Genomic DNA, 112,078 nt, shown 5'->3' with positions numbered 1-112,078 from the left:
TGAGGCTGACCCGGTCGCGCGCATCCTTCTCGATCAGGGGTTCGGCATCAACAAGCTGGTGATTGGGCCGCGGGAGACGTGGATCGCCTATGGTGCGGTGGATGGTGTGACCAGGGTGATCAACCCCGCGACCGGCGACGTGATCGCCGATTTCACCCTCGACCGGCGGCCGATCCTGGCGCTCGAGCACCACGCTGCTACCGGGCAGATCGCCGTCGGCGACGGGCAGGGCTATATCATGGTGATCGACACCGAGACCTGGACGATTGCCCGCGATTTCAAGGCGGTGGCGCGTGGCCCGGTCTGGGCGCTGGCGTTCTCGGGCGATGGACAGATGCTCTACGCTGGGGGGCTGAGCAATGTGGTCTATGGCTGGCCGGTGACAATGCTCGACACGTTTAACCCGGCGGGTGAGACCGAGCACAGCTTTCTGCGCCCGCCAGAGGAAATGGAGAATGGCGAGCGGCAGTTCATGCGAAAATGCTCGATCTGTCACGCGCTCACCCCGCCGCCGTCGCGCAAGGCGGGGCCAAGCCTTCACGGGCTGTTCGGGCGGCAAGCGGGCAGCGTGCCGGGCTATCCCTACTCGCCTGTGCTAGCCAATTCGGATATCGTGTGGACGGACGAGACCATCGACGTGCTGTTCGACCTTGGCCCCGATCACTATATCCCCGGGAGCAAGATGCCGATGCAGCGCATCACCGCCACGCAGGACCGTGAGGACCTCGTGACCTACCTGCGCCGTGCCACCAAGTGAGAGGAGAGACGACCCGATGAAAGCGATGCTTGCCGCCTTTGTGGCCTGCGGGGTGATCGCCGCCGCCGCGCCGACCGTGCTCACGGAACTGGGCTATACCGCCGAGGCGACGCGCGCGGGCGACAATGTCAGGTTGGGCGAAGCGCCCGAATGAGCACCCGTGCCGCCGTCCGAAAGCACACCCCCCGCGACGATTATGGCGAGAGCCTCGCGCGGGCCGCGATCCTCGTCGTAGATGACGAGCCGGGGATGCGCAACTTCCTGGCCAAGACGCTCGGCCCCCGCTGCCGACATGTCGAGCTGGCGCGATCCTGCGCCGAGGCGGGGGAAATCCTCGACCAAGTGCATTTCGACCTCGTGATCCTCGATAACGTCATGCCCGACAAGACAGGGCTCGACTGGCTGGAGGAACAGCGCCGGGTTGGGCTCTTTGCCGAGACCATCCTGATGACGGCCTATGCCGATCTCGACACGGCGATCAAGGCGTTGCGCGCTGGCGTTACCGATTTCGTCCTCAAGCCGTTCCGTGCCAACCAGATACTCAACGCCGTGGCGCGCGCGTTGGACCGCAAGTATCTCGCGCGCGACAACTACCTGCTGCGGCACGAATTGTCGGGGGGCGGTGGCACGGCGCGCGGGCGGCTGTTGGGTAATTCTCCAGCGATCCGCGAGGTGCGGGACCTGCTTGCGCGGCTCGGGCCGATGCCCACGCCGGTGCTGTTTACCGGGGCGAGCGGGACTGGCAAGGAAATCGCCGCGCGCACGCTCCACGCCCTTTCTGACCGCGCCGACAAGCCCTTCGTGGCGGTTAATTGCGCCGCCTTCTCCGAGGGGCACATCGCCGAGGAACTGTTCGGCGTGATCGAGGATGGTACGCGGCACAAGGATGGACTGCTGTTTCATGCCGAAGGCGGCACACTCCTTCTCGACGAGGTGGCGCAGCTTCCGATGGCTGTGCAGGCGGCGCTCCTGCGGGTGCTGGAGGACCGGCGCATCCGCCCCATCGGCTCTGAGCGCGAGGTGCCGCTAGACCTGCGATTCCTGTTCGCAACCAATGCCGATCTGACGGTCGAGGTGGCGGCGGGACGGTTCCGTGACGATCTGTATCACCGCATCAATATCGTCAATGTCGGGATGCCCAGCCTGCGCGAGCGCAAAGAAGATATAGCGGAGCTGGCCGCGCTGTTCATGAGCGAGTTTGCCACCGCGCTGGGGATGCCCGCGCTGGAACTCAACGACCAGGTGCTGCTGAAGCTCACCCGCTACGACTGGCCCGGCAATGTGCGCGAGTTGCGCAACCTGATTGAACGGTCGGTGATCCTCGGGGAATTTCCGGCGGAGTTCGAAGGGCAGGGCAGGGTGACCGGCGCGCAGGCCATCGAGACGCTTGAGATGGTCGAGCAGCGCCACATCCTCGCCGTTCTCGACGCCTGCGGCGGCAACCGGGCCGAGGCCGCGCGGCGGCTTGGCGTGGCGCGCAAGACGGTGGATCGAAAATGCGCCGCGTGGGGGGTGTGAGCGGGCTGCCGGACCTCGCGCGATCCTTGGGGGGCCTGAAGCGCGCGCCCCTCTGCTCGTGCCTTTTTCGAGAGGCTGTTCGACGTCCCACCGATCACACAACTGTGCCAAACGGTCTCGGGATGGTGCGCTCCCGCGTCAGTTCATCAGGGTCAAAACCCAAACCGCTTAGGTGTCCGGTGAAACGGGGGCCAGATCACGCGCCGCTTGGTACGAACAGGTACCAAGCAGGAGGATGAGCGCGCATGCCACGGTCGATCTCATGGCCGGCCGTAAGGTTGCTTCTCCTTGAGCCACGATAACGCGGTTTTTCAATTCCTTATCTTGTCCGATCCCGTGCGACTGTCGCAAGATAATCCAGCATGTCGATCCGTCCAACCCGCACAATCCGTCACAGGGCGGTGAACACCATTGCCGTCACAGTACCAGTCGGCCTACCTTGGCATGAGCCGAGCGATCCCCCGCCGCACGAGGACGGACCCAGCCATGCCCGAGAGCCCTTTGAATGTGTTGCGACGTATCCGGGCCCGGATCGCCTCTGGACGGTCCCGGCCCGATACCTCGGCGGTGACCACGGAAGGCCGTCTGCCGGTTCTGATCTACGGGGCCGGGCAAACCGGCCAGCAGCTTGCCGCCGCGCTGTTGCGTGATGACCGGCTGCGCCCAGTGGCCTTTGCCGATGACGAGCCCCGGCTTCGGGGGATCATCGTGTCGGGTCTTCGCGTATACAGCCCCGAAGAGATCGAGGCGCTTGTTGCGCGGCACGGGATCGGGCGCATCATCCTCGCCATGCCCAGCGCGAGCGAGGCGGCGCGCACGCGACTCACCCGCCGGCTTGCCGCTACCGGCTGCGAGGTGCACGCGCTGCCTTCCTTTGCCGATCTGGTGACAGGCCGCGCGGTCACCCCTTACGAGAGCCATCCCATCGACCCGACAACCCTTCTGGGTCGTGACGCGCTGGAAAACGAGTTGCCCGGAGTCACCGACGCCTATGCCGGGCGACGCGTCCTCGTGACCGGTGCGGGCGGCTCCATTGGCGCGGAACTGTGCCGCCAGATCGCGACCTGCGCGCCGAAGACGCTGATCTTGCTCGACCACGGAGAACACGCGCTTTTCCAGATCGAGCGCGAATTGCGTGACCTCGCCCCCGAGGTCGAGATCGTTCCCATCCTCGGCTCGGTCTGCGAGCCGGCGCTCGTCTCGGTGCTGATGCAGGCCAAGAAGATCGACGTCGTGCTCCACGCTGCCGCCTACAAGCACGTTCCGATGGTGGAATCCAATGCCATTGAGGGGATGCGCAACAACGTGATCGGTACCCGCACCGTGGCCAGCGCCGCGCTTGATGCCGGTGTCGAGCGGTTCATCCTCGTTTCTACGGACAAGGCGGTGCGCCCCACCTCGGTGATGGGCGCCTCCAAGCGGTTCGCCGAGATGATCGTGCAGGATCTCGCTACCCGCGCCACGCGCACGCGCTTTTCAATGGTGCGTTTCGGCAACGTGCTGGGCTCGTCGGGATCGGTGATTCCCACCTTTTCCGAACAGATCGCACGGGGCGGTCCTGTCACGCTCACGCATCCGGATGTCACGCGCTACTTCATGACTATCCCCGAGGCGGTGCGGCTGGTGTTGCTGGCGGGCACTATTGCGCGCGGCGGCGATGTGTTCGTGCTCGACATGGGAGAACCAATCCGCGTGCGGGACATCGCGCTGCGGATGATCGAGGCATCGGGGCTCACCCTGCGCGACGCGGCCAATCCCGACGGCGATATCGAGATTGCCGTAACCGGGCTTCGCCCGGGCGAGAAGCTGCACGAGGAATTGCTCATCGGCTCGGATATGCTTACCACGCCGCACCCACGCATCCTGCGCGCGCAGGAGGGGCACCTCTCGGAGATTGAGCTTGCCAAGGCGCTCCGGTCGCTGTCCGAGGCGATCGAGACCCGCGACGTGGCTCTCTTGCGCACCATACTCGCGCAATGGATCGAACAGGCCCCTGAGGGAGAGGCTGTGAATGACTGACGGGATAAGCAGAATGGCAGCGAGCCAGGCAGCACTATTCCATCCGGTTTCAGCCCCGGATATCGGCGAAGATGTTGATTTCTTCACTGGGCGCGGGGCGATCGCGCTTGGCCGGCTTGGTGTCGGGGTCCGGAGCTACACGGCGTGGCCGTACGCGGCGTCGAGCCGCGATACGCTGCACTCGCGCGTGGTGTGAGAACACCGAGGCCCGGCGCAAACGCTGCTCGTCCAGTGTGAGATAGCTCAGCAGCACGCCGCAGCAGAGTGTCAGATCATACCAGAAGGCCGACAAATCCTCGACGGAGCCGACGATGAAATTGGTCGTGAAGCTCGAGACCAGCACGAAGAGCGCAAGGCTCAGCGCGGCAAGCCGCAGGGCCGCGCCCAACATGAACCATATCGCCAGCGCCAGAAGCGTGGTTGCGCCCGCCACCCCGCTGATTTCAGGGCTGAGGATTGGCCGGAACAGGACCGCAGGGTCGAAGCCATCGACGAGCTCGAGAGCCACCGCCATGAAGAAGGTGCCGGTGACGATCCGCAGCAGGTTGATGCCGATCTGATCGACGCCGGGAGCGGGGTCTTGGTCCATGACGGTCGGGCCTTTCTTGCCGTGTGCGGGAAACCGGACGTCACTTGCAACCAGAACGAAAGCTCTGTGGTGACAATTGCCGCGAATTCTGGCCGGAATCTGACCGTTTCAGGGAAAATGCGCGCCCGGCCTCAGCCGAGCGCGTCCTCCGCGTCCGCGTCCTCATCGGTCTCTTCGGCGCGGTCGGCGATCCACGCGACCGAGACCACTTCCTCACCCTTTCCGGTGTCGAACACCCGAACGCCGCCCGCGCTGCGCGACCGGAAGGAGATGCCCTCGACCGGCACGCGGATGGATTGGCCGGTGGAGGTGGCGAGCATGATCTGATCCTCCGGGCTGACCGGGAAGGAGGCGACGAGCGGCCCGCCGCGCATGGCGCGGTCGATGGCCGCCACGCCCATGCCGCCGCGCCCGCGTACCGGGTAGTCGTGGCTCGATGACAGCTTGCCGGTGCCACGTGCGGTAATCGTCAGGATCAGGTTCTCGGCCGCTTGCATTTCAGCGAAGCGGGTGGCGTCAATCGCCGCCCCGGCATCGCCCTCGTCCTCGCCCGTTTCGTCATCGGGAGCCCCGGCGGCGGCGCGGCGCATCTTGAGATAGGCGGCGCGCTCGTCCGTCGTGGCCTCGAAATGCCGGATCACGGACATCGACACCACGCGGTCCCCGTCAGTGAGGCGGATGCCGCGCACGCCGGTCGATTTGCGGCCCTTGAAGACGCGCACATCGGTGACGGGAAACCGGATTGCGCGACCCGAATCGGTGACGAGCATCACGTCGTCATCGGGGGTGCAGATACGGGCGTTGACCAGTTCGACGCCCTCGGGCAGGTCCATCGCGATCTTGCCGTTGCGTTTCACGTTGGTGAAATCGCTGAGCGCGTTGCGGCGCACGTCGCCCGCGGAGGTGGCGAACACGATCTGGAGGTCGTCCCATTCCTCCTCGGTGCGGTCCACCGGCATGATTGCGGCGATCGAGACGCCCGTGGGAATGGGCAGGATATTGACGATCGCCTTGCCGCGTGATGTGCGAGACCCGAGCGGCAGGCGCCATGTCTTGAGCTTGTAGACCATACCGTCGGTGGTGAAGACCAGAAGCGGCGTGTGGGTGTTGGCGACGAAGAGCGAGGTGACAACGTCTTCGTCCTTGGTTGCCATGCTCGACAGACCCTTGCCACCGCGTTTCTGCGCGCGGAAATCCGCCAGCGCAGTGCGCTTTACATAGCCGCCTTGGGTGATGGTCACGACCATATCCTCGCGCTCGATGAGGTCCTCGTCTTCCATGTCGCCGGACCAGTCCACGATCTCGGTGCGGCGCGGCACGGCGAATTGTTCGCGCACCTCGCGCAGCTCGTCCGAGATTATCTGCATGATCCGTTCGCGCGAGGCGAGGATGGCGAGGTAGTCCTTGATCTTGCCGGCAAGCTCCTGCAACTCGTCGGTGACCTCGCGCACGCCAAGCTGTGTCAGGCGTTGCAGGCGCAGGTCGAGGATGGCGCGGGCCTGCGTCTCGCTGAGGTTGTAGGTGCCGTCCTCGTTGGCGCGGTGTGTGGGGTCGTCGATGAGCGCGATATATTCAAGGATGTCGCCCGCCGGCCAGCGCCGTTCCATCAGCTTTTGCCTTGCCTCGGCGGCGTCGGCAGAGGCGCGGATCGTGGCCACCACCTCGTCCACGTTCGATACGGCGACGGCGAGACCGCAGAGCACATGCGCCCGTTCACGCGCCTTACGCAAGTCGTGTGCGGTGCGCCGCGCGACCACCTCCTCGCGGAACATGACGAACAGCGACAGGAAGCGGTGCAGGGTCAGTTGCTCGGGCCTGCCGCCGTTCAATGCCAGCATGTTGCAGCCGAACGAGGTCTGCATCGGTGTGAAGCGGTAAAGCTGGTTGAGCACCACGTCGGGGGTGGCGTCGCGCTTCAACTCGACCACCACGCGGACGCCGTTGCGGTCGCTCTCGTCCTGGACATGGGCGATGCCCTCGATCCGCTTTTCACGGGCAGCTTCGGCGATCCGCTCGATCATCGTGGCCTTGTTCACCTGGTAGGGGATTTCGTCGATGACGATGGCGTATCGGTCCTTGCGCAGTTCCTCCACCCGGGTCTTGGCGCGGATGATGACGCTGCCGCGCCCTTCCAGATAGGCCTTTCGCGCGCCGGAGCGGCCCAGCATCAGCCCGCCGGTCGGGAAATCGGGGCCGGGGACGTATTGAATGAGATCCTCGCTGCCCAGATCCGGATCCTCGATCAGTGCCAGCGTGGCGTCGATCACCTCGCCCAGGTTGTGCGGCGGGATGTTGGTGGCCATGCCGACGGCGATGCCGCCCGCGCCATTGACCAGCATGTTCGGGAAACGCGCGGGCAGAACCGTCGGCTCGCGGTCCTTGCCGTCGTAATTGTCCTGGAAATCGACGGTCTCCTTCTCGATATCGGCGAGAAGGAAAGCGGCGGGCTTGTCCATGCGCACCTCGGTGTAGCGCATGGCCGCGGCGTTATCGCCGTCCATGGAGCCGAAGTTGCCCTGTCCGTCGAGGAGCGGCAGGGACATCGAGAAGTCCTGCGCCATGCGCACCAGCGCGTCATAGATCGCGCTATCGCCGTGGGGGTGGTATTTGCCCATCACGTCGCCGACCGCGCGGGCGGACTTGCGATAGGGCTTGTCATGGGTGTTGCCGCCCTCGTGCATGGCGTAGAGGATGCGCCGGTGCACAGGTTTCAGACCGTCACGCAAATCGGGAATGGCGCGGCTCACGATCACGCTCATCGCGTAATCGAGATAGGAGGTCTTCATCTCGTGGGTGATCGAGACCTGCGGACCGGAGGCCGAGGGTGTCGTTTCATCTGGGTTTTCAGGGGGTTGAGGCGTATCGCTCACGTTTTTGACCGTCCTGTGACATGCGCTATATCTTGCCCCTCCGTCTATATCAGAGCCACGATATGGGGTGCAATGGCGCAGGGGCGGGGCGCGTGGCAGCCACTGATCAAGAGTGATAACACACTGTTTTTATTGAAAAGTAATTCCTACATGGCAAACTGATCCGGTCAGGCAAAGACAGGAGCAGAAAATGGAGATGACCGAGACGGAAATGTTGCTGAAGGGCTACGGGCTGACCACGGCGGAATTCTTCTACCGGATGCCGGATTATCGGAACGTGCTCAACAGCTACCTGTGGCAGGATTACGATCTTGCCCCTGATCACCCGAAGCTTTTTGATTTCATCGAGTTCTGGCAGCGTGAGATCGAGGGGCCGCTGCATTCTGTGCGCTTTTCCCATCGCAAGCTGATCGCGCCGGGCGAGTGGCGCAACGTGACCGGCGAGTTCACGCTTCATTGAGCGAAGAGTGGGGGCCCCACCCCCACATCTCCGGGAATATTTGGGGAAAGATGAAGGCAAGGGTCTTGCGGCGGTGGCGGCGCTGCGCAATTAGCTGTTGAAATCGGGGGGCGTCCTGCTGTTACTGCGCGTCAGCCTGCATTCCCGATGAGGAAAGTGCCGCCCATGAGCCCCGATCAGATATTCGTTCTGCTGCTATTGCTCGGGGTCTTCGTGTGTTTCTTCAAGGAGGTGTTCCCGCCATCGGTGACGGCGCTGGGCGCGTCGGCGGTGCTGTTGGCCACTGGCATTATAGAGACCGAGGCGTTCCTGAAGGTGTTCGGTTCGGAGGCGCCGATCACCATCGCGATGATGTTCGTCATCTCCGCGGCACTGGAACGCACGGGTGTTCTTGAAATTATCGGCGGATGGCTGCGCGCGCAAGCGCGCGGATCCTACCTGCGGGCGCTGTTTCTGATGATGGCGGCCTCGATGATGGCCTCGGCATTCATGAACAACACGCCGGTGGTGATCCTGCTGACGCCGGTGATGATCTCGGTGGGCACGTCGCTGGGCGTTAGCTCGTCGCGGCTGCTCATTCCTCTGAGCTACGCGGCGATCTTCGGTGGTACGCTGACGCTGGTGGGCACCTCTACCAACATCCTGATGAGCGGGGTGGCGCGCGATGCGGGTCAGCCGGCGCTCACCATGTTCGAGATGACGTTGCCGGGACTGGTACTGGCCACGGTGGGGGTGGTCTACATGGCCTTTGCCGGGAGGTTCCTGTTGCCGGACCGGTCGTCGCTTGCGAGCGCGCTGGGACAGGAGGGCAAGCGCAAGTTCCTCGCCCGGCTGCTTATCCCACACGAGTCGCGCTATATCGGCAAGAAGCTGGAGGATTTGCCATTCAACCGGGCGGGAGCGCGCATTCTCGACGTGGTGCGTGGCGAGGTTTCGATGCGCCGCCACCTGCGAGACCTGACGCTGGAATCCGGTGACCGGGTGGTGATCAAGACCGATACCGGCGAGATCCTCGGGCTGAAGGAGAACGGTGAGATCGAGTTTCGCGGCATGGATGATAGTGGCTTCGAGCCCGTCACTGCCGAGCGGACTGTGACGATGGAGGCAAGCGTCGGGCCCCACTCGCATTTGCGCGGGCGGCCCATCAAGGATCTGAAGCTGCGGCGCAAGTACGGCGTCTACCTGATGGCCGTGCACCGGCAGGAGCAGAACATAAGCCGTGACTTGCCGGAGGTGCGTCTGCAATTCGCCGATACCGTTCTGCTTGAGGGGCCGCCCGAGGGGCTGCGGCGGCTGATGGAGGATGGCGGCATCGTCAACCTTACCGAGCCCGCCGATCAAGCGATGCGCCGTTCGAAGGCCCCCATCGCCATCGTCACCATCGCGGCGGTGATGATCCTCGCCGCGCTGGGCGTGATGCCCATCGCCGGACTGGCTGTGATCGGGGCGGTGGTGGTGATGATGACCGGCTGTGTCGAGGCCGACGAGGCGTTCGAGGCGATCGACTGGCCGATCCTGTTCCTGATCTTTGGCATGTTGGGGATGAGCCTCGGGCTGCAGGAGACGGGGGCGGCGAAAGTCATCGTCGAGTCGATGGTGGGGCTTATGCAGGGCTTGGGACCGTTGGCGGTGCTGGCGGCGGTCTATTTGTTGACCAACTTGCTGACCGAGATGGTGACCAACAACGCGGTGGCGATCCTCGTGGGGCCCATCGCGATCGCACTGGCGCTTGAGCTGGGTTATGATCCGCGCCCGTTCATCATCACGGTGATGTTCGCCGCCTCGGCGAGTTTCGCCACGCCGATCGGATATCAGACCAACACCTTCGTTTATGGCGCGGGGGGCTACAAGTTCCGCGATTTCCTCGTCGTGGGCCTGCCGCTCAACCTGCTTTACGCGGCGGTGGCAATCCTCGTGATCCCGTTTTTCTTTCCGTTCTGAACGGGGCACGCCTGCGCCAAGCTGCCGCTTTCGCACGGCGGCAATCTGGCCTATGGCTCGGGCGTCAAGCAGGAGAGACGTCGCGATGATGCCCCAACCCGTGCCGCTGAGCCGCGACCTCGTTCTCGTGGGGGGCGGGCACGCCCATGCACTGGTGCTGCGCATGTGGGGGATGGATCCGCTGGCGGGAGCGCGGCTGACTGTGATCGACCCGAACCCCGTGGCTCCCTATTCGGGGATGCTGCCGGGGATGGTGGCCGGCCATTACCGGCAGCGCGACCTGGAGATCGACCTCGTGCGGCTGGCGCGCTTCGCGGGCGCGCGGCTGGTCGTGGGCGCAGTGTGCGGCATCGACGCGGAGGCGCGGCGGATCACGCTCGGGGACGGGCGCGAGATCGGCTATGACGTGGCTTCGGTCGATGTGGGCGTGCATGCGCGGATGCCGACCCTGCCAGGATTTTCGGAACACGGCGTGGCCATCAAGCCGCTCGGTCCCTTTGCCGCGCGCTGGGAGGCGTTCGTGGCCGATGTGGCGGCGGGGCGACAGGCCCCCGAGGCGGCGGTGATCGGCGGCGGTATCGCGGGGGTCGAGGTGGCGTTGGCCATGGCGCACCGGCTGCGGCAGGTGGTGGGACGCGCCGAGGTGACCCTGATCGAACGTGCACGCGTGATCGCGCCGGAGGGGCCGGTGCTGCGTCCGCGGCTGATGCGGGCGCTCGCGGATATGGGGGTGAGGGTGTGCACGGGCGCGCAGGTGGCGGAAGTGCAGGCCGGGGCCGTGGTGCTGGACGGCGGCGAGAGCGTGCCCGCACGCCTGACGGTCGGGGCGGCAGGGGCGCGGGCGCATGATTGGCTGGCGGAAACCGGCCTGCCGGTGACGGAGGGCGGGTTCGTGCGCGTCGCTCCCGATCTGCGGGTTGAGGGGGAGGAAGCGCTTTTCGCCGTAGGCGATTGTGCGCATCACTCAAACGCGCCGCGGCCCAAGGCCGGTGTCTTTGCGGTGCGCGCGGCGCCGGTGCTGCGCGACAACCTGCGCGCGGTGCTCTCCGGCGGGACGACGCGGTCGTTTCATCCGCAGCGCGACTATCTCAAGCTGGTGTCGCTGGGCGAGCAAAGGGCGGTGGCCGAGAAGTTGGGGATCGCCTTTTCCGGGCGACTTCTGTGGCGCTGGAAGGACCGGATCGACCGCGCCTTCATGGGCAAGTTCAACCCGTTGCCGGAGATGCGGAAAGACCCGCCCCCGCGCGACCGCGCATTGTCGGACGAAGAGGGCCATGAGCCGATGTGCGGCGGCTGCGGGGCCAAGGTGGCGCCAGCGGTGCTGCGTGACGCGATCGTGGGCCCGGGCGACGATGCGGCGGTAATTGAGACCGGGGGCGTGGGTCAGGTGCTGAGTACCGATCATCTGCGCGCCTTTACCCAGGATCACGGGCTGATGGCGCAGATTGCGGCGCTGCATGCGCTGGGAGATATCTGGGCGATGGGCGCGCGCCCGCAGGCGGCGCTTGTGTCGGTGACGCTGCCGCGGATGAGCGAGGCATTGCAGGCTCGCAGCATGGCCGAGATCATGGCGGGCGCGCGCGCGGCGCTGAATCCCGCAGGGGTTGAGATTGTCGGCGGCCATTCGAGTATGGGGGCGGAGGCGAGCATCGGGTTTTCGCTCACCGGGATCGTCGAAGGCGCGGCGATCACGCTCGGGGGGGCGCGACCTGGCGACGCGCTGATCCTGACGCGACCGATCGGGTCCGGCACGCTGCTGGCCGCCGAGATGCGCGGAGAGGCGGAGGGCCGCGATATCGTGGCGCTGTTCGCGCGGCTGGCGGTGCCGCAGGGCGATGCCGCGGCAATCCTCGTGCGGGCGAGGGCGATGACGGATGTGACGGGCTTCGGGTTGGCAGGGCACCTGCGCAACATCTGCCTGGAGTCGCGCGTGGCAGCGTGGATCGATGCGGACGCGGTGCCGATATTGCCGGGGGCCGAGGCGCTGGCCGCGCGTGGGGTGCGCTCGACCATCTGGGCGGCCAACCGGCGCGCGGCCCCCGTGGCCGGGCTGGGCGAGACGGCGCGAGAGGCGCTGCTGCACGATCCGCAAACGGCGGGGGGACTGCTGGCCGCGGTGGAGGCCGGGCACGCCAACGAACTGGTGGCGCGGCTGCGCGCCGCCGGGCACGACGCTGCGCTGATCGGCGGGATCGAAGAGGGGATGCCTGGCGCGCTTCGGTGTAGCGGTGCGGCGGGGTGAGGCTGGCGGCGTGCAAGCACGCCTTTGCTTCGCGCGGGGGAACGTCCTGTCCGTCCGAACCGGGCCAATCGCGCCGCTCGGTCCGGAGTCTCGGCCTGTCTGCTAGAAATCCCCGCCCGCACCTTGCTGCCACGGTTTCACGAGGTTTCCGAAGCGCGTGAACTGGTCCTCGAAGCTGAGCTCCACCGTGCCGATGGGGCCGTGGCGCTGCTTGCCGATGATGACCTCGGCCTTGCCTTCGAGCCGGGCCATTGCCTCTTGCCAGTCGGCCATTTTTTCAAGCTCGTGGTCGCCCGGTTTCTCGCGTTCCTTGTAATAGACCTCGCGAAAGACGAACATCACCACGTCGGCATCCTGCTCGATCGAGCCCGATTCGCGCAGGTCCGAGAGCTGCGGTCGCTTGTCCTCGCGGCTTTCCACCTGGCGCGAGAGCTGCGAGAGCGCGAGCACCGGGATATCGAGTTCCTTGGCGATGGCCTTTAGGCCCATCGAGATCTCGCCGATCTCCTGCACCCGGTTCTCGGCAGTGCCGCGCACGAGCTGGAGATAGTCCACGATCAACAGGTCGAGCCCGTGGGTGCGCTTGAGCCGCCGCGCGCGTGCGGCGATCTGGCTGATCGGCAGCGCGGCGGTGTCGTCGATGAAGAGCGGGCAGGATTCGAGTGCCTTGGCGGCCTCGACGAAGCGGCGGAACTCGCCCTCGTCCATGTCACCGCGGCGGATTTTATGCGAGGGAATTTCTGCGGCTTCGGACAGGATGCGACTGGCGAGCTGTTCGGCCGACATTTCGAGTGAGAAGAAGCCCACCACGCCGCCATCCACGGTGCCCTGCGTCCCGTCAGGGAGCGTACCCTTGCGGTAGGCGCGAGCGATGTTGAAGGCGATGTTGGTAGCGAGCGAGGTCTTGCCCATCGAGGGTCGCCCGGCGAGGATCAGAAGGTCCGAGCGATGCAAGCCGCCGAGCTTGCTGTCCATGTCGTGAAGCTCGGTGGCGAGCCCCGCGAGGCCACCGTCGCGCTGGTAGGCGGCGTTGGCGACGTCGACGGCATCCTTGACCGCCTTGAGAAAGCTCTGGAATCCGCTCTCCGACTTGCCCTGTTCGGCGAGTTGGTAGAGCTTCTGTTCGGCATCGACGATCTGGTCACCCGGCTCGCTGCCAATCTCGACGCGAGCGGCACGGGCGGCGATGTCGTGACCCAATGCGATCAGCTCGCGGCGGATGGCGAGATCATAAATCATCTGCGCGTAGTCACGCGCAGCGTAGGTAGAGATCGCGGCCCCCGCGAGATTGACGAGGTAGGCGGGACCGCCGAGTTCCTTGAGCCCGTCATCTTCTTCGAGGAAGGCGCGCAGTGTCACTGGCGAGGCAAGCGCGTTGCGGGTGATGCGCGCCGCCGCAGTCTCGAAGATACGAGCATGGACGGGATCGTAAAAATGCTGCGGGCCGATGATGGCGGCCACGCGGTCGTAGATGTCGTTGTTGGTCAGGATCGCGCCGAGAAGCTGCTGCTCGGCCTCGATGGAATGGGGCACACTGTCGGCGGCTTCGATCCCTGCCCCGGTGGGATTGAATACGCTGACCTCGTTCATGCCCGTACTGCCCTCGTTCTTCGTGATGTCCGGCGTTCGCGTGTTCTACGCCAAAGCCAAGGTTCGCGCCACATGGACAAAGCTGTGGACGATAGCGGGGATAAGGGGGCCGAGACCTCATCCGCGCGACGTCCTGTCCCGCATCCTGTGGTGTTACGCGGTTACTCTACCATATCTGGAGTGGAATTTCGATTCGAGTGGCGGGTTATCCACCGCTTTTGGACGTGAATTTATTTCTTGTTTGCTTCCTGCCACTTACGGGGTGCGTGCAGGAACGCCTCGACCTCGTCGAGTGTCGCGGCGGCAAAGGCTCCCTGCGCGCGCGCCTCGGCCAGCACGTCCCACCAGGTGCAGAGGTGGTGGAGCGCCACGCCGTGATCGCCGAGGGTGCGCTCGGTCTCGGGGAAGATACCGTAGTAGAAGATCACCGCCGTGTGCGCGCAGGTGGCCCCGGTCTCGCGGATGGCATCGACGAAGCTGAGCTTGGAGCCGCCATCGGTGGTGAGGTCCTCGACCAGCAGCACGCGTTGACCCTCGGCCATGGTGCCTTCGATGCGGGCGTTGCGACCGTAGCCCTTGGGCTTCTTGCGGACATAGGTCATCGGCAGAGCCATGCGCTCGGCCACCAGCGCGGCGAAGGGGATGCCCGCCGTCTCGCCACCGGCGACGTTGTCGAACGCCTCGAATCCGGCCTCGCGCATCACGGTGATGCTGAGAAAATCCATCAAGGTGCTGCGGATGCGCGGGAAGGAGATGAGCTTGCGGCAGTCGATATAGGTCGGCGAGGGAAGCCCCGAGGCCAGCGTGAAGGGGGTGTCCGCGTTGAAATGCACAGCGCCGATCTCCAGCAGCATTCGGGCGGTGAGGCGGGCAATTTCATCCTTTGGGGGGTAGGTGGCGGGGATCATGGCGTGGTCCTTGGGTCTGGGCGGTGTGCCGAAGAACTATGATGCCTCCGGCGGGGATATTTCGGGCAAGATGAAGCTCAGTCCACCCGCCAATGGAGCGGAAAGCCGGGGTCGAAGACGGTGACGGGGCCGTCGCCGGTGTCAATCTTGTCGGGGTAGGGGACCGGATCGCCCTTGGTCAAGGTGATCCGCGCCTCGTTCGGGGGCAGGCCGTAGAAGGCTGGGCCGTTGAGTGACGTGAAGCCTTCGAGCCGGTCGAGCGCGCCCTCCTCTTCGAACACGTGGGCGAGGATCGAGAGCGTGTTCGTCGCGGTAAAGCAGCCGGCGCAGCCGCAGGCGCTTTCCTTCAACGGGTCGGTGTGGGGCGCACTGTCGGTGCCGAGGAAAAACCGTGCGTCGCCCGAAGTGGCGGCAGCGCGCAGGGCGAGGCGGTGGTCCTCACGCTTGGCCACGGGCAGGCAGTAGTAATGCGGTTTGATGCCGCCCACTAGGATGTGATTGCGGTTGATGACGAGGTGATGGGTGGTGATCGTGGCGGCGAGGTCGCGGTCCTGAGATGTGACATAGGCCACGGCATCCGAGGTGGTCACATGCTCCATCACCACGCGCAGCCCCGGTGTGACGCGGCGGATGGGATCGAGCACGCGGTCGATAAACGCCGCCTCGCGGTCGAAGATGTCCACCTCTGGGTCGGTCACCTCGCCATGCACGCAGAGCGGCAGACCGACCTCGGCCATCTTCTCCAGCACGCCGCGCACGCGGTCGAAATCGCGCACGCCGGAGGCCGAATTGGTGGTGGCCCCAGCCGGGTAGAGCTTGACCGCTGTAATCAGTCCCTCGGCATGGGCGGCGGCCACGTCGTCCGGGTCGGTTTCTTCCGTCAGGTAGAGCGTCATCAGGGGGGTGAAGTCCATCCCCTCGGGCAGCGCGGCCATGATCCGGTCGCGATAGGCGCGGGCTTGGACGCCGGTGACGACCGGCGGCACGAGGTTCGGCATGATGATGGCGCGGGTGAAGTGGCGCGCGCTCTCTGGCAGGACGGCGGCCAGCATCGCGCCGTCGCGCAGGTGCAGGTGCCAGTCGTCGGGGCGGCGGATGGTCAGGCTCGATTGCATGGTTCGAGCGCATACACAATCGCGCGCGGCTGCGCCAGTGCTAGCCGTCGCGTTCCGCAAGACGGGCCTGCGCCCTGCTCAGCGCGTTTCGGTAGCGCGGGCCGCCCCGTTTCCGGGCCAGCGCGTTGGTGCAAAAGAGCACGGTAAGCCCGTCACGCTGCTCGTTGACCAGCCGACGCAACAACGGGAACAGATATCCCTGTTCCTCTCGGCGCTTGCGCCAGAGCCGGGCGAGGCTCTGGCAGTTGAGTTTGTCCGCGCTCATTTGAGCGAGGATGCGCGGAAGTAAGCCCATCTGCGAGAGCGTCTCCTCGATGGAATAGCCTAGGTGGCGGGTGCGGAAGCGCAAAATGTTGCTGCGGTTGAACAGCGCCGAGTGCATGGCGTCGAGTTCGATCTCGGGATCGTAAAGCAGCGCCGCGTGGGCGGCGGCGTCGAGCATATCTGGTGCATAGCCGTAGCGGTCGGTGAAAGAGGTGCGACGCATGGCCAGATAGCGATCGTCCCACTCGGCCATACGCGGGTCGAGCGTCGCCTGCGGACGCAGCATCAGCACCTTTGCCCCCGGCGCGGCCACTGAGAACGCGGCGGCGGCATAGCCGCGGGGCCCGGCACCATAGAAGATCACCTGCTCGAACTCGTCGAAGAAACCGTCGTCAATCAGTCGGTCGAAAAAGCCGTAGACGCGGGCATCGCGAAACCATGTGTCGCCGTTGCTGAGCAGGCAAAGATGCGACCAGCCGAGCGCTTCGAGCATGGTCCAGCCGAAAGGATGCGCGCGCTCCGAAAGCACCTCGAGCCGGTCGAAGCTCTCGAAGGTGACAAGCAGCACCGGCTTGCGCTCGCAAAACAGCGCCGCGTGCTCGCTTCCCAGCGGTTGCATGTAGCCGTCATCGCCGATCACCGTCTCGGCGCGGTCGAGCCAGTCCTGCCAGTCGCGCCCCGTGAGATCGGCGCTGGTGATATCGCTCTTGTCTTGCATCCGCTCCGACCTTGTCTGCTACACACTGCCCCGTCGCGGGTCTACAGCCCGCTTCGAGGTCAGAAATTGCCGTTCGAATGGGGCGAAACTTGGGAAAATCCGCGGGCTTTCTGCGAGGTCGCAGGTGGCGGGGGTTACGGGTGCGCGCCCTTGACCGGGGCACGCGGGCCATGCAGTTCTGTGCGGGGCGAGGAAGACGGAGGTCTGGCAGGTGAATATCCCCCAATCCATTGGCGCAGTGCAGGACATGCTCGGTGCGCAAGGCTATGTCTGCGGGCGCGCTCTGGGCACCGTCGCCTTTCTCGCGCTGCGGCTCGGGCGGCCCTTGTTTCTGGAGGGTGAGGCCGGAACCGGCAAGACCGAGATCGCCAAAGCGCTCAGCCTTGCGCTGGGCCGCCGCCTGATCCGGTTGCAATGCTACGAGGGTCTTGATGCCGCCACCGCCGTATACGAGTGGAACTTTGCCGGGCAGATGATCGCCATCCGCACCGCCGAGGCCGCGGGCGGGGTGGATCGCGCGCATCTCAAGGACGAGGTTTTCACCGAGGAGTTCCTGATCGAGCGCCCGCTGTTGCAGGCGATGCGGCCGCAATCAGGCGGCGCGCCGGTGCTGCTCATCGACGAGATCGACCGCACCGACGAGCCGTTCGAGGCGTTCTTGCTCGAAGCCCTGAGCGATTTTCAAGTGACGATTCCCGAACTGGGCACCATCGCCGCCCCCGAGCCGCCTATCGTCATCCTGACGTCCAACCGTACCCGCGAAGTGCATGACGCGGTCAAGCGACGTTGTCTCTACCACTGGGTGGAGTACCCTGATTTCGACCGCGAGATCGAGATATTGAAGGCCCGTGCCCCCGAGGCTGCCGAAGGCCTCAGTCGCGAGGTTGTGGCCTTTGTCCAGCGCCTGCGCACCGAGGATCTGTTCAAGAAGCCGGGCGTGGCCGAAACGATCGACTGGGCCAAGTGCCTGCTGGCGCTCGACGTGGTTAGCCTCTCCCCCGAGGTGATCGCCGACACCCTGGGCGCGGTGCTCAAATACCAGGATGATATCGCGCGGTTGCAAGGTTCGGAAGCCAAGCGCATTCTGGATGAGGCGCGCGCGGGACTGGCACCTGTCTGATGTTTTTTCTTGATCGAAATACGCCGGGGGTGTGGGGGCAGTGTCCCCACGAGACGCCATGACCGAATCCGCGCCATTCGATCTGCCGGACAACCCGAAACTCACCCATAACATCGTCCATTTCGCCCGCGCGCTCAGGGCCGCCGGGTTGCCGGTGGGCCCCGGGCGCGTAATCGACGCGGTGCGCGCGGTGGCGGCGGCGGGGTTCACCTCGCGGTCTGATTTTTTCTACGCGCTGCGCGCCTGCTTGGTGACACGACCTGAACACCTGACTGTTTTCGCTCAGATATTCCGCCTCTACTGGCGCGATCCGCGCTACATGGAGCACATGATGGCGATGATGCTGCCCGCCATCCGGGGCGTGCAGGAGGACCGTGGCGCCGCCCCCGCGGAGAAGCGCGCGGCGGAGGCGCTGCTCGACGGGGTGGACCGGGCACCGCCCGAGAGCGACGGTGAGGATCTCGACGAGGAGACGGTGATCGAGATCGACGCCACCGCCACCATGTCGCGCGAGGAGCGGCTGCGCAGGCTCGATTTCGAGCAGATGTCCAACGCCGAGATCGCAGAGGCGAAGCGGATGCTGGCGCGGCTGTCGCTGCCGGTGCGTCCGCTGGCCTCTCGGCGCGGGATCGCCGATCCGCACGGGCCGAGGCTCGACGCGCGCGCGAGCCTGCGGGCGGCGCTGCGTCGGGGCGGTGAAATGCGCCGATTGCATCGCAAGACCCCGCGCGAGCGGTGGCCGAACCTTGTGGTGCTTTGCGATATTTCCGGGTCGATGAGCCAATACAGCCGCATGGTCCTGCATTTTCTTCATGCCGTTGCCAATCACAAGGGTGCTGGCTGGGCGCGGGTCCATGCCTTCACATTCGGCACGCAGCTCACCAACATCACCCGCCACCTGGCCACCCGCGACGTCGATGCGGCCCTTGCCGCCGCCGGAAAACAGGCGCAGGATTGGGAGGGCGGCACGCGGATCGGCGCCTGCCTGCACGCATTCAACCGCGACTGGTCGCGCCGGGTGATGGGGCAGGGGGCGGTGGTGCTGCTCATCACCGACGGGCTCGACCGCGAGGAGGCGGGACAACTGGGCCACGAGATGGAGCGGCTGCACCTCTCGACGCGGAGGCTGATCTGGCTCAATCCGCTGCTCCGGTGGGACGGGTTCGCGCCCAAGGCCCAAGGCATCCGGGCGATGCTGCCGCATGTGGACGCGTTCCGCGCCGGACATTCGGTTGCCACTCTCGAAGAGCTTGCCGAAGCGCTCTCGCGCGTCGAGGATGGTGGCGAGAGGGCGCGCCTGATGGCAGCGATGGAGGGGTGATAAGGCATGACGGACCGGTTTGACGATATCCCCGAGACCGCGCTCGCCTGGCACCGGGCGGGCAAGGGGGCGGCGCTCGCCACCGTGGTCGAGACTTGGGGCAGTGCGCCGCGCCGGGTGGGCAGCCAGTTGGCAATCAGCGGCGAGGGCGAGATCGCGGGCTCGGTCTCGGGCGGCTGCGTTGAGGGCGCGGTGGTGGTCGAGGCGCTGGATGCCATAGAGGCGGGCCGCCCGGAGATGCTCGAATACGGCGTCACCGATGACGACGCTTTTGCCGTGGGGCTCGCCTGCGGTGGTACGATCCGGGTGCTGGTCGAGCCGGTGGGGTCGGTCATGCCCGAGGAGGTGCTGGCCAACCTGGTGCTGGCCCGGGAAGGCCGCGTGCCGGTTGCCTATGTCACCGGCATGACGGCCCGGCGGCGGCTGGAGCGCGAGGGGCACGAGGCGCGATTCCGCATGGACCGCTCGGGCTTCGAGGAGGACGGCGAGACCTTCGTCGCCATCCACAACCCGCCGCTTCGTCTCATTGTCGTGGGGGCCGTGCACATCGCGCAGGCGCTGGTGCCGATGGCGCGGATCGCGGGCTTTGACCCAGTGGTGATCGACCCGCGCGAGAGCTTTGCCTCGGAGGCACGGTTTCCGGGCGAGACGGTTCTGGACGACTGGCCCGACGAGGGCTTGCGCGCGCTGGGGCTGGATGGGCGCACGGCGCTTGTCTTGTTGACGCATGATCCCAAGCTGGACGATCCCGCGCTCGGGGAGGCGCTGCGCTCGGAGGTGTTCTATATAGGTGCCCTGGGCTCCACCCGGACCCATGCCAAGCGGGTGGCGCGGCTGACCGACGCCGGATTCTCCGAGGTCGAGATCGAGCGCATTCATGGCCCCATCGGCCTCGATATCGGGGCGGCGGGGCCGGCGGAGATCGCGGTAAGCATCCTGGCCCAGATGACGCAGGTTCTGAGGAAAGGCACATGAAATTCGGCGCCGTGCCGCTGGATCAGGCAGAGGGTGCGATTCTCGCCCATTCCGAGCAGGTGGCCACGGGGCGGTTGCGCAAGGGGGCAGTGCTGGGCGCAGACGAGATCGCGGCGCTGGCGGCGGCGGGCTATGGCGAGGTGACGGTCGCGCGGCTGGAAGCGGGCGATCTGCACGAGGATGCCGCGGCCGATGCGCTGGCGCGCGCGCTGCATGACGGGGCCGACGGGATTGGCCTGAGTCCCCCGTTCACGGGCCGCGTGAACCTGACAGCCGAGGCGCCCGGCGTGATCTGCCTCGACGCCGCCGCCATCAACGCAGCCAACGCCATCGATTCGATGATCACTGTGGCCACCGTGCCCGACCGCCACCAGATCCGCGCGGGCGGCATGATCGCGACGGTCAAGATCATCGCCTATGGTGTGCCGAGTGCGGCGGTGGAGCGCGCGGCAGAGTCGGCGCGCGGTTCGGTCCGGCTGGCCACGGCGCGGTATGCGACCGCGAGTCTGATCGTGACGGATGTCGCTGGCGGGCCGGGCGACAAGGGCGCGGAGGCGATCGCCGCACGGGTCACCGGGCTGGGGATGGAGATGGCGGGAACGGCAACCTGCGCCCATGACGCGGTGGCGCTGGCGCGGGCGATCATCGAGGCACCGGGCGAGATCGTGCTCATCCTCACCGCCTCGGCCACCTCGGATGTACGCGACACAGCCCCGCAGGCGCTCCGCCGCGCGGGCGGACGGCTCATCCGATTCGGGCTGCCGGTCGACCCCGGCAACCTGCTGTTTCTGGGTGAGATCGGCGCGCGGCCCGTGATCGGCCTGCCCGGCAGCGCGCGCTCGCCCGTCCTGCACGGGGCCGACTGGGTGCTGGCGCGTGTCGCCTGCGGCCTGTCCTGCGGGGCCGAGGAAATCGCGGCTATGGGGGTCGGCGGGCTGCTCAAGGAAATTCCCACGCGCCCGCAGCCGCGCCGCGGCCCGCGCGGCTGACCGCCGGCGCGCGGTGGGCATGCTCAAGTATCATTTGAGTTTTGCGGAACGGACGCTAGGCTCAGGTCAGGAAGCTACGAACAAAGCAACCGGGAGGAGCCAATGCCAGAGGTCAGCATGACCGTGAACGGCAAGCCGGCGAAAGGCCAGATCGAGGGCCGAACGCTGCTTGTGGATTTCATCAGAGACAATCTCGGCCTGACGGGTACGCATGTGGGCTGTGACACCAGCCAGTGCGGTGCCTGTGTGGTGCATGTGGATGGGCGCGCAGTGAAAGCCTGCACCATCTTTGCCGCCGAGGCGGAGGGTGCCGAGGTGAAGACCATCGAGGGGATGGCCGAACCCGACGGCACGATGCATCCGATCCAGTCCGCGTTCCAGGACCATCACGGGTTGCAATGCGGATTCTGCACGCCGGGCATGGTAATGTCAGCGGCGGCCCTTCTGGCCGAGAACCCGACGCCGACGGAGGCGGAGATTCGCGACTATCTCGAGGGTAATATCTGCCGCTGCACCGGCTATCACAACATCGTGAAAGCGATCATGGCGGCGAGCGGCCAGGATGTGAGCCGGGTCGCGGCGGAATAGGCGATATCGAGGGGGCGCTGCCCCCGCGCCTGCGGCGCTCCCCCGAAGTATTTCGGGCAAGTTGAATCGCCGCGGGTCAGGGACGGGGGAGACCCCGGAAGATTCAGGGAGGATCGAGACATGCCAAAGGATGGAGGCATCGGTGCCAGCAGCAAGCGGCGCGAGGACGTGCGCTTTCTGACCGGCACGGGAAATTATACCGACGACATCAACCTGCGCGGCCAGGCCTATGTGCATTTCCTGCGGTCGGACGTCGCGCATGGGCGGCTGAACAAGGTCGATACCACCGATGCCGAGGGCATGCCCGGCGTTATCCGGGTCTTTACCGGCGCGGATTTCGAAGGTGTCGGCGGTATCCCCTGCGGCTGGCAGGTTACCGACCGGTTCGGCGAGGTGATGCAGGAGCCGGCGCACCCGGTGCTGGCGCAGGGCAAGGTGCGCCACGTCGGCGACCCCATCGCCGCCGTGGTAGCCGAGACCCGCGAGCAGGCGCGTGACGCCGCCGAGGCGATCGTCCTCGATATCGAGGAATTGCCGGCTGTCGTGGACATGAAGGCGGCGCTGGAGGACGGCGCGACCAAGGTGCATGATGATCTCACCTCGAACCTCTGTTACGACTGGGGCTTCGTCGAGGAGAACAAGGCGGCGGTGGACGAGGCGTTCGGCAAGGCCGCGCATGTCACCTCGCTGGAGCTCGTGAACAACCGGCTCATCGCCAACCCGATGGAACCGCGCGTGGCGGTGGGCGACTACAACCGCGCGAGCGACGAATCGACCCTCTACACCACATCCCAGAATCCGCATGTGATCCGGCTGCTGATGGGCGCCTTCGTGCTGGGCATCCCCGAGCACAAGCTGCGTGTGGTGGCGCCCGACGTGGGCGGCGGGTTCGGCTCGAAGATCTACCACTATGCTGAGGAGGCGTTCTGCACCTTTGCGGCGCGTGCGCTCAACCGCCCGGTCAAGTGGACCTCGACCCGATCGGAGGCGTTCATGTCGGACGCGCACGGGCGCGACCACGTGACCAAGATCGAACTGGCGCTCGATGCGGACAATAACTTTACCGCGCTGCGCACCGAGACCCATGCCAACATGGGCGCGTATCTGAGCACCTTTGCGCCCTGCGTGCCGACCTGGCTGCACGGCACTCTGATGGCCGGAAACTACAAGACGCCGCTGATCTACGTAAACGTCAAGGCGGTGTTCACCAACACCGTACCCGTGGACGCCTATCGCGGGGCCGGGCGGCCCGAGGCGACTTATCAGCTGGAGCGCGTGATAGACAAGGCGGCGCGCGAGCTGGGCGTCGATCCGATCGCGCTGCGGCGGCAGAATTTCATCACCGAGTTTCCCTATGCCACGCCGGTGGCGGTGGAATACGACACCGGTGATTACCACGCCACGATGGACAAGCTCGAGGAGATCGCCGACATCAAGGGCTTCGCCGCCCGGCGGGCCGAGAGCGAAAAGCGCGGTAAGCTGCGCGGCCTCGGCGTCAACTGCTATATCGAGGCCTGCGGCATCGCGCCGTCGAACCTCGTCGGCCAGCTTGGTGCGCGCGCGGGCCTCTACGAGAGCGCAACGGTGCGCGTCAACGCCACCGGCGGGCTCACCGTTATGACCGGCAGCCATAGCCACGGACAGGGCCACGAGACCACCTTTGCGCAGGTGATCGCCGAGATGATCGGCATCGACGCCGACCAGGTGGATATCGTGCATGGCGACACCGCCCGCGTGCCGATGGGCATGGGCACCTATGGGTCGCGCAGCCTCGCGGTCGGCGGCTCGGCGATGGTGCGCGCCACCGAGAAGATCATCAACAAGGCGCGCAAGATCGCCGCCCACCTGATGGAGGCCTCGGAGGGCGATATCGAGTTGAAGGACGGGCAATTCACGGTCGCGGGCACCGACAAGTCGGTGGCCTGGGGCGACGTGACGCTGGCGGCCTACGTGCCGCACAATTACCCGCTGGAGGATATCGAGCCGGGCCTGGAGGAGACGGCGTTCTATGACCCGGCCAACTTTACCTACCCGGCGGGGGCCTATGCCTGCGAGGTGGAAGTTGATCCCGAGACCGGGCGCGTAACTATCGAACGCTTTGCCGCCGCGGACGATTTCGGCAACGTGGTCAACCCGATGATTGTCGAGGGGCAGGTGCACGGGGGCCTTGCGCAGGGCATCGGGCAGGCGCTGCTCGAGGGCTGCGCCTATGACGAGAACGGTCAGCTCCTGACTGGCAGCTACATGGATTACGCCATGCCGCGCGCGGATGACTTGCCATTCTACCATGTCGATCATTCCTGCCAGACGCCCTGCACCCACAACCCGCTGGGCGTGAAGGGCTGCGGCGAGGCCGGGGCCATCGGCAGCCCGCCCGCCGTGGTCAACGCGGTCGTGGATGCGCTGCGCACGGGTGGCAGCAACATCACCCATATCGACATGCCGCTCTCGCCGTCGCGGGTATGGCAGGCGATGCAGGGCTGAGGGAGGACAGAACATGTATGCTTTCGAGATAGACCGGCCCACCACTCTGGCCGATGCCGTGAAGGCGCTGGGCGCCGAGGAGTCGCAGGCGCTGGGTGGCGGGCAAACGCTCATTCCGGCGCTCAAGGCGCGCCTGGCTGCGCCCGCGCAGCTCGTCGCGCTGTCGGGGGTGGACGAGATCAAGGGCATCTGTACCGCCGACGACGGTGCGCTGTGCATCGGTGGGGGCACCAGCCATGCCGACGTAGCGAAGGGCGCGGGAGCCTATCCGGCGCTGGCTGGCCTCGCCGCCAATATTGGCGACCCGGCGGTGCGCAACCGCGGCACGATTGGCGGCAGCCTCGCCAATAATGACCCGTCGGCCTGCTACCCGGCGGCGGTGTTGGCCTCGGGTGCCACGGTTGTGACCACCAACCGGCAGATCGCGGCGGATGACTTCTTTGACGGGATGTTCGCCACAGCGCTGGAGGACGGCGAGATTATCACCGAGGTGCGGTTTCCCGTGCCCGAGAAGGCCAGCTACCAGAAATTCGACCAGCCGGCCTCGCGCTTCGCGCTCGTGGGTGTGTTCGTGGCAAAATACCCGGACGGCGTGCGCGTGGCGGTCACCGGTGCGTCCGAGGATGGCGTGTTCCGCTGGTCCGAAGCCGAGGCTGCGCTCAGCTCCGATTTCTCGGCGGGCGCGGTCCAGGGCCTGAGTCTGTCGGGCGACGGTATGATCTCGGACTTGCACGGCTCGGGCGAGTACCGCGCACATCTCGTAGGCGTGATGACGCGCCGGGCAGTGGCGGCGGCGGGCTGAGGTCCGGTCACGGAATGGCCAGGTCGAGGGCTGCGTCGGGACAACCGGCGCGGCCTGCCTTCATTCACTGACCGCGCGGTTCGAGCACCGTTACCCCGACCGCCGCCGCTCGCGCGAGACCCTCGTCTAGAGACATCGGGATGTATTCGCCGCGTCTCCAGAGCTGGGCGAGGTCGTCGTAATGGCGGCTCAGGAAATGACCCGACTGGCCGGTGGATGTGATAAACACGCTGCTGTCGGGATCGGCGAAATCGTAGACACCGCGATAGCCAGCCCCGTGGACATTTTGAAAGGGGTCAGGCCCCTCAGCGCCCCGCGTGCGCCCGCGCAGGAGCGTGTTGTCACCGCCCGAGGTCGATTGGCGGATGTTGACGAAATAGCGTAGGAGCGGAACCTCGCCCAGCACCTGATGATCGTGCGTGGCCTGGTGGGCGTCGCCCCATCGCAGGCTTTCCAATGACCGGCCATAGCGCTCGGATATCCAGATCAGCGCGTCGTCGAGCGCCATCCGCGCGATGTCGGTGCAGGTCTCGCGCGCGGCTGAGTGCCGGACGTCGCACCACGCTGACGCCCCGTCCACGTCGCGAAACACCCGCTCGATGAACACCGGCTCGGGGTGATCGAAGTCGCGTACAAGTGGCCCGAGATCGTCCTCGATGAGCCGCTTCATCAGTGATCGCATCCATGCCGCGTAGATAAGTGGCTCGGGCAGGTGCTCGTTCATCTCGCCGTTCCAGTCGGCCAGCAGTTCTAGCGCGCGCTGGCGCAGGCGCTCTGGCGTGCCCTCGGGGGCGGCCTCGCCGGTGAACCACAGGTCCGCCCCGATCAGCGGCAGGAGCGAGCGCGCGGTAAAACTTACCGTGTCAAGCTGTGCCTCTATGAAACTGTCGCGCGTATGCACCTCGCGCCGCTGCATCAGCTCGCGCCAACGATGGATACGCTGCGTGTCGCCCCAGTTGTGGCTGACATGCATGGGAAAGGGGCGGTCCACGATCTTGTTGTTGGTATTGCCGAGGATGCCGCCCGAGGGGTCGATGAATTCCGGGTTCGCCGCGGTTGGCAGCATCCCCTGCCAGCGGTTCTCGGCGATCCACCCGCGCGCGGGCATGCGGCCCTCGCTCTCGTGGCGGGCGTCGCGGCGGGGCATCGCGCCGATGAGCTTGAGCGCGATGCCGGTCTCGTCTGCGACCGTCAGGTTCTGCGAGGGCGCGACGAAGAGTCGTGTGCCTTCCAGCGCCTCGGCGACCGATTGCGCCTGCATCAGCCGCATCGCCGCGGTCATGGTTGTGTCCTCGCCCGAGAGCGCGGTCCAGCTCACAGCCGCCACATGGCCCTGTGGCGTCACCTCGCCGAGGTTGTAGTGGCTGCCGGGCAGGACGGGGCCGTTTTTCGTCCAGCGTAGGGTGAGGGTGACGGGATCAGCGTCCTTGACCTCGACGATCGAGCGCGCGGTGCGAAAGGGAGCCCAGCCATCGGGCGTCAGATACTGGTTCGGATCATCGGGGTTGAGCCGTTCGATGAATACGTCCTGATCGTCGAGGTAGGACGAGGTTAGCCCCCAGCCCAGCCGTGCGCTACGGCCTGTCAGGATAGCGGGTATACCGGGAATGGTGCCGCCGATCACCCCGCCCGCCTCGAGCTCGAGTCGCGCAAGATACCAGATCGACGGCGCGGAAAAGCCCAGGTGCGGATCGTTGGCCAGTAGTGTGCCGCCCGATGCGGCGCGGTCCGGGGCTGCGGCCCAGGCATTGGACGCCCCTGCGAATGCGCGCTCCTTGAATGGCGAAAGCGGGTGGACCGGGGGCTCCGCCTCCGCCGTGTGGGCAAACTTCGCGCCGGGAACCAGGCTTGCGTAATCTGGTAAGGCCGCGATGCCGCCGCCGGGCGCGTCAGGCAGGAGGTCGTCGAGCCGGTTCTCGTCCTCGAGCGCGAGCGAGACGCGGGCGCGCAGCACCTCCTCGCTCAGATGTCCCGACAATTGCACCGCCATCAGCTTGATGAGCGCAATCGAATCGGCAGGCTGCCAGGGGGCCACGGGGGCGTTGAACATGAACTGCTCCGGTGCACCACGCCCCAGCGCCTCGCGGTTGATCTCGGTCAGGCGGGCATTGACCCCGTCGGAATAGGCCTTGAGTGCTGCCAGCGTCTTGGCATCTTGCGCAGCGACCGAGGCCCGCGCGAGATTGTAGAGATCGAAACGCCTCAGCGTGGTGTCGATCTTGACGGTACGCGGCCCGAATACCTCCGACAGCCGTCCCTGCACGGTGCGGCGCATCATGGTCATTTGCCACAGTCGGTCCTGCGCATGGGCATAGCCGAGGCCAAAGAAGGTGTCGGCGTCGGATTCACCGAAGATATGCGGCACGTTTGCATTGTCGCGCACGATCTCGACCGGGTCGGAAACCCCCTCGACGGCGAGCCGCTTGTCATAATCGGGCAGCGAGCGTGCGAGCAGCATGTAGACGATTACCACCGCCACCAGCGCCAGCGCAACCAGCCCGCCCGCGGCGCGCAACAGCCATTTAAGGATCACCGGCATCGGCGGTGCCTTTCCGAGTTTGTGCTTGCATCCCCGCCGGGGATAGTCAGAAATCCGGGGCGAGACAATGGGCACGCGACAGGAGGAAAGCGACATGGCAAAACTGGCATTTCTTGGATTGGGCGTCATGGGCTACCCGATGGCCGGGCATCTTCAGGCGGCGGACCACGAGGTCTGCGTCTTCAACCGCACTGCCGCCAAGGCCGACAAATGGGTGGCCGAGCATGGTGGACGGTCTGCCTCCACACCGCGCGAGGCGGCGCAGGGCGCCGAATTTGTGATGGCCTGTGTCGGCAACGATGACGACCTGCGCAGCGTCTGCCTGGGCGATGATGGTGCCTTCGCCGGCATGGCGGAGGGCGCGATCTTCGTCGATCACACCACCGTGTCGGCGAAGGTCACCCGCGAGCTTTATTCGGCGGCGCAGGCGCGCGGCGTGGGCTTTGTCGATGCGCCGGTCTCCGGCGGGCAGGCGGGGGCCGAGAACGGGCAGCTCTCGATCATGTGCGGCGGCGACGAGGCCGTCTATGCGCGCGCCGAGCCGGTAATGCAGGTCTATGCCAAGCTCTGCCGCCGCATCGGAGAGAGCGGCGCTGGGCAGATGACCAAGATGGCCAACCAGATTGCTATCGCCGGGCTGGTTCAGGGCCTCAGCGAGGCGCTGCATTTCGCAGAGGAGGCAGGGCTCGACGGGCGCGCGGTGGTCGAGGTTATCAGCCAGGGGGCGGCCGGTTCATGGCAGATGTCCAACCGCTACGAGACCATGCTCGATGACAAATGGAACCATGGATTCGCGGTGGACTGGATGCGCAAGGATCTGGGTATCTGCCTCGACACCGCCGACGAGGTGGGCGCGAGCCTGCCGGTTACCGCGCTGGTCGACCAGTTCTACAAGGACGTGCAGAAGATGGGCGGTGGGCGCTGGGACACCTCCAGCCTGTTGGCGCGTCTGCGCAAGCTGGGCTGAGACCCGGCCGCGGTCAGGCGACCTCCCGGTCGCCTGACAGCCATTTGCGCGTGTCGAGCGCGTCAAAGACCAGCGACACCGTATCAATGACCAGCAGGATAAGCAGATAGCCCCGGTAAGCGGGAGCGATATCCTGCGCCAGTAACCACGCCACCAGCCCCAGCATCGGTGTCCAGATCGCCACATGCGGCAGCGCCATGAGCTTGGAAAAGCCGCCCTCGGCCAGCATGATCGCGCCGTTGAGCAGCATCGCGCCCACCGCCATCGCTGCGACCCACACGCCAGAGGGGTGCGCGACAAAGGTCAGGGAGGCAGCGTTTATTGGCACGAGAATCACCGCCACCCAGAGCTGCACCCAGAGGGGCAGGCGGCGGTAGCTGTGCCAAATCTCGCGGATCATGCGCGCGCTCCCGGCTTCTTCTTGGCAAAAATACTCAGTATCCGCCGCTGCCGCCAGCGGTCAGGCCGTGCGTGGGCGCATCGCCAGCCAGATGAGCGCACCGCCCGCGAGTGTGAGGAACGGCACCATTGCAACGTTGACGGCGGTCCAGCCCGCCTCCGCCGTGCCGCCCGAGCAGTTCATCAGCCCGCCTGAGGCGAGCGAGGCGAAGGTCACGCCGCCGAACACGATGAGGTCGTTCATCCCCTGCACGCGGCCCCGTTCATGGGGCTCGTGCTCTCCTGCGAGCATGGCCGTGGCCCCGATAAAGCCGAAATTCCAGCCTAGTCCCAAGAGGATGAGCGCGGCGTAGAACCTGTCTATCGTTACCCCTGAAAGCGCCACCGCGCCGGCGCCCGCGAGGATGACGAGGCCGGTGGTCACGATCCGTTCGACCCCGAATCGCGCAATCAGGTGGCCGGTGAAGAACGATGGGATATACATTGCCAGCACATGCGCCGACACGATATCGGCGGCGTGGCCGGGCGTGAAGCCGCAGCCCACCACCGCGAGCGGTGTCGAGGTCATCACCAGGTTCATCAACGAATAGGCCACCGTCGCGCAGATCACCGCCACGGCGATGCGCGGGGTTTTCAGCAATTCGAGCCGCGAGCGTCCGCGCGGCGCGTCATGCGCGGGCACCGGCGGGCGCGGGATGTCGAGCAGCAGGAATAGCAGCGCCCCCACGATGTTGACCGCGATCACCGCGAGGTAAGTGCCGAGAAACGGGATCACCATGCTCATCGAGGTGAGCTTGACCAGTTGCGGGCCGACGATGGCGCTCAGGAGACCGCCTGCCATCACGTAGGAGATCGCCTTGGGACGGAACGCGTCGCTTGCCGTATCGGCGGCGGCGAAGCGGTAGAAGCCCTGCGCCGACATGTACGTTCCGGTCAGGAAGCTGCCCAGCAGGAACACCGGGAAGGAGGCGCTATAGAGCCCCCACGCACCCACCGCGGCGCCCACCGCGCCGAACAGCGCGCCAAGGAAGAAGCCCGTGCGCCGCCCGAAGCGCTGCATCACGTGCGCCATCGGCGTGGCCGACAGCATCGAGCCCAGCACGATGAGCGAGATGGGCAGCGTCGCGAAGCAGGGGTTGGAGGCGAGCGATTGCCCGGCCAGCCCGCCCACAACGAAGATCATCGGCATCTGCGCGCCGAGAACAGCTTGCGCACCCACGAGTACGGCCACGTTGCGGCGCGCACGGCTGTCGTCTTGGGGGAGGGCGGTGTCGGTCATGCACGCAGTGCTAGACCGCGGTCGGGGCGGGCGCAAGAGGCTGTGCTCAGCCCTCGTGTGGGCGCACGCGGTGGTAGTCGCCGCTGAGATAGGTGAGCGGCTTTTCTCCCGCCACCGCCAGCGCGCGGACCGATCCGATGCAGATGGCGTGGGTGTTGTGCAGCACGTGTTCCATCAGCGCGCAGGAAAAGCTCGTGGCGCGCGGCAGCAGGGGACCGTGCGCCCCGTAGGCGATCTCTAGGTCACGGAATCGGTCCGCCGGGTCGTCGGGCGACGGGCCGGCAAACGCGCGTGCCACGTTTACCGCGTCCTCGGGCAGGACGTTGACGCAGAATGCGCGGTTATCCAGAACCGTGCGCGCGATCCGGCTGTCGGCGCGCAGGCAGACGATGACCGAGGGTGGGTCGGCCGAGAGCGAGGTGAAGGCGCTCACCGTTGCACCCGCGCGCCCCGCCGGCCCGTCGGTCGTTACCACGGTGACGGTCGCCGCGACCTGTCGCATGGCGGCAAGGAAGGCATCGCTGTCCACGACGGCACCGGTAACAGTCACGAGGCTCTCCCTGTCGTTTGCCAGGCATGGGTAGCGGCGAAACGTGCCCCGGTAAAGGCCCGCCCCGAACGGATCAGGTAGCGTGGCCCCGTGTGGTTTCCAAGTGCCGTAACGGCAAGGTCTCGAAAAATGCCATGCGGCGGGGGGTTGCCGCCCCCGCCGCGCGTGGCCCGCAGTTACGCGGAGCGCAGGCTAGCGCATGATAAGCTCCGGCCCCATGAAGGTATTGGGCAGTACGGTTGACAACCACGGCACGTAGGTGACGATGATCAGGAACACGAAGAGTACGGCGAGGAACGGCAGGGCCGCGCGTACCACCGCCATCATCGGCATCCCCGCCACGCCGGAGGTGACGAAGAGGTTGAGCCCCACCGGCGGCGTGATCATTCCGATTTCCATGTTCACCACCATGATGATGCCGAGGTGAATGGGGTCGATCCCCAGCTCGATCGCGATGGGAAAGACCAGTGGCGCGACGATCACGAGGAGGCCCGAGGGCTCCATGAATTGTCCGCCGATGAGCAGGATGATGTTCACCACGATAAGGAACATCACCGGCCCGAACCCCGCCGAGAGCATGGCGTTGGCGATGGACTGCGGGATCTGCTCGTCTGTCAGGACATGCTTGAGGATGAGAGCGTTGGCGATCACGAACAGGAGCGTTACCGTCAGCTTGCCCGCCTCCAGCAGCGTGCGCTGCGTGTCGGAGTGGAAGAACGCCGTCACGAGTGCCTGTGGCTTGCGCAGTAGCGAGGTGTTGCGATCCTCGCCCTCGGTGGCGAGCGGCCCCATATCCTTGTAGACGAAACAAGCGATGAAGAAGGCGTAGACGGCGGCTACCGCTGCGGCCTCGGTTGGCGTGAAGATGCCACCATAGATACCGCCCAGGATGATCACGATCAGGAATAGGCCCCATGCTGCATCCCGGCCCGAGGCGAAGATCTCGCCCCAGCCCTGCCACTCACCCTTGGGCATGTTGCGGATGCGTGCCATGATGTAGATCGTCGACATTAGCATCCCGCCCGCCACCAGGCCAGGAATGACCCCGGCGAGAAACATCCGCCCCACCGACACATCCACTGCGGCGGCATAGACCACCATCACGATGGACGGCGGGATCAGGATGCCGAGCGTGCCGGCATTGGCGATGACACCGGCGGCGAATTCGCGGGTGTAGCCGACTTGCCGCATTCCCGCGATCACGATGGAGCCGATTGCCACCACAGTCGCTGGCGACGAGCCCGACAGCGCGGCAAACAGCATGCAGGCGAACACACCGGCAATCGCCAGCCCGCCATGCAGGTGCCCCACGCAGGCAATGGAAAAGCGGATAATTCGCTGCGCCACGCCGCCTGTCGTCATAAAGGCCGACGCGAGGATGAAGAACGGGATCGCGAGCAGCGTGAAGTGCCCCTCGAAGGCCGAGAACAGGGTCTGTGCTATCGAGGCGAGAGAGGATTCCGAGAACCACAGAAGGAAAAGCGTCGAGCTGAGCCCCAGCGAGACGGCGATCGGCACGCCGATGAGCAGCAGGCCGATGACCAGTGAAAAGAGAAGTGCGACTTCCATCAGTCCTGTCCTCCGTGCTGCGCGCGGACGCTTTCGAGTTCGTCCTCGACCTCGTGGCTTGCCACCAGCCGGTCTTCACGGCCCTGCCAGATGGCGATCGCCACCTGCGCGAAGCGCAGCGTCAGAAGCAGCATCGACAAAGGCAGCACAACATAAGGGATCGCGCGCGGCACCTTTTCGTATTCCTCGCCGTAGTTGATCCAGTCCTCGACGAACCGCAGAACCTCGGGCATGGGCACGCTCTCGACCTCATACCAGCCCTGCCCGCGGGCGTCGAAATCGAGCCCGGTGGGGAACCAGCGCCCGGTGGTGGGTGGCAGTTCGGCAAACACCGACCAGTAATCCCACGCGCCCTTGAGCAGAAAGAGAGAGAACACGAGACAGCACGCCACCGACACCAGCGCAAGCACGCGGCGTGCGGGTGGGGCCAGCATGTTTAGCACCACATCGACGCCGAGATGGGCGCGTTTCTTGACAGCGTAGGACGCGCCGAGCAACACCAGCCAGGCGAACATGAACACGGTCAGTTCCAGCGCCCAGAGAATATTCGAGTTGAACAGGTAGCGCGCGACGACATTGGCGAAGGTCACCACTGTCATCAGGCCGAGAAGCGCGGCGATCAGCGTCTCCTCGATCCGGTCTACCATGCTGTGACGGGTCTGCATCGTTCCCTCCTCCCCGGAGTACTTGCAAAAGGGGCGGGCCAATCGATTTTGGCCCGCCCCGTAGGCCGCGCGTTCAGGCGCGGCACGCGATCTTACATGCTGGCATTGATCGCCTGGGCCGCGTCGATGTTCTCCTGGCCGACATCGTCCGTGAACTGATTCCAGACCGGCTTCATCGCGTCTACCCAAGCGCTGCGTTGCTCGGGCGTGAGCGTGCGCACCTCGCCGCCAGCGTCGATAACCGCCTGCTTGGCAGCCTGGTTGACCTCGTAGGACTCCTTGTTGCGGGTCTCGGTCACCTCGTCCAGGATCGTCAGAAACTGATCACGTACCTCCGGATCGAGGCTGTCGAGCCAGTCGACGCTGGTTACCACCAGATAGTCGATGATGCCGTGATTGGTTTCGGTCACGCCGTCCTGCACTTCGAAGAACTTCTTGCCGTAGATGTTCGACCAAGTGTTCTCCTGCCCGTCCACGACCCCCTGCTGGAGCGCGCCATAGACCTCGGAGAAGGCCATCTTCTGCGGGTTGGCACCCAGCTGCTCGAACTGTGCCACCAGCACGTCGGATTGCTGTACGCGGAACTTCAGCCCCTCGGCGTCGGAGGGCTCGATCAGCGGTACGTTGGCCGACATCTGCTTCATGCCGTTATGCCAGTAGGCCAGTCCCTGAAGGCCACGGCGCTGCATGGAATCGAGCAGCGCCTGCCCGTTGTCGGAGGCCTGGAAGGCATCGACGGCGTTGATGTCCTTGAACATGAAGGGCAGGTCGAACAGGCGAAACTGCTTGGTGAACTTCTCGAATTTCGAGAGGCTCGGCGCGGCGAGCTGCACGTCGCCCTGAAGCATTGCCTCGAGCACCTTGTTGTCGTTGTAGAGTGTGGAGTTGGGGAACACCTCCATGCACATCGTGCCGTCCATCTCTTCGTTGACGCGCTTTTCCAGCAGCGAGGCGGCGATGCCCTTGGGGTGTTTGTCGGTGTTGGTGACGTGGCTGAACTTGACGACGATCTCGCCGTCGTCGCAGGCGGCCATCGCGGTGGTCGCGCCCGCGGTCAGAGCCAGTGCCGATACGGCAGCGGTCAGGAATTTCATCTTGGGTCTCCTCCCATAGGTTCTGAGTCTTCCACAGCGCCAGTGCGGCGCGGTACGGCCATGGTGGGAGAAACGGGCGCGCCACTCAAGTTTTTGTGCAATTGTCGGGCGCGCTGCCTGTTTTTGAAGCGTGTTCAGGCCATTACACACCACTCTTTGCATGGCGGCCTTGTACTTGCGTCATGGCTTGTGCGGTATTCCGCACTGGGTGCACAGTGATCGTGCGGATTTCCGCACAGTTTACTGGCGGCTTAGCGGCGGTAATCCTCGGGGCGAATCCCGTAGCGCGCCAGCTTATCGTAGAAGGTTTTGCGTGGCAGTTTGAGCGCTTCCGCCGCGTGCGCCGCCCGCCCGTTCTGCCGCCCCAGTGCCGCGATAAGCAGCGAGCGTTCGAGCCGCGCCATCTGTTCGGCGAGACCCAGCTCCGCCGTGTCGGCGCCGCTGTCGGGCATCCCCAGTACGAAACGCATCGCCGCTGACATGAGCGAGCGGGCATTGCCTGGCCAATCCTGCGCCATCAGCGCGGCGAGGTGATCGGGGTTGATTTCCGGCGCGGCGAGCCCCGCCTGCTCGGCGGCCTGCGCGACGTAGTGACGAAACAGTACCGGAATGTCCTCGGGCCGCTCCGACAGCGCCGGGATGCGGACACGCAGCACCTCCAGCCGGTAATAGAGATCGGCGTTGAAGCGTCCATTAGCGGCGGCCTGCGCCAGGTCCGCGGTGCTGCCTGCGATGAGCCGCGCCTCGCCGCCGGGGTCGAGCCGATCAAGCAGGGCGTATTGGCTCTCGGTGGGTAGGGCCATCACCTCGTCGAGGAACAGGTTGCCGCCCGTCGCTTGCCCGTAGGCGGCATCCAGCCCGTCCGGGGTGAGCCCGGCCGCCGCGCGCTTGATGAAGGGTCCGTTCGCGCCCTTCGACATCAGGTGGATAACCTCGGCCACCTTGGATACACCCGCCCCGGGTGGGCCGGTGACCAGCACCTCGGTGCCCGCGCGCGCCGCCTGCCGCACCGTGTGACGCAGGCTCTCGGCCAGATCCGAGGTGCCGAAAATCATGCGTGCCGCCGGATCGCCGGTTTCCAGCTGTGCCTTGAGGTGGCGGTTTTCCAGCACGAGGCGACGGGTGTTGAGCGCGCGGTCGATCACCGCGACGAGCTGTTCGGGCGCGCAGGGCTTTTCGAGAAAGTCGAAGGCACCCGCGCCCATCGCCTTGACCGCCATAGGGATGTCGCCCTCGCCGGTCAGCAGGATGACCGGCAGTTCGGCGTCGATTCCGTGCGCGTGGTCCAGCAGGTGAAATCCGTCGCGCCCCGGCATGCGGATGTCCGAGAGGATCACGCCGGGAAAATCGGCGGCGATATGGTCTTTTGCCTCGATAAACGATCCGGTGGCGCGCACCTTGCAATCCGCCAGTTCCAGCGTCTGCGCCAGCGCCTCTCGCACCGGGCGGTCGTCGTCCACGACGAGTACCTCGCGGTTCATGCCGCGCTCTCCCGCGCGTCGCTCCACTGGTCGAGTTCGATTGTGAATTCCGCGCCGCTCCCGGTGTTGCTGCCGGTGATGCGACCACCAAAGCTCTGCACCAACCCGTAGGAGATCGACAGCCCCAGCCCCATGCCCTCGCCGCCGACATCCTTGGTGGTGTAGAACGGATCGAATATCTTGTCGGGCTCATCGATTCCGGGGCCTGTGTCCCGCAGGCTCAGACGCACCGGTGCGCCGTCGGCGTGTTCGACCGCGATCGCGATGCGGCGTTCGGGGCTCTCGCGCATGGCGTCGGCGGCATTGGTCATCAGGTTGACCAGAACTTGCCCCAGCCGGACTTCGCCGCCTTGCACGAAAACCGGGTGCGGCGGCCGCGTCCAGTCGACCGTGATCTCGTCCTTGCGGAGCCGCTCAGTCATCATGTCGAGCGCGGCATCTACCACGGCGCGGATATCGACGCGGCCCATTGGTTCGTTCTCGTTGCGCACGAAGGCGCGCAGGTTGCGGATGATACGGCTCATGCGGTGTGCCATCTCATCGATGCGCGCGAGGTTCTCGGCGGCGCGGTCGGGGGCGTCGCGGTGGAGGAAGGCGGCGGCGTTGCTCGTGAACTGGCGGATTGCCATGAGTGGCTGGTTAAGCTCGTGGCTGATGCCGGCGCTCATCTTGCCCAGCGCGCTCAGCTTGCCGGCCTGCACCAGCTCGGCTTGCGCGCGGCGCAGGGCGGCCTCGGCCTCCTGCCGCTCGCCGATCTCGCGCTGGAGCGCACGGTTCGTGCGGCTGAGTGTCTCGGTGCGCTCGGCCACACGGCGCTCGAGATCGGCATTGGCTGCGGCCAGCGCGCGGCGGCGTTCCTGTGCCAGCAATAGCAGCATTCCGAAGAACAGGAACAGCGCCGCCACCGCCCCTGCCTGAAGCGCGGCAAGCCGGCGTGCCGGGGCGGTATCGACAAGTGCCGCGCCGGTCATGCCGATGCGCGGCACGTCCTGAGCCACCGGCAGCGCCTGCCGGGGCAGGTAGTTGCCAAGATCGATGTGCCAGATCTCATGTGGTCCACCCTTGCTTTGTTCCAGTGGCACAGGCTTGCCGCCCGGCGGGATCAGTTGCGGCCGGTCCGATGCCTTGCGCCAGCCCAAAAGTTCAGAGCGGTTGGACAGGAACACCGTGCCCGCGCCGTCCACCAGGAACACCGCCGTGCTCATGCCGCGCCAGCCGAACTCCATGTGTTCGGCCGCTGCCACCGAGATCACCGCGCCGGAAACGCGCCCGTCGCTTGCGAAGGTGGGAGCGGCGAATTCGAAGACCCTGCCGCCATGTGCGCGGGCGTCGGCTCGGGCGGTTCCGAGCGCGCCATCCATGGCGCGCTTGAACACCGCGGTGCCGGTAAACGCGCCGCCATGCGCATCGGTTCCTGCGAGGATATTGCCCCCGGTATCGGTGTAATAGAGGGCCGCCGCTCCGGTTCGGTCCGCGGCGGCGGTCAGAAGGCGTTCGGCCCGGTCCCGCGCTCGCGGCCCCGCCGGTCCGGTAAGCGCCACAAGCGTGGGATGATCGGCCAGCGCCACGACCTGATCTCGGTAGCGCTGAAGATCGGCCACCAGCCCGCCCACCACCAGCGACAGGTCGGCCTTACCGCGCTGCGCGAGATCGTCCAGTGCCTGCCGGTATCCATATTGCCAGACCGCGCCGGTGATCATCGCCGATACCAGCAGGAACGGAATAACGAGGAAAAAACGTGGGGTCGCGCGCAGCATGGTGCGCAGATTACCCCGCCTACCGCGCGGTTGGCCAGTGCCAAGCGTCTCAGGCGTGCCCGGCATCTGACGACAGCGTCAGCGACGAGATGCCGAGGCGGGTGAGCGCGGTCTCCCATTTGTCGGTATCAACGCTGTCGAAGACCAGATCGGCATCGGCGTCGCAGGTTAGCCAACCGTTCTCTGCCAACTCTGATTCGAGTTGCTCGGGCCCCCAGCCGGCATATCCCAGCGCCAGAATGGCCCGATCCGGCCCGCGACCTTGCGCGATATCCTCGAGAATATCGAGCGTTGCCGTCATCCCGAACCCCTCCGCCACATTGAGCGTTGCGATGTCCGAGCGGTAGCCGTCATCGTGCAGCACGAATCCCCGGCCATGCTCTACCGGGCCGCCGAAATGCACCGGCATGTCGCGCATTTCAGGGCCTGGGGTGATCGACAGGTGTTCGAGCAGATCGCACATCTGGAGGTCCTGTGCGGGTTTATTGACGATCAGCCCCATGGCACCCTCGGCGCTGTGCGCGCAGAGATAGACGACCGAGTAGGCAAACCGCGGATCGCCCATTCCGGGCATCGCGATCAGGATCTTGCCGGTCAGGTCGACTGGCGCGGGGGACGGCATGGGAGCGCTCATACCCCGAGAATGGGGAGGGGAGCGGGACTGTGCAAGCGGTGTGTTGACGCGCGTGCAGGAATTCTCGCCTGTTTGTGAGTTGGCTTTGATCGCAAAATGCCCCATGTCAGGCCCATGTTCGCGAGATATCTCCTGTCTTTTGTCCTCCTGGCGGTAACCATGGTCGCTCCGGCGTCGGCGCGCACGCCGCAGGACATGGTCGCGGTCAGCATCCTTCCGGGCTGGCGCATGGAGGATGGCACGCTAATGGCGGCGCTTCGGTTCGAGCTGGCACCGGGATGGAAGACCTACTGGCGCGCGCCGGGCGAGGCGGGCATCCCGCCGCGGTTCGATTGGCGAGGGTCGCGCAATGTCGGCGCGGTCGAGGTTCTGTGGCCCACGCCACAGCAGACCACCACCAACGGGTTGCGTACCATCGGCTATTCGCACGACCTGATCCTGCCGATTCGCATCACACCGGCGCGGACGGGGGAGCCTGTTTCGCTTGCCGGTGATTTGGAGATTGGCGTGTGCAGCGATATTTGTGTGCCGGTCGAGACGGAGGTGAGCCTTGATCTTCCGCTCGGCGGCGACGGCGACCGTGATCCGCGGATCGCGGCGGCGCTTGCCGCGCGACCCTACACCGCCACCGAGGCCGGTGTCGGGCAGGTGACCTGCCGGGTCGCGCCGGTGGCGGGTGGCATGGAACTTGCCGTCGAGATCGAGATGGCACAGATGGGCGCGCGCGAGATGGTGGTGGTCGAGAGCGGCGACCCCGAGCTGTGGGTGGCGCAGGCCGAGACCGCACGCGCGGGCGGTCGGATCAGCGCACGCACCGAAATCTACCATGTCGACGGGCGTGGCTTCGTGCTCGACCGCAGCGCGTTGCGCTTTACCGTGCTCACCACGGGCGACGCCGTCGATATCCGGGGTTGCACGGGACGCTGAGGGTGTTCGCGCCCGCGGCGTGACACGTTTTCGCGCTCCCGCGCCCGGACTCATTCGTTGATCTGGCATGTTCGGGTGGCTCGAAACCGGCATGTACGCCCAGGCAGGACGCCGCGGCACGGTTCAGACCCATTCAACCCCTGCGCCGCACCGGTCCGGTATCGGGTAGCGAGATATTGGCGACCTGTTCGGCGATCGGGTCGTTGACCAGCGGATGCGCCTGTGAGCGAAAGGCGTCGGGGTCATGGACGCGTTGCCAGCGCCCGCCCGCATAGACATCCAGCCCCGCAAACGCCGCCTTGTAGCCCATCTTGTCGCTGCCCGGCACCCAGTAACCCAGGTAGACGTAAGGCAGCCCGATCTCGCGTGCGATCTCGACATGGTCGAGGATCAGGTAGGTCCCGAGCGACGCTTTGGGCAAGTCCGGTTCGAAGAAGGAATAGACCATGCTCACCCCGTCATCGAGAATATCGGTGAGGCTGGTGGCCACGAGAGCGCCGGTCTCGGGGTCGAGATATTCCACCACGCGCGTGCGGATCGGTGTCTCCTCGATCATCGCGGCGAATTCGAACGTGTCCATGTCCGCCATGCCGCCGCTGGCGTGGCGGCTCTCGAGATAGCGTCGGAAGAGGGCGTATTGCTCCTCGGTAGCCCAGGGCGAGGCGACCTGCCGTTCGAGACCGGCGTTTCGACGCGCAACGCGCCGCTGCGTGCGCGAAGGGGAGAAATCCGCCACGTCGATCCGCGCCGAGAGGCACGCCGCGCAATCGGCGCAGGATGGGCGGTAGAGCACATTCTGCGACCGGCGGAATCCCTGTTTCGACAGCCCGTCATTGAGCCGCTGTGCCCCCTCACCCTGAAGTGCGGTAAACAGCTTTCGCTCCATCCGGCCCGGCAGGTAGGGGCAGGGCTGCGGCGCCGTCACGTAGAACTGGGGCGCTATGGGAAGCGTGTGTCTCATGCGGGTGTCCAGTGGTATTCAGTCCTGACGTTAACAACGAAACCCCGGCCCGCCAAGGGGAACGTCACCGCGCTGTTACATCGTGGCGCGACGGTTGAGCGCGACCGTGCCCAGCACCAGATCGCTTAATCCTTCGCCGCGCGGACGCGTCAGCATCAGCACAATCGAGATCACCTGCAACAGTGGCAGCGCGAAAGAGATCGCGAGTCCCAGCGTGTGCGCAAAGGCCAATCCGAGGTCGAAGCGGCGGCCATCGGCGGCGCGGAACTCGATCGCGACGAGGCGCATCCCCCAGGTGGCCGAGCCGCGCGCGATGGTCACCACGCGATAGGCAAACCCGATCACAGCCATCAGAACCGGGAAGAAAAAAAGCCCGGTGAAGGCGGTAAAGGGCACCACCAGAAGGCTCAGCACGATGATTACGAGCGTATCGACGACGAAGGCCACCAGCCGCTTGGCCGCGACATCGGCGTAGAATTCAGGTTGCGTGTCGGGGTCGGGCAGGGCCCATGTGTCGTGCATCGCCATGCGCTATAGCTTGGCGAGGGGGCCGCCGATTGCAAGAGGTCAGGCGGTGAAATCCGCGCGTTGAGCCCCGGAAATTTCCATGAGCCGCCCCGGAGCGATCCCGAACAGGTGGCGCGGCGTGCCCGCCGCGGCCCAGACCTCATCGAAGCGCAGCAGGTCCGGATCGAAGAAGGCACGCGGCGGCGTCAGGTGACCCACGGGCGAGACCCCGCCGATGGCAAAGCCTGTCTGCGCGCGGATCAGCGCGGCATCGGCGCGGCCCAGCGGTGTGCCTGCCACAGTGCCTGCCGCCTCCAGATCGACCTGATTGGCACCAGAGGTGACGAACAGGATCGCGTCGCCGCTGCTTTCGTCGCGGAACATGATCGACTTGGCGATCTGCGCCACGTCGCAGCCCACGAGGTCCGCGGCCATCTGCGCGGTGGTGGCGTTGCCGATCTCGATCGGCTCTATATCCAGACCGGCGCCGGCGAGGGCGCGGCGCACGCGGGCGACACTTTTGCTCATCTGTATCCTGTCGGTATTCCGTCGGTATTGCTCAGTGTTTCACGACGCCGGGCCATTGACCAGACCCGCCGCGCCTGTATCACTCGCGCTCATGACCCTGGCAGATCGCCTCACCCGCTGTCCGCGCGCCTATTCCCCCGAAGAGGGGGCCGAGGCGCTGTGGCACGCGCCCGGCATGAGCGGCCCGGTGGCCGACCTCGTCACCGGGGCGGCGGGGAGCAGCCCGTTCTTGAAGTCGCTCGTGGAGAGCGAGGGCGATTGGCTGGCCGGCGCGGCGGAGGCCCCCGAGGCGGCGCTGGAGGCCATCCATCACGATCTGCGCGAGACCGGGGCCGACCGGCTCGGCCCCGAGTTGCGCCGCGCCAAGAGGCGGGTGGCGCTCATCACCGGGCTCGCGGACCTGGGCGGCGTGTGGTCGCTGGAGGAGATCACCGGGCACCTGACCGACTTTGCCGATCTCGCCTGTGATCTCGCACTGCGGGCCGCTCTCTCGGCAGAAGTCCGGCGCGGCAAGCTGCCGGGCATGGGCGAGGATGACATCGCCACCGGCGCGGGTATGGTCGTTTTCGCGATGGGAAAGATGGGGGCGCGCGAGCTCAACTACAGCTCGGATATCGACCTCATCTGCCTGTTCGACGAGACCCGGTTCGAGCGCGACGATTTCCACGAGGCGCGTTCCTCGCTCGTGCGGGCCACGCGCAGGATGTCGGCCATGCTCAACGACCGCACCGCCGACGGCTACGTGTTTCGCACTGACCTGCGGCTGCGCCCCGATCCGTCGGTCACGCCCGTGTGCATGGCGATGGCTGCGGCGGAGACCTATTACGAGAGCCTCGGGCGCACATGGGAGCGCGCGGCGTGGATCAAGGCGCGGCCCTGCGCGGGCGATCTCGCCGCCGGAGAGCGGTTCCTCGCCACGCTACGGCCCTTCGTCTGGCGCAAGCACCTGGATTTCGCGGCGATCGAGGACGCGCACAACATGCGGCTGGCCATTCGCGCGCACAAGGGGCTGGGCGGCGCGTTTTGCCTTGAGGGGCACAACGTCAAGCTGGGCCGTGGGGGTATCCGCGAGATCGAGTTTTTCACCCAGACACGGCAGTTGATCGCGGGCGGGCGCGACCCGGACCTGCGGGTGCGCGGCACGGTAGAGGGGCTGGCACGGCTGGCGGAGAAGGGCTGGGTGCCGCAAGAGGCGGCGGATACGCTGACGGAGAATTACCGCTTTCATCGCGAACTCGAGCACCGCGTGCAGATGCTGCGCGACGCGCAGACCCATCTGTTGCCCAATTCGGCCGCCGAGTTCGACCGGCTCGCCGCCTTCATGGGGCGCGAGACCGGCGAGCTGCGTGACGAAATTGCCGAGCGTGTGGCGACGGTGGATGACCTGATCGAGGGGTTCTTTCGACAGGAGGCGCCGGGTGGGGACGCGGCGGAAGAGGTGCCGGAGGCCGCGTTCGACGAGGAGGTGATTGCGCGCTGGCACGGCTACCCGGCGCTGCGCTCGGAACGCGCGCAGCAGATATTCGAGCGGCTGCGCCCGGAGATCCTCGCGCGCCTCGCCCGTGCGGCCAATCCTGACGAGGCGCTTCTCGCCTTTGACGGGTTCCTGCGTGGGCTGCCCGCCGGGGTGCAGGTCTTTGCGCTGTTCGAGGCAAACCCGCAGCTTATCGACCTGCTGGTTGATATCGTCGGTACCGCGCCGTCATTGGCGCAATACCTGTCGCGCAACGCGGGCGTGTTCGACGCGGTGATCGCCGGCGATTTCTTTGCGCCCTGGCCCGGGCGCGCGGCGCTGGAGACGGCCCTGGTCGAGCGGCTGGAGGCCGAGCCTGATTACGAGCGCGCCCTCGATCTCGCCCGCCGCTGGCACAAGGAATGGCATTTCCGCGTCGGCGTGCACCACCTGCGCGGGCTGGTCGATGCGGCGTGCGCGGGCACGCAATACGCCGATCTCGCCGGGGCGGTGATCGGTGCGCTCTGGCCGCGCGTGGTGGCGCAGTTCGCCACAAGGCACGGGGTGCCACCGGGGCGTGGCGCGGCGGTGATCGGGATGGGCTCGCTGGGGGCGGGGCGGCTGCACGCGCGCTCGGACCTCGACCTTATCGTGATCTATGACGCGGGCGATGCCGAGGGCTCGGACGGGGCGCGCCCGCTGTCGGTCCGGCCCTATTACGCGCGGCTCACGCAGGCGCTGATCACCGCGCTGACCGCGCCGATGGCGGAGGGGCGGCTTTACGAGGTGGACATGCGATTACGCCCCTCGGGCAACCAGGGGCCGGTGGCGACAAGCTGGCCGAGTTTCCGGAGCTATCAGGCGGACGAGGCCTGGACGTGGGAACACCTGGCGCTGACGCGGGCACGGGTGATCGCCGGGGATGCCGGGCTGGCCGACGATTTCGAGGCGTTCCGAACCGCGCTCATTGCCGACAAGGCCGCGCGGGGGCCGGTGCTGCGGGCCGTGGCCGATATGCGCGCGCGCGTGGCCGGCGCCAAGCCGCCCGAGGGGGCTTGGGACGTCAAGCTGGGGCGCGGGCGGCTGTTGGAGCTGGAGCTGGTCGCGCAGGCTGGCAACCTTCTGGTCGGGCATGGCGCGCGTGATCCGGTCTCGGGGTTGCGCGGGGCTGTCGCATCCGGGTGGTTGGATGCCGCGGGCGGTGCAGCGCTCGAGGCCGCGTTCGGGCTTTGCTCGACCTTGCAGATGGTGGCGCGCCTCTTTGGGGACGGCCCGCTCGATCCCGACCGGATCGGCAAGGCGGGGGCGGCCTTTGTGCTGCGTGAAACCGGGGAGGAGAGCCTGGAGATGCTCGCGCATCGGCTTGACAGAACATGTGACGAGGCCGCCTGCGTGATCGACGCGGCGCTTGGCGCGGGCGAGGGAGGCTAGGCGATGGCGCGTGGTGACGCACTCGATCCCAAGGGGCTCATTCGCGAGGCCTATCGCATCGACGGCATCGACGAGGGCGAATGCCGGTCGATCTTTCTCGACTGGGCGCTATCGCTGCCGCGGGGGCAGGAGGTCCCCGCCGCGCTCGAGGCGCTGCTGGTGCGCCATGCAACTGACGCCCCCGACCACCCGATGACGGCGGTGCTGCGCGCAGGGCTTGCGCAGGCGGAAAGTCCGCGCCGTCGAGGCGGCTGGCGCGGGCGCAAGCGGGACTGAGCCCCCGCGCGGTGCCTGCCCGCGAAATGAACAGGGTTTGTCTAAAACGAGCCGTATTCTGCGTGCACAAAGAGCCTCGTTAATGAGGCTTTGTCCACGGAGACGACCATGTACCTTGTCAGATTGATTGCCGCACTCATGCTCGGTCTGGGCCTTTCGGCCTGCGCCAGCGTCGAGACCGCCACGAGAAATGCCCCGCTTGATGCGCCCGCGCTGCGGCCCGCCGCGGTGCCGCTCGACGTGCAGGAGGTACGCGTGCGCGTGCCCCGCAGTCTCAGGGTGTCGGAGGCCAACCGCTACCTTCCTGGCGGCGACATCGTCTGGCGCGAGGACCCGCCCGGAGATCGGCACGCGCAGGTGGCGGCGATCCTCGAGCAGGGGCTCGAGCGCGGCGTCACGGCGTTGCCCTTGGGCGCGGTGCCGGTGGTTCTCGATGTCGAGCTGACGAAGTTCCACGCGCTGAGCGAGAAGGCACGCTATACCTTCGGCGGGGTGCACGCGATCCAGTTTACCTACACGTTGCGCGATCCCGAGACCGGTGTCGCGCTTACCGAGCCGAAATTCGTCAAGGCCGATTTCAAGGCGCTTGGCGGGCAAAAGGCGATCGCGGCCGAACGGCGCGGCATCACGCAGAAGGTGCGCATCACCGGGCAGTTGGCGAACGTGATCCGCGCCGAGCTTGGCGGCGGGGACGGCTATCGCGCGCAGGCGCTCGGCCTCATCGGCGCGCTCAACCAACTCTGAGCTTTCCGGAACAATCGAAACGGCGTAAGGGGGCGGCATGACACCGTCCCCTTATCCCGTGATCCGCCTGCGCCCCAAGGCCGAAGCCCGCGCCATCCGCCACGGCGCACCGTGGGTATTCGACAATGAAATCGTGACCGACCGGCGCACCCGCGCTCTGACCCCCGGCACCATCGCGGTGCTGGAGGATGCCGAGCGCGCGCCGCTTGGTCTGGTCGCCGTCAATCCGGCCTCGCGCATCATGGGGCGGATGCTGGATCGTGACGCGACCGCGAGGATCGACTCGGAGTGGATCGCGGCGCGGCTGGCGCGCGCCCACGAGATGCGGGCGCGGCTCTACGAGGCGCCCTTCTACCGGCTGGTTCATGCCGAGGCCGATGGCCTGCCGGGCGTGGTGATCGACCGCTTCGACGATATTGCCGTGATCCAGCCAAATGCGGCTTGGGCCGAGGTCCTGCTGCCGCAGATCGTGGAGGCAGTGCAGGCAGTCACCGGCGTCAAGACCGTGCTCAAGAACGCCGCCGGGCGCGCGCGGACACTGGAGGGGCTGGACGAGGAGAGCTCTGTTCTCGCCGGTCGCGCGCCGGAGGGGCCGGTGCCAGTGCCGATGAACGGGGCCACCTACATGGCCGATCTCTTGGGTGGGCAGAAAACCGGGATATTCTACGATCAGCGGCCCAACCATGCCTTTGCCGCGCGGCTGGCGCAGGGGGCGCGGGTGCTCGACGTGTTTTCCCATGTCGGCGGTTTTGCCCTCGCGGCGCTTGCGGGCGGAGCGACGCATGCGCTGGCGGTGGATGGCTCTGCCCCGGCGCTTGATCTGGCGCGGGAGGGCGCGGAGCGGACGGGGGTGGCTGACCGGCTAGAGATCCGCCGCGGTGATGCGTTCGCGGTGATGGAGGCGCTGGCGGGCGAGGGCGTGCAATTCGACGTGGTGATCTGCGATCCACCGGCGTTCGCGCCGTCGAAGAAGGCCCTCGAAAAGGGGCTGCGCGCCTACGAGCGGGTGGCGCGGCTGGCCGCCGGGCTGGTGGCGCCGGGCGGCTACCTTGGCCTGTGCTCGTGCTCGCACGCCGCCGATCTGGCCCGGTTCCGCACCGCCTGCACGCGCGGTATCGGACGGGCAGGGCGCGAAGCGGCGCTCATTCACACGGGCTTTGCCGGGCCGGACCATCCGCAGCACCCCCACCTCGCCGAGAGCGGTTACCTAAAGGCGCTGTTCTACCGGCTATGAGGGTGCTTCTGGATACGTGCGTGATCTATCCCACGGTGATGCGCGAGATGATCCTCGGCGTGGCCGGGGCGGGGGCGTTTGTCCCGCTCTGGTCCGAGCGGATCATCGGTGAATGGCTGCACGCGGCGGCGAAACTGGGCCCCGATGCGCAGGCGCAGGCGGCGGGCGAGGCGGCGCTGATGGGGGCGCGCTGGCCCGAGGCAAGTGTCGCCTGGAAGCCGTCGCTGGAGGCGCGGCTGTGGCTGCCCGATCCTGCTGACACCCACGTTCTGGCCGCCGCCATTGCTGGGTCGGCGGACGGTATCCTGACCCTTAACGCCCGCGATTTCCCGCGCAATGTGCTGGCCGAGGAGGGGGTGTGGCGGACCGATCCCGATGGGTTCCTACACGGTATCTGGCAGGCGCAGCCGGGGATGGTGGCGGAGGTGGCCGATGGTGTTCTGGCCAAGGCGCGGCACCTGTCGAAGGGAGATTGGGAGATGCGCCCGCTGTTGAAGAAAGCGCGGCTGCCGCGATTGGCCAAGGCGCTGTCGGGAGGGTGAGAGGGGGGCTTTGGCCGGGGGTGTTGGCCTGAGCGGTCTTTGGATGCAACGCTTGGGAATCCGCGCAGCGAGCGCCCGCCGGGTGGGCCCAGTTCGGACTGTGTTATGCGACTTACGCTGCAAGATACTTCACCGATTACAGATACTTGCGCCGTTGAGGAGCGCTCGCCCGAGGGGGCGGTCGGGCGCTGCGCGGCGGCGCGTTCCGCGCCTTGAATCCGCGCAAGTAGGCCAAGACCGGAAGGTCCGGTCCAGGCCAAGACCACCCCCCAACCCCTGAGCACGCACGCCCCTTCAGCGCACCAGTGCCTTCATCCCCTGATCGAGCCCTTCGAGCGTCATCGGTACCATCCGGTCGTCGAAGATCTCGCGGATCATGCCGATGGAATGGGTGTAGTCCCACTCGCGCCGGGGCACCGGGTTGATCCAGAGGTGGTCGGGCCATTGCGCGCGGGCGCGTTCCAGCCAGGCCTGCCCGGCTTCGGCGTTCCAGTGCTCGTTGGCACCGCCGGGATAGGCGATCTCGTAAGGCGACATGCTGGCATCGCCGACGAAGATGCACTTGTAATCCGGCCCGTAGGTGTTGAGCACCTCCCAGGTGGGCGTTTGCGCGTTCCAGCGCCGGGCGTTGTCGCGCCAGACGCCCTCGTAGAGGCAGTTGTGGAAATAGTAGTATTCGAGATGCTTGAACTCGGCGCGCGCGGCCGAAAACAGCTCTTCCACCACCTTGATATGCGGGTCCATCGAGCCGCCCACATCGAGAAACAGCAGCACCTTGACCGCGTTGCGCCGCTCGGGTCGGGTTATCACGTCGAGATAGCCATGCTCGGCGGTGGCGCGGATCGTGCCGTCGAGGTCCAGCTCTTCGTTTGCACCGTCGCGCGCCCATTGCCGCAGCCGCTTGAGTGCCACCTTGATGTTGCGGGTGCCCAATTCGACGCTGTCGTCGAGATTGCGGAATTCGCGCTTGTCCCAGACCTTGACGGCGCGGCGGTGGCGGCTCTCGTTCTGGCCGATGCGCACGCCCTCGGGGTTGTAGCCATAGGCACCGAAGGGCGAGGTGCCGGCCGTGCCGATCCATTTCGACCCGCCCTGGTGGCGGCCCTCCTGTTCGCGGAGACGGTCCTTGAGCGTTTCCATCAGGCGCTCGAAGCCGCCAAGTGCCTCGATCTCGGCTTTTTCCTCTGGGGTGAGGTGCTTCTCGGCCATCTTTTCCAGCCAGTCGGCGGGCAGGTCAACGGCTTCGAGTACCTCGCTTGCGCTGATGCTTTCCAGCCCCTTGAAGCTAGCGGCGAAGGCGCGGTCGAAGCGGTCGATGTGGCGCTCGTCCTTTACCATCGCGCTGCGCGCGAGGTAGTAGAACGCCTCGATGTCGTAAGTGACGAGCCCGGCGCGCACCGCCTCCAGAAAGGTCAGGTACTCGCGCAGAGAGACAGGCACGCCGCCCTGTCGGAGGGACTCGAAGAAGGGCAGGAACATCGCTGCCTCACACGGAGGCGCGGTGCAGGATCAGGGTGAGGAACAGGCCCGCAAGCGCGAAGATCAGACCGTAGACGAAGGCGTAGAGCAGGATGTCGGCCAGCTTGCCCTTGCGCCGCCACGCGATCAGGCCGCCCCCCGCAGCCCCGAGTATTGCGCCGATAATGACGATCATTGCCTATCCGTTCGGTCCCCTGAGAGGATTGAGCGCCCCCACCTCGCGGAGCTTGGCCTGCACGGCCCAGTCCGCCCCATAGCCGTAGCGCGCCCAGCCGAGACTGTCCAGCCTGACCGACCGGGCCTCGGCGACGCGGTTCTCGATCTCGAGCGCCTCGGCCTGGAGCATCTTGAGCGTGGCGACGAGCGCGGCATTCTCGAACCGTTCCGCCACGGCCACCTGCGGGGTCAGCATTTCGAGCGCCTCCTCGCCGTCACCCCGGGCGATGGCATGGCTGGCGAGTTGTGCCGCCACGTAGGCGCGGTGCAGCCCGGTGCCGGGCATCGTGGCGTAGAATCTGTCGGCGATCACGAATTGCTCGCGGGCGAAGTCGGGGTCGCTGGATTGGGCGAGACGCCCCAGCGCGAAATGGCTGAAGGCGCGGCGGTGGTCGGTCCAGCCGATGGTCTGCGCGATGCGCACGGCGTCGATCGCGGCGGCGCGGCGCGCGGATGCGTGCGCGCCGGGGCCGAGCGCGGTCTGGATCGCGTCGATCCAGGCGCGTGGCGTCGGACCGGCGAAGCGCGGCGCGATCCGGTCGCCTGCGGGGTTGAGGCGGCTGAGGATCGCGGGCAGGCGCTGCGCCACCTCTTGGCGGGACATGCCCGCGCGCAGTTCGGGTGCATAGTAGGCGCGCAGGATGAGCGTGTCGAAGCCCGTCAGAACGGCGTGCACGTTGTCGTCGTTAAACACGCTGTCGGAAAGCCGGTAGAGATCGTTGAGGGGCCCGAGCGCCTGCGCCAGCTCCTCGTGGAGGCAATCGCGGGTTTCCTGCGGGCTGGCATCGTTGGGCACGAAGATCGCGATCTTCTCGCGCCGGGTGATGCGGGTCCAATCCGTGGCTTGTGTACCGCGTGCACGCCGGTATTCGGCGAGGCTGTCAACATTGGGCACCACGAAACAGGCCGCGCTTGGAAGGTTGCGGCGGATGTCGCCGCGGCTCACCGCCTCGATGGTGATGTTGGCCGCTCCACCCGAGACGCGGCGGATGTCGATCCGTGCCTCGTCGCGCAGCCGGTGTATCACCCGGTTGAGATCGGCCATCAGCGTGATCGGCACATCACCGGTCACGCGCACGGTGATGGGACCCTCGAAGCGGGAGAACTGACGGAGCATCCGCCCCGATTCCATCTGGAAGGCGAGATCGAGAAAGTCGCGTAGGATGTCGCGGTTCGCGCGTTGCGGCGGCACCGGGCTCGGGGCCGAGAAGCTCTTCATCGGGGGCAGCGCGCTGTCGTGTGACGGCGCTGCGCGCGACGCGGTATCCGACTGATACGAGGCGGGAACACAGGCGCCGAGGACCAGGCAGATGGGCAGGAAGACGTGGCGCATGGTTCCCTCGACTTGCAAATTCCCTGTGAACGCGCGCAAACGCGACGGGAACCAGCACTGGCCGCGGTTCCTGTTCTGGTTAAGGAGCGGCCAAGGCGAAACTGTGACACAGCCCCCGGTGTGGATCAAGCACGCGCCCGGGGGGCGTCCGATGGCTGCAATTCCAGCGCATGGGTTTCCAAAATAGAGACAATCCCGGCGCATTGGCCGGGATTGTTTTTGCTTTCCATAAGGCGGATTCGCGTTGGCAGCGCGGGATCACTCCACCAACAGCCGGGCCTCGTGGTGCTTGAGAGAGCGGCGCGCGGCCTGGTAGGCCTCGACGCCCGTGCTTTCCCGCAATTCGGGGAACAGGGTGAAGATTTCCTCGCGCGAGGCATCGCCCATGCCGTCGAGCACCTGCTCGCCGGGCTGGAAGCTCTCGGTCCAGGCCCCGTCGGATAGCACCACCTCGTGGCGGTCGCACATGAAGTGGATGTAGGTCGTGCCGTTGGCACGGACCTCGTCAATCCCCTCCATCCCGGTGAGGTGCTTGGCCGCTGCCAGGACCTCGCGTTCGCCGAAATAAAGCGCGGCACGCTCGGAGGTGAGCAGCAAGCGGTGCTGCGGGCTCACGAGCATGTCGCGCTCGGGCAGGCCGTGGCCGAGAGCACCGGCGCGGATCAGCACGGGCCGAAGATGCGGCGCTGTTTCCATGTCTGCGGCCCCGAGCGCACGCGCACCCACCCAGCGGATTTCCTGCAAGCCGTTGTCGCGGGTGATGACCCGGTCGCCTTCGCGCAGATCCTCGACCGCCACCTCTCCGCGCGGCGTCGCGATCCGCGTGCCGGGGGTGAAGCATGGGACGATGTTCTCGATTTCCTTGTAGGTGAGCGTGCCGGTGATGCTCCCGCCTGGGCTGTCGAGAAAATTGATCGTGCCGCTGGTGGAGTCGCCGTCGGGATCGGTGGTTTCGCCCACCTTCACGAACGGTCCCAACCCGGTCAGGTCCAGCGTGTCGAAATCATCGCCGCCGGTGCCGCCATCGACGATGTCGCCATTCGCGTCGGAGACCGAGGTGATGATGAACGTGTCGCGATCGGCGCCACCGGTCATGCTGTCGGCACCGGCGCCCCCGATCAGCGTGTCGTCATCGACACCCCCGTGGAGCGTATCGTTGCCGTCGCCACCCTCGAGGGTGTCGTTGTCGTCCTCGCCGAAGATGAGGTCATCGCCCTTGCCGCCGACGAGCGAGTCGTCGCCATTGTCCAGTTCGGGATCAATGGGATCGGGGATGTTGGCCAACGGATCGTTGATGCCGCCATAGATCGTGTCATCGCCGTCGCCGCCGAAGACGGTATCGCTGCCCTCGCCGGCGGTAATCTCGTCGTGGCCGTCGTTGCCCTCGATGTAGTCGTCATCCAGCCCGCCATCGATGGTATCGTCGCCGGTGCCGCCGAGGATCGTGTCCGCGTCATCGCCGGTGGTGATCGAGTCGTCACCGCTGCCGCCATCGACAAAGTCGCGGTCATTGTTCGGGTCGGGATCCGGGGGCACGGCGATGCCGAAGCCGTCATCGGGAAGCGGGGTGTTGCCCGAGGAGTCGATCGTGTCGTTGCCGTCCCCGCCGAGGATCGAATCGCTGCCGTCCCCGCCGATCAGGACGTCATCGCCGCCGCGCCCGTCGATCGTGTCGTCGCCGGCGCCGCCATCGAAGAAGTTGCTGTACACGTCCGGGTCCGAGGTTCCCTGATGGTCGAACCCGGTGAGCACGTCGTCAAAGTCCGAGCCGATCACGCCGTCAATGCCGCCGATGATCGTGTCGTTGTCGGCATCTCCGCCCGACAGGCTGGAGGTGGAGAGGTCCACATTCACGGCCGCGCCGGAGCCGGAGTAGTCGATCACGTCCTCGTCGCGGCCGCCGTCGAACTTGTCGGCACCGGCGCCGCCGATGAAGACGTCGTCCTCGTCGCCGCCGCGCAGGATATTGGTGCCCTCGCCGCCGGACAGCGTGTCGGCGCCTTGTCCACCTTCGACCGTATCGTTGCCAGCACCGGCATCGACGTAATCGTCGCCCTCATAGGCGAAAATGACATCGTCGTCGCCGTCAGCGCCGTCGACCTGGTCGCCATCGACATCGATGAAGAGCGGCAGGATCACATCATCGTTTGTTGTTCCGTCGACAATCCCGTTCGGGCCTATCCCCGATCCCGATCCCGATCCCGAGCTTGAGCCCGATCCCGAGCCCGATCCATATCCAAAACCACTCATTTGCGAAATCCTTCTGTTTCCAGACCCGTAGATTCATGCTTCGACCTGCGGGCTGTCATGCGTGCCGACAGGTCGTGGTTGCCAACAACGCTTTCCCCCGGCAACAACTGGTCCCCACACATCTCTTCCGGACGATGTGAAAAGCGATTAAGACTGCCGGAAAAAGCAGCGGCATGTGCGCTCGACGCGTTTCGACCACCCCATGCGCGGCGAGGCGGTGCTGCCTGGCCGGACAGGCAAGATACTGACTGAGGGAGAGTGCCATGACGGACGGCGAAACCGAGGCGGAGGCCGCCGAGATCGCTCGACGGGTCTCTAAGCTGCTGGGTCGGCGGGTGTTGCGCATCACCGCACCCGCCGCGCGCGATCAGGCCAGTTGGCGAATTCATCTGTCCGACGCCACAGTGATTGTCACCCGCCGCCCAGACCCGGAGCGAGCCGCACGCGAGCGGCTGGTCCTGACCCGGCTGGCACCGTTGACCGACGCGGTTCCGCGCCTTCTGGCCGCCGAGGGTGAACTGACGATCCAGTCCGATCTTGGCCGCGACCGCCTGAGTGTCGCGGCACATCGCGCCGACATCCGGCAGCGGCGCATATTGGGTCAGAGCGCGGTCGCCTCGATTCTTTCGGTGCAGCGTGCGGCGGTAACGGCCGGGCTGGCCGAGGAGCCTGCGCTGCCTGCGGTTGGGCTCGATGCCCAGATCACCGGTCGCCGTCTGGACATGATCGCGGCGCTGGCACACGCGCTCGGCGCGGAGCCGCCGGCCATGGACCGCACTCTGGTGACCGAGGCGATGGCCGTTGCCCCTGCCGGGTTCGTGCGGGGTGACTGCCGCGCGGGCAACGCCGTGCTGGACGCCGCCGGGAGGGTGCGTTGGTTCGATTTCGAGGACGCCGGCCGCGGTCCGGGGGCTGAGGATTTCGTCCGCCTTATGAACGACGAGACATGGCCAGTGCCGCCCGAGGAGATGCTGGATATCATCGCTGCGGGTCTTGACCCGCGGGATACCGATGACCCATCCGCTTACATCGCCGATCTGCGTGCTCGCGCAGTCCTTCATGCGGGCGGTCGTCTGGGCCGGATTCTGCGCCGTGCCCATCGCGAGGGCTGGCAGAGCCACGCGGACATCCTGCGCCGCGACCGGCTGGGCGCGCATCCGGCGATGGCCGCTGCTCTCGCCGACCGGGCGGCGCAACTGGCTGCGGCCTGTCCGCTCTGCCACGGCGCGGCCCCCGTGTTCGTCATGGCCGGGCGCGCCGTGCGCGCTGTCTGGAAGGAGCCCAAGTCGGACGAAATTGCCAGCCCGCCGGGCAGCACCTAGAGCTTCGTCAAACGGGACAGGTGTTTGCCAATGCTGGCCAACAGGCATGTCCTCGTGGCCATCGGCGTCGCTGTTGCGGTTATTCTGGGGGACGTCGAGAAACAAGTCGACAAACAGGTATGCACCGTTTTCACGTTCGACCCTGTGCATCGCCATGTCACAACTCCAATCTCGCGAAGCGGCCGGGACGACCGGTTCTCCGACGTTCGAATCCTCTGCCCCGGACCGATGAATATGCCGAAAGGCCTGGACGACCGTCGTAACCGCGAACGTGAGGGAAATGGCCTGGCGTCACGGCAGTGCCGTGAGGCTGTAGACGCCGGTCAAAAGACCGGCAGTCTGGCGATCACCCCTCCGAATGCGCGACGGATCGCGCAGCGGATACAAGCGGTCGCCCCCGTGACCTATGAACATGACCCCCCAGTTGGGCTGAGACTGTTTTACGTGAGTGCAAACGTTAGCCCAAGAAGAATCTTGTCATAATTGGGCCCGCAAACAGCAGGTTTCGAACGATTTTCGCCATCTTTGCCATGATCTTGCCATGATTTCCCGGCGGGATTGTTTCGCACAACATGCCCAAAAATTGCGCCAATACCTAGAAAATCAGGCGTATACATTGGCTTTCACGCGTTCTGCCGGGCAACAGGGGCGCGATTGTTTCCAATACAAGGCCGTCGGTCCCATGTGCAGATGTCTGCCGCCATACGAGGCAAATGGTTAGTGTCGTCGTCTACAAAACAGGATCAATCCGTTCAAAGACGTGTAATTGTTTCCAGTTCAGCGGCAATCCTGTCGGATGGCAGGGGCTTTTCCTGATTCGTCGGTGCCCGTAATCACGTTTGCGTTAGTCCTGTCCCCGCCCCTCGATGCGCGCGCGTGCCGCGGAACTGTCGTCCTCGCCCAGACCCATTGCGTCGCGCGCGAGGTCGAGCACGGCGACCTCTTCAGGCGCACAGTTTCCGTCCGACAACACCACGTCCCACAGGGCTTCGAGCGCGGCGCGGCGCGCGTCGATGGTGACGCGGTCGCGGATCATGTGGCCGAAACGGTCGGTGTCCGGGGCGGCGCGTTCGAGTCGCTCGCACGTCGCGCGCATGCGCGCCGCCTCGATCGGTCCGATCCCGTAAAGCGCCGCGAGCAACCGGTCGATTCGCTTGATTTCAGCCAGAGCATAGTCGCGGTCTGACTTGGCGATGCGCACCATCAGTGCCCCGAGGGCGAGCCGCTCGTCGGGCTCGGGCAGCGGGGCGGGTTTCGGCGCCGATAGCGCGGTAAGGATGCGGGACCACATACATAAAGCCTAGCCGCGCGCGCCGCGGGGCCAAAGGGGAAATTCGGCACGAACACTCCGGTGTGAACACTCTGTTCACAACCCGCCCGTTTCTGCCGCATCGTTGCCACGATTGTTCCAAAGAAATCGCGTGTTGCGGCCAGAGCCTGCGCAGGCTGCTGAATTTCAAAGGATGATTGCACATGACAAAACAATTGTCGGCCCACGCGCGGAGTGATGAGACAAGCTCGGAGATTGGCAGGCTGGAGCCCCTGTCGGGTGACGCCCTCGCGGTGGCGCTGAACTCGGTCGACTGGTCGGAGGGCCCGTGCGACGGGCTAGGGCGGATCATGGCGCGCCGCGATGTCGATCTCGCGACCGCGCTGTGCGTGTTCTTTCGCGGCGCGCCCGAGCGGTTCAACTACCTGCCCAAGCCGCATGTGCCGGACGGGTATCGCGCGGTCGCGCGCCATCTCGACAACATCTGCCTGCGCATCAACAGCGGCTTTTACCTGCCGCAACCCGACGGTCGGCTGGGGTGCCGCGATACGCTCGACCGGTGGCTCGACTATCAACGCGCTGACCGACAGGAGGGGCGGTGTGGCCGGTGGGTGCTGGACGAGGCGGTGCTGATGCCGCTCTTTGATTCCGCGTGGTATCGCGCACCACGGTCGCACCACCGCGAACGGGATGAGCCAAGTCTGTGGCACGCGATCCTGGGGTCGTTGCGCGACCTGCGGGGGCCGCGCGCCTTCATGCGACTGCGCAAGTAACGCGTGCATCGCCCCCCTTGATCTGGGGGCGGCAAATCCCCCCTACCCAAAACCTTGCGGCTGCCCTATAGTGCCTGTGGATAACCGGGCGGCAGACCCACGATCCAAGAGGCAGAGAAGAAAAGGGGGACGGGGATGCGCTGCCCGTTTTGCGGAAATATCGACACGCAGGTCAAGGATTCCCGCCCCGCGGAAGAGCATGTCTCGATCCGCAGACGGCGGTTCTGCCCGGGCTGCGGCGGCCGGTTCACCACCTATGAGCGCGTGCAGTTGCGCGACCTCGTGGTGATCAAGACCAACGGGCGGCGCGAGGATTTCGACCGCGACAAGCTCGAACGCTCGATCCGCATCGCCATGCAGAAACGCCCTATAGAGCCCGAGCGCGTGGAGCAGATGATCTCTGGCATCGTGCGCCGGCTAGAGAGCATGGGCGACACCGACATCCCCTCCAAGACCATCGGCGAGATCGTGATGGAGACGCTCGCGCGGATCGATACCGTGGCCTATGTCCGCTTTGCCAGCGTCTACAAGAATTTCCAGGCTGCCGACGATTTCGACCGCTTTGTGAGCGAGTTGCGCCCCGATGACGGCGCGCAGGCAAAAGACTGACGGCGTGCCCCACGACGATACTCGCTTCATGGCGCTGGCGCTGGCGCTTGGGCGGCGGGGGATGGGGCAATGCGCGCCCAACCCGGCCGTTGGCTGTGTCATCGTGCGTGACGGGCGCATCCTCGGGCGCGGGGTGACGGCACCCGGCGGGCGGCCCCATGCCGAACCGCTGGCCCTGGCGCAGGCCGGCGCGGCAGCGCGCGGGGCCACCGCATATGTCACGCTGGAGCCCTGCATGCATCACGGGCGCACCCCGCCCTGCGCCGAGGCGCTGATCGCGGCGGGTGTGGCGCGGGTGGTCGCCCCCTTCGACGATACCGATCCGCGCGTCTCGGGGCAGGGCTTTGCCGCGCTGCGCGCCGCCGGGATCGAAGTGGAGACCGGCGTGCTCGCAGAGGAGGCGGCGCGCGACCACGCCGGGTTCCTGCTGCGCAATGCCGAGGGGCGGCCCATGGTCACGCTCAAGCTGGCGACGAGCTTCGACGGGCGGATCGCCACCGCCTCGGGGCACAGTCAATGGATCACCGGCCCGCAGGCGCGGCGCGCGGTCCATGCCATGCGCGCGCGCCACGACGCAGTGATGGTGGGGGCGGGCACGGCGCGGGCGGACGATCCGATGCTGACGGTGCGCGGCATGGGCGTGCGGCGGCAACCGGTGCGCGTGGTGGTGTCGCGCAGGCTCGACCTGCCGCTGACGTGGCAGCTGGCGCAGAGCGCGGGCGAGGCGCCGCTGTGGCTGTGCCACGGCGACGGGGTCGATCCGGAGCTCGCCGCGGCGTGGCAGGGGCTGGGTGCGCGGTTGCTGCCCTGCGCGGTGGTGGCGGGGCAGGTGGAGCCGGGATCGGTGCTGCGCGCGCTGGGGGCGGCGGGCCTCACGCGGGTGCTGTGCGAGGGCGGTGGGGCGCTGGCGGCGTCGCTGATGTCGGCGGGGCTGGTGGATGAACTGGTAGGCTTCACCGCCGGGCTTGCCATCGGCGCCGAGGGCTTGCCGGGGCTGGGCGCGCTTGGTCTGTCACGGCTCGACGAGGCGCCCCGGTTCGAGCTGGTCGAGACGCGGCCCTTGGGCGGCGACGTGATGCACCGCTGGATGCGGGCGGGGTGAGGGGTACGGGGGACAGGCCCGGTTGGCCTTGAGCGGACGTTTGGGATTTGGTCCCGGCGCCGCTCACCGCAACGACCGCTCAAGGCCGAACCCAGCCTCCCAAGCTCATCCCCCCGCTGCCGAGTTCCCGTCGGTGCCAAGCCGTGTGCGCACCTCGGCGATGAAATCTTCACCGCGCCGTTCGAAATTGTCATACTGGTCAAAGCTCGCCGCCGCGGGGGCGAGGAGCACCACCTCGCCCGGTTCGGCCTCGGCCATCGCGGCGGCGACGGCGGCGGACATGGTGGTGCAGATCGCCGCCTCCACCCCGTCGAGGCCGAGCGCGAACTGCGCCGCCTCGCGCCCAATCACGTAGGCCTTGACCACGTGGGGCAGGCCGGGGGCGAGGGCGGCGAGGCCGCCCTCTTTTTCCAGCCCGCCGCAGATCCAGCGGATGCGGGGGAAGGCGAGGAGGGCCTTGAGCGCGGCATCGACGTTGGTGGCCTTGCTGTCGTTAACGATCCGCACGCCGCCCGTTTCGGCCACGAGCTGGCTGCGATGGGGCAGGCCGGCAAAGCTGTGAAAGCCCTGCTCGATCACGCGCGGGGCAAGCCCCGCGGCGCGGCAGGCGGCGTAGGCGGCGCAGGCGTTTTGGTGGTTGTGCGCGCCGGGCAGGCCCTTGACCTCGCGTAGGTCGATGGCGCCCACCTGCCGCCCCTTTCGGGTCTCGGCGAGAAAGCCCTTGCGCGCGAACACGGCCCATCCCGGCCCGGAGAGCTTCTGCCCCGAGGAGACGCGGATCACCCGGTCGTCGGCGGGAGCTTCGCTCAGTTGCCCGGCGAGGAAGCGGCCCTCGTCCTCGTCCACGCCGATCACCGCGCGGTCGGGCCCGCCCTCGGCAAAGAGCCGCCGCTTGGCTGCGAAATAGCCGCCAAGCCCGCCGTGACGGTCGAGATGGTCGGGGGAAAGGTTCGTGAAAACAGCGATATCGGGGGTGAGGGCGCGGGCAAGCTCGGTCTGGTAGCTGCTGAGTTCGAGCACGATCATGCCGCCATCGCCCGGCGGGTCCAGATCGAGCACGCCGCGGCCGATATTTCCGGCTAGCTGCACGGGCTTGCCCGCCTGGTCGAGCACATGGTGGATGAGGGCGGAAGTGGTTGATTTCCCGTTGCTTCCCGTCACCGCGATTACCTTTGGCGGGGTATCAAAACGGTGCCATGCATCGGTCGCGAGCGAGCGGAAGAAGAGGCCGATGTCGTTATCCACCGGGATACCAAGGCCAAGGGCGGCGGCGACCACGCGGTTGGGGGCGGGGTAGAGATGCGGGATGCCGGGCGAGACGATGAGCATGTCGAGCCCCGCCATCGCGCCGTCGCGGGTGAGGTCGGCGATGGCGATGCCCTCGGTTTGGGCGGCGTCGCGGGGGGCGGGGGTGTCGTCCCAGGCGACCACCTCGGCGCCGCCGGCCATCAGGGCGCGCGCCGCCGAGAGGCCCGAGCGGCCCAGCCCCAGCACCGCCACGCGCCGCCCGGATACCCCCTGAACCTCGATCATTGCGCCCTGTCCCCCTCGGATATGCCAGCGCGGGGCAGAGTGCCCCGGCGGGGCGGCGCGCGCAAGCGGGTTAACGAGAGGTTGCGGGGGGCGCGCGGATGGATGGGCAGGGAGGGGCGAATCGGCAGGTTAACAAGGGGGATGGGGGGAAATGGCACGTCGGTGTCGCGTCGGTATTCCGGCGGTATCGCGACGGTGCGGGGGACGGGAGAGGGGGGCGGTTAACGGGGCGCGCGGTGGATGGGGCGTCTGCGGGCGTGATGCTCGGGCTTGGCCGGAGGACCAGTTGCCGGGGAGGTCCTCGGGTCAAGCCCGAGGATGACGGGGGTGCAGGGGGGGAGCGGCGTGCGAAGGTCAGTCGTCGGGGAGGGCGGCGAGGCGGCCCTCGACCACTCCGATATGCGGGTGGTCGGCGGGAAGCGTGGCGCGGAAGATGGCCAGCGCCTGTTCCAGCAGCGGACGGGCCTCTGCGGCCCGGTTCAGTTTTACCAGCACACCCGCGAGGTTGTTAAGGTGGGTGGTGATGGCCCAGGTGAACAGAAGTACGGCAACCAGCCCCCCCCGGCTCCGCCAAGTTCCTTGCTGTGGTCAGAGGGAAAACCCAGAAATGCTTCCAACATCGGTAAACTGTTCGCTTGCTGCTCGCGATCACAATACCCGTTTGAGGCGATGGGGGAAGGGTCGCGTCCCCCGCGCGGAATCGAGGCGTGCTTGCACGCCGCCGCGCATCGATGGGCCGCCCCCCGGCCCGGCGATATGACTGCCACCTGCGCGCCGCTTGGGCCTTTTTCGGATTTGGCTGCCATAAAGTGCGGCAGAACGACCGTTGGATCGCCGCGCCGCGGCCCGTTGATGCGCGGCTTGCCCGACCGCCCCCTTAAGGTCAGACGCGCCCCCCGACCCTACCGCAATTTCAGTGTCGCCAGCCCGATCATCGCCAGTATCAGCGCGATGATCCAGAAGCGGATCACGATCTGCGGCTCGGCCCAACCCTTCTTCTCATAATGGTGGTGGATGGGGGCCATCAGGAACACGCGCTTGCCGGTGCGCTTGAAGTAGATCACCTGCACGATCACGCTGAGCGCCTCGGCCACGAACAGCCCGCCGACGATGCCGAGAACCAGCTCGTGCTTGGTGGCCACGGCGATGGCGCCCAGCGCGCCGCCCAGCGCGAGCGAGCCGGTATCGCCCATGAACACCGCCGCCGGGGGCGCGTTGTACCACAGGAAGCCCAGGCCACCGCCCACGAGCCCCGCGACGAAGATCAGGATCTCGCCGGTGCCGGGCACGTAGTGCAGCCCGAGATATTCGGTGAAGTCGGTGCGTCCCACCGTGTAGGCGATGATGCCGAGCGCGCCCGAGGCGATCATCACCGGCATGATCGCGAGCCCGTCGAGCCCGTCGGTGAGGTTGACCGCGTTGGCCGAGCCGACGATCACGATCATCGCGAAGGGCATGAAGACCCAGCCCAGGTTTACCAGCACGTCCTTGAACACCGGCAGCGCCAGTTGAAGCTGCAACTCGGCGGGGTGGTGCCAGGTGGCCCAGCCCGCGGCGGCGAGCGCGATGGCAAAGCCGAGGATCAGCCGCACCCGGCCCGGCACGCCCTTGACGTTGCCGCGCGAGACCTTGGCGTAATCGTCGGCAAAGCCGATCAGCCCGAAGGCCAGCGTGACGAACAGCACCAGCCAGACATAAGGATTGTCGAGCCGCGCCCACAGCAGCGTCGAGGTGACCAGCGCGCCGACGATCAGCAGCCCGCCCATGGTGGGCGTGCCGGCCTTGGAGAAGTGGGTCTCGGGCCCGTCCTCGCGGATCGGCTGCCCCTTGCCCTGGCGGCGGCGCAGCGACAGGATGAGCGGCGGCCCGAACAGGAAGCCGAAGGTGAGCGCGGTGAGGAACGCGCCACCCGCGCGGAAGGTGATGTAGCGAAACAGGTTGAACACGTCGCCGCCATCCGACAGGAGGGTGAGCCAGTAAAGCATTAGCCTTGGTCCTTTTCTAGGCGGCGGTCCGCGCGGCGCAGCGCCTCGGCGACGAGGCTGACGCGGCTGCCCTTCGATCCCTTGACGAGCACGACATCGCCCGCATCCACGAGCCGGTGCGCGCGTGCGGCGAGTGCCTCGGCGGTGGCGGCCTTGTGGCCGCGCTTGGCGTCGGGCAGAGCGTCCCACAATGCGCGCATCCGCGGCCCCACGCAATGCACCTCGTCCACCGCCTGCATGGCGGGCAGTTGGGCGAGGGCGGCGTGGAGCGCGGTCTCGGTCGGGCCCAGCTCCAGCATGTCGCCGAGGATGGCGATGCGGCGTCCGCGCGCCACCCGGCCCACGTCGTCGAGCGGGCGGCTGGCGGCGAGGATGTCGAGCGCGGCCGCCATCGAGGCGGGGTTGGCGTTGAAGGCGTCGTCGATTAGGTCGATGCTCATGCCGTCGGCGGCGAGGTCTAGCACCAGCCGTTCGCGCGTGCCGCGCCCCTCGGGCGGGGCCCAGGCGGCGAGGTCGGCGATGGCCACCGCGCGGTCGAGGCCGAGCGCCTGAACGCAGGCCAGGACCGCCAGTCCGTTCATCGCGAAGTGCCGCCCCGGCGTGCCGATCTTGTAGAGCAGCGGCGTGCGCCAGGCGCGGGCGCGCGCCACCGTGGAGGTGGCGTGCAGGTCGGCCGACAGCAGCCGGTGATGCGCGCCGCGCGCGCGGCCAAAGCTGATGGTGCGGGTGGCGTGGGTCGTGGCGGCCGCGCGCAGGATCGGGGCGGTGTCCACGTCGGCGTGGTAGAGGGCGGTGCCGCCGGGCTCCAGCCCCTGAAAGATCGACGCCTTCTCGCGGGCGATGCCCGCGAGGTCGTCGAACGCCTCGAGATGGGCGGCGGCGACGGTGGTGATCAGCGCGATATGGGGCCGGGCCATGCGTGATAGCGGCGCGATCTCGCCCGGCGCGTTCATGCCGATCTCGATCACCGCGAATTCGGTGTCGGCGGGCATCCGTGCCAGTGTCAGCGGCACGCCCCAGTGGTTGTTGTAGCTCTGGACCGAGGCGTGGGTGCGGCCCTGATGCGACAGCACCGCGCGCAGCATTTCCTTGGTCGAGGTCTTGCCGACCGAGCCGGTGACGGCGATCACGCGGGCGGGCGTGCGCGCGCGGCCCGCGCGGCCCAGCGCCTCGAGCCCCGCCTGCACGTCGGCCACCACGAGGAGCGGCGCGTCGGCGGGGGTGCCCTCGGGGACGTGGCTGACCATCGCCGCCGCGGCGCCCCTGGCCAGCGCGTCGGCCACGAAGTCGTGGCCGTCGCGTGCCGCGCTCAGCGCCACGAAGAGATCACCGGGTTGAAGCGTGCGGGTGTCGATGGAGACGCCGCTGGCGGCCCAGTCAGCCGTGTTGCGCCCGCCGGTGGCGGCGGCGGCGTCTGTCGCGGTCCACAGCGTCATGCCACGCCCCCGTCGAGCACCGAGACGGCAAGGCTCGCCTGTTCGGCGTCGTCGAAGGGCAGCACGTCGGCGCCCACGACCTGCCCGGTCTCGTGCCCCTTGCCGCAAATCAGGAGCGCGTCACCGGGGCCCAATGTGTCCACCCCGCGCAGGATCGCCTCGGCGCGGTCGGCGACCTCCGTCGCGCCGGGACAGCCCGCGCGCACCGCGGCGCGGATCGTGGCGGGATCCTCGGTGCGGGGGTTGTCGTCGGTGACGATCACCGCGTCGGCGAACTGGGCTGCGGCCTGTCCCATCAGGGGCCGCTTGCCGCGGTCGCGGTCGCCGCCCGCGCCGACGATGGCGGTGAGCCGGCCCATGACGTGCGGGCGCAGCGCCTTGAGCGCGGTGGCCACGGCGTCGGGGGTGTGGGCGTAATCGACAAATACCGCCGCGCCGTTGCCGCGGGTCGCGGCAAGCTGCATCCGCCCGCGCACGGTGGTCATCGCGGGCAGGGCGGCGATTACGCGGGTGGCATCCGCCCCGGCGGCGATGGCGAGGCACGCGGCAAGCGCCGCGTTTTCCGCCTGGAACCCGCCGATCAGGTCGAGCCGAACCTGGTGGGCGCGATCCTCCCAGTCGAAGCGGAGCACTTGCCCGGTGGCGTCGAAGCGCTGGCCGGTGATGTGCAGATCGGCCCCCGGGCGGCGGCCCACGGTGATGAGGTCCTGCCCGCGCGCCGCCACGATCTCGGCCATGTGGGTGCCGTGGGGGTCGTCGATATTGACCACGGCCACCCCGTCCTCGGGCAGCACACGGTCGAAGAGCCCGGCCTTGGCCGCGAGATAGGCGGCGAAATCCGGGTGATAATCGAGGTGGTCCTGCGTGATGTTGGTGAACGCCGCCGCCGCGAGCCGCACCCCGTCAAGGCGGCGCTGGTCGAGCCCGTGCGATGAGGCCTCCATCGCGGCATGGGTGACGCCCTGGGCTGCGCAGTCCGCCAGCAGCCGATGGAGCGTCACCGGCTCGGGCGTGGTGTGGCTCAGGGGCGCACGCACCGCCCCCTCGACGCCCGTGGTGCCGAGGTTCACTGCGGCAAGGCCCAGTGCCTCCCATATCTGGCGGGTGAAGGTGGCCACCGAGGTCTTGCCGTTGGTGCCGGTGACGGCGACCATCACCTCGGGCTGGGAGCCGAACCACAGCGCGGCGGCATAGGCCAGCGTCTGGCGCGGGTCCTCGGCGATGACGAGCGCGGCATCCGAGCCCGCGAGCGCGTCGGCGGCGAGGCGCGCGCCCGCGGCATCGGTCAGGATCGCCCCGGCGCCCCGGTCAAGCGCGGTGGCGATGAAGCGTGCGCCGTGGGTATGCGTGCCGGGCAGGGCGGCGAACAGCGCGCCGTCCTCGACCGCGCGGCTGTCGGTGGCGAGCGCCGTGACGCGTGCCTGCCGCCCGCCCTGCGCGGTCAGCCCCAGTTCTGCCAGTGTTCGAATATGCGCCACGCGCCTGCCACCCCGGTTGTCATCTCAGTTCGATGCCCGCCTTATAGCAGCCGCCCCGACCTGTTCAATCGCAGGCCTGAGGCCCAGAAGCGGCGCGGTGCGGCGGATGATCTCGGCGGCCACCGGCACGGCGGTCCACCCGGCGGTGCGGCGCGGCTCCTCGCCCGAGGTCTCGACCGGCTCGTCGAGGGTGACGACGATCACGTAGCGTGGATCGTGGGCCGGGAACATGCCCGCGAAAGTCGCGATCACCCGGTCCTCGTGATAGCCGCCACCGCTGGCCTTTGGCTTGTCGGCGGTGCCGGTCTTTCCGCCCACGGCATAGCCCGGCACCTCGGCGAGGCTGGCGGTGCCATCGGTCACCACCCGGCGCAGCAAGTCGCGCATCGTGGCCGATGTCGTCTCGGAGAGGACACGCGGACCGGGCGCGCGATCCGGATCGCGCAGGAGCGTGGGCGTCACCCGCCGCCCGCCGTTCACCACCGTGGCATAGGCCGCCGCGAGGTGCAGCGGGCTGATGGCAAGGCCATGCCCGTAAGAGATGGTCATGGTCGACAACTCGGACCATTTCGGCGGCAGAAGCGGCTGGCTACCGCCGGCCTCGGTGATCTCGAGCGGCACGGGATCGAGCAAGCCCAGCGTGCGCAGAAACGCCTGCTGCCGCTCGGCCCCGATCTCGACGGCGATGCGCGCGGTTCCCACGTTGGAGGATTTCACCAGCACCTTTTCGACGCTCAGCTCGCGTCCGTAGTTGTGGAAATCGCGGATCCGGTACTTCCCCCATGTCATCGGGCTCTGGGTGTTGATCATGGTGTCGGGTTCGACCTGCCCGCGTTCCAGCGCCTGCGCGATGGTGAAGGTCTTGAAGGTGGAGCCGAGCTCGTAGACGCCCTGCACCGCGCGGTTGAATAGCGGGCTGTCGTCGGGGTTACCCTGCACGGGCGGCGCGGGGCGGTTGTTGGGGTCGAAATCCGGCAGCGAGGCGATGGCCACGATCTCGCCGGTGTCGGCCTCCATCAGGATGCCCGCGGCGCCCTTGGCGTTCATGATGCTCATGCCGCCGGCGAGCACCTTTTCCATCGCCGCCTGCACGCTGAGATCGAGCGATAGCGCCAGCGGCTCGTGGGCGCGGGCCGGATCGCGCAGGCGCGCGTCGAGCGCTTTTTCGATCCCGGCCACGCCCACGATCTCGGCGGCGCTGACGCCCTCGTCGCCAAAGCTCGCCCCGCCCAGCACATGCGCGGCGATCTGTCCGTTGGGATAGAGCCGCATCTCGCGCGGGCCGAACAGCAGCCCCGGCTCGCCGATGTCGTGCACGGCCTGTTTCTGCTCCGGGCTGAGGGTGCGGCGGATCCACAGGAACTTGCGCTTGCCGGTGAAGCCGCGCAGCAGCCGCGCGCGGTCGAGGTCGGGGAAGATGGCGGCCAGTTGTTCGGCGGCGCCCTCTGGGTCGATCATCTGCTGCGGCTGGGCATAGAGGCTGTAGGTGTCGAAATTCGTGGCCAGCACGCGGCCGCGGCGATCCGTGATATCGGCGCGCTGGGCGAGGATGCGCGCGCCGCTCGCCCCGGCGCGGGGTTCGGCCGGTTCCGATTGTGCCAGCACCGCCATCTGGCCGCCGATCACCGCGAACCCGGCGAGAAACAGCCCCGCCAGCACCAGCAGCCGCCCCTCGGCCCGGCGGCGGGCACGGTCGCGCATTTCCTCGTGGCGCAGGCGGATGTTTTCGCGCTCGATCGCGTCGGGGTTTTCGCCCTTGCGGCGGGCATCGAGGATACGCGCGAGCGGGCGCAGCGGGGTGCGGATCATGGGCGCCCTCCGTCGCTCATGACATCGACGGGGTTCGTGATGGTGAAATCCGGTTTGGTCTGCGGGTAGGCGACCTGGTCGATGCGCCCGAACTGATGCGGTTGCAGCGGCATCAGCCCGAGCCGGTCGTAATTCATCTCGACCAGCGCGGCGAGCCGGTCGGGGCGGTTTAGATAGGCCCATTCCGCGTTGAGCATCCGCAGCCGCTGGCGGGCGGTGGCGATATCGGATTGCAGCGTGTCGGCGCGCGCGAGCGCCTCTTGGGTGCGGTAATTCTCGCGGTAGGCCCAGAAGGCAAGGCCGATCACGGCGAGCGCGGTGAGGACGTGAACGAGGCTGCGCATCATCTCTCTCCTGCGAGCAGGGGAAGCCCGAGCGCGGTGCGGTCGCTTGTGCCCGGTGGGGCGTCGGTGCGGATGCCCATGCGCAGCCGCGCCGAGCGGGCGCGCGGATTGGCGTCCAACTCGTCGGCATCGGCGGCGATTGGCTTGCGCGAGGGCAGGGTGAACTGCGCGGGTTTTGCCGCGGCCTCGGGGGCGTGGCGGCTACCGCCGCCGCCGTGTCCGGCGCGGTCCTGGAAGAAGCGCTTGACGATGCGATCCTCGATGGAATGGAAGGTGACGACCGCGAGCCGCCCGCCGGGGACCAGCGCGCGCTCGGCGGCCTCGAGCCCGTCCACGAGGGCGCGATACTCGTCGTTGACGGCGATGCGGATGGCCTGAAACGTGCGGGTGGCGGGATGGACCTGCCCGGGCTTGGGGCGCGGCAGGCAGCGTTCCACGATGGCCGCGAGCGCGCCGGTGGTCTCGAACGGGGCCTCGGTGCGCGCCCGCACGATGGCGCGGGCGATGCGCCGGCTGGCGCGCTCTTCGCCGTAGAGGAATAGGATGTCGGCGAGGCGGGCCTCGGGGGTTTGGTTGACCAGATCGGCGGCGGTGGGGCCTTGCTGGCTCATCCGCATGTCGAGCGGGCCGTCCTTTTGGAAGGAGAACCCGCGTTCCGGCCGGTCGAGCTGCATCGAGGAGACGCCGAGATCGAGCACGACGCCGTCGAGCGCGTCGGCATAGCTGTCAAGTTGCGCGAAATTGCCCTGCACGAGGCTGAGCCGGTCGCCATATTCGGCCCCCCAGTCCCGCGCCATTTCGATGGCCAGAGGGTCCTGGTCGACGCCGATCACATGCTCTGCCCCTGCGTCGAGCAGCCCGCGCGCATAGCCGCCTGCGCCCAGCGTGCCATCGAGCCAGGTGCCGCGCACCGGGGCCACCGCCGCCAGCAGCGGGCGCAAAAGGACGGGGACGTGCGGGGCAGGAGAGGGCGGTGTGGCAGCGGCAGCGGCCATCGTTCAGGCGCCTTCGGGATTGTCGAGCAGGATGAGCGGGTCGAAATCGTCGGGGAACTCGTCGAGCCATTCCTCGGTCTTGGCCAGCTCCTCGGACTCGTAGGTCTCGGGCTTCCATATCTGGAAGGTGTCACCCGCGGCGATGAAGAACGCCTCGCCCTCGAGGTCGATCTTGCGGCGCAGCTTGGCGGGCAGCACCAGCCGCCCGGTTTCGTCGATGCTGGTGGGAAAGCTCTGGCCGTGGAACAGCCGCTGAAGATGCTTGCGCGCGTTCGAGCCGCGGGGCAGGGCGGCGATCTTGGCATCCACCTCCTGCATCGCCTCGACCGTGTAGCATTCGAGGAAATTGCGGCGGTGGTCGCCGTAGACGATGATGAGCTCGGGGCTGAGGCCGTCGGTCCAGTTGGGGTCGGAGGCCTCTATCACACGGCGATAGAGGGCCGGGATCGATACCCTGCCCTTTCCATCCACCTTGTGGAGGCTCTCGCCCCTGAATATCCGGCCCACTGTCCCGCTGGTCCTTTGTTGCGCCCCCGCGTCCCGAAAACCGCCCCCCGGATACGAAACAGCGGGTTGATCTGCTGCCACTGATCAACCCGCCGCCCTCGTCCCGCCTGAGCGGGGGGTCCGACTGCGCGCGCCACCTGGGGGGATGTCTGCTCGCCCGCGCGCCGGAACTCTTTGTTCGATGAAGCCGGGTGCCTGTATGAAACCTGACTTGGGAGTTGTCCGGAGGTCTTGATGCCTCTCTATGATCCCGTCCTCATCGTGTTTCCTAGATAATATGGGAATTCGTCCCATAGCAATCTTTTTCTGCGTTTCTCTGCATGTTTTGGTGCCCTGTGTGCCCTCTCGGAATAATACTGTGTGCCAATATTCAGGTATTTTTCCCTCATCTAGGGCTTAATTATCAATATAACGCAATATATGCTATTCATCAAAACTTCCCATGATTTCCAAGAAAGTTGTGATTTGAGCTTGGAAAATGCTCGGAAACATCGCGATTCCTGAGGTTCAACCGGCCTGGGGCGTGGAACCTGATGCGAATCACGCGTGACTTGATTCGATTTTCCGGTCTGCGCTGGCCGCGGTCGTGTTCGCGCCAGATGTCGGCCCACGATTTCCCGTGGGGGCCGTGATGTGCCGGTGAGGTCGGACGGTGTGGGCGGCTGTGCTGTTTCGAATCGCCCGGGGTGGAGGTGGGGTTCGTGGGCCTTGGCCTGACGGTGGGTGGATCGCGCGGAGCGCCGTGATCGATCAGCCGCGCCTTCTAGCCTGCCAGCCCCAAACGCCGCTCGCGGCGCATGACCAGCCGGATGGTGACGACGCCCGCGACCCCGGTGGCGAACATCAGCCACAACAGCGGGAATGCCCCGCGTTCGGGCGTCAGCAGCAGCCCCGCCAGCGCCGAGAGCACGGCCCCCAGCCCGATCATCAGCGCGCCCGAAAGGCCGCTTGCCGTGCCGGCGAGGTCGGGCCGGATCGATAGCGCGCCGGCGGTGGCGTTGGGGATCACCATGCCGTTGCCAAGCCCCATGAACATCATCAGCCCGAAGAAGCTGAGCGGCGTGCCGAAGCCCGCGTAGAAGAGCGTGAGGTTGAGCCCGATGCCACCCGCGTTGGACAGTGTCCCCCACAGCACCATCCGGTTGACGCCGATCCGCGTGGAAAAGCGCCCAGAGGCGAAATTGCCGAGGAAATAGCCAACGGCGGGCGCCCCGAACAAAAGCCCCAGAAGCGAGGGCGACAGCCCGAACACCTGGTCGCCGACGAAGGGCGCACCGCCCAGATAGGCGAAGAACGACCCCGAACTGAGCCCCGCCGCCAGCGCGTAGCCCCAGAACCGGTAGGAGGTGAGAAGTGCAGGGTAGTCGCGGAACTGCTGTGCCAGAGTGCGCCCCGAGAGCGGCGCGGTCTCGCCCAGATCGTACCAGCACAGCCAGAACAGCCCGGCGCCCAGAACGAGGAGCGCCCAGAAATTCGCTTGCCAGCCGAACGCCTCGTCGAGCAGTCCGCCGAACGCCGGGCCGATCATCGGCACCACGGCCATGCCCATCGTCACATAGCCGATCATCGAGGCCGCGCGGTCCTGGGGCACCATGTCGCGCACGATGGCGCGCGACAGCACCATCGCCACGACGATGCTGGCCTGCACCATGCGAAAGGCAAGAAAGACCGTGACGGTCTGCGCGAGCAGGCAGCCGACCGTCGCGACGAGGAACAGCCCGACCCCCCACAGCACCACCGGGCGCCGCCCCCAGCGGTCCGAGACCGGGCCCATCAGCAATTGCAGCCCGGCATTCACCGCGAGATAGAGCGCCACCGATAGCTGGATCAGCCGATACTCGGTGTCAAAATACGCCACCATCCCGGGCAGGGACGGCAGGAAGATGTTGATCGCCAGCGCCGACAATCCCGCCATCAGGATCAGCGTGACGATATGTGGTGGAGTTGAGCGATCCAGAAACCGGACCTTGACCTCGGACTGCATGGCGGCACGCTAGGCGCATGAGGTGGAGATGTCCATTTGCATAGGGTGCAAAGCCGGGGTTGATTTGCTGATTTGCAGATATTCAAGAATTTGTTCGCAGCAATTTGCAAATTTGCGGGATTCCGTTTGGCCCCGTGGTCCCGACTGCGTATGGTGCGCGCCAACGACGGCCGGGGAGGCCCGATGAGGAAAGGGGACCGCCATGAAAGATATCCTTCAGGAACTCGAAACCCGCCGGGCCGATGCACGGCTCGGGGGCGGGCAGGTGCGCATCGACGCGCAGCACGGGCGCGGCAAGCTTACCGCGCGCGAGCGGATCGAGCTGCTGCTTGACGAGGGCAGCTTCGAGGAATTCGACATGTTCGTCGCGCATCGCTGCACCGATTTCGGGATGGAGAAGAACCGCCCCTACGGCGATGGCGTGGTCACCGGCTGGGGCACGATCAACGGTCGGCAGGTCTATGTCTTCAGCCAGGATTTCACCGTTCTGGGCGGCTCGGTCAGCGCCACCCATGCGCAGAAGATTTGCAAGATCATGGACATGGCCATGCAAAACGGCGCGCCCGTCATCGGCATCAACGATTCGGGCGGGGCGCGTATCCAGGAGGGGGTAGACAGTCTCGCGGGGTATGGCGAGGTGTTCCAGCGCAATATCGAGGCGTCGGGCGTGATCCCGCAGATCAGCGTCATCATGGGGCCCTGCGCGGGCGGCGCCGTCTATTCCCCCGCGATGACCGATTTCATCTTCATGGTGAAGGACAGCTCTTACATGTTCGTCACCGGCCCCGACGTGGTGCGCACCGTGACCAACGAGCAGGTGACGGCGGAGGAGCTGGGCGGCGCGCTCACCCATACGCGCAAGTCGAGCGTCGCCGACGGGGCCTTTGACAGCGATGTCGAGGCGCTTGCCGAGGTGCGGCGGCTGGTGGATTTCCTGCCGCTGAACAACCGCGAGAAACCGCCGGTGCGCCCGTTCTTTGACCAGCCGGGGCGTGTCGAGGCGAGCCTCGACACGCTGATCCCCGAGAACCCCAACATGCCCTATGACATGAAGGAGCTGATCCTGAAGATCTCGGACGAGGCGGATTTCTACGAGATCCAGGAGGAATTCGCCAAGAACATGATCACCGGATTCATCCGGCTGGAGGGGCAGACCGTGGGCGTGGTGGCCAACCAGCCGATGGTGCTGGCGGGGTGTCTTGATATCGACAGCAGCCGCAAGGCGGCGCGGTTCGTGCGGTTCTGTGACTGTTTCGAGATCCCGATCCTGACGCTGGTGGACGTGCCCGGCTTCCTGCCCGGCACCGGGCAGGAATATGGCGGGGTGATCAAGCATGGCGCCAAGCTGCTCTTTGCCTATGGCGAGGCGACGGTGCCCAAGGTCACGGTGATCACCCGCAAGGCCTATGGCGGGGCCTATGACGTGATGTCGTCAAAGCATCTGCGCGGCGATTTCAACTATGCCTGGCCGACGGCAGAGATCGCGGTGATGGGTGCCAAGGGCGCGACCGAGATCATCTACCGCGCCGATCTCAAGGACCCCGAGAAGATCGCGGCGCATACCGAGAGCTACGAGGACCGGTTCGCCAATCCGTTTGTCGCCGCCGAGCGCGGCTTTATCGACGAGGTGATCCAGCCGCGCAGCACGCGCATGCGCGTGAGCCGCGCGTTTGCATCCTTGCGCAACAAGAAGATCGCGCTGCCCTGGAAGAAGCACGACAACATCCCGTTGTAAGGTAATGGGGGCGCTGCCCCCGCCAGGGTATCCGAACCAAGAAGAAGCAAGGACAGACGCAGGACATGGCCCGCGACCGATGGCATCTGACCCACGAGGAGGACGGCGCGCTGACGCTGGCGCGGCGGTGGCCTGCGCGCTTCGATCTGGCGGTCGAGGGGCGGTTGCCAGAGGCATCGCGCGCCCGTGTCGCGCACCGGTTGCGGCAGGACATGTGGCGGGCGCTGCGGCACTTGCGCGGCTTTGCCCCCGTGGTGCGGGTGTGGCGCGTGCCTGGCGGCCTGCATGTGCGCGCGGGCGGCGCGGTGGCGGGCCGGTTCGCGCGGGCGCAAGCGGAGGCGCGGATCGCCGCGCTGTTCCAGGATCCGGCGCGCGTGGCGCGCTGGACGGGGGTGGGCGGATGAGGCCGCTGGCGGGCATGGCCGCGAGCGTACTGCTGGCGCAGGCCCCCGCAGCCGCAGCGCAGGAGGAGGCGCTGCGGCTGCCCTCGGGGCTGGAGGCGCGGCTCTTCGAGGTGGTGAGCAACCGGCCCTCTGGCGGCGGGCTGATCTATCGGTTCCGCTATGTCGCCGGTGGGTTCACGGCCGGGGCGGAGCGGTTCGATGCCATCTCCGGCGATCTTGTGTGGCTGTGCGAGACGCACGCGCTGCCCCGGATTTCGAATATCGGCCCGCAGCCCGGGCAGGTGGTTGTTTCGCTGGCCGACCGCGAGTCGGAATTCGGCGTCTACGACGAGACGGTCACGCAGGTCTTCGAGGCCTACCGGATCGAGAATGGCCGTTGTACATGGGAGATGTTCTGATGTCGTCGCGATATCGCTTAAGCAAATGGACCGGCCTTTGGCGGGGTGCGTCTTTGGGGACACATGCGCGTGGGATCGCGCATTCAATGTATTCAAATCGCTCGATTTCCGCTAGCGTTGTCCCAGGTTGCGCCCAAGCGACCTTTACCTCGCCAACGTGGCGGGTTTCGGCATTGTGCCCGAACGCGCCATCAACCGAAGACACGAGAGACAGGAGTATTACATGTCCAAGACCCTCAAGAGCGTTCTCGCCCTTGGCTTCGTTGCCGTCGTCGCCGCGTGCGCACAGCCGGCCGAGGAAGAATTCGTCGTGGTCGAGCCGGTCACGACCGAGCCGGAGCAGACCGGCAAGTACAAGTAAGCCCTTCGGGCTGACGGCGGGACGGGCGGTATCGTCCGTCCCGCCACACCTGCCAAACGTGCCGCACCTCTGCGTCTTTGGAGGTGCAACATGTTGAAACATCGCGGTTTTCCGGGACGTCTTGCAGGAACAGACTACCAGTTCACAATCAGGCGGGGCAACCCGCGCGGGATCACGCCGCTCATCGCGCGCGAGCGCTATCGTGACCGCAAGCCAATCGACAGGCGTGCCGATACCGAGTTCCTGCGCGCCATCTGGGAGCATTTCGGCGACCAGCCCTTTGAGCGGGGTAACCTCGATGCCGGACGGCTGAGCTGGCTGCTGGGGCGCGAAATCAAGCCCGCAGATGATCCGTTCGATCCGAAAAGTTACGAGGCGTTGCTGGTACTTGACCTGGGCGTTGCCCGGCAGAGCTTTCCCGAGGTGTTCGACGGTGGGGATGCGCCATGAGTCGGGCCGGGATCGGCGGAGTCTCGCGCAGCCGGGCCGGTTTCCGGCGGTCGCATGCCGAGTGCGGGGCGCGTGTGATGCGGGGCTTGGCCCGGGTCCCCGTCGCTGACAGTCTTTTTGGAGCCATGGATCGTCTTTCCCCGAGCGCGCCATTTCGGCGCTTGGTCCATGGTGTCCCCTCTTGCGGGCAGTCCGGTGCCAGTTCGGTCGCCGGGCTGCCCCTTTTTGCGGGTGCAGGTGTCCGTGGCTCAGAAGCTGAACTGAACCGAGGTTTGCAGGCGCGTGGCGTCCTCCGAGGCGCCGCTGACAAGCTCGCGCTCGACCCAGCTCAATTCTGCGCCGACGGTCATGCGATCGACCGGCTTGTAGAAGATCGACGCGTGCACCGTCTGGTGCTGGTCGCTGTCGGTGGGCGCGAACGTGTCCTCGACCGAGTAGAAGCCGTAAGACAGCCCCGCCGTCAGTTTCTCGGAGAAATCGTGCGACACCTGCGCGGTGGCGCCGTAGGACTCGATGGTGTTGAGCCGTCCGGTGGCATCGACGAACGCATCCTGCCCGGCGCCGTCGATGATGTACCGGCCCACGCCGTCGCCATAGGTGAACGAGCCGACGATCCGGCCGCCCGCCCAGAGCGGCGCGCCGCCGGCGATGTTGATGCCCCAGCCGGTATCGCTGTCGCCGCCCATCTGGCGCGGGGCTTCGAGGTCGCGCAGTACCAACGCCCCGCGCAGGAGGGTGTCATCCTGCTGCCACTTGGCCGCGAGCACGAGGTCGGGCGACTGGTCGAAATCCGAGTTGTTGCCCGAGAAGGCACCGCCGATGGTCTCGCCGATGGGCACGGTCGCACCGCCGACCACACCGCGACCGGAGAATTCGCCGTTCTCGAGCGCGACGGAGACATCGAGCCCCGCGCCCGCCGGGAAGGTGTAGCGAAGCTGCGCCTGCCGGATGAAGGGAATGCCCGACGGGCCCTGGAAATCGACCGTCGAGGGGTAGGCCTCGATCGGCATGAACGTGGTCCAGGTCTGGCCCGCGGTCCAGCCGTTCCAGCGACCATAGGCGTGGCGCAGGCGCGGGCTGTGCGAGTTGCTGAAGACTTCGTTGCCGCGGGTGCCGAAGAAGTCGATCTCGACGAAGGTGGTGAGCGGCCCCTTGTCGGTCTGGGTATCGGTGCGGAAGTTGAGGCGCGTCTGGCGCACATGGGCATCGAAGCCACCGCCATCGGGCGCGCCGATCGCGAGACCGGGGACGAAGGTGGTGTCGCCCTGTCCCTGGTCGAAATCGTAGATCAGGTCGAGCTTGGTGTAACCGCCGAAGGTGAGTGTCGTGCCCGCGGGCAGGTTGACGTGCCCGCGATCCTCGAGTTCGTTCACACGTTCGGTCAGCGCGCGCACCTGTTGCTTGAGTTCCGCGTCGCTCTCGGCGAAGGCGGGGGCGGCATGGATTGCCACCAGCAGCGCGGATGGCGCAAGGGCCATTGCGACGTGTCGTTTCATGGGGTGGTCTCCTCCCGGTTGTGGTGTCAGGCGGGCACGCTGCGCGCCCCGCAGGCCGCGTCGCACAGGCGGCCTGTCCCACAATGCCAAGCGGTTTGGTCACGCGCCCCTCACGTCAAGGTGATCTACGAAAATGTGTAAGCACCTGAAAAAAATTGATAATAAATCTTTCGTTACAAATTCGTTATCGGAATGTGACACTGTCTGCGCGCCCCGCCGCGCGGGCTGGAACCGCTAGAGGAAGGGACGAGGAATGTTCAAGAAAATCCTGATCGCGAACCGGGGAGAGATCGCCTGTCGGGTGATAAAGACCGCGCGCAAGATGGGGATCGCCACCGTCGCGATCCATTCCGATGCCGACGCGCAGGCGCTGCATGTGCAGATGGCCGACGAGGCGGTGCATATCGGTCCCTCGCCCGCCAACGAGAGCTATATCGTCATCGACAAGGTGATGGACGCGATTCGCAAGACCGGCGCCGAGGCGGTGCATCCGGGCTATGGCTTCCTGTCGGAAAACCCCAAGTTCGCCAAGGCGCTGGAGGCCGAGGGCGTGGCGTTTGTCGGCCCGCCGGTGCGCGCGATAGAGGCGATGGGCGACAAGATCACCTCCAAGAAGATCGCGCAGGAGGCGGAGGTGAGCACCGTGCCCGGCGTGATGGGCCTGATCGAGGACGCCGACGAGGCGGTGAAGATTTCCGGCGAGATCGGCTATCCGGTGATGATCAAGGCCAGCGCCGGAGGCGGCGGCAAGGGCATGCGCATCGCGTGGAATGACGAGGAGGCGCGCGAGGGCTTTCAAAGTTCGAAGAACGAGGCGGCCAGCAGTTTCGGCGACGACCGCATCTTTATCGAGAAGTTCGTCACCCAGCCGCGCCACATCGAGATACAGGTGCTGTGCGACGCTCATGGCAACGGCATCTACCTGGGCGAGCGCGAGTGCTCGATCCAGCGCCGGAACCAGAAGGTGATCGAGGAGGCGCCGAGCCCGTTCCTCGACGAAGAGACCCGCCGCGCGATGGGCGAGCAGGCGGTCGCATTGGCCCATGCCGTGGGCTATTCCAGCGCCGGGACGGTGGAGTTCATCGTCGACGGTGAACGCAATTTCTTTTTCCTCGAGATGAACACGCGCTTGCAGGTGGAGCATCCGGTGACCGAGCTTGTCACCGGCGTCGACCTCGTCGAGCAGATGATCCGCGTCGCGGCGGGCGAGAAGCTGTCGATCACGCAGGACGACGTGACGCTCAAGGGCTGGGCGATGGAGAGCCGCCTTTATGCCGAGGACCCCTATCGCGGCTTCCTGCCCTCGATCGGGCGGCTCACGCGCTATCGCCCGCCGCAGGAAATCGCCGCCGGGCCGCTTCTAGAGACGGGCAAGTGGCAGGGCGATGCCCCGAGCGGAGAGACCGCGGTGCGCAACGATACCGGCGTCTACGAGGGCGGCGAGATCAGCATGTATTACGACCCGATGATCGCCAAGCTATGCACATGGGCCCCCGACCGTGCGCAGGCGATCGAGGCGATGCGCGTGGCGCTCGACAGTTTCGAGGTCGAGGGGATCGGGCACAACCTGCCATTCCTCAGCGCGGTGATGGATCATGCGAAATTCGTCTCGGGCGACATCACCACCGCGTTTATCGCCGAGGAATATCCCGACGGCTTCGACGGGGTTGAGTTGCCCGAGGGTGTGCTGCGCCGGATCGCGGCGAGCACGGCGGCGATGCACCGGGTGGCGGAGATCCGGCGCACGCGCATCTCGGGGCGGATGGACAACCACGAGCGCCACGTCGGCGAGGACTGGGTGGTGAGCCTTCAGGGCGAGAGCTATCCGGTCACCGTCTCCGCGGACCGGGAGGGCGCGAGCGTGCGCTTCGACGATGGTGCCATCCTGCGCGTCACAAGCGACTGGACGCCCGGCGATCAACTCGCGCGGCTTGACGTGGACGGCAGCCCGCTGGTTCTCAAGGTGGGCAAGATCACGCAAGGCTTCCGCATCCGGAGCCGCGGGGCCGATCTCAAGGTCAATATCCGCACGCCGCGGCAGGCGGAACTGGCAGCGTTAATGCCCGAGAAACTTCCGCCTGATACGTCGCGGATGCTGCTCTGCCCGATGCCCGGCATGATCGTGAAGGTCCACGTGGCCGAGGGTGACGAGGTGCAGGAGGGGCAGGCGCTGTGCACCGTGGAGGCGATGAAGATGGAGAATATCCTGCGCGCCGAGCGCAAGGCCGTGGTTTCATGCGTCAACGCCGCGCCCGGCGACAGCCTCGCGGTGGACGAGGTCATCATGGAGTTCGAGTGAGGGGATGACCCGCGCCCCGCGCCATAATCCCGTCCCGGTGGCCTGTCTTGCCGCGCTGGTCATCCTCGCCGCCTGTCAGCGCGAGCAGGAGGCGGCGCAGCGGGTGTGGCTGGGGCAGTGGTTCGCGCTGGGCGAGACGCTGTCCTTCGAGGCAAGGCGGGACTGTGCCGTGGGGCTCTACTCTGTGGTGAACGCAGAGGTGAAATCGGCCCTGCCGGTTACCCGCGACGTGGCGCAGATGCGCCGCGAGATCGCGGGACGGGGGGCGGCGGCGCTCGATTTTCCGGGGCAGGCGGCGGATGCGGCGCTGGTGGCGATGGCCAACCACCACCGCGAAACCGGCATGGCGATGCGCCGTGCCGGGATCGAGGCGCGGGCCTGCATGGACGCGCGCAGCGAGAGCGTGTTTCGCCATGCGCTCGATGACGGAGAGACGGTATTGGCCTGGGACGGGGCGCGCCGCGCGCTCTTGCTGATGATGCCGGGCGAGGGGCTGCTCGTCGTGGCGATGGGGGAGGGCTGAGCGATGGCGCGCGCTCAGCTTCCCCCCGCCGTTCCCTCGCGCATCTCGCGCTGGCGCGCCGGCAGCTTGTCGATGGAGCGCACGATCTCTCGCACCTGCCACGGCGCGGGCTTGCGCAGGTATATCTCTCCGTCCTTGCCCACGAGCACGAGGTTGAAGCCGCGCGGCCGAAGCTTCTGCCGCCATTCCGAGCGCGCCGCGGGGTCGGTGTCGGTGATCACCACCACGTCGCGCACGGCGAGCGCGTCGATCCGGTCGGTGATGTATCCCATCTGCTCGGCATATCGCGGATCCGCGGGGGTGTCGGCAAACACCACGAGCGGTCGCTTGATCCAGAGCAATTCGTCCGGTGTGACCTCTTCGGCGGGGACGATCAGGGACGTGTCGGTCTCCGGCGCAGTGTCTTGTGCGTCGGCGGGGGCCGCTGCGAAGGCAAGCAAAACAAGGGCGAGTAACGGTTTCATGCGATCTCCTGTCCGGCAAGATATAGGCGGATCGCGCCGGATTGCGAAGCCCGTTTGGCCGCATTGGGAAAAAACGACGCGGTTAATCCCGCGCTCACGTGTTGGTGGCATCCTGCGACCGGACGCCGGGCAGCAAGGGACGCGCGCGATCATGGATATCATTCTTCACCTCGGAGCCCACCGCACCGCCACCACGAGCCTTCAACGCCATGCGCAGGCGCAGACAGCGGCGCTCGCCGCGCACGGGCTGGCGTTCTGGGGGCCGCCGGTCACCCGCGACGGGCTGCTGGCCGGGGTAATTCCGGCGCCGGGTGACCATTCCGACGCGGCGCGGGCCGCGCGCGCCCGGGGGCGGATTGCCCTGCGTGTCGCGCGGGCGTGCGAGGCGGGCGTAACGCGGCTCGTGGTCAGCGACGAGAACATGATCGGCGCGCCGCGCACCTGCCTGCGGCGTCACCGGCTCTATCCCGGGGCGGGCGAGCGCATGGCGCGCCTCGGCGATGCCTTCGGCGGGCGGATCACCCGCGCCGTGCTGTCGATCCGGGCGCAGGACGCGTGGTGGGCCTCGGTTCTGGCCTATGCGGTGGCGCGTGGCCACCGGCTGCCCTCGGCGGGGGATCTCGACCGGCTGGTGACGGGAGGTCGGCAATGGCGCGATGTCATCGCGGACGTGGCCTGCGCGCTGCCGGGTGTCGAGATCGTGATCCTGCCGCACGAGCAATTCGCTGATCGCCCTGCCGCGCGTCTGGCGCTGATGACGGGCGAGGCCGACACCGGACATGGGCACGAGGCCGCCGCATGGCTGGGCCGCGCGCCCGACCTGCCCGCGCTGCGCCGCGCCGTGGCGCGCCGGGGCGGCGATGCCGCGCGCCTGCCCGGTGGCATCGGGCGATGGTACCCGTTCGGTGCGGCGCAGGCCGCCGCACTGAAAGAGGCTTATGACGACGATCTGTTCTGGCTGCGCGCCGGGGCGGACGGGCTGGCACGACTGGCCGGGGAAACCGGACCGTTGAACGCGGAGATACAGCCGCGCGACGGTCATCCGACAAGAGGACAAGACGATGGCATCGAAGAAAGACACCTGGCGTGAACTGGCCGAGGCGGAACTGAAGGGCCGCCCGCTTGAAGACCTGACATGGCACACGCTCGAGGGGATTGCGGTCGAACCGCTCTACACCGAGGAGGATGTCGAGGGGCTGCCGCACATGGGCAGCATCCCCGGGCAGGCGCCCTTTACCCGCGGCGTCAAGGCGACGATGTATGCCGGCCGCCCCTGGACGATCCGGCAATATGCCGGGTTTTCCACGGCGGAGGAATCGAACGCCTTCTACCGGCGCAACCTGGCCGCCGGGCAGCAGGGGGTTTCGGTCGCCTTCGATCTCGCCACCCATCGCGGGTATGACAGCGACCATCCCCGTGTCGAGGGCGATGTGGGCAAGGCGGGCGTGGCCATCGACTCGGTCGAGGACATGAAGATCCTGTTCGACGGTATCCCGCTCGACAAGGTCAGCGTCAGCATGACGATGAACGGCGCGGTGATCCCGGTGCTGGCCAGTTTCATCGTCGCGGGCGAGGAGCAGGGGCACGACAAGGCGCTACTCTCGGGCACCATTCAGAACGATATTCTCAAAGAGTTCATGGTCCGCAACACCTATATCTACCCGCCTGCGCCCTCGATGCGGATCGTGTCGGACATCATCGGCTACACCGCCGAGCACATGCCGCGATTCAACTCGATCTCGATCTCGGGCTACCACATGCAGGAGGCGGGCGCGAACCTGGTGCAGGAGCTGGCCTACACGCTGGCTGATGGCCGTGAATACGTGAAGGCGGCGATCGAGGCGGGGATGGATGTGGACCGCTTTGCACCGCGGCTGTCGTTCTTCTTTGCCATCGGCATGAATTTCTTCATGGAGGCGGCCAAGCTTCGCGCTGCGCGCCTGCTGTGGCACCGGATCATGACTGAGTTCGGCGCGAAATCCGAGAAATCCAAGGTGCTGCGCACCCATTGCCAGACGTCCGGTGTCAGCTTGCAGGAGCAGGACCCTTATAACAACGTGGTGCGCACCGCCTATGAGGCGATGAGCGCGGTTCTGGGCGGCACGCAAAGCTTGCACACCAACGCGCTTGACGAGGCGATCGCGCTGCCCACGGATTTCAGCGCCCGGATCGCGCGCAATACGCAGTTGATCCTGCAGGAAGAGACCGGCGTGACCAACGTGGTCGACCCGCTGGCGGGCTCATACTACGTCGAAAAGCTGACACATGACCTCGCGGAAAAGGCGTGGGAGCTGATCGAGGAGGTCGAGGAGATGGGCGGCATGACCCGCGCGGTCGAGAGCGGTATGCCGAAGCTGCGCATCGAGGAGACGGCGGCCACGCGGCAGGCGATGATCGACCGGGGAGACGAGGTGATCGTCGGCGTCAACAAGTATCGCAAGGATAAAGAAGACCCGATCGACATTCTCGATGTCGACAACGTCAAGGTGCGCGACAGCCAGATCAAGGCGCTGGAACGCATCCGCGCCAGCCGCGACCAGGCGGCGTGCGATGCTGCACTCGATGAGCTCACTCGCCGCGCGGTCGAGGGCGGCAACCTGTTGGATGCGGCGGTCGAGGCCGCGCGCGCACGCGCCACTGTGGGGGAAATCAGCATGGCACTGGAAAAGGAATTCGGTCGGCACCGCGCCGAAGTACGGACGCTCGCGGGCGTCTATGGCGCGGCCTACGAGGGCGATGCGGGGTTCGCCGCGATCCAGCGCGATGTCGAGAAATTCGCCGAGGACGAGGGCCGGCGGCCGCGCATGCTGGTGGTCAAGATGGGACAGGACGGGCACGACCGCGGAGCCAAGGTGATCGCCACGGCGTTTGCCGATATCGGCTTTGACGTGGATGTGGGGCCGCTCTTCCAGACGCCGGACGAGGCGGCGCAGGATGCCATCGACAACGATGTGCATGTGGTCGGAATCTCTAGCCAGGCGGCGGGGCACAAGACGCTGGCGCCCAAGCTGATCGAGGCGCTGCGCGCGCGCGACGCGGGCGACATCATCGTGATCTGCGGCGGGGTCATCCCGCAGCAGGATTACGAGTTCCTGCAAAAGGCGGGGGTCAAGGCGATCTTTGGGCCCGGCACCAACATCCCCGACGCGGCGCGCGATATCCTCGATCTGATCCGCGCGGCGCGCGGCTGAGGCGGGGTGTCAGAGCGGGGATAAGGATCAGCGGTCGGAGGGGTGGTTGACGCCGTCCTCCCACGGGATGGGGTCGAACTCGCGCGGGTTTACCCCCTCGATCGCGCCGAGATTGACGCCGTATTCGTTCGGGTTCGACCGGCGCCGGTGATGGGTGTAGATGCCGCAGCGGCTACAGAACCAGTGCTGCGCCGTGCCGGTGCCCCATTGGTAGAGCGTCAGCGCCCCGGCGCCCTTCACGATCTCCAGATCGCCCAAGGCGACGCTGATCGTGGCCGGGCCGCGCCGGCGGCAAAAGCTGCAGTCGCAGCGATGCGCATCGCCGAGGCCCGGGTTGAGCGGGCGCAGGCGCAGCTCGACTGCGCCGCAATGGCAGGTGGCCTTGAGCGGGGCGGTCATCGGCGTCTTCCGACACGCGGTATGGGCGTGCGGCGAAAGCGGTAGCGTGTCCCGGGGTTGGGCGGCACTCCGTCATGGAGCGCCCAGAACCGCGGCCCGCCCAGCCGCAGGAACACCGGCAGTGTCAGGATTATACCAGCGACGAAGCCGCCGGCATGGGCCCAGTAGGCCACGCCGCCCATGTCCGGATCGCTGCCCAGCCCCGCGACCACCTGGATGGCGAACCACAGCAGCAGCACCAGCGCCGCCGGGATCGTGATGATGCGCACGAAGAAGATGATGATGATCAGGATATCGACCCGCGCGCGCGGAAACAGCAGCATGTAGCCCCCCATAACCCCCGCGATCGCCCCAGATGCGCCCACCGTCGGCACCATCGAGCCCGGTGCGCCCATTACCTGCGTGGCCCCCGCCGCCAATCCCGAGGCGAGGTAGAAGGCGAGGAAGGGCAGGTGGCCCATCCGGTCCTCGAGATTGTCGCCGAATATCCACAGGAACAGCATGTTGCCCGCGAGATGAATCAGCCCGCCGTGCAGGAACATCGAGGTGAACAGCCCCGCATACTCGCCCCGTGCCGTAACCAGGGCCGGGATCATCGCCCATTCGCGAAAGAACAGACTGAGCGCGCGCTCGTCCGAGAAGAGCTGCCAGTAGCTCAGGAACACGACCACGTTGAGCGCGATGAGCGCCCAGGTGACATAAGGGGTCGAGCCCGACGGGTTGTGATCGCGGATCGGGAACATGGGCGAAAGCTAGCGCGCTTTGCCCGGCTGGGAAAGCGGTGCGAAATCTTTTGAAGATTTCGGGGCCCAGCCCTGCCGTCAGGACATGCCGCCCAGAAGCGCCGCGTTGCCGCCCGCCGCGGTGGTATCGACGCAGACATGCCGCTCGAGCAGGGCGTGGCCCAGGTCGGGCATCCCTGTGACAAGCGGCAGGATCGGCCCCGCGCGGCGCGCAAGCGCGTCCGCGTAGGCGCGGGCGTCTGCCTCGTTGCCCCACCAGAGTGCGCCGGACATCCCGCCCAGCGTGACGAGCGTTTCGGGATCCACCCGGCCCGTGGCCGCAACCGCGACGCCGCCGAGCGCCTCCACCGCTTGTTTCTGCGCCTTCGCCGCCTCCTTGCCCGGCCCGAGGCACAGAAGTGCTGCGCGCAGATGGGTGGTGAGCCGGTTCGATTCACCCGTCGGCCCCGGCAGGACAAGCGCCTCGCGTGGGCCGTGCGGCGCGGCGTTGGCGCGGTCGAGCGCCTCTTGCACCGATGCCACCGGCATCGCCGCGTCCCATTTCTCGCCCTCTTGCGAGGCGGGGTTGGCCGAAAAGCGCGCGAGGTAATGCGGCCCGCCGGCCTTTGGCCCGGTGCCGGACATGCCCTCGCCGCCGAACGGCTGGCTTCCCACGATGGCGCCGATCTGGTTGCGGTTGACGTAGATGTTGCCTGCGTGCACGGCTTCGGTGACGTGCTGCACGCGGTCGTCGATCCGGGTCATGAGGCCAAATGTCAGCCCGTAGCCGGTGGCGTTGATCGCCCCGATCACCCGGTCGAGATCGCGCGCCTTGTAGGTGGCGAGGTGCAGCACGGGGCCGAAGATCTCGCGCTCCATATCGGCGATGCCGTTCACGCGGATCAATGTCGGCGCGATATAGGTGCCGGCGTTGGGCGTCTTCAGTTCGTGCATCAGGCGGCCCTCGGCGCGCGCCTGCTGGATATGCTCGGCGATGCCCGCGCGCGCCTCCTCGTCGATCACCGGGCCGCAATCGGTGCTGAGATCCCAGGGGTTGCCGACCACGAGCGCATCCATCGCGCCGGTCAGCATCTCGGTAAAGCTTTCGGCGATATCCTCCTGCACGTAGAGACAGCGCAGCGCCGAGCAGCGTTGCCCGGCGGATTGAAAGGCCGATTCCATGATCGCCTGCACCGCCTGTTCTGGCAGCGCGGTGCTGTCCACGATCATGGCGTTGAGCCCGCCGGTTTCGGCGATGAGCGGCGCGCCGGGGCGCAGGTTGTCGGCCATGGTCTTGCGGATCTTCATCGCCGTGTCGGTGGAGCCGGTGAAGGCCACGCCGCCCACGCGGGGATCGGATGTGAGCATCGCGCCCACCTCGCCCGCGCCGGGCAGAAGCTGCAGCGCCGTTTTCGGCACGCCCGCGCGGTGCATCAGGCTCACGCCCAGATGCGCGATGAGCGGGGTCTGCTCGGCGGGTTTGGACAGCACCGCGTTGCCCGCCGCCAGCGCCGCCGCGATCTGCCCGGTGAAGATGGCGAGCGGGAAGTTCCAGGGCGAGATGCAGGTGAAGGTGCCGACGGGCGTGCCCTCGGGGGCATTGGCCGCGTAGTAGCGCAGGAAATCCACCGCCTCGCGCAGTTCGGCCACCGCGTCGGGGATGGATTTGCCGGCCTCGCGGTGCAGGATGGCGAAGATCTCGCCGTGGTTCTCCTCGTAGAGATCGGCCACCTTGTTCAGTATCACCCCGCGTTCGGAGGCAGACGCATCCCACGGTGCGGCGGCGGCAAGCGCGGTTTCGACGTCCCCGGGGCTGGCCCATGCCACGGTGCCGGGGGTATCCGCCGGGTCGGCGGGGTTCTCGACCTTCTCGGGCGGTTGGGGATCGGCCTTGCCTGCAAGGATCGGCCCGGCCTGCCAGGCCTGGGTGGCAAAGGGTGCGCGCGCCGCCTCGATAGCGTCCAGCGTTGGCTGGTGGCGCAGATCGAATCCGCGCGAATTGGGCCGCTCGGGCAGGAACAGCTCGGGGCCGGTGGGCAGGTGCGGCACGGGGTCGTTCACCGCCTCGAAAGGATCGCGCGCGACCTCCTCGGGGGGCACGCTCTCGTCCACGATCTGGTTGACGAAGCTGGAATTCGCGCCGTTCTCCAGCAGGCGGCGCACCAGATAGGCCAGCAGGTCGCGATGCGCGCCGACGGGGGCGTAGATGCGGCAGCGGGTGCCCTCGGATTTCAGGATGATGTCGTGCAGCGCCTCGCCCATGCCATGTAGGCGCTGGAATTCGAACGTGCCCTTGTCGGTGGCCATGTCGAGGATCGCCGCCGCCGTGTGGGCGTTGTGCGTGGCGAATTGCGGGTAGATGCGGTCGGTCATCGCGAGCAGTTTGCGCGCGTTGGCGATATAGCTGATGTCGGTCGCGGGTTTGGAGGTGAAGACGGGGAAGCCGTCGACGCCCGCCACCTGGGCGCGCTTGATCTCGGTATCCCAGTAGGCGCCCTTGACCAGCCGCACCATGATCCGGCGATCGAGCCGCGTCGCGAGGTCGTACAGGAAATCGAGCACGTGGCCCGCGCGCTGGCCATAGGCCTGCACCACCACGCCGAAGCCGTCCCATCCGGCGAGCGCGGGCTCCGAGAACACCGCCTCGATCACGTCGAGCGAAAGCGACAGGCGGTCGGCCTCCTCGGCGTCGATGTTGAGCCCCATCCGCGCCGATTTCGCCAACAGCGCGAGCGAGCGGAGGCGTGGCACCAGCACGTCGATCACCGTCTCGTGCTGTGCCACCTCGTAGCGCGGGTGCAGCGCCGAGAGCTTGACCGAAATGCCGGGATTGTCGCGAACGTCCGCGTTCGTGCAGGCATTCGCGATGGCGGTGATCGCGCGGGAATAGCTCAGGTGGTAGCCGGTGGCGTCGGCCTCGGTACGCGCGGCCTCGCCCAGCATGTCGTAGGAATAGCTGTAGCCCTTCCTCTCCATCCCCGCCGCGCGGTCCATCGCGCTCTGGATGGTTTCGCCCAGCACGAACTGACGGCCCATCTCGCGCATGGCGCGGCCCACTGCGGTGCGGATCACCGGCTCGCCCAGCCGCTTGACCGCGCCGCGCAGCGTGCCCACGAGGCCCGGCGCCTCGTCCTTGAGCACGCGGCCGGTGAGCATCAAGGCCCAGGTCGAGGCGTTGACCAGCGGCGAGGTGGAATGGCCCATGTGCCGGCCCCAGTCCGACGGTGCGATCTTGTCCTCGATCAGCGCGTCGATGGTCTCGGCGTCGGGCACGCGCAACAGCGCCTCGGCCAGGCACATTAGCGCGATGCCCTCTTCGGTCGAGAGGCCGTATTCGGCGAGGAACACCTCCATCAGCCCCGGGCTCGCCTGTCCGCGGATGGCGCGCACGAGATCGGCGCCCCGCGCCGTGATGCGGGCGCGATCCTCATCCGAGAGCGCCGCCACGGCGGTCAGCCGGTCGATAACGACACGCTCATCGGCATAGGTCTCAAGCTCGATGGCGCGGCGCGTGTCGGTGTCGTAAGGCATGGGATCCCCCTTGAATTGCCAAACCATGTTAACACCTGTTCAGGGGTGACTTTTCCTGTTTGATGTGGTTTGACAGATCGATCCGGTCTTTCACGGGGATAATCATGAGCCAGAATGACCATTCCGATCTCGACAGGTTCGACCGGGCGATTCTGCGGGTGCTGGCCGCGGACGGGCGCATTAGCGTCACCGATCTCGCGCGCGAGATCGGGCTGTCGAAATCGCCCACGCAGGCGCGGCTTCGGCGGCTGGAAAAGGCCGGTGTCATCACCGGCTACCGTGCCTTCTTTGACCCGATCCGCCTGGGGCTCGATCATGTGAGTTTCGTCGAGGTGCGGCTCGACAACACCCGCGAGAGCGCGCTGGCTGCGTTCAACGCGGCGGTGGCGAAAATCCCCGAGATCGAGCAGGCGCATCTCATCGCGGGCAGTTTCGACTACTTGCTCAAGGTGCGCACGCAGGACATGACCGAGTATCGCCGCGTCCTGGCCGAGGCGATATCGACCCTGCCACACGTGGCCAGCACCTCGACCTACGTGGCGATGCAGGCGGTCAAGGAGACCGTGCTCGGCGATGTGATTTGATTTTGCGCGGCTGCATGCCATCATAAAGACCATGCTACGTGTTGTCGCCCTCCCGCTCTTGTGCCTGCTCGCACCTGTGGGCGCGCTCGCCTGTCCTGCCCCGCCCGATCACGGCGCGGCGCTCGACACGCTTTTTGACCGCGTGCAGGACGCCGAGAGTGAGCACGACGCACGGCTGCTGTCCAACGAGATGTGGGATCTCTGGGCCGACGCGCCGGATGCCCACGCGCAGGAATTGCTCGACGAGGGGATGACCCGCCGCGCGGCTTACGATTTCGACGGGGCGGTGGCGGCGTTCGACGCGCTCATCGACTATTGCCCGGACTATGCCGAGGGCTACAACCAGCGCGCCTTTGTCAATTTCATCCGGCAGGATTATGCCGCGGCGCTGCCCGATCTCGAACGCGCGGTGTCGCTCTCGCCGCGGCACCTTGGTGCGCTCACCGGCCATGCCATGACGCTCATGGCGCTGGAGCGTCCGGGCGAGGCGGCGCTGGTGTTGCGCCGTGCGCTCGATCTCAACCCGTGGCTGACCGAGCGGCACCTCTTGCCGGTGCTGGAACGGGCCGAAGAGGATATCTGAGCGGTCCCCGTCTCAAGAAATGCGTTTTCCTCGCCGCCCGCAGACGCTAGGACAGCGGGGCGTCAAGCGGGCGTGGCGGAATGGTAGACGCATGGCACTTAAAATGCCTGGGCCGAAAGGCCGTGCCGGTTCAAGTCCGGCCGCCCGCACCACGGCCTTGTGGCCGAAGCCATGAGGGTCACCGTGCAGGACCGGGCGGCGGCCTGTTCCCGGATCACTCTGCGAGCCACTTGTACATCACCCGCGCATCCACGAGGCCCTCGGTGGGATGCTGAAACGCGCGCGGCAGGCGGCCCACCGTCTCAAACCCCAGATCCTCCCAGAGTGCGATGGCGCCGCGATTGGTCTCGACCACGAAATTGAACTGCATCGCGAGGTAGCCCATGGCGCGCGCCTCGTCCTGCGAATGCAGGCACATCGCCCGCGCGAGGCCGCGCCCGCGCGCCGCCTCGCTCACCATGAAGCCCGCGTTGCAGACATGCGCGCCGCCGCCGGGCTGATTGGTCTTGATGTAATAGGTGCCCAGAACCTCGCCCGCGATCTCGGCCACGTAGGTGGCGCGCGGCACCTCCATCCAGAGATCGCGCACCGCCTCGCGGGTGAGGCCGGGCTCTATGGTATAGGTGTCACCGGCGCGGATCACGCCGCGCAGGATAGGCCACAGCGCGGTGAAATCCGCGTCGCGCGCGTATCGGATGGTGATCTCCACCCCGGTATCCATGATGCCTGGCCCCCCGCTTGTCCCATGGCTAGCGGGGGGCGCGTTGCTTGGCAAGGCTCAGGCGTTCACGTCGACCACAACGCGGCCCCTGACCTGCCCCTTGAGGATGTCACGACCCAGCGCGGGCAGGTCCGAGAGGGTGGCGGGCTGCACCATCGCCTCGAGCTTGTTCATCGGCAGATCGCGCGCGATCCGCTGCCAGGCGCGTAGGCGGTTTTGATAGGGCTGCATGACACTGTCGATGCCCAGAAGGTTGACGCCGCGCAGGATGAAGGGCGTGATCAGCGCGCCCTCGATCGCCGCCCCGCCGGCAAGGCCGATGGCGGCCACGGACGTGCCGTATTTCATCTGTTTGAGCACGCGGCCCAGCATTGCGCCCGCCACGGCATCGACGCACCCCGCCCATTGCTCGGCCTCGAGCGGCTTTCGCGTGACCTCGGTCAGATCCTCGCGGGCGACGATCTGGCTGGCACCCAAGCCACGCAGATAGTCCTCCTGATCGGGGCGACCGGTGACGGCGGCCACCTCGTGGCCCAGATGCGCGAGGATCGCGGTCGCGACCGAGCCGACACCGCCCGCAGCCCCGGTGACCAGCACCGGGCCGTGGCCGGGCGTCAGCCCGTGATCCTCGAGCGCCATCACCGCCAGCATCGCGGTAAAGCCTGCGGTGCCCACGGCCATCGCGGACCGCGTGTCCAGCCCCTCGGGCAGCGGCACCAGCCAGTCGGCCAGGACCCGCGCCTTTTGCGCGTAGCCGCCCCAATGCGCCTCGCCCACGCGCCAGCCGGTCAGCACCACCTTGTCGCCGGGCTTGTAGCGGTCGTCGTGGCTCTCCTCGACGGTCCCGGAGAAGTCGATGCCCGGCACATGAGGATATTTGCGCACGAGGCCCCCGCCCGACCCGATGCAGAGCCCGTCCTTGTAATTCACCGTGGAATAGTCGACCGCGACCAGAACCTCGCCATGTGGCAGGTCCTCGACCGAAATCTCCTTCACCGCCGCGGATGTCTTGCCGCTCTCCTCGTCCTTCTCGACGACCAATGCGTTGAACATATCGCTCTCCTTCCCGATCGCAGGGCCAGCCCCCTGCTTCATCTTGCCAGAAATATTCCGGGGAGTGTGAGGGGCTGGCCCCTCACTCCCGCGCTCAAGGATCGCTCAGGCCCAGAACCCGTCCTGCACCACCCCGCGCCGCTCGCCGTCGGGGGCCATGATGCGCAACTGGCTCCCTGCGTCCCAATGGGTCATCCGCACCATGCCGATGGCCACGTTGGTTTGATGATCGGGCGACCACGCGGCGGAACTGATACGACCCACGCGTTTGCCCTTTTCCGACAGGACCGGCCACCATTCGCGGCAGGGCGGCACCGCGCCGCCCTCAATGGCGATGGCGCAGATTTGCTGCACCGGGCCTTCCTTGGCCACCCGCAGCAGGGCGTCGCGCCCGATGCACCCGATCGCCGTGTGGGTGTTGCAGAACCGGCCCAGCCCGCATTCATGGGGCGTGTTGTCGTCGGTCATGTCGTTGCCGTAGCTCAAGAGGCCCCCCTCGATCCGCTCGATCAGGTTGGGGCACCCGGCATGCACGTCCCACTCCTTCCCGGCCTCCATCAGCGCATTCCACAGCGGCATGCCGATATCGCCGCCCTCGACATAGATCTCGAAGCCCCCCTGCTTGGAATAGCCCGAGCGCGCGATCACCATGTCGCGGCCGAGAAAGTCGAACACGCCGAAGCGGAAGAAGCGGATATCGCGCACCGCGTCACCAAAGACCGCCGCCATCAGGTCGTCGGCGCGCGGGCCCTGAATGGCCAGCGGCGACACATCCGGCTCATCGACCAGCACGTCGAGCCGCCAGCCGTGTGCCGTGGCGCGCACCCAGTAGAGAAGGTCCGAATCCGCGATCGAGATCCACCAGCGATCCTCGGCCAGCTTCACCGCCACGGGATCGTTGAGCATGCCGCCCGTCTCATCGACGATGGGCACGTAATAGCACTGTCCCGGCGTCATGCCGCGCAGGTCGCGGGGGGTGAGCATCTGCATCAGGCGGCCCGCATCGGGGCCGCGCAATTCGACCTGCCGCTCGCAGGCCACGTCCCAGACCTGCACCGCCTCCTTCAGGTGGCGGTAGTCTTCCTCGATGGAGCGAAAGACAGTGGGCAACAGCATGTGGTTGTAGACCGTGTAGGCCTTGACCCCCGCCGCCTCGACCCCGTCGGAAAAGGGCGTGCGGCGCAGGCGGCGCGAAAGCGACAGGAGCGGTGCGTTCATTGTGCCTCCTCGGGCATGAAGACGATGTCGGTGACCGGCGCGGGCAGCCCCGCGCGCGTCAGCATCGCGTGGACCTGCCCGCGGTGATGGGTCTGGTGGTTGAACAGATGGGCGACGCAGGCGGCCACGGGCCGTGTGACCTCGGCCCCGGATGCCCCGGAATACCAGGTCAGGTTGCCGGTGAGGTCGATACTGTGCACCCGTCCCGCCCATGCACCGATCCGCCCATCGACGGCAAAGCGCTCGGCGCTCCACGCGGCGCCGGTGGGGGTAAGCGTCGTGCTCTCTGCGATGCCACCCTCGGGGCGGGTGCCCTCGACGCCGAGGCGGTGCAGCCAGATGCGGTCGGCCCAGAGGATGTGGTTGAGTGTGCCGAGGATGGAGCCGAAGAAGGCCCCGTGATCCTCGGTCAGCAGCTTGAGGCTTACCCCGTCGATGGCGCGCGTGAGTTGCGCGTTCTGCCACGCATTATAGCGCGCCATCAGCGCGACATAATCCGCCGTCAGCATCATCAGCGCGGCCCTTTCCAGTCGATCTGACAAATCTCCGCGCTGCGGCCGTCGAAATCCCAGACCCGGCCAAATGCGCGCACGCGGCCCTTGGTGGCGGTGGCGACCGTGATGTCGGGGCCCATCCAGTACTCGGTATTGGTGACGACAATATCCTCGCCGCCATGCCCCTCGACGGGAACGATCTCGCCCTGGATCTTCTTGCCCACCATCAGGCGGCGCGCCTTGCCTTCGGTCTCGAACACGACCGGCGCGCGTTCGGCGCCCAGAAATTCGCTGACCAGCACGCCGAACAGGCCCGTGGTGCCGCGCGCCTTGCCCGAAAAGATGTTGACCAGCGCCTCGTAGGCGTCGTCGCTGGCGCGCTCGTCGATATAGGCGGCGGCCTTCCAGTTGCCGCGCGCCATCAGGCCGGGGATTTCCAGCATCAGCCCGACGTTCAGCCCGCCAAGGTCCGTATCGCCGTAGTGGCCCTCGTCGATGCGCACGCCCGACCATGCCTGGCAGTAGCCTTCGGTGGGCGGGTGCTTGCCGAGGCTGACCACGCAGGGGCAGAACACCGTGCAGTTGCAGTTGAGGATCAGCTCTCCCTTGATCGTCCAGGGCACCGTGCCCACCGTATCCAATGCCATTTTCCGGTCTCCTTCGTGTTTTCAGATCGTCGTGAACAGAACCCAAGACGCGGCGCAAAGCAGCGCCACCCCGAGGGGCCGTGTCAGATAACGCCCCAGGTCTGGCAGCTTTTCCAGAACCATGATCACCGTTGCCAGCCCCATGAAGGCGAGGTTCATCACCCCGCCGACAAAGGCCAGCGCCATCAGCGCCCAGCAGCAGCCGAGGCACACGAGGCCCAGCCGCAGCCCGTTGCGCAGCGGCCCCTCGTCCCAATGGGCCATGAAGAACACCAGCGGGCGGCGGCATTTCGACAGGCACGCCTCCTTGGCGGGGCTGAACTGATAGGCCCCGGCCAGCGCCAGCAGCGCCGCCGAGAGAACGCCGGAGCGGCTGTCGCCGAAGGCCGTCAGCAGCCCCGCGTTGAACAGCGCCATCTGCGCGCCCGCCGCAAGCACCGAGAATCCCAGCCAAACGGAGAGATAGCCCGCCACCAGCGCGCCGAGGCGCGTCTTGGCGCTGTGGCCCAGATCCTCGTAGGTGGCGAAGGCCGGCAGCGCCGTGGGCGCCATCATCGCCGCCGACATCAGCGCCCACATCAGGATGATGCGCGCGAATCCGGCGGCATCGGGCGTGACGATGCACAGGCTGCGCAGGAAATCAGTGCCGTAGATCACCGCGCCCTCGCGCAGCGCGGCGGGCAGGGCCATCGCGTAGAGCAGCCCCCAAGCGCCGAGGATCAGCGCGTAGAGCGCAAGCCAGTGCGCGCCTCCCATTCGCCTGACCGATGCCGCGATCATCGCTCTCTCCCTGCGACTCGTCTCTTGACGAATAAATTGTCAGACATTTAAATGTAAGACAAATGAAAATTGATCCCGATAACAAGGCCAACCTCTCGGCGCAGATCGCCGGGGCCATCCGCGAAGAGATCGTGGCCGGGCGGCTCATCGTGGACGAGCGCCTGCCGTCCGAGGCCGAATTGGCCGATCACTTCGAGGTGTCGCGCCCCACGGTGCGCGAGGCGCTCAAACGGCTGGCGGCGCAATCCCTGATCCGCACCGCGCGGGGCGCGTTCGGCGGGGCCTTCGTCAACCGGCTGAACTATCCCGACGCCTATGGCCAGCATATCACCACCTCGACGCTGCTGCTGTCGATGAACGCGATCAGCTTTGATGTCGCCTGCGAGGCGCGCTATGCGCTGGAGCGCGCCTGCACGCCGCTCGCCGCCTTGCGGCGCACGCCCGACACGCTGGCCACCATGCGAGCGGAAATCCACCGGCAGGGGCAGCCGGGGCTGTCGGACGAGAGCTTCTGTGCCTCTGATGTCACCTTTCACCGCGCATTGGTGGACAGCGCGGATAACCCGGTGCTGTCCTACCAGTTGGCGGGCGCGGTCGAGGCGATGCAGCCCTTGATGAACATGATCACCTTCACGGCGCGGTCGCGCGAGGCGATCCTGGGCTTTCACACCCGCATCGCGGATGCGCTGGAGGGGCACGAGGCCGAGGCCGCGCAAGAGGCGCTGAGCGAGTTGGAGGCTTACACGTTGACGCTCGGCCGGGACGTGATGGCGGCAAGGGCGCGGCCCAGGGGATAGGGCGTCGGGAGCGGGAAATTCGGCGTCGGCAAGGGATCTGGAGCGGTCGCTGGGCCTTTGGCACACCTGCGCGGAATCGAGGCGCGCCTTGGCGCGCCGCCGCGCATCGACGAGCCGCCCCCCGGCACGGCGATTTGTCTGCAACCTGCGCGCCGCTGAAGTCTTTTTCGGATTTTGCCGCCATCAAGCGCCTTAGAAGCAGCGTTGGATCGCCGCGCCGCGGCCCGTCGATGCGCGGCTCACCTCAACGCCCGCTTCAGGTCCGGCCCCTCATCCCCGCGCCGAGATCGCCTGACCCGCCGCCCAGCCCGATGCCCATGCCCACTGGAAATTGTAGCCGCCCAGCCAGCCGGTTACGTCCACCGCCTCGCCGATGGCGTAGAGGCCGGGCAGGTGGCGCGACTCCATCGTGGCGGAGCTGAGGCCCGCTGTGTCGATGCCCCCGAGCGTTACCTCGGCGGTGCGGTAGCCCTCGCTTCCCGTGGGCCGGAGCCGCCAGTTGCGCAGCGCGCCCACGATGTCTGAGAGTCGCGCGTCGGACTGATCAGCGAGGTTGCCCGCAAGCCCGAGAGTGGGTGCGAGATGAGCGACGACTTTGCCGGGCATATGCTGCGACAGCGCGGTGGTGAGGTTGCGCCGCCCCTGCCGCTGCCGTTCGGCGCGCAGTGTCTCCAAGAGCGTGCCCTCCGGGTCCAGATCGAGGGCGATCTCGGCCCCCTCGCGCCAATAGGACGAGATTTGCAGGATCGCCGGGCCCGACAACCCGCGATGGGTGAAGAGCGCCGCCTCTTCGAAGGACGCCCCGTCGCAGGACGCGCGGACGGGCAGGGCCGTGCCTGACAGCGTCGCGAAGGGTGCGTCGGAAAAGGTGAGCGGCACCAGCGCGGGGCGCGTCTCGGTCAGCGCGTGCCCGAAGCGTTGGGCGATGTCCCAGGCCATCCCCGTCGCGCCCATCTTGGGGATCGACTTGCCCCCGGTGGCCAGCACGAGGTTGCGGGCGGTGACGGCCTGCTGCGCACCCTCGCGTTCGAGTGTGGCGTGGAAACGGTCGCCGTCATGGCCCAGGTCACAGAGTCGCGTCGAGAGCCACAACTCTGCCCCCGCCCGACGCATCTCGTCCACCAGAAGCCCCACGATCTGCGTGGATCGCCCGTCGCAGAACAACTGCCCAAGCGTCTTTTCGTGCCAGGCGATGCCGTGCCGCTCGACGAGGTCGATGAAATCCCATTGCGTATAGCGCGCGAGCGCCGATTTGCAGAAATGCGGGTTGCGCGACAGGAAATTCTCCGGCGCGGTGTGCAGGTTGGTGAAGTTGCACCGCCCACCGCCGGAGATGCGTATCTTCTCGCCCGGGGCGCGCGCGTGGTCGATGACGAGCGTGCGCCCGCCGGCATGGGCGGCGCACATCATGCCCGCCGCGCCGGCCCCCAGGATGAGCGTGTCGATAGCCCGTGTCATGCCCCGCCTGAGACGCGAAATCCCGCGCAAAGGCAAGGGGGGTTCTCTCTGGTCTCGGGCGTCGATTCCGGCTACACTTGCACGACAGACCCCGCAAAGGGGCGCATGGCATCGAGGCGGCAGGAAGATGACGGAAATGGTCTATGGGGCTGTGCCCCTGCGGGACGAGGATCCCGTTCTCCCCAAATGGTGGCGCACGATCGACCGCTGGTCGTTCTTCTCGGTGTTGATGCTGTTTGCCATCGGCATCCTCCTGGGGCTCGCGGCCTCGGTGCCGCTGGCCGAGGAGAACGGGTTCGCGCCGTTCCACTACGTGCAGCGTCAGATGGTGTTCGGCGGCTTCGCGCTGATGGCGATGATGGTGGTCTCGATGATGCGCCCCGAGACGGTGCGGCGGCTGGCGGTTCTGGGCTTTCTCGCGGCGCTGGCGGCGGTGATGCTGCTGCCGGTGTTCGGCACCGATTTCGGCAAGGGCGCGGTGCGGTGGTACAGCCTCGGCATTGCCAGCGTGCAACCGTCGGAGTTTCTCAAGCCCGCCTTCGTCGTGGCGGCGGCGTGGATGATGGCCGCGAGCCAGGAAATCGGCGGGCCGCCGGGGCGGCTGTGGTCCTTCGGGTTGATGGTGGTGATCCTCGGGTTCCTGGCGATGCAGCCGGATTTCGGGCAGGCGGCGCTGGTGCTGTTCGGCTGGGGGGTGATCTGGTTCGTGAGCGGCGCACCGGTGATGCTGCTTCTGGCGATGGCCGGGTTGGTGGTGTTCGCGGGAAGCGTTGCCTATTCCCATTCCGAGCATTTCGCGCGCCGCATTGACGGTTTTCTCAGCGCCGAGGTCGATCCGACCACGCAGATAGGCTTTGCCACCAACGCGATCCAGGAGGGCGGGTTCTTTGGTGTGGGCGTCGGTGAAGGACAGGTGAAATGGAGCCTGCCGGACGCGCATACCGATTTCATCATCGCCGTGGCGGCCGAAGAGTACGGCCTCGTCCTCGTGCTGGCGATCATCGCGCTTTACGCGGTGATCGTGCTGCGCTCGCTGTTCCGGCTGATCCGCGAGCGCGACCCGTTCATCCGGCTGGCGGGCACCGGGCTGGTCGCGATGCTGGGCGCACAGGCGATGATCAACATGGGCGTTGCCGTGCGGCTCCTGCCCGCCAAGGGCATGACGCTGCCCTTCGTGAGCTATGGCGGCTCGTCCATCGTGGCGGCGGGGCTGGCGGTGGGGATGCTGCTGGCGCTCACCCGGACACGACCGCAAGGGCAGATCGGCGATATCCTGCGGGGGCGGCGATGAGTGCACCGCTTCTGTTGATCGCGGCGGGCGGCACCGGCGGGCACATGTTTCCGGCGCAGGCCCTGGCCGAGGCAATGCTGCGGCGCGGCTGGCGGGTGCGGCTGTCGACGGATGCGCGCGGCGCGCGGTTCGTCGGCGGGTTTCCGCACTCCGTGCAGATCGAGCAGGTGGCGAGCGCCACCTTCGCGCGCGGCGGGATCGTCAACAAGCTCTTGGCGCCGCTGCATATCGCGGGGGGCGTGCTGGGGGCGAGCTTGCGGATGCTGCGCGAGCGGCCGGACGCGGTGGTGGGCTTCGGCGGCTACCCGACGATCCCGGCGCTGGCGGCGGCGTGGATATTGCGCCGTCCGCGCATGGTGCACGAACAGAACGGCGTTCTGGGCCGCGTGAACCGGGTGTTCGCGCCGCGGGTGGACGTGGTGGCCTGCGGCCTCTGGCCCACCGACCTGCCCAAGGGCGCGCGGGGCGAGCATGTCGGAAACCCGGTGCGCGCGGCGGTGATCGAGCGGGCGGGCGCGCCCTATATCCCGCCGGGCGACTACCCGATGTCGGTGCTGGTGATCGGCGGCAGCCAGGGTGCGCGCATTCTCAGCGACGTGGTGCCGGCGGCGATCGCGGCGCTGCCCGAGGCGATGCTGCGCAACATCAGGGTAAGCCATCAGGCGCGCGACGAGGACATCGAGCGCGTGACTCGCGCCTATGCGGGCGCGGGTGTCGATGCCGATGTGCAGCCGTTCTTTCGCGACGTGCCGCGCCGAATGTCGGAGGCGCAGCTTGTCATCAGCCGCGCGGGCGCGTCGAGCATTGCCGACATTTCCGTCATCGGGCGGCCCGCCATCCTCATTCCTTACGCCGCCGCCGCCGCCGATCATCAGACCGCCAATGCGCGCGGCCTGGTCGAGGCTGGCGGCGCGATCCGCATTCCCGAGAACCGGCTTGACGAGAGCAGCCTCGCGGCGCAGATCGCCACCGTTCTGGGCGACGCGCAGGGCGCGGGGATGATGGCGCAGGCGGCGCTCTCGCAGGGGCGCCCCGATGCCCCGCAGCGATTGGCCGACTTGGTCGAGGACCTCGCAGGCAGAAGGGCAGAATAGATGAATGCAGCCACCAAGCTACCGACGGATGTCGGCCCGATCCATTTCGTGGGGATCGGGGGGATCGGCATGTCGGGCATCGCCGAGGTGCTGCTGAACCACGGTTACGAGGTGCAGGGGTCCGACCTCAAGTCGACGCCGATCACCGAGCGGCTCAAGGGCATGGGCGCGCGTGTCTTCGAGGGGCAGCGGGCCGAGAACCTCGATGGGGCCGAGGTGGTGGTGATTTCCTCGGCCATCAAGCCGGGCAATGCCGAACTGGACGAGGCGCGCAGGCGCGGCCTGCCGGTGGTGCGCCGCGCCGAGATGCTGGCGGAACTCATGCGGCTCAAGTCCAACATCGCGGTGGCGGGCACGCATGGCAAGACCACGACGACGACGCTGGTGGCCGAACTGCTGGTCAAGGGCGGGATCGACCCGACGGTGATCAACGGCGGCGTTATCCACGCCTATGGATCGAACGCGCGGATGGGGCAGGGCGAATGGATGGTGGTCGAGGCCGACGAGAGCGACGGCACCTTCAACCGGCTGCCCGCCACCATTGCCATCGTCACCAATATCGACCCCGAGCACATGGAGCACTGGGGCGATTTCGAAGCGTTAAGGCAGGGGTTTTACGATTTCGTCTCCAACATCCCGTTCTACGGCCTCGCCGTGTGCTGCACCGATCACCCGGAGGTGCAGGCGCTGGTGGGCCGGATCAGCGACCGGCGGGTGCTGACCTACGGCTTCAACGCGCAGGCCGATGTGCGCGCGGTCAACCTGCGCTATGAGCGGGGCGTGGCACATTTCGACGTGGCGCTCCAGGCCGAGGGCCGGATGATCGAGGGATGCAGCCTGCCCATGCCGGGTGATCACAATGTCAGCAATGCGCTTGCCGCCGTGGCGGTGGCGCGGCACCTGGGCATGAAGCGCGACGCGATCCGCGACGCGCTGGCGAGTTTTGGCGGCGTCAACCGCCGCTTTACCCGCGTGGGCGAGGTGAATGGCGTGACGGTGATCGACGATTACGGTCACCACCCGGTCGAGATCGCCGCCGTGTTGCGCGCCGCGCGGCAGGCCACGGAGGGGCGCATCATCGCCGTGCATCAGCCGCACCGCTATTCGCGGCTCTCATCCCTGTTCGACGATTTCTGTGGGTGTTTCAACGAGGCCGACGTCGTGGGCATCGCCGATGTCTATGCCGCCGGTGAGGAGCCGATCCCGGGCGCCACGCGTGATGATCTGGTGGCGGGGCTTACACGCCATGGCCACCGCCACGCGGTGGCCATCGGCTCGGAGGATGACCTAGAACACCTCGTGCGCGCCGAGGCGCGGCCCGGCGACATGGTGGTGTGCCTCGGCGCGGGCACGATCAGCGCATGGGCCGGTGGCCTGCCCGCGCGGCTGGCGGGCTAGACGGGCATGGCAGAGACCCTGAAACGCCGCATCGGTCTGGGACTGCTGACCGCCTACGGCGTGGGCGTCATGGTCGGTGCGGGGATCTACGTGCTCGTGGGGGCGGTCGCGGCGGAGGCGGGGATCTGGGCGCCGCTGGCCTTTGTTCTGGCGGGCGTGATCGCGGCCCCCACGGCGCTGAGCTATGCCGAGTTTTCCACGCGGTTGCCGGAGGCGGCAGGCGAGGCGGTGTTCGTCGCCAAGGGGCTCAACCTGCCTTGGCTCGGCACGCTGGTCGGGCTCGCCATCGTGGCGGCCGGGACCGTGTCCGCCGCTGCCGTCCTTCGTGGTGGCGTGGGCTATCTCGGGGCGGTGACGGGCTTGCCGTTCGGGCCGTCGGTCATCGTTCTGGGGCTGGTCTTGACGGGCGTGGCGATATTGGGCGTTCTGGAAAGCCTCGCTGTCGCGGCCCTGTTCACCGTGGTCGAGGTGGCGGGCCTCGCGTTGGTGATGTTCGCGGGCTTTACCGCAACGCCCGCACCCGACTGGCAATTGGGGGGCGATCTGGTCTGGTCCGGTGTCATGGCTGGCGCGGTGCTGGCCTTCTTCGCCTTCATCGGCTTCGAGGATATCGTCAACATGGCCGAGGAGGTGCGCGAGCCCGAACGTATCCTGCCCCGCGCGATCCTCTTGTCACTGGTGATCACGAGCGCGCTTTACGCGCTGGTCAGCATCGCGGCGGTGCGTGCGGTGCCGCTTGCCACGCTGGGCGCGAGCGAACAGCCGCTGGCGCTCGTGTGGCAGGCGGGGCGCGGTGGCAGTGCGGCCTTCTTGTCATTGATCGCCGTGGCGGCGGCGCTGAACGGCGTGTTGGCGCAGATGGTGATGGCGAGCCGGGTGCTCTTTGGCCTCGGGCGCCGCAGCCCGGCGCTGGCAGGGTTTCACCACGCGCATCCCCGCTTCGGCACGCCGCTGCGCGCGACGCTGCTGATCGGCGTGACGGTGATCGCGGGCGCGCTGCTGTTGCCGGTGGCCGATCTTGCCGGGCTCACCTCGTCGCTGCTTCTGGGTGTGTTCGTATTGGTCAACGCGGCGCTGATCGCGATGAAGCGTACAAGCCCCGAGGCCGCGTTCAGGGTGCCGATGGCGGTGCCGGTCTTTGGCCTGTTCGCGGCCCTTGCCGCGCTGAGCGCGAGCCTCGTGGGAGGCGCGTCATGACCGCCTCGCTGATCCTCGCTTGCGTTTGGGCGTTGGCGGCCAACGTTCTGGCGATGCTGCCAAGCCGCGACAACCACTGGCGGCGCGCCTACGCGCTCATCGCGCTGGGTGTGCCGGTGCTGGGGCTGGTGGCGTGGCAGCACGGGCCGTGGCTGGGCCTCTTGGTTCTGGCGGCGGGGATGAGTGTGCTGCGCTGGCCGGTCATCTATCTCGCGCGCTGGCTGCGGCGGCAGTTGGGTTGAAAAAGCCGGGGTAGCGGCGTCGCTGTGTCAGCCCGCACCGCCCCCTTGGTCGAGGAAGTCCTCCAGCATCGCGTGGAACAGCGCCGGTTTTTCGAGGTGCACGGCATGGGCCGTGCCGGGGATCACCGCCAGCGCGGCATCGGGCAGGCCCTGCCACAGCGTCTCGACCTGCGGCCAGCGGTAGGATTTGTCGCGGTCCCCCCACAGCACTAGCGTCGGCATGGTCAGCCGGTCGAGCGCGCCGCGCCCGTCCCAGCGATCCATCGCGTCCAGCCCGGCAAGTGCTGCCGGTTCGCTTGCCTGCGCGCCCAGCGTTGCCACGATCTCGAATCCGCTTGCCGCCTTGCCTTCGCGGAACCATGTGGCCCCGATCCGCCGGATGGTGCGCGCGACACCGTCGCGGCAGATGCTGGCGCGGGAGGTCTCCAGCAATTCGAACCGGTCGGGCATCGCGCCCAGCGGGCCAGTGCCATAGAGAACCAGTCGCCCGATGCGCGCGGGGTGGGTGGCGGCCAGCTCCTGCACGATCATGCCGCCCATCGAATGCCCCAGCAGGGTGATCCGCCCCAGCCCCAGCTCATCCAACAGGGCGACCACGGTCGCCGCGAAGTCCGCGATGCGGTTCGCCGGGGGCAGGGCGGCAGAACCGGCAAAGCCGGGCAGGTCGGGTGCGATCACGTCGAAGCGGTCGGCGAAGCGGTCGATTTCGCCCTGCCATTGCCCGGCCCCGCCAAGGTAGCCATGCACCAGCACCAGCGGCGCGCCGCGGCCCGCGCGGCGATAGCTCAGGCCGGTTCGGCTCGTTAGCGCATCTGATCTGGCAGCCACAGCGCGGTCTCCGGCACGAGGATGAGGATGACGATCAGCAGCACCAGCGCCGCGATGAACGGCAGGCAGCCCATGATGACGTCGCCGATGGTCACCTCGCCGCGCCCGATGCCCTGGATCACGTAGAGGTTCAGGCCCACGGGTGGCGTCAGCACGGCGATTTCCATGGTGATCGTGTAGACCACGCCGAACCAGATCAGGTCGAACCCGGCGGCGGCCATCAGCGGGTAGATCGTGGGCAGGGTGATGAAGGTCATCGACACTGGCTCGAGAAACATGCCCAACACGATGTAGAAGACCAGCACGATGGCCAGCACTACGTAGGGCGAAAGCTCGAAACTGAGGAAAAGCTGGGTGAACTCGTGCGGCACCCGGTAATAGGTGAGCACGAAGCCAAAGAGCACCCCCGCCGATAGCAGAAGCCCGAGATAGCCCATCGTCCGCATGGTGGCGAAGAGCGCGTCGGTAAAGCCCTGCCATTTGAGCCCGCCCACGCCGAAGGCGAGGATCACGGTCAGCAGCGCCGCCACCGCCGCCGCCTCGGTCGGCGTGGCGATGCCCGCGTAGATGGCCACGGTGATCACGAGGCCGATGAGCGCGATGGGCGCCACGGTGGCAGCGATCTGAATGATCCCCATCTTCACCGCCGACTCGCGGTCGGGGATGTCACCGGGTCTCAGGATGCCCCAGACGAGGATCACCAGCGCGAAGGAGGTAACGAGGATGAGCCCGGGAATGACCCCCGCGATGAACAGATCGCCGATGCTCTGGTCGGTGACGATGCCGTAGAACAGCAGGATCAGCGAGGGCGGAATGAGCACGCTCAGCGTGCCGCCCGCCGCCAGCACGCCCGAAGACAGCCGCTTGCCATATCCCAGGCGCAGCATCTCGGGCAGGGCCACGCCGCCGATGGTGAGCGCGCCCACCATGGACGACCCGCAGACCGCGCCGAACCCCGCGCAGGCCCCGATGGAGCCATAGGCCGCCGAGCCACGCACCCGCACGCCCTGGTGCAGGAACTGGTAGAGGTTGGGGCCGATATTGGATTTACCGATGAGTTCCCCGAGAAAGACGAAGAGCGGCACCGCCAAGAGGATATAGTCGATCCACACGCCCCACAGCTTCAACTCCACCGAGACGATGGAGGTATCAAACGACTGGATCTGCCACAGAAAGGGCAGCGAGGCGGCCGCCAGCGCAAAGGGGATCGGCAGGCCGATAGCGATGAGCAACATCAAAAGGCCGAGGAGGCCGAGGCCGACTTCATACCATTCCATCGCTCAGATCTCCCGCGCCGGGGTGCGAATGAGCCGGATCAGCCGCAGGCCCGCGTAAATCGAGAACAGCACCAGTGCCAGTGCGCCCGGGGCCCAGAACGCATAGCGCGGCCAGAGCAGGATTTCCGACGAGGCGCCCGAGTTGAACGAGCGGATCGTGGCGCTGACGCCTGCGAGCGAGAAGAACAGGCCCACCGCCAGCATGACGCACAGGTTGACGATCGCCGCCGCCTTGCGCCCGGCGGGGGGCAGCGTGTCGGTCAGCATCGTCACCTTGGGATAGGCATCCTCGCGCATGGCATAGGCCAACCCGGCAAAGGCCACGGGGAACAGCAGGAGTGCGGTCGCCTCGGTGACCATCCGGTCGGGCGCATTGAGCGCGTAGCGGGTGAAGACGCCGTAGCTGATCCACACCATCTGCACGAGCACCACCACGGCCCCGGCGGCCGCGAGCCACACGACGGCGCGTTCCACATGGCCGATCAAACGGTCGAGACCGGTCTGCATGGCAAGCCTCCCTTTGCCAGAAACGAGGCAGGTGCCGCCGCGCGGGCAGCGGCACCTATCGGATCAAGGCGCGTGCTGCGCGAAGAGATCGCGGATCTTGCCTGCAAGCTCGGGGCCGCAGGCCGCGTCCACGGTCTCGTTCCAGGTGCCCTGCACGCTGTCGATAAGCTCCATCCGCTTGTCCTGGCTGATCGAGACGGCGGCTCCGCCGCCCTTCATCACCGCGGTGCCGACGCGCTGATCGACCCAGTCCTCGTAGCGGGGCTTGAGCCATTCCTCGGTCTCGCGCGCGGCCTCCATGACGGCGGCCTGTTCGTCCTCGCTCATCGAGTCGAACTTTTCCTTGTTCATCATGTACTGGATGTTGCCGTAAAAGAGGTTGGCATTGACCATGTAGGGCATGACGTCCCAAAGCTTCCAGCTGGAATAGGTGGCGACGCCCATGTTGATGCCATCCACCACGCCGCGCTCGGCGGACTGGAACACCTCCTTGGGCGCGACAAAGACCGGCGCGCCGCCCCATGTCTCGATCATCAGGCTGACCAGCGGGCCGATGGAGCGGACCTGCTTGCCGTCGAGATTGCCGAGATCGTCGATACCGCCCTCGAACCACCATTCCTGGTCATAGGAATAGTTGGAGTTGAACACCGGCACGAGATTGACGCTCGCCGCCTCGTCGCGCACCAGGTCGGCATAGGCGGCGTCCATCTCGATCTGGCCTTCCAGATCGACAGCCACCGGGTAGAGCGAGGTGACGCGGTAGCAGGGCAGGCGGTCATCGGCGGGAATCCAGCTCATGTCCGAGACACCGCCCTGCACGGCGTCCACACCTTCGGACCAGCCATGCAGCGTGGCCGAGGGGAAAATCTGCACCTCGACGCTGCCGCCGGTCTTTTCCTCGACCAGATCGGCGAAGTGGACGAACCCGTCATAGCGGATATCGGCCTCGTTGACGTAGGTCGAGAGGCGGATCGTGGTCTCGGCCACGGCAGGCCCTGCAATGGTGGTGCCGAGCGCGGTGGCGGCGATCAGGCCTTTGATGGGAAATGTCATGTCGGTCTCCTTGTTGGTGTGGTGCGAGGCCGTTCTGCGACCTTCGTCATCGTTGCGGCCCCGGGGCGCGTCGCCTGTGCGCCCGCCGGACCCATGATGGAGAGGCTAGGGCAGCATCGCGCGAGTCGGCCAATTCAAACATCTCATCAAACTATTCCGATCTTGCATGACACGCCGGTCTCGCGCAGTCTGGCGGGCATGGACATCAACTGGCTGCGCGATTTCGTCTGCCTCGGGCGCACGCTCAACTTCACCCGCGCGGCGGAAGAGCGCAACATCACCCAATCGGCCTTCAGCCGCCGTATCCGGTCGCTGGAGAACTGGATCGGCGTGCCGCTGATCGACCGGGCCAACTATCCGGTGCAATTGTCGGAGGCGGGGCGGCAATTCCTGCCGGTGGCACAGCAGACGGTGGCCGATCTCACCGACACGCGGCAGGCGATCCGCGAGCGTGCGCGCGGTCATACCACCTTTCAGCGCATCGCGGCGCTGCACGCGATCTCGGTCAACTTCCTGCAACCGCGCATGGCCGAGTTCGAGCGTGACTACCCCGAGATGCGCACGCGGGTGATGTCCGACAGCCTGACCGCGTGTTGCCAGCTTCTGAGCGAGGGCGGCTGCGAATTCCTGCTCTACTACCGCCATCAGGACGTCGCCCCGATCCTTGATGAGACCCGGTTCAAGCGCCGCGACATCTGCGAGGAGCGGCTCATTCCCGTGGCGCAGCACGCCGCCGCCGCGCGGAACGGCTGGGCTCTGCCGGGCGTGGCCGGGCGCGAGGTGCCGTACCTGAGCTATGATCCCAACACGTTTCTCGGCACGGTGGTGGACCAGACCATCGGCAACCGCCGCCCCGCGCTCAACCTGCGCTACATGGATGCGCTGGCCGAGGCGCTCAAGCGGCGCGCGCTTGAGGGGGCGGGGCTCGCCTGGCTGCCGGAGTTTTCCATCGCGCGCGAGCTGGAGGATGGCACGCTGGTGCGCATGGGCGGGCGCGACTGGACCGCGACGATGACGATCTCGCTGTTCTGCTCGCCCGAGCGGCTGGACGAGACCGGGCGTCTGCTGTGGGAGCGGTTCTGAGCGGCGGTCAGGTTGGGCTTTGATCTGCCATTCGAGTTAGCCGCGCATTGACGGGCCGCGGCGCGGCGATCCGACGGTGGTTCTGCCGCGCTTTATGGCACTCAAATCCGAAAAAGGCCCGAGCGGCTCGCAGGTTGTCGCCAAATCGCCGGGCCGTGGGGGCGGCCCGTCGATGCGCGGCAGCGCGTTCCGCGCCTTGATTCCGCGCATTGGCACCAAGACCTGAATGACCGCCTCATGCCACCACCGCCCCCACCGCTCCGTCGCCCCCTTACCCGTGCATCTGAAGCGCAAGCGCCACCTTGTCGGCGTAGTCGCGCAGGTTGCGACCGATCTCGGCGCGCTGCCGCGCGGTGAAGCGGCGCACCGGTCCCGTCGCGCCGATGCTGAACGTGGCGCCGATATTGCCGATGCGGATCGGCGCAGCCACCGACGAGACGCCCACCTCGATCTCCTCCACGCACTCGGCATAGCCGGTCATCCGGATATCCTCGAACTCGGCGCGCAGCGCCTCCGGGTCGTGCTTGGTCTGCGGGGTGTAGCGGCGCATCGGACCGCTCAGGATTTCCTCGCGGAATGTCTCTTCGGCGAAGGCCGCGATCACCTTGGAGCAGGAGCAGGCATGCATCGGGCGAAAGCCGAGGCCGGGATGTACGAAAGAGCGCGTGGCGTCCTGCGGCGTCTCGACATGGATGATCTCGACCCCCTTGTTGCGAAACCGCGACAGGAACACCGCCTCACCGAACTGGTCGGCGGCCTCGCGCAGCGTCGGCGCGGCGACGGCGCTCGCGTCCACATCCGTCTGGCCCAAGAGCGCCAGCCGCACCAGCCGCTCGCCGATCAGGAACCGCCCCGGCTCGGGCTCGTCGAGCAGGCGGTGCTCTGCCAGCGATTGCAGCAGGCGGTAACAGGTGGGCCGCGGCAGGCCCGTCGCCTGCTGGATTTCCGGGGCGCTCACCGCCCGGCCCGCGATGGCCACGGTTTCCAGCAGGCTTGTTAGTCTTTCGAGATGCATAGCTGTCTCATAAAATGAACGTTTGTCTCACCATTTGAAATTTGCTAGGAGAAGTCAAGGCGAACAGGGGGGAGATTCTCATGGAATGTTGCGGACCGGGCTATGCCAGCCCCGCGGAGGCGATAAAGGCCCCGCGAGAAAAGCTGCTTTATACGATCGCGATCTACACCGGCACCGGCATCCAGAAGCCGGACTACCTCGCCACCGTGGATGTCGATCCCGAAAGCCCGACCTATTCTCAGGTCATTCACCGGCTGGAAATGCCGGGCATCGGGGATGAGCTGCACCACATGGGCTGGAACGCCTGTTCATCCTGCTTTGACGATTCGAGCATGGCGCGCAAATACCTGCTGTTGCCCGGCGTGCGGTCCAACAACATCCACGTGGTCGATACCGCCACCGACCCGCGCGCGCCGCGCCTGCACAAGGTGATCGACGGGGCCGAGATCAAGGCCAAGGCCGACCTGTCGGGCCCGCATACGGTGCATTGCCTGGGGTCGGAAATCATCATCTCGTTCCTGGGCGATGCCAAGGGCGAGGCGCCGGGTGGATACCTGCATCTCAACAAGGATTTCGAGATTGTCGGCCGCTGGGAAAACTCGATGGGCGACATCAAGTTCGGCTACGATTTCTGGTACCAGCCGCGCCACAACATCATGGTGTCCTCGGAATGGGCGGCGCCCAACACCTTCATGCCGGGCTTCGACCTGGAAGAGGTGGGGCACCTTAAATACGGGCGCGAGCTGCATTTCTGGAATTTCGAGAAGCGCGAGCCCATTCAGTCCATGTATCTGGGCGAGGATGGCCTCATCCCGCTGGAGGTGAAGTTTCACCACGATCCCGACAGCACCCACGGCTTTTGCTGCGCCGCGCTTTCGACCAACGTCATCCACTGGTGGAAGGACGAGGCCGGCGAATGGCAATGGGAAAAGATCATCGACGTGGCCAACGAGCCGCACCCCGATTGGCCCATCCCGGTGCCGGGCGTGATGTCGGCGCTCTTGGTCTCGATGGATGATCGCTATCTCTACATCAACAACTGGTTGCACGGCGACATGCGCCAGTATGACATTTCCGACCCGCACAACCCAAAGCTCACCGGCCAGGTCTGGATGGGTGGCCTTCTGGGCCGTGCGCCGGTTGTCAACGGCGTCGAGATGGCGGGCGGGCCGCAGATGTTCCAGCTCTCACTGGACGGTCGGCGGCTCTACGTCACGACTTCGCTGTTCTCTACATGGGACAATCAGTTCTACCCCGCGATCCGCGAGAAGGGCGGGGTGATGGTGATGATCGACTGCGACCCCGAGAACGGTGGCATGAGCCTCAACCCCGATTTCATCGTCGATTTCGGCAAGGAGCCCAACGGCCCATCCCGCTGCCACGAGGCGCGCTATCCGGGCGGCGACTGCACGAGCGACATCTGGCTATGACCACGCGCACTGTCACCATCGCCAACCGCGGCAATGCCACCTACCAGGTAGAGGCGCGCCGTCCGCTGCTCGATGCCTTGCGCGAGCAGGGCGTCGATCTGCCCTATGGCTGCAAATACGGCGGCTGCATCACCTGCGCGGCCCGACTCACGGCGGGCGAGGTGGACCAGCGTCGGCAGGTTGCGCTCAACAACCGGCAGGTCGCCAATGGCTATGTCATCCTCTGCGTGGCGCGCCCCGTCACCGACATCACCCTGGAGATCGGCGTCGAGAGCCACGACCGGCTCTACCGCAACCCATTCCTCGACCCGCTGGAGCCGCACGAGCTCAAGGCGGACATAGCCACACCCAAGGAGCGTTGACATGCCAGTAACCGCGCTTGATGACCGCTACGACTACGATCAGGAGTACCTCTCCGACATTCTGAAATCGGTAAAGACCATCGCGATGGTGGGGGCGAGTGCCGACAAGACCAAGTTCAGCTACGGGGTGCTGCGCGTGCTGCACGAGACCGGATATGATATGATTCCGGTCAACCCCAACCCCAACGTGACCGAGATACGCGGTATAAAGGTCTCCCCCTCGCTCGCCAGCATCGGTCGGCCCGTGGACATGGTCGAGGTGTTCCGGCCGAAAGAGGAGTTTCATGCCATCGCCGAACAGGCGATTGCCATCGGCGCGAAAGTTCTCTGGGGGCAGATCGGCGTCTACGACGACCGCGCCGCGGCGCTGGCCGAAGAGGCCGGACTAAAAGTGGTGATGAACCGCTGCCCCAAGATCGAGCTGTTCCGCCCGTTCTGGAAGCCCCGCCTCGACCTCACGATCTGAATCGGACGATCTGATACCGTCCGGGAAAGGAAACCGACCATGCCGCAGACCATCACCAGGAGTGCCAAGGACATCGTGAAACAGGCGATGGAGGCCGTGCCCGAGATAAGCGTCGATGAGGCGCTGCCGCTGGTGGGCAGCGAGACCCATGTGTTCGTCGATCTGCGCGACGGCACCGAGCAGGCGAAAACCGGAATGATCCCGGGGGCCGTCGCCTCGTCGCGGGGTATGATGGAGTTTCACATCGACCCCGAAAGCCCCGCGCACAAGCCTGAATTCAATCAGGACAAGACCTATGTGTTCTACTGCGCCAGCGGCGGGCGCTCGGCGCTCGCAGGCCAGGTCGCGATGGAGATGGGGCTCAGGCCCGTGGTCAACCTGCGCGGCGGGATCGCGGCGTGGAAAAAGGCGGACGGCCCGCTCGAATGACACTGACCTGAATGGGGAGGGGATGATGACGGACTACCCGGTGAACATGAACGTGGAACCGCAGGTCGAGGGATTCTTCGATGATGCGAGCAACACAATCTCCTACCTCGTGACGGACCCGGCCACAAAGGCCTGCGCGATCATCGACAGTGTGCTCGACTTCGACTACGCGGCGGGGCGTATCGCCAGCAACAGCGCCGACCGCCTGATCGCGGCGGTGGAGGACCGTGGCCTCACCCTCGAATGGATCATCGAGACCCATGTCCATGCCGATCACCTCTCGGCGGCCCCCTATATCCAGGAGAAATTGGGCGGCAAGATCGGCGTCGGGGCCGGGATCATCGCGGTGCAGGACACGTTCGGCAAGATTTTCAACGAGGGCACCGAGTTTCAGCGCGACGGCAGCCAGTTCGACGCGCTGTTCGAGGATGGCGACACCTATACCATTGGCGACATGCAGGGCTTTGCCATCGCCACGCCGGGCCACACGCCCGCCTGTATGGTCCATGTCATCGGCAACGCGGCCTTTGCTGGCGACACGCTCTTCATGCCCGATGGCGGCTCGGCGCGCGCTGATTTCCCCGGTGGCGACGCGGGCGCGCTCTATGACAGCATACAAAAGGTGCTGAGCCTGCCCGACGCCATGCGCCTCTTCATCTGCCACGATTACGGCCCCGGCGGGCGCGAGATCGCGTGGGAAACCACGATTGCAGAGGAGCGCGAGAGCAACATCCACGTGGGCGGCGGCAAGACGAAGGAAGAATTCGTGCGCTTTCGCTCCGAATGCGACGCGCAATTGTCGATGCCCAAACTCATCATCCCGTCGATCCAGGTCAACATGCGGGCGGGCGAGATGCCCAGCGACGGCCAGGGCAACATGACGCTGAAGGTGCCGATCAACGCGTTGAAGTGACTGCTTTATGCCCGGCTTGTGGGTTGTGGCGGATCGGGACTGTGGGGGGATGGCCTGGAGGGGACATTGCCGTCTGGCCCCGGCGCGGAATCAAGGCCGAAGGCCGCCGCGCCATCGCATGTCCGCCCCCCGGACAGGCGATTTGGCTAAGCCAATGCGCCGATTGCATGTTTTTCGGGAACGCAGAAATAAAGTGCCCTGAACAGCCGTTGGATCGCCTGCCCGCGGACATGCGATGGCGCGGCTCACTGCAACGACCGCTCCAAGCCAATCGCACCCCTCACGACGCTTCCGCCAACCGGCGCCGCCGTCCGCAAGACAGCCATGCGAGGTCGCCGGTTACACAGCGCGATGCCCCGACCGTGACCAGCCCCGCGGCCTCAGCCCATCGCCGCGCCCGTGGCCGCGATCTGCTTTCTCGGATCGAAGAACGGTTTTTCAACAACCGTCGCCGCCACCGGTCCCGCCAGCGTGTGCACCTCCAATACAGTGCCCAGCCCGGCATGCTCGGCCGAAACCATTGCCAGCGCGATGTTCTGCTTCAGCCGTGGCGAGTAGACCGCCGAGGTGACCTTGCCCACCGTCTCGCCCGCGTGGCTCACCGGCCAGAACCAGGTGTTCGGCCCCGAGAGCGGTGCGCCGCCCAGCCGTAGGCCCACCTGCTTGCGTGCGGGGCCATTGTCGCGGATGCGCCGCAGGGCGAACTTGCCGATGAAATCCGCGTCCATGTCCACGTTGACCAGCCGATCGAGACCCAGCTCATAGGGGTTGGTGTGGATGTCTGCGTCGGCGTGATAGCTGAGCATCCCGCCCTCGATCCGGCGGATGGTCGAGGTGTGCCCGGGTTTCAGCCCGAAGGGCAGACCGGCGGTCATGATCCGCTCCCAGAGCGCATCGCCCCAATCGCCATCGCGCAGGTAGATCTCGTAGCCCAGCTCGCTCGACCAGCCGGTGCGCGACACGATCAGCGGAATGCCATCGAGATCGACCTCGCGCAGCCAGTAATAGCGCAGGTCCATGATCTCGTCGCCAAAGAGCGCGTGCATGATCTCGCCCGACTTGGGCCCCTGCAATTGCAGCGGCGAGACGTCCGGCTCGGTGATTGTCACGTCCATCCCCGAATGCACCGCCACGCCCTGCGCCCAGAGCAGGATGTCGCTATCGGCGAGCGACAGCCAGAAATGGTTCTCGCCCAGCCGCAGGCAGATCGGATCGTTGAGGATGCCGCCCTCGGCATTGGTGATGAGCACGTATTTGCACTGCCCCACCGCCATGTTCGACAGATCGCGCGGCGTCAGCATCTGCGTGAAGCGTGCGGCGTCCGGCCCGGTGATCTCCACCTGCCGCTCCACGGCCACGTCGCACAGGATCGCGTCGTTCACGAGGGTCCAGAAATTCTGCTCGGGATCGCCGAAATCGCGGGGGATATACATGTGGTTGTAGACCGAGAAGCCCTGCGCCCCCCATCGCACGGTCGCGTCGAAATACGGTGACTTGCGAATTTGCGTGCCGAAGCCGAAATCGTTCGATTGCGTCATGTCAGTCGCCTCCCTTGTCCATCGGCGGCCGTCCGGGCCGCACGGCGTTTCGATACCGGCCCTTCTAACGCAGCGCGAACTTCGCTGTGGTCTGAATATTCCCGGTGCAAAGATCGTGCAGGCTGTTTTCCCGGCCCCGGTCAGGCCAAACGGTCCTGCGCGGCGGCCGCAGGCCCGGTGGCGGACGAATCAGGACATGTCTGCGGTCGGCTTGGCCGCGGGGGCGAGCGTTGCGAGATCGGGGGGCGCGTGCTTGACCGAGCGGGTGGTGAAATAGGTCACGTACCGGTCGATCCCGAGGTCGGAATCCAGGAGCCCCGCCATCAGCGCCTCGAACGCGGCCACGTTGCGGACATAGACGGTCATGATGTAATCCATGCCGCCGCCGGTGGCGACACAGTCGGTGATCTCGTCGAGCCCCGCGATATGGTCCTCGAACCGGTCGAAATCCGCCCGCCGGTGATGCGTCAGCGAGACGGTCACGATCACCCGCGTGAAATCGACGATCCGCTCCAGCGCGATTTCTGCCCGGTAGCCCCGGATCAGCCCCGCCGCCTTTAGCCGGTCGAGCCGCGCCCAGCAGGGCGTGGGCGACAGGTTGACGATCTCGGCGAGCCGCGTCTTGCTGAGTTGCCCGTGCCGCTGCACTGCACCCAGGATGCGGATATCAATCGCGTCGAGACCCGTTCTTTTCATCCATGCGCCTTCTTCCGGGGGTCGTCGCCGGCATCGTCGCCGCGTCACGCCCACTTGCACGACCGATCCTAACCGTCAATCTAGGCGATTACTGGCCATTTTCGACCGCTTTTCGGCGGATCGCGTCGGGAGGGACCCCCGCGCCCCCCGGTTAGCCGCGCATACCGTCTACCTGACCGATGCCGCCTTGCAGATCATCGCGGATGCAAAGGCCGAGATTGACCGCCTGTCACGGCGCAGGGATGAACCTTGGAGCGGCTTTCTATTCGAGGCCAGACCGGGCAGCCCGATCACAAACGCCGCCTTGTGCCGCGCGGTGGACCGCCAGCACGTCGCACTCGGGGCAGAGGTAGTGCCGCCTTGGGGGAGGTGGACCCCGCACGATCTGCGCCGCACCATGCGCACCGGGCTTTCCGCGTGCCGCATGAGGCCAGATATTGCCGAAATGACCATCGGGCATGTGAAGGGTGGGATCATCGCCGTTTACGATCACCACAGTTCCGACGCCGAGCGACAAGCGGCATGGGAGGCATGGGACGCTTGCCTATCGCGGATCGTGGCCGGGCAAGACCCGGACGCGGCGCAGGCTAACAATGTGGTGAGGCTCGAGGTCGCAAAGTGACATGCCGCAAAATGATGGTAGTCGAATTGTCTCGTGGATCGGCCTGCAAGAATGGCCCCCTGATGAGCGAGAACCATCTTGGTTCACGCTGCCGGACAAGAAGGTTGTCGCTCATCTGGTGTGAAGCACACGACTTGATCTGGCATTGACCTAATACCAACGGCCCCGGTCCGTGACTCATGCGGGATTCCCTTCGGTTCGGGTGGATTTCGCCCCTCGTGTTCGGCTGGAATTCAAAGGCACACAGCTCAGTTCGGACGGCGGTCTGCTGGTGATGCGCGAGCTGGATGACGCGCTCGGGCTGTCCGGTCTGGTGGCGGCGGCGCTGCGGCTATATAACCAGCGCGGCACTGCTGAGCAGCACATCAAGGAAGGCAAACACGCCTTCCACTGGACGCGGCTGTCGTGCAGGCGGTTCCGCGACAACGAGGTCCGGCTGCACCTGCACGCGCTGGCTTACAACCTGGCCACCTTCCTGCGCTGCATCGAGCGGCCCGAGGAAATGGCCGACTGGCCGCTGACCAGCCTGCAACTCAAGCTGATCAAGATCGGAGCCCGCGTCTTCCGCCATGCCCGCGCAATCACCTTCCAACTGGCCGAAGTGGCCGTCACCGGCCCGATGGCGCACGCCATCCTTGCCGCCATCCACCGACTGCGAGCGCCACCGTCATGCGCGTGACCGCGATCCTGTCCCAAACTCCACGAAACCGGCTCGACAAGTATGTCCGGCGCGCTGAAAAACACTTCAAAAGGCCGAGGACGACCCCGCCGCTTGGCCTGAAACACCCACAACCGGACGTCTGCGCGGTCCGGAGCGAAGTAACGCTTGACCGCACGGCCTCGTCCGGCCATTTTTTCATCCAACGGCAGACCACTTGGGGAATGTCGGTTGATGGGTATCATGTCCCTGACCCACGGGCGCCATAGACTGGGGCCGGAAAAGCGGGCACGATGAACGCAGTATTCCGAACGCAAGACCTGACAAAGGTTTACGACACCGGCGAATTGCAGGTCCGGGCGCTGGATGGCGTCAACCTAGAGCTTTACTCCGGCGAGCTGGCGGTGCTGCTCGGGCCGTCCGGCAGCGGCAAGTCCAC

At 66.7% G+C, this 112,078-nt stretch carries 103 protein-coding genes, 1 tRNA gene and 1 pseudogene (1 of these 105 cut by a window edge); 52 read left to right on the top strand and 53 right to left on the bottom strand.

Annotation, left to right across the window (positions count from 1 at the left end):
* The 4 genes from AC13D8_RS18275 to AC13D8_RS18260 form a co-directional block, all read left to right on the top strand.
* Positions 1-757: the 3' portion of a c-type cytochrome gene (locus tag AC13D8_RS18275; RefSeq protein WP_482970027.1), read on the top strand. It extends 530 nt beyond the left edge of the window; only the last 757 of its 1,287 coding nucleotides appear in the window; its start codon lies off the left edge, out of view; it ends in the stop codon at positions 755-757.
* A gap of 16 nt (positions 758-773) precedes the next feature.
* The gene (locus AC13D8_RS18270; protein ID WP_164989191.1) at positions 774-911 is read left to right on the top strand and encodes a hypothetical protein; all 138 of its coding nucleotides are present in this window, start codon (positions 774-776) and stop codon (positions 909-911) included.
* Positions 908-2,275 (top strand): sigma-54-dependent transcriptional regulator, encoded by a 1,368-nt coding sequence (locus tag AC13D8_RS18265; protein WP_482970026.1) that lies wholly within the window; start codon positions 908-910, stop codon positions 2,273-2,275. The genes AC13D8_RS18270 and AC13D8_RS18265 overlap by 4 nt, the downstream gene beginning before the upstream one ends.
* Before the next feature lie 486 nt (positions 2,276-2,761).
* Positions 2,762-4,294: a polysaccharide biosynthesis protein gene (locus tag AC13D8_RS18260; protein ID WP_482970025.1), complete on the top strand. Its 1,533-nt coding sequence runs from the start codon at positions 2,762-2,764 to the stop codon at positions 4,292-4,294.
* Between the two features lie 49 nt (positions 4,295-4,343).
* Here AC13D8_RS18260 and AC13D8_RS18255 read toward each other — a convergent pair whose 3' ends face one another.
* Together AC13D8_RS18255 and gyrA are read right to left on the bottom strand one after the other, a co-directional pair.
* A complete protein-coding gene (locus AC13D8_RS18255) occupies positions 4,344-4,883 on the bottom strand; it encodes a hypothetical protein (RefSeq protein ID WP_482970024.1) in 540 nt (179 codons plus the stop codon).
* 131 nt (positions 4,884-5,014) lie between these two features.
* Positions 5,015-7,753: a DNA gyrase subunit A gene (gyrA, locus tag AC13D8_RS18250; protein ID WP_482970023.1), complete on the bottom strand. Its 2,739-nt coding sequence runs from the start codon at positions 7,751-7,753 to the stop codon at positions 5,015-5,017.
* Positions 7,754-7,943: 190 nt separating this feature from the next.
* Between gyrA and AC13D8_RS18245 the strand changes: the two genes are divergently transcribed.
* The 3 genes from AC13D8_RS18245 (at position 7,944) to selD (ending at position 12,396) form a co-directional block, all read left to right on the top strand.
* On the top strand, positions 7,944-8,213 hold the full coding sequence (locus tag AC13D8_RS18245; protein ID WP_104019347.1) for an usg protein: 270 nt from the start codon (positions 7,944-7,946) through the stop codon (positions 8,211-8,213).
* Positions 8,214-8,378: 165 nt separating this feature from the next.
* Positions 8,379-10,154, top strand: coding sequence for an SLC13 family permease (locus tag AC13D8_RS18240; RefSeq protein WP_129432455.1), 1,776 nt, complete (start codon positions 8,379-8,381; stop codon positions 10,152-10,154).
* A gap of 85 nt (positions 10,155-10,239) precedes the next feature.
* The gene (selD, locus tag AC13D8_RS18235) at positions 10,240-12,396 is read left to right on the top strand and encodes a selenide, water dikinase SelD (RefSeq protein WP_482970022.1); all 2,157 of its coding nucleotides are present in this window, start codon (positions 10,240-10,242) and stop codon (positions 12,394-12,396) included.
* A gap of 102 nt (positions 12,397-12,498) precedes the next feature.
* Here selD and AC13D8_RS18230 read toward each other — a convergent pair whose 3' ends face one another.
* The 4 genes from AC13D8_RS18230 to AC13D8_RS18215 all read right to left on the bottom strand — a co-directional run bounded on the left by AC13D8_RS18230 (position 12,499) and on the right by AC13D8_RS18215 (position 16,991).
* The gene (locus AC13D8_RS18230) at positions 12,499-13,986 is read right to left on the bottom strand and encodes a replicative DNA helicase (protein WP_104019344.1); all 1,488 of its coding nucleotides are present in this window, start codon (positions 13,984-13,986) and stop codon (positions 12,499-12,501) included.
* Between the two features lie 230 nt (positions 13,987-14,216).
* Positions 14,217-14,894 carry an orotate phosphoribosyltransferase gene (locus tag AC13D8_RS18225; RefSeq protein ID WP_482970021.1) on the bottom strand — a complete coding sequence of 226 codons (678 nt, stop codon included), beginning with the start codon at positions 14,892-14,894 and terminating at the stop codon, positions 14,217-14,219.
* A 77-nt stretch (positions 14,895-14,971) separates the two neighbouring features.
* On the bottom strand, positions 14,972-16,009 hold the full coding sequence (gene pyrC, locus AC13D8_RS18220) for a dihydroorotase (RefSeq protein WP_482970020.1): 1,038 nt from the start codon (positions 16,007-16,009) through the stop codon (positions 14,972-14,974).
* A gap of 40 nt (positions 16,010-16,049) precedes the next feature.
* Positions 16,050-16,991 (bottom strand): phosphoadenosine phosphosulfate reductase, encoded by a 942-nt coding sequence (locus AC13D8_RS18215; RefSeq protein WP_482970019.1) that lies wholly within the window; start codon positions 16,989-16,991, stop codon positions 16,050-16,052.
* Positions 16,992-17,238: 247 nt separating this feature from the next.
* Between AC13D8_RS18215 and AC13D8_RS18210 the strand changes: the two genes are divergently transcribed.
* The 7 genes from AC13D8_RS18210 (at position 17,239) to AC13D8_RS18180 (ending at position 25,270) form a co-directional block, all read left to right on the top strand.
* The gene (locus tag AC13D8_RS18210; RefSeq protein ID WP_482970163.1) at positions 17,239-18,111 is read left to right on the top strand and encodes an AAA family ATPase; all 873 of its coding nucleotides are present in this window, start codon (positions 17,239-17,241) and stop codon (positions 18,109-18,111) included.
* A 58-nt stretch (positions 18,112-18,169) separates the two neighbouring features.
* Positions 18,170-19,432 (top strand): vWA domain-containing protein, encoded by a 1,263-nt coding sequence (locus tag AC13D8_RS18205; protein ID WP_482970018.1) that lies wholly within the window; start codon positions 18,170-18,172, stop codon positions 19,430-19,432.
* Positions 19,433-19,438: 6 nt separating this feature from the next.
* Complete coding sequence (locus AC13D8_RS18200; RefSeq protein ID WP_482970017.1) at positions 19,439-20,407, top strand: XdhC family protein; 969 nt, start codon at positions 19,439-19,441, stop codon at positions 20,405-20,407.
* Positions 20,404-21,396: a molybdopterin-binding protein gene (locus AC13D8_RS18195; RefSeq protein ID WP_482970016.1), complete on the top strand. Its 993-nt coding sequence runs from the start codon at positions 20,404-20,406 to the stop codon at positions 21,394-21,396. The genes AC13D8_RS18200 and AC13D8_RS18195 overlap by 4 nt, the downstream gene beginning before the upstream one ends.
* Positions 21,397-21,498: 102 nt before the next feature.
* Positions 21,499-21,984, top strand: coding sequence for a (2Fe-2S)-binding protein (locus AC13D8_RS18190; RefSeq protein WP_482970015.1), 486 nt, complete (start codon positions 21,499-21,501; stop codon positions 21,982-21,984).
* A gap of 120 nt (positions 21,985-22,104) precedes the next feature.
* On the top strand, positions 22,105-24,468 hold the full coding sequence (locus tag AC13D8_RS18185; RefSeq protein ID WP_482970014.1) for a xanthine dehydrogenase family protein molybdopterin-binding subunit: 2,364 nt from the start codon (positions 22,105-22,107) through the stop codon (positions 24,466-24,468).
* Positions 24,469-24,481: 13 nt separating this feature from the next.
* Positions 24,482-25,270, top strand: coding sequence for an FAD binding domain-containing protein (locus tag AC13D8_RS18180; protein ID WP_482970013.1), 789 nt, complete (start codon positions 24,482-24,484; stop codon positions 25,268-25,270).
* Between the two features lie 64 nt (positions 25,271-25,334).
* Here the strand turns inward: AC13D8_RS18180 and AC13D8_RS18175 are convergent, their stop codons facing one another.
* Positions 25,335-27,809 (bottom strand): penicillin acylase family protein, encoded by a 2,475-nt coding sequence (locus tag AC13D8_RS18175; RefSeq protein WP_482970012.1) that lies wholly within the window; start codon positions 27,807-27,809, stop codon positions 25,335-25,337.
* A gap of 94 nt (positions 27,810-27,903) precedes the next feature.
* Here AC13D8_RS18175 and AC13D8_RS18170 point away from each other — a divergent pair, with 94 nt between their 5' ends.
* Positions 27,904-28,776 carry an NAD(P)-dependent oxidoreductase gene (locus AC13D8_RS18170; protein ID WP_482970011.1) on the top strand — a complete coding sequence of 291 codons (873 nt, stop codon included), beginning with the start codon at positions 27,904-27,906 and terminating at the stop codon, positions 28,774-28,776.
* Positions 28,777-28,789: 13 nt separating this feature from the next.
* Here the strand turns inward: AC13D8_RS18170 and AC13D8_RS18165 are convergent, their stop codons facing one another.
* The 9 genes from AC13D8_RS18165 to AC13D8_RS18125 all read right to left on the bottom strand — a co-directional run bounded on the left by AC13D8_RS18165 (position 28,790) and on the right by AC13D8_RS18125 (position 38,204).
* Entirely contained in the window at positions 28,790-29,176 is a 387-nt protein-coding gene (locus AC13D8_RS18165; protein WP_482970010.1) for a hypothetical protein, read from the bottom strand.
* A 60-nt stretch (positions 29,177-29,236) separates the two neighbouring features.
* The gene (locus AC13D8_RS18160; protein ID WP_482970009.1) at positions 29,237-30,454 is read right to left on the bottom strand and encodes an MFS transporter; all 1,218 of its coding nucleotides are present in this window, start codon (positions 30,452-30,454) and stop codon (positions 29,237-29,239) included.
* A 46-nt stretch (positions 30,455-30,500) separates the two neighbouring features.
* A complete protein-coding gene (locus tag AC13D8_RS18155) occupies positions 30,501-31,004 on the bottom strand; it encodes a flavin reductase family protein (RefSeq protein ID WP_482970008.1) in 504 nt (167 codons plus the stop codon).
* A 192-nt stretch (positions 31,005-31,196) separates the two neighbouring features.
* Positions 31,197-32,573 (bottom strand): TRAP transporter large permease, encoded by a 1,377-nt coding sequence (locus AC13D8_RS18150; RefSeq protein ID WP_482970007.1) that lies wholly within the window; start codon positions 32,571-32,573, stop codon positions 31,197-31,199.
* A complete protein-coding gene (locus AC13D8_RS18145) occupies positions 32,573-33,238 on the bottom strand; it encodes a TRAP transporter small permease (protein WP_129432440.1) in 666 nt (221 codons plus the stop codon). Before AC13D8_RS18145 ends, AC13D8_RS18150 begins: the two co-directional genes overlap by 1 nt.
* Before the next feature lie 92 nt (positions 33,239-33,330).
* Positions 33,331-34,332, bottom strand: coding sequence for a DctP family TRAP transporter solute-binding subunit (locus tag AC13D8_RS18140; RefSeq protein WP_104019327.1), 1,002 nt, complete (start codon positions 34,330-34,332; stop codon positions 33,331-33,333).
* Between the two features lie 251 nt (positions 34,333-34,583).
* The gene (locus tag AC13D8_RS18135; RefSeq protein ID WP_482970006.1) at positions 34,584-35,813 is read right to left on the bottom strand and encodes a sigma-54-dependent transcriptional regulator; all 1,230 of its coding nucleotides are present in this window, start codon (positions 35,811-35,813) and stop codon (positions 34,584-34,586) included.
* Positions 35,810-37,570 carry a sensor histidine kinase gene (locus AC13D8_RS18130; RefSeq protein WP_482970005.1) on the bottom strand — a complete coding sequence of 587 codons (1,761 nt, stop codon included), beginning with the start codon at positions 37,568-37,570 and terminating at the stop codon, positions 35,810-35,812. Before AC13D8_RS18130 ends, AC13D8_RS18135 begins: the two co-directional genes overlap by 4 nt.
* A gap of 49 nt (positions 37,571-37,619) precedes the next feature.
* Positions 37,620-38,204, bottom strand: coding sequence for a YqgE/AlgH family protein (locus AC13D8_RS18125; protein WP_241691101.1), 585 nt, complete (start codon positions 38,202-38,204; stop codon positions 37,620-37,622).
* A 114-nt stretch (positions 38,205-38,318) separates the two neighbouring features.
* Between AC13D8_RS18125 and AC13D8_RS18120 the strand changes: the two genes are divergently transcribed.
* Positions 38,319-39,131 carry a protein-disulfide reductase DsbD domain-containing protein gene (locus tag AC13D8_RS18120; RefSeq protein ID WP_482970004.1) on the top strand — a complete coding sequence of 271 codons (813 nt, stop codon included), beginning with the start codon at positions 38,319-38,321 and terminating at the stop codon, positions 39,129-39,131.
* A 133-nt stretch (positions 39,132-39,264) separates the two neighbouring features.
* Here the strand turns inward: AC13D8_RS18120 and AC13D8_RS18115 are convergent, their stop codons facing one another.
* From AC13D8_RS18115 to AC13D8_RS18105, 3 genes are all read right to left on the bottom strand, one after another.
* Positions 39,265-40,092 carry an arginyltransferase gene (locus tag AC13D8_RS18115; protein ID WP_129432436.1) on the bottom strand — a complete coding sequence of 276 codons (828 nt, stop codon included), beginning with the start codon at positions 40,090-40,092 and terminating at the stop codon, positions 39,265-39,267.
* 75 nt (positions 40,093-40,167) lie between these two features.
* Positions 40,168-40,614 (bottom strand): RDD family protein, encoded by a 447-nt coding sequence (locus AC13D8_RS18110; protein WP_104019624.1) that lies wholly within the window; start codon positions 40,612-40,614, stop codon positions 40,168-40,170.
* Positions 40,615-40,659: 45 nt separating this feature from the next.
* Positions 40,660-41,127, bottom strand: a complete 468-nt coding sequence (locus AC13D8_RS18105; protein ID WP_482970003.1) for a YbaK/EbsC family protein — start codon at positions 41,125-41,127, stop codon at positions 40,660-40,662.
* 91 nt (positions 41,128-41,218) lie between these two features.
* Between AC13D8_RS18105 and glnE the strand changes: the two genes are divergently transcribed.
* The 5 genes from glnE to AC13D8_RS18080 all read left to right on the top strand — a co-directional run bounded on the left by glnE (position 41,219) and on the right by AC13D8_RS18080 (position 46,807).
* Entirely contained in the window at positions 41,219-44,011 is a 2,793-nt protein-coding gene (gene glnE / locus AC13D8_RS18100; RefSeq protein WP_482970002.1) for a bifunctional [glutamate--ammonia ligase]-adenylyl-L-tyrosine phosphorylase/[glutamate--ammonia-ligase] adenylyltransferase, read from the top strand.
* A 3-nt stretch (positions 44,012-44,014) separates the two neighbouring features.
* On the top strand, positions 44,015-44,287 hold the full coding sequence (locus tag AC13D8_RS18095; RefSeq protein WP_482970001.1) for a hypothetical protein: 273 nt from the start codon (positions 44,015-44,017) through the stop codon (positions 44,285-44,287).
* A gap of 108 nt (positions 44,288-44,395) precedes the next feature.
* Entirely contained in the window at positions 44,396-45,031 is a 636-nt protein-coding gene (locus AC13D8_RS18090; RefSeq protein WP_482970000.1) for a DUF6778 family protein, read from the top strand.
* A gap of 37 nt (positions 45,032-45,068) precedes the next feature.
* On the top strand, positions 45,069-46,265 hold the full coding sequence (locus AC13D8_RS18085; protein WP_482969999.1) for an RSP_2647 family RNA methyltransferase: 1,197 nt from the start codon (positions 45,069-45,071) through the stop codon (positions 46,263-46,265).
* Entirely contained in the window at positions 46,262-46,807 is a 546-nt protein-coding gene (locus tag AC13D8_RS18080) for an RSP_2648 family PIN domain-containing protein (protein WP_482969998.1), read from the top strand. The genes AC13D8_RS18085 and AC13D8_RS18080 overlap by 4 nt, the downstream gene beginning before the upstream one ends.
* Positions 46,808-47,101: 294 nt before the next feature.
* Here AC13D8_RS18080 and AC13D8_RS18075 read toward each other — a convergent pair whose 3' ends face one another.
* The 4 genes from AC13D8_RS18075 to AC13D8_RS18060 form a co-directional block, all read right to left on the bottom strand.
* Positions 47,102-48,286, bottom strand: a complete 1,185-nt coding sequence (locus AC13D8_RS18075; protein WP_482969997.1) for a vWA domain-containing protein — start codon at positions 48,284-48,286, stop codon at positions 47,102-47,104.
* A gap of 7 nt (positions 48,287-48,293) precedes the next feature.
* Entirely contained in the window at positions 48,294-48,461 is a 168-nt protein-coding gene (locus AC13D8_RS18070) for a hypothetical protein (protein ID WP_164989190.1), read from the bottom strand.
* 3 nt (positions 48,462-48,464) lie between these two features.
* Positions 48,465-49,835 carry a DUF2927 domain-containing protein gene (locus tag AC13D8_RS18065; RefSeq protein ID WP_482969996.1) on the bottom strand — a complete coding sequence of 457 codons (1,371 nt, stop codon included), beginning with the start codon at positions 49,833-49,835 and terminating at the stop codon, positions 48,465-48,467.
* Positions 49,836-50,093: 258 nt separating this feature from the next.
* Positions 50,094-52,085 carry a Hint domain-containing protein gene (locus tag AC13D8_RS18060; RefSeq protein WP_482969995.1) on the bottom strand — a complete coding sequence of 664 codons (1,992 nt, stop codon included), beginning with the start codon at positions 52,083-52,085 and terminating at the stop codon, positions 50,094-50,096.
* Between the two features lie 263 nt (positions 52,086-52,348).
* Between AC13D8_RS18060 and AC13D8_RS18055 the strand changes: the two genes are divergently transcribed.
* A complete protein-coding gene (locus tag AC13D8_RS18055) occupies positions 52,349-53,407 on the top strand; it encodes an aminoglycoside phosphotransferase family protein (RefSeq protein ID WP_482969994.1) in 1,059 nt (352 codons plus the stop codon).
* A gap of 844 nt (positions 53,408-54,251) precedes the next feature.
* On the opposite strand, the gene AC13D8_RS18050 is transcribed toward AC13D8_RS18055, so the two are convergent.
* Positions 54,252-54,698 carry a tellurite resistance TerB family protein gene (locus AC13D8_RS18050; RefSeq protein WP_482969993.1) on the bottom strand — a complete coding sequence of 149 codons (447 nt, stop codon included), beginning with the start codon at positions 54,696-54,698 and terminating at the stop codon, positions 54,252-54,254.
* Positions 54,699-54,880: 182 nt separating this feature from the next.
* Between AC13D8_RS18050 and AC13D8_RS18045 the strand changes: the two genes are divergently transcribed.
* The 3 genes from AC13D8_RS18045 to ribD all read left to right on the top strand — a co-directional run bounded on the left by AC13D8_RS18045 (position 54,881) and on the right by ribD (position 57,161).
* Positions 54,881-55,450 (top strand): hypothetical protein, encoded by a 570-nt coding sequence (locus AC13D8_RS18045; protein WP_482969992.1) that lies wholly within the window; start codon positions 54,881-54,883, stop codon positions 55,448-55,450.
* A 135-nt stretch (positions 55,451-55,585) separates the two neighbouring features.
* Entirely contained in the window at positions 55,586-56,059 is a 474-nt protein-coding gene (gene nrdR / locus AC13D8_RS18040) for a transcriptional regulator NrdR (RefSeq protein WP_129432424.1), read from the top strand.
* The gene (gene ribD, locus AC13D8_RS18035; RefSeq protein WP_482969991.1) at positions 56,034-57,161 is read left to right on the top strand and encodes a bifunctional diaminohydroxyphosphoribosylaminopyrimidine deaminase/5-amino-6-(5-phosphoribosylamino)uracil reductase RibD; all 1,128 of its coding nucleotides are present in this window, start codon (positions 56,034-56,036) and stop codon (positions 57,159-57,161) included. Before nrdR ends, ribD begins: the two co-directional genes overlap by 26 nt.
* Before the next feature lie 105 nt (positions 57,162-57,266).
* On the opposite strand, the gene murD is transcribed toward ribD, so the two are convergent.
* From murD to AC13D8_RS17985, 10 genes are all read right to left on the bottom strand, one after another.
* Positions 57,267-58,694 (bottom strand): UDP-N-acetylmuramoyl-L-alanine--D-glutamate ligase, encoded by a 1,428-nt coding sequence (gene murD / locus AC13D8_RS18030; protein ID WP_482969990.1) that lies wholly within the window; start codon positions 58,692-58,694, stop codon positions 57,267-57,269.
* A gap of 354 nt (positions 58,695-59,048) precedes the next feature.
* Positions 59,049-59,219, bottom strand: coding sequence for a tetratricopeptide repeat protein (locus AC13D8_RS18025; RefSeq protein WP_482970162.1), 171 nt, complete (start codon positions 59,217-59,219; stop codon positions 59,049-59,051).
* Between the two features lie 377 nt (positions 59,220-59,596).
* Positions 59,597-60,679 (bottom strand): phospho-N-acetylmuramoyl-pentapeptide-transferase, encoded by a 1,083-nt coding sequence (mraY, locus tag AC13D8_RS18020; protein ID WP_129432421.1) that lies wholly within the window; start codon positions 60,677-60,679, stop codon positions 59,597-59,599.
* The gene (locus AC13D8_RS18015) at positions 60,679-62,115 is read right to left on the bottom strand and encodes a UDP-N-acetylmuramoyl-tripeptide--D-alanyl-D-alanine ligase (protein WP_482969989.1); all 1,437 of its coding nucleotides are present in this window, start codon (positions 62,113-62,115) and stop codon (positions 60,679-60,681) included. Before AC13D8_RS18015 ends, mraY begins: the two co-directional genes overlap by 1 nt.
* Complete coding sequence (locus tag AC13D8_RS18010) at positions 62,112-63,593, bottom strand: UDP-N-acetylmuramoyl-L-alanyl-D-glutamate--2,6-diaminopimelate ligase (protein WP_482969988.1); 1,482 nt, start codon at positions 63,591-63,593, stop codon at positions 62,112-62,114. Before AC13D8_RS18010 ends, AC13D8_RS18015 begins: the two co-directional genes overlap by 4 nt.
* A 24-nt stretch (positions 63,594-63,617) precedes the next feature.
* Positions 63,618-65,402 (bottom strand): peptidoglycan D,D-transpeptidase FtsI family protein, encoded by a 1,785-nt coding sequence (locus AC13D8_RS18005; RefSeq protein WP_482969987.1) that lies wholly within the window; start codon positions 65,400-65,402, stop codon positions 63,618-63,620.
* Entirely contained in the window at positions 65,399-65,746 is a 348-nt protein-coding gene (gene ftsL / locus AC13D8_RS18000) for a cell division protein FtsL (RefSeq protein ID WP_206735513.1), read from the bottom strand. Before ftsL ends, AC13D8_RS18005 begins: the two co-directional genes overlap by 4 nt.
* On the bottom strand, positions 65,746-66,741 hold the full coding sequence (gene rsmH / locus AC13D8_RS17995) for a 16S rRNA (cytosine(1402)-N(4))-methyltransferase RsmH (RefSeq protein WP_482969986.1): 996 nt from the start codon (positions 66,739-66,741) through the stop codon (positions 65,746-65,748). Before rsmH ends, ftsL begins: the two co-directional genes overlap by 1 nt.
* Positions 66,742-66,744: 3 nt before the next feature.
* Complete coding sequence (mraZ, locus tag AC13D8_RS17990; RefSeq protein ID WP_129432415.1) at positions 66,745-67,248, bottom strand: division/cell wall cluster transcriptional repressor MraZ; 504 nt, start codon at positions 67,246-67,248, stop codon at positions 66,745-66,747.
* A gap of 763 nt (positions 67,249-68,011) precedes the next feature.
* A complete protein-coding gene (locus AC13D8_RS17985) occupies positions 68,012-69,232 on the bottom strand; it encodes a multidrug effflux MFS transporter (protein WP_482969985.1) in 1,221 nt (406 codons plus the stop codon).
* 202 nt (positions 69,233-69,434) lie between these two features.
* On the opposite strand from AC13D8_RS17985, the gene AC13D8_RS17980 reads away from it, so the two are divergent.
* The 5 genes from AC13D8_RS17980 to AC13D8_RS17960 all read left to right on the top strand — a co-directional run bounded on the left by AC13D8_RS17980 (position 69,435) and on the right by AC13D8_RS17960 (position 72,580).
* Entirely contained in the window at positions 69,435-70,967 is a 1,533-nt protein-coding gene (locus AC13D8_RS17980; RefSeq protein WP_482969984.1) for an acyl-CoA carboxylase subunit beta, read from the top strand.
* Between the two features lie 65 nt (positions 70,968-71,032).
* Entirely contained in the window at positions 71,033-71,371 is a 339-nt protein-coding gene (locus AC13D8_RS17975) for a hypothetical protein (protein WP_482969983.1), read from the top strand.
* A 14-nt stretch (positions 71,372-71,385) separates the two neighbouring features.
* Complete coding sequence (locus AC13D8_RS17970; RefSeq protein WP_482969982.1) at positions 71,386-71,769, top strand: DUF6497 family protein; 384 nt, start codon at positions 71,386-71,388, stop codon at positions 71,767-71,769.
* Positions 71,770-71,992: 223 nt separating this feature from the next.
* Complete coding sequence (locus AC13D8_RS17965) at positions 71,993-72,130, top strand: hypothetical protein (protein ID WP_164989188.1); 138 nt, start codon at positions 71,993-71,995, stop codon at positions 72,128-72,130.
* A 90-nt stretch (positions 72,131-72,220) separates the two neighbouring features.
* Positions 72,221-72,580: a hypothetical protein gene (locus AC13D8_RS17960; RefSeq protein ID WP_482969981.1), complete on the top strand. Its 360-nt coding sequence runs from the start codon at positions 72,221-72,223 to the stop codon at positions 72,578-72,580.
* Between the two features lie 248 nt (positions 72,581-72,828).
* On the opposite strand, the gene AC13D8_RS17955 is transcribed toward AC13D8_RS17960, so the two are convergent.
* Positions 72,829-74,076: a DcaP family trimeric outer membrane transporter gene (locus AC13D8_RS17955; protein WP_482969980.1), complete on the bottom strand. Its 1,248-nt coding sequence runs from the start codon at positions 74,074-74,076 to the stop codon at positions 72,829-72,831.
* Between the two features lie 253 nt (positions 74,077-74,329).
* Here AC13D8_RS17955 and AC13D8_RS17950 point away from each other — a divergent pair, with 253 nt between their 5' ends.
* Positions 74,330-76,375: an acetyl-CoA carboxylase biotin carboxylase subunit gene (locus AC13D8_RS17950; RefSeq protein ID WP_482969979.1), complete on the top strand. Its 2,046-nt coding sequence runs from the start codon at positions 74,330-74,332 to the stop codon at positions 76,373-76,375.
* Positions 76,376-76,379: 4 nt separating this feature from the next.
* Entirely contained in the window at positions 76,380-76,898 is a 519-nt protein-coding gene (locus AC13D8_RS17945) for a hypothetical protein (RefSeq protein WP_482969978.1), read from the top strand.
* Positions 76,899-76,912: 14 nt separating this feature from the next.
* Here the strand turns inward: AC13D8_RS17945 and AC13D8_RS17940 are convergent, their stop codons facing one another.
* Positions 76,913-77,362, bottom strand: a complete 450-nt coding sequence (locus AC13D8_RS17940; RefSeq protein WP_482969977.1) for a DUF4174 domain-containing protein — start codon at positions 77,360-77,362, stop codon at positions 76,913-76,915.
* A 151-nt stretch (positions 77,363-77,513) separates the two neighbouring features.
* Here AC13D8_RS17940 and AC13D8_RS17935 point away from each other — a divergent pair, with 151 nt between their 5' ends.
* Together AC13D8_RS17935 and scpA are read left to right on the top strand one after the other, a co-directional pair.
* Positions 77,514-78,452, top strand: a complete 939-nt coding sequence (locus AC13D8_RS17935; RefSeq protein WP_482969976.1) for a hypothetical protein — start codon at positions 77,514-77,516, stop codon at positions 78,450-78,452.
* Positions 78,424-80,553 (top strand): methylmalonyl-CoA mutase, encoded by a 2,130-nt coding sequence (gene scpA, locus AC13D8_RS17930; protein WP_482969975.1) that lies wholly within the window; start codon positions 78,424-78,426, stop codon positions 80,551-80,553. Before AC13D8_RS17935 ends, scpA begins: the two co-directional genes overlap by 29 nt.
* 27 nt (positions 80,554-80,580) lie before the next feature.
* Here the strand turns inward: scpA and AC13D8_RS17925 are convergent, their stop codons facing one another.
* The 3 genes from AC13D8_RS17925 to putA all read right to left on the bottom strand — a co-directional run bounded on the left by AC13D8_RS17925 (position 80,581) and on the right by putA (position 85,205).
* Complete coding sequence (locus AC13D8_RS17925) at positions 80,581-80,952, bottom strand: GFA family protein (protein ID WP_482969974.1); 372 nt, start codon at positions 80,950-80,952, stop codon at positions 80,581-80,583.
* Positions 80,949-81,695, bottom strand: coding sequence for a rhomboid family intramembrane serine protease (locus tag AC13D8_RS17920; RefSeq protein ID WP_482969973.1), 747 nt, complete (start codon positions 81,693-81,695; stop codon positions 80,949-80,951). The genes AC13D8_RS17925 and AC13D8_RS17920 overlap by 4 nt, the downstream gene beginning before the upstream one ends.
* 78 nt (positions 81,696-81,773) lie before the next feature.
* On the bottom strand, positions 81,774-85,205 hold the full coding sequence (gene putA / locus AC13D8_RS17915) for a bifunctional proline dehydrogenase/L-glutamate gamma-semialdehyde dehydrogenase PutA (RefSeq protein WP_482969972.1): 3,432 nt from the start codon (positions 85,203-85,205) through the stop codon (positions 81,774-81,776).
* Between the two features lie 104 nt (positions 85,206-85,309).
* On the opposite strand from putA, the gene AC13D8_RS17910 reads away from it, so the two are divergent.
* From AC13D8_RS17910 to AC13D8_RS17900, 3 genes are all read left to right on the top strand, one after another.
* Positions 85,310-85,789, top strand: a complete 480-nt coding sequence (locus tag AC13D8_RS17910) for an Lrp/AsnC family transcriptional regulator (RefSeq protein WP_104019287.1) — start codon at positions 85,310-85,312, stop codon at positions 85,787-85,789.
* A 31-nt stretch (positions 85,790-85,820) separates the two neighbouring features.
* On the top strand, positions 85,821-86,372 hold the full coding sequence (locus AC13D8_RS17905; protein ID WP_482969971.1) for a tetratricopeptide repeat protein: 552 nt from the start codon (positions 85,821-85,823) through the stop codon (positions 86,370-86,372).
* Between the two features lie 66 nt (positions 86,373-86,438).
* Positions 86,439-86,524, top strand: a tRNA-Leu gene (locus AC13D8_RS17900).
* 62 nt (positions 86,525-86,586) lie between these two features.
* Here the strand turns inward: AC13D8_RS17900 and AC13D8_RS17895 are convergent.
* From AC13D8_RS17895 to AC13D8_RS17870, 6 genes are all read right to left on the bottom strand, one after another.
* Positions 86,587-87,093, bottom strand: a complete 507-nt coding sequence (locus tag AC13D8_RS17895) for a GNAT family N-acetyltransferase (RefSeq protein ID WP_482969970.1) — start codon at positions 87,091-87,093, stop codon at positions 86,587-86,589.
* A 57-nt stretch (positions 87,094-87,150) separates the two neighbouring features.
* Positions 87,151-88,146, bottom strand: a complete 996-nt coding sequence (gene acuI / locus AC13D8_RS17890) for an acryloyl-CoA reductase (RefSeq protein ID WP_482969969.1) — start codon at positions 88,144-88,146, stop codon at positions 87,151-87,153.
* Between the two features lie 105 nt (positions 88,147-88,251).
* Complete coding sequence (locus AC13D8_RS17885) at positions 88,252-89,364, bottom strand: dimethylsulfoniopropionate demethylase (RefSeq protein ID WP_482969968.1); 1,113 nt, start codon at positions 89,362-89,364, stop codon at positions 88,252-88,254.
* Positions 89,361-89,876 carry a DinB family protein gene (locus AC13D8_RS17880; protein WP_129434913.1) on the bottom strand — a complete coding sequence of 172 codons (516 nt, stop codon included), beginning with the start codon at positions 89,874-89,876 and terminating at the stop codon, positions 89,361-89,363. Before AC13D8_RS17880 ends, AC13D8_RS17885 begins: the two co-directional genes overlap by 4 nt.
* On the bottom strand, positions 89,876-90,505 hold the full coding sequence (locus AC13D8_RS17875) for a DUF1326 domain-containing protein (RefSeq protein WP_482969967.1): 630 nt from the start codon (positions 90,503-90,505) through the stop codon (positions 89,876-89,878). The genes AC13D8_RS17880 and AC13D8_RS17875 overlap by 1 nt, the downstream gene beginning before the upstream one ends.
* A gap of 21 nt (positions 90,506-90,526) precedes the next feature.
* Complete coding sequence (locus tag AC13D8_RS17870) at positions 90,527-91,261, bottom strand: DUF2182 domain-containing protein (RefSeq protein WP_482970161.1); 735 nt, start codon at positions 91,259-91,261, stop codon at positions 90,527-90,529.
* A gap of 86 nt (positions 91,262-91,347) precedes the next feature.
* Between AC13D8_RS17870 and AC13D8_RS17865 the strand changes: the two genes are divergently transcribed.
* Positions 91,348-92,082, top strand: coding sequence for a FadR/GntR family transcriptional regulator (locus AC13D8_RS17865; RefSeq protein WP_482969966.1), 735 nt, complete (start codon positions 91,348-91,350; stop codon positions 92,080-92,082).
* Between the two features lie 270 nt (positions 92,083-92,352).
* On the opposite strand, the gene AC13D8_RS17860 is transcribed toward AC13D8_RS17865, so the two are convergent.
* Positions 92,353-93,540, bottom strand: a complete 1,188-nt coding sequence (locus AC13D8_RS17860; protein ID WP_482969965.1) for a BaiN/RdsA family NAD(P)/FAD-dependent oxidoreductase — start codon at positions 93,538-93,540, stop codon at positions 92,353-92,355.
* A gap of 127 nt (positions 93,541-93,667) precedes the next feature.
* On the opposite strand from AC13D8_RS17860, the gene AC13D8_RS17855 reads away from it, so the two are divergent.
* From AC13D8_RS17855 to AC13D8_RS17835, 5 genes are read left to right on the top strand one after another with little or no spacing between them, the layout of a single operon-like run.
* Positions 93,668-94,831 carry a peptidoglycan glycosyltransferase FtsW gene (locus AC13D8_RS17855; RefSeq protein ID WP_482969964.1) on the top strand — a complete coding sequence of 388 codons (1,164 nt, stop codon included), beginning with the start codon at positions 93,668-93,670 and terminating at the stop codon, positions 94,829-94,831.
* Positions 94,828-95,925 carry a UDP-N-acetylglucosamine--N-acetylmuramyl-(pentapeptide) pyrophosphoryl-undecaprenol N-acetylglucosamine transferase gene (locus AC13D8_RS17850; RefSeq protein ID WP_482969963.1) on the top strand — a complete coding sequence of 366 codons (1,098 nt, stop codon included), beginning with the start codon at positions 94,828-94,830 and terminating at the stop codon, positions 95,923-95,925. Before AC13D8_RS17855 ends, AC13D8_RS17850 begins: the two co-directional genes overlap by 4 nt.
* A complete protein-coding gene (gene murC, locus AC13D8_RS17845; RefSeq protein WP_482969962.1) occupies positions 95,926-97,323 on the top strand; it encodes a UDP-N-acetylmuramate--L-alanine ligase in 1,398 nt (465 codons plus the stop codon).
* Between the two features lie 6 nt (positions 97,324-97,329).
* The gene (locus AC13D8_RS17840) at positions 97,330-98,520 is read left to right on the top strand and encodes an APC family permease (protein WP_482969961.1); all 1,191 of its coding nucleotides are present in this window, start codon (positions 97,330-97,332) and stop codon (positions 98,518-98,520) included.
* The gene (locus AC13D8_RS17835; protein WP_482969960.1) at positions 98,517-98,762 is read left to right on the top strand and encodes a DUF2484 family protein; all 246 of its coding nucleotides are present in this window, start codon (positions 98,517-98,519) and stop codon (positions 98,760-98,762) included. Before AC13D8_RS17840 ends, AC13D8_RS17835 begins: the two co-directional genes overlap by 4 nt.
* A 27-nt stretch (positions 98,763-98,789) precedes the next feature.
* Here AC13D8_RS17835 and AC13D8_RS17830 read toward each other — a convergent pair whose 3' ends face one another.
* The 4 genes from AC13D8_RS17830 to AC13D8_RS17815 form a co-directional block, all read right to left on the bottom strand.
* A complete protein-coding gene (locus tag AC13D8_RS17830; RefSeq protein ID WP_482969959.1) occupies positions 98,790-99,590 on the bottom strand; it encodes an alpha/beta fold hydrolase in 801 nt (266 codons plus the stop codon).
* Entirely contained in the window at positions 99,566-100,867 is a 1,302-nt protein-coding gene (locus AC13D8_RS17825; RefSeq protein WP_482969958.1) for a TRAP transporter large permease, read from the bottom strand. Before AC13D8_RS17825 ends, AC13D8_RS17830 begins: the two co-directional genes overlap by 25 nt.
* Positions 100,868-100,870: 3 nt before the next feature.
* Complete coding sequence (locus AC13D8_RS17820; RefSeq protein ID WP_482969957.1) at positions 100,871-101,374, bottom strand: TRAP transporter small permease; 504 nt, start codon at positions 101,372-101,374, stop codon at positions 100,871-100,873.
* Positions 101,375-101,437: 63 nt separating this feature from the next.
* Complete coding sequence (locus AC13D8_RS17815) at positions 101,438-102,427, bottom strand: type 2 periplasmic-binding domain-containing protein (protein WP_482969956.1); 990 nt, start codon at positions 102,425-102,427, stop codon at positions 101,438-101,440.
* A gap of 198 nt (positions 102,428-102,625) precedes the next feature.
* On the opposite strand from AC13D8_RS17815, the gene AC13D8_RS17810 reads away from it, so the two are divergent.
* Entirely contained in the window at positions 102,626-103,510 is an 885-nt protein-coding gene (locus tag AC13D8_RS17810; protein WP_129434887.1) for a LysR family transcriptional regulator, read from the top strand.
* A gap of 94 nt (positions 103,511-103,604) precedes the next feature.
* The gene (locus AC13D8_RS17805; protein ID WP_482969955.1) at positions 103,605-103,736 is read left to right on the top strand and encodes a hypothetical protein; all 132 of its coding nucleotides are present in this window, start codon (positions 103,605-103,607) and stop codon (positions 103,734-103,736) included.
* Positions 103,737-103,781: 45 nt separating this feature from the next.
* On the opposite strand, the gene AC13D8_RS17800 is transcribed toward AC13D8_RS17805, so the two are convergent.
* Positions 103,782-104,525 (bottom strand): IclR family transcriptional regulator, encoded by a 744-nt coding sequence (locus AC13D8_RS17800; RefSeq protein WP_482969954.1) that lies wholly within the window; start codon positions 104,523-104,525, stop codon positions 103,782-103,784.
* Positions 104,526-104,605: 80 nt separating this feature from the next.
* Here AC13D8_RS17800 and AC13D8_RS17795 point away from each other — a divergent pair, with 80 nt between their 5' ends.
* From AC13D8_RS17795 to AC13D8_RS17775, 5 genes are read left to right on the top strand one after another with little or no spacing between them, the layout of a single operon-like run.
* Complete coding sequence (locus AC13D8_RS17795) at positions 104,606-105,955, top strand: selenium-binding family protein (protein WP_482969953.1); 1,350 nt, start codon at positions 104,606-104,608, stop codon at positions 105,953-105,955.
* Complete coding sequence (locus AC13D8_RS17790) at positions 105,952-106,317, top strand: 2Fe-2S iron-sulfur cluster-binding protein (protein WP_482969952.1); 366 nt, start codon at positions 105,952-105,954, stop codon at positions 106,315-106,317. Before AC13D8_RS17795 ends, AC13D8_RS17790 begins: the two co-directional genes overlap by 4 nt.
* Before the next feature lies 1 nt (position 106,318).
* On the top strand, positions 106,319-106,783 hold the full coding sequence (locus AC13D8_RS17785; RefSeq protein WP_482969951.1) for a CoA-binding protein: 465 nt from the start codon (positions 106,319-106,321) through the stop codon (positions 106,781-106,783).
* A 39-nt stretch (positions 106,784-106,822) separates the two neighbouring features.
* Positions 106,823-107,212 (top strand): rhodanese-like domain-containing protein, encoded by a 390-nt coding sequence (locus AC13D8_RS17780; RefSeq protein WP_482969950.1) that lies wholly within the window; start codon positions 106,823-106,825, stop codon positions 107,210-107,212.
* A 25-nt stretch (positions 107,213-107,237) separates the two neighbouring features.
* Entirely contained in the window at positions 107,238-108,125 is an 888-nt protein-coding gene (locus AC13D8_RS17775) for an MBL fold metallo-hydrolase (RefSeq protein WP_482969949.1), read from the top strand.
* 380 nt (positions 108,126-108,505) lie between these two features.
* Here AC13D8_RS17775 and AC13D8_RS17770 read toward each other — a convergent pair whose 3' ends face one another.
* Positions 108,506-109,663, bottom strand: a complete 1,158-nt coding sequence (locus AC13D8_RS17770) for a glycine cleavage T C-terminal barrel domain-containing protein (protein ID WP_482969948.1) — start codon at positions 109,661-109,663, stop codon at positions 108,506-108,508.
* A 189-nt stretch (positions 109,664-109,852) separates the two neighbouring features.
* Positions 109,853-110,359, bottom strand: a complete 507-nt coding sequence (locus AC13D8_RS17765) for an Lrp/AsnC family transcriptional regulator (RefSeq protein ID WP_482969947.1) — start codon at positions 110,357-110,359, stop codon at positions 109,853-109,855.
* On the opposite strand from AC13D8_RS17765, the gene AC13D8_RS17760 reads away from it, so the two are divergent.
* Together AC13D8_RS17760 and AC13D8_RS17755 are read left to right on the top strand one after the other, a co-directional pair.
* Positions 110,322-110,981, top strand: a complete 660-nt coding sequence (locus tag AC13D8_RS17760) for a tyrosine-type recombinase/integrase (protein ID WP_482969946.1) — start codon at positions 110,322-110,324, stop codon at positions 110,979-110,981. The two genes, AC13D8_RS17765 and AC13D8_RS17760, sit on opposite strands and share 38 nt — an antisense overlap.
* A 325-nt stretch (positions 110,982-111,306) precedes the next feature.
* A pseudogene (locus tag AC13D8_RS17755) lies at positions 111,307-111,660 on the top strand (transposase); the annotation flags it as partial.
* Positions 111,661-112,078: the final 418 nt, after the last annotated feature.

The sequence above is a fragment of the Roseovarius sp. B-10 genome (assembly GCF_056859295.1).
The sequence above is the reverse complement of the archived record's forward strand: the minus strand, read 5'-3'. Positions and strand labels throughout refer to the sequence as shown.

Bases quoted from the DNA above. Each gene is read 5' to 3' on its own strand.
- AC13D8_RS18270 (WP_164989191.1), top strand. From the start codon at position 774: ATGAAAGCGATGCTTGCCGCCTTTGTGGCCTGCGGGGTGATCGCCGCC.
- AC13D8_RS18265 (WP_482970026.1), top strand. From the start codon at position 908: ATGAGCACCCGTGCCGCCGTCCGAAAGCACACCCCCCGCGACGATTAT.
- AC13D8_RS18260 (WP_482970025.1), top strand. From the start codon at position 2,762: ATGCCCGAGAGCCCTTTGAATGTGTTGCGACGTATCCGGGCCCGGATC.
- AC13D8_RS18255 (WP_482970024.1), bottom strand. From the start codon at position 4,883: ATGGACCAAGACCCCGCTCCCGGCGTCGATCAGATCGGCATCAACCTG.
- AC13D8_RS18245 (WP_104019347.1), top strand. From the start codon at position 7,944: ATGGAGATGACCGAGACGGAAATGTTGCTGAAGGGCTACGGGCTGACC.
- AC13D8_RS18240 (WP_129432455.1), top strand. From the start codon at position 8,379: ATGAGCCCCGATCAGATATTCGTTCTGCTGCTATTGCTCGGGGTCTTC.
- selD (WP_482970022.1), top strand. From the start codon at position 10,240: ATGATGCCCCAACCCGTGCCGCTGAGCCGCGACCTCGTTCTCGTGGGG.
- AC13D8_RS18230 (WP_104019344.1), bottom strand. From the start codon at position 13,986: ATGAACGAGGTCAGCGTATTCAATCCCACCGGGGCAGGGATCGAAGCC.
- AC13D8_RS18225 (WP_482970021.1), bottom strand. From the start codon at position 14,894: ATGATCCCCGCCACCTACCCCCCAAAGGATGAAATTGCCCGCCTCACC.
- pyrC (WP_482970020.1), bottom strand. From the start codon at position 16,009: ATGCAATCGAGCCTGACCATCCGCCGCCCCGACGACTGGCACCTGCAC.
- AC13D8_RS18215 (WP_482970019.1), bottom strand. From the start codon at position 16,991: ATGCAAGACAAGAGCGATATCACCAGCGCCGATCTCACGGGGCGCGAC.
- AC13D8_RS18210 (WP_482970163.1), top strand. From the start codon at position 17,239: ATGCTCGGTGCGCAAGGCTATGTCTGCGGGCGCGCTCTGGGCACCGTC.
- AC13D8_RS18205 (WP_482970018.1), top strand. From the start codon at position 18,170: ATGACCGAATCCGCGCCATTCGATCTGCCGGACAACCCGAAACTCACC.
- AC13D8_RS18200 (WP_482970017.1), top strand. From the start codon at position 19,439: ATGACGGACCGGTTTGACGATATCCCCGAGACCGCGCTCGCCTGGCAC.
- AC13D8_RS18195 (WP_482970016.1), top strand. From the start codon at position 20,404: ATGAAATTCGGCGCCGTGCCGCTGGATCAGGCAGAGGGTGCGATTCTC.
- AC13D8_RS18190 (WP_482970015.1), top strand. From the start codon at position 21,499: ATGCCAGAGGTCAGCATGACCGTGAACGGCAAGCCGGCGAAAGGCCAG.
- AC13D8_RS18185 (WP_482970014.1), top strand. From the start codon at position 22,105: ATGCCAAAGGATGGAGGCATCGGTGCCAGCAGCAAGCGGCGCGAGGAC.
- AC13D8_RS18180 (WP_482970013.1), top strand. From the start codon at position 24,482: ATGTATGCTTTCGAGATAGACCGGCCCACCACTCTGGCCGATGCCGTG.
- AC13D8_RS18175 (WP_482970012.1), bottom strand. From the start codon at position 27,809: ATGCCGGTGATCCTTAAATGGCTGTTGCGCGCCGCGGGCGGGCTGGTT.
- AC13D8_RS18170 (WP_482970011.1), top strand. From the start codon at position 27,904: ATGGCAAAACTGGCATTTCTTGGATTGGGCGTCATGGGCTACCCGATG.
- AC13D8_RS18165 (WP_482970010.1), bottom strand. From the start codon at position 29,176: ATGATCCGCGAGATTTGGCACAGCTACCGCCGCCTGCCCCTCTGGGTG.
- AC13D8_RS18160 (WP_482970009.1), bottom strand. From the start codon at position 30,454: ATGACCGACACCGCCCTCCCCCAAGACGACAGCCGTGCGCGCCGCAAC.
- AC13D8_RS18150 (WP_482970007.1), bottom strand. From the start codon at position 32,573: ATGGAAGTCGCACTTCTCTTTTCACTGGTCATCGGCCTGCTGCTCATC.
- AC13D8_RS18145 (WP_129432440.1), bottom strand. From the start codon at position 33,238: ATGCAGACCCGTCACAGCATGGTAGACCGGATCGAGGAGACGCTGATC.
- AC13D8_RS18140 (WP_104019327.1), bottom strand. From the start codon at position 34,332: ATGAAATTCCTGACCGCTGCCGTATCGGCACTGGCTCTGACCGCGGGC.
- AC13D8_RS18135 (WP_482970006.1), bottom strand. From the start codon at position 35,813: ATGAACCGCGAGGTACTCGTCGTGGACGACGACCGCCCGGTGCGAGAG.
- AC13D8_RS18130 (WP_482970005.1), bottom strand. From the start codon at position 37,570: ATGCTGCGCGCGACCCCACGTTTTTTCCTCGTTATTCCGTTCCTGCTG.
- AC13D8_RS18125 (WP_241691101.1), bottom strand. From the start codon at position 38,204: ATGAGCGCTCCCATGCCGTCCCCCGCGCCAGTCGACCTGACCGGCAAG.
- AC13D8_RS18120 (WP_482970004.1), top strand. From the start codon at position 38,319: ATGTTCGCGAGATATCTCCTGTCTTTTGTCCTCCTGGCGGTAACCATG.
- AC13D8_RS18115 (WP_129432436.1), bottom strand. From the start codon at position 40,092: ATGAGACACACGCTTCCCATAGCGCCCCAGTTCTACGTGACGGCGCCG.
- AC13D8_RS18110 (WP_104019624.1), bottom strand. From the start codon at position 40,614: ATGCACGACACATGGGCCCTGCCCGACCCCGACACGCAACCTGAATTC.
- AC13D8_RS18105 (WP_482970003.1), bottom strand. From the start codon at position 41,127: ATGAGCAAAAGTGTCGCCCGCGTGCGCCGCGCCCTCGCCGGCGCCGGT.
- glnE (WP_482970002.1), top strand. From the start codon at position 41,219: ATGACCCTGGCAGATCGCCTCACCCGCTGTCCGCGCGCCTATTCCCCC.
- AC13D8_RS18095 (WP_482970001.1), top strand. From the start codon at position 44,015: ATGGCGCGTGGTGACGCACTCGATCCCAAGGGGCTCATTCGCGAGGCC.
- AC13D8_RS18090 (WP_482970000.1), top strand. From the start codon at position 44,396: ATGTACCTTGTCAGATTGATTGCCGCACTCATGCTCGGTCTGGGCCTT.
- AC13D8_RS18085 (WP_482969999.1), top strand. From the start codon at position 45,069: ATGACACCGTCCCCTTATCCCGTGATCCGCCTGCGCCCCAAGGCCGAA.
- AC13D8_RS18080 (WP_482969998.1), top strand. From the start codon at position 46,262: ATGAGGGTGCTTCTGGATACGTGCGTGATCTATCCCACGGTGATGCGC.
- AC13D8_RS18075 (WP_482969997.1), bottom strand. From the start codon at position 48,286: ATGTTCCTGCCCTTCTTCGAGTCCCTCCGACAGGGCGGCGTGCCTGTC.
- AC13D8_RS18070 (WP_164989190.1), bottom strand. From the start codon at position 48,461: ATGATCGTCATTATCGGCGCAATACTCGGGGCTGCGGGGGGCGGCCTG.
- AC13D8_RS18065 (WP_482969996.1), bottom strand. From the start codon at position 49,835: ATGCGCCACGTCTTCCTGCCCATCTGCCTGGTCCTCGGCGCCTGTGTT.
- AC13D8_RS18060 (WP_482969995.1), bottom strand. From the start codon at position 52,085: ATGAGTGGTTTTGGATATGGATCGGGCTCGGGATCGGGCTCAAGCTCG.
- AC13D8_RS18055 (WP_482969994.1), top strand. From the start codon at position 52,349: ATGACGGACGGCGAAACCGAGGCGGAGGCCGCCGAGATCGCTCGACGG.
- AC13D8_RS18050 (WP_482969993.1), bottom strand. From the start codon at position 54,698: ATGTGGTCCCGCATCCTTACCGCGCTATCGGCGCCGAAACCCGCCCCG.
- AC13D8_RS18045 (WP_482969992.1), top strand. From the start codon at position 54,881: ATGACAAAACAATTGTCGGCCCACGCGCGGAGTGATGAGACAAGCTCG.
- nrdR (WP_129432424.1), top strand. From the start codon at position 55,586: ATGCGCTGCCCGTTTTGCGGAAATATCGACACGCAGGTCAAGGATTCC.
- ribD (WP_482969991.1), top strand. From the start codon at position 56,034: ATGACGGCGCGCAGGCAAAAGACTGACGGCGTGCCCCACGACGATACT.
- murD (WP_482969990.1), bottom strand. From the start codon at position 58,694: ATGATCGAGGTTCAGGGGGTATCCGGGCGGCGCGTGGCGGTGCTGGGG.
- mraY (WP_129432421.1), bottom strand. From the start codon at position 60,679: ATGCTTTACTGGCTCACCCTCCTGTCGGATGGCGGCGACGTGTTCAAC.
- AC13D8_RS18015 (WP_482969989.1), bottom strand. From the start codon at position 62,115: ATGACGCTGTGGACCGCGACAGACGCCGCCGCCGCCACCGGCGGGCGC.
- AC13D8_RS18005 (WP_482969987.1), bottom strand. From the start codon at position 65,402: ATGATCCGCACCCCGCTGCGCCCGCTCGCGCGTATCCTCGATGCCCGC.
- ftsL (WP_206735513.1), bottom strand. From the start codon at position 65,746: ATGCGCAGCCTCGTTCACGTCCTCACCGCGCTCGCCGTGATCGGCCTT.
- rsmH (WP_482969986.1), bottom strand. From the start codon at position 66,741: ATGGCCGCTGCCGCTGCCACACCGCCCTCTCCTGCCCCGCACGTCCCC.
- AC13D8_RS17985 (WP_482969985.1), bottom strand. From the start codon at position 69,232: ATGCAGTCCGAGGTCAAGGTCCGGTTTCTGGATCGCTCAACTCCACCA.
- AC13D8_RS17980 (WP_482969984.1), top strand. From the start codon at position 69,435: ATGAAAGATATCCTTCAGGAACTCGAAACCCGCCGGGCCGATGCACGG.
- AC13D8_RS17975 (WP_482969983.1), top strand. From the start codon at position 71,033: ATGGCCCGCGACCGATGGCATCTGACCCACGAGGAGGACGGCGCGCTG.
- AC13D8_RS17970 (WP_482969982.1), top strand. From the start codon at position 71,386: ATGGCCGCGAGCGTACTGCTGGCGCAGGCCCCCGCAGCCGCAGCGCAG.
- AC13D8_RS17965 (WP_164989188.1), top strand. From the start codon at position 71,993: ATGTCCAAGACCCTCAAGAGCGTTCTCGCCCTTGGCTTCGTTGCCGTC.
- AC13D8_RS17960 (WP_482969981.1), top strand. From the start codon at position 72,221: ATGTTGAAACATCGCGGTTTTCCGGGACGTCTTGCAGGAACAGACTAC.
- AC13D8_RS17955 (WP_482969980.1), bottom strand. From the start codon at position 74,076: ATGAAACGACACGTCGCAATGGCCCTTGCGCCATCCGCGCTGCTGGTG.
- AC13D8_RS17950 (WP_482969979.1), top strand. From the start codon at position 74,330: ATGTTCAAGAAAATCCTGATCGCGAACCGGGGAGAGATCGCCTGTCGG.
- AC13D8_RS17945 (WP_482969978.1), top strand. From the start codon at position 76,380: ATGACCCGCGCCCCGCGCCATAATCCCGTCCCGGTGGCCTGTCTTGCC.
- AC13D8_RS17940 (WP_482969977.1), bottom strand. From the start codon at position 77,362: ATGAAACCGTTACTCGCCCTTGTTTTGCTTGCCTTCGCAGCGGCCCCC.
- AC13D8_RS17935 (WP_482969976.1), top strand. From the start codon at position 77,514: ATGGATATCATTCTTCACCTCGGAGCCCACCGCACCGCCACCACGAGC.
- scpA (WP_482969975.1), top strand. From the start codon at position 78,424: ATGGCATCGAAGAAAGACACCTGGCGTGAACTGGCCGAGGCGGAACTG.
- AC13D8_RS17925 (WP_482969974.1), bottom strand. From the start codon at position 80,952: ATGACCGCCCCGCTCAAGGCCACCTGCCATTGCGGCGCAGTCGAGCTG.
- AC13D8_RS17920 (WP_482969973.1), bottom strand. From the start codon at position 81,695: ATGTTCCCGATCCGCGATCACAACCCGTCGGGCTCGACCCCTTATGTC.
- putA (WP_482969972.1), bottom strand. From the start codon at position 85,205: ATGCCTTACGACACCGACACGCGCCGCGCCATCGAGCTTGAGACCTAT.
- AC13D8_RS17910 (WP_104019287.1), top strand. From the start codon at position 85,310: ATGAGCCAGAATGACCATTCCGATCTCGACAGGTTCGACCGGGCGATT.
- AC13D8_RS17905 (WP_482969971.1), top strand. From the start codon at position 85,821: ATGCTACGTGTTGTCGCCCTCCCGCTCTTGTGCCTGCTCGCACCTGTG.
- AC13D8_RS17895 (WP_482969970.1), bottom strand. From the start codon at position 87,093: ATGGATACCGGGGTGGAGATCACCATCCGATACGCGCGCGACGCGGAT.
- acuI (WP_482969969.1), bottom strand. From the start codon at position 88,146: ATGTTCAACGCATTGGTCGTCGAGAAGGACGAGGAGAGCGGCAAGACA.
- AC13D8_RS17885 (WP_482969968.1), bottom strand. From the start codon at position 89,364: ATGAACGCACCGCTCCTGTCGCTTTCGCGCCGCCTGCGCCGCACGCCC.
- AC13D8_RS17880 (WP_129434913.1), bottom strand. From the start codon at position 89,876: ATGATGCTGACGGCGGATTATGTCGCGCTGATGGCGCGCTATAATGCG.
- AC13D8_RS17875 (WP_482969967.1), bottom strand. From the start codon at position 90,505: ATGGCATTGGATACGGTGGGCACGGTGCCCTGGACGATCAAGGGAGAG.
- AC13D8_RS17870 (WP_482970161.1), bottom strand. From the start codon at position 91,261: ATGGGAGGCGCGCACTGGCTTGCGCTCTACGCGCTGATCCTCGGCGCT.
- AC13D8_RS17865 (WP_482969966.1), top strand. From the start codon at position 91,348: ATGAAAATTGATCCCGATAACAAGGCCAACCTCTCGGCGCAGATCGCC.
- AC13D8_RS17860 (WP_482969965.1), bottom strand. From the start codon at position 93,540: ATGACACGGGCTATCGACACGCTCATCCTGGGGGCCGGCGCGGCGGGC.
- AC13D8_RS17855 (WP_482969964.1), top strand. From the start codon at position 93,668: ATGACGGAAATGGTCTATGGGGCTGTGCCCCTGCGGGACGAGGATCCC.
- AC13D8_RS17850 (WP_482969963.1), top strand. From the start codon at position 94,828: ATGAGTGCACCGCTTCTGTTGATCGCGGCGGGCGGCACCGGCGGGCAC.
- murC (WP_482969962.1), top strand. From the start codon at position 95,926: ATGAATGCAGCCACCAAGCTACCGACGGATGTCGGCCCGATCCATTTC.
- AC13D8_RS17840 (WP_482969961.1), top strand. From the start codon at position 97,330: ATGGCAGAGACCCTGAAACGCCGCATCGGTCTGGGACTGCTGACCGCC.
- AC13D8_RS17835 (WP_482969960.1), top strand. From the start codon at position 98,517: ATGACCGCCTCGCTGATCCTCGCTTGCGTTTGGGCGTTGGCGGCCAAC.
- AC13D8_RS17825 (WP_482969958.1), bottom strand. From the start codon at position 100,867: ATGGAATGGTATGAAGTCGGCCTCGGCCTCCTCGGCCTTTTGATGTTG.
- AC13D8_RS17820 (WP_482969957.1), bottom strand. From the start codon at position 101,374: ATGCAGACCGGTCTCGACCGTTTGATCGGCCATGTGGAACGCGCCGTC.
- AC13D8_RS17815 (WP_482969956.1), bottom strand. From the start codon at position 102,427: ATGACATTTCCCATCAAAGGCCTGATCGCCGCCACCGCGCTCGGCACC.
- AC13D8_RS17810 (WP_129434887.1), top strand. From the start codon at position 102,626: ATGGACATCAACTGGCTGCGCGATTTCGTCTGCCTCGGGCGCACGCTC.
- AC13D8_RS17805 (WP_482969955.1), top strand. From the start codon at position 103,605: ATGGCACTCAAATCCGAAAAAGGCCCGAGCGGCTCGCAGGTTGTCGCC.
- AC13D8_RS17800 (WP_482969954.1), bottom strand. From the start codon at position 104,525: ATGCATCTCGAAAGACTAACAAGCCTGCTGGAAACCGTGGCCATCGCG.
- AC13D8_RS17795 (WP_482969953.1), top strand. From the start codon at position 104,606: ATGGAATGTTGCGGACCGGGCTATGCCAGCCCCGCGGAGGCGATAAAG.
- AC13D8_RS17790 (WP_482969952.1), top strand. From the start codon at position 105,952: ATGACCACGCGCACTGTCACCATCGCCAACCGCGGCAATGCCACCTAC.
- AC13D8_RS17785 (WP_482969951.1), top strand. From the start codon at position 106,319: ATGCCAGTAACCGCGCTTGATGACCGCTACGACTACGATCAGGAGTAC.
- AC13D8_RS17780 (WP_482969950.1), top strand. From the start codon at position 106,823: ATGCCGCAGACCATCACCAGGAGTGCCAAGGACATCGTGAAACAGGCG.
- AC13D8_RS17775 (WP_482969949.1), top strand. From the start codon at position 107,238: ATGACGGACTACCCGGTGAACATGAACGTGGAACCGCAGGTCGAGGGA.
- AC13D8_RS17770 (WP_482969948.1), bottom strand. From the start codon at position 109,663: ATGACGCAATCGAACGATTTCGGCTTCGGCACGCAAATTCGCAAGTCA.
- AC13D8_RS17760 (WP_482969946.1), top strand. From the start codon at position 110,322: ATGCGGATATCAATCGCGTCGAGACCCGTTCTTTTCATCCATGCGCCT.
- AC13D8_RS17765 (WP_482969947.1), bottom strand. From the start codon at position 110,359: ATGAAAAGAACGGGTCTCGACGCGATTGATATCCGCATCCTGGGTGCA.